The sequence below is a fragment of the Yersinia sp. 2553 StPb PI genome (assembly GCF_052217105.1).
Classification (GTDB): Bacteria; Pseudomonadota; Gammaproteobacteria; order Enterobacterales; family Enterobacteriaceae; genus Yersinia; species Yersinia enterocolitica_E.
The window spans coordinates 803,847-919,189 of record NZ_JAZGPX010000002.1 but is presented as its reverse complement, the minus strand read 5'-3'; the positions used below and the strand labels follow the sequence as shown (position 1 = coordinate 919,189).

The following is a 115,343-nucleotide window of genomic DNA, read 5'->3' as shown; positions in this document are numbered from 1 at the left end:
TCATGTTAAAACTATTTAACGTAAACTTTAACAGTATGCCTGAAAGAAAGTTAGACGAGATCTTCACACTTAGAAAAATAACATTTAAAGATCGCTTAGATTGGAAAGTAACCTGTACTGATGGCAGAGAAAGCGACCAATATGATGATGAGAATACAAACTATATATTAGGAATAATAGAGGACACTATTGTTTGCAGTGTCAGATTTATTGAAATGAAATATCCGACAATGGTGGCAGGGCCATTCGCACCTTATTTTTCCGACATTGACCTTCCGGTCGATGGTTTTATAGAATCCAGCCGTTTCTTTGTTGAAAAAAAACTAGCAAGAGATATGGTAGGCAATAATAGTGCACTCAGCGTATTACTTTTTTTAGCAATGGTTAATTATGCCAGAAGCCGTAATTATAAAGGTATACTGACTGTTGTCAGCCGAGGGATGTATGTATTACTGAAGCGTTCCGGCTGGAATATTACAGTTTTAAACCAAGGTGAGTCAGAGAAAAATGAGGTTATTTATCTTTTACATCTGGGTGTCGACATTGATAGCCAACAACAATTAATAAAGAAGATACGCAGAACGCATCACGTTGAACCTCATATACTTGAAACCTGGCCATTAGCGGTGCCAGATATAGTTAAATAGGTTTAATTAACTTTAACTCTATGCCAAGTCTTATCGCATGCTTGGCATTTAAAACACCAAGTTTTCTGACAACATTACCAATATGAAACTTAACTGTACTTCTTTTTATTCCCAATATTATGGAGATTTCCGAGTATGTTTTGCCGACACTAGCCCAATATAAAATTTCGTTCTCTCTAGGCGAAAAGATTTCCCTTTCGTCACCAGCACCATTCAACTTATTGTTTTTACTGTTATTTTTGTGGTAAAGACCCAACATTTTATCATGAGTCAGAATAAGCAGCATTTGAATTTTCTCTTTATTGGTCTCAATGCTCTCATCAAAAGAAATGCTATCATCACTTCCATTAGAAATATTCAGCGTTGCCATATTATGATTATTATCATGAAGAACAAATGTATAACCATTAATGATATTATATTCTCTGGCAAGGTTAAATACGGCTGAGTCGGTTGACTTTATATTAATCACCGAATTATCGTCCCAAGCAAACGGAGCAACTTTGTCTTTTGCCGTCAAAATAACAGGATCGATAAGGTGGTAGTTATTTTTTTTATATGTTTGTATCCAATCCATTGGATAGTTTGAAATAATAGTCGGGTGTAAGGGTGTTTTCTTATTCATTACCAAATAGGAATAACGCAGATCACCATAAGCTTTTATTCTTCTTTGAATATAGTTCTTTATATCTTCATTAATACTTTCATTGTCAAAATAATCAATTATCATAACAGACCAAGTTTACTATATATGTTGAGCAACGATACAATTTTATGACATTGTTTTCAATAGAAATCAGTGTATAAAATAGACTTACAGAGTTTCCTCACAAACGCCCGGCTAACATTATATGAACAAACAACCTAGACTAAAGGATAGTTTCCCAAACTAGACTTAAGGCTAGCTATTATTATAGCCCTATGTTTATTAGACTGTTTTTGCTTTAAATAATTAGTTTTAGATATTATAGAACTAATATATTAGCGCACAGACGCTAAGAAAGTTAGTCAAAAAAGAATATATTTTCGCCAACACCAGGGGACTTTTAGTCCCACAAGACCTGCTCTGCCTAGCCATCTGGATGCATTTACATTCAGATGGCCATAATATCGCCCCGCCCCCTTCTCATCGTTTAAAAATCATACAAATAATCAATGTGTGCAGTAAATCCATGCTCCTTGCGATTAATAAATGATTCCTAATACATATAAACATTAACCTTATTTATATAATTTTGATAAACTTGACTTAAGTCATATCACTAACCCGAATTAATTGTATGATTAATAAACGGTTATAATGTTTTCCCTGGTGTTGGCCGAATTGGCATCCCTTACCAAATGAGATTGGTAAGGGTTTTTTTTGTCTATCATTCAGCCTGCTGCATCACCCGAGCTAATGTAATAGCACGGATAATCACCGCACGATCAACCTGTGGGTTACCACTTTCCAATAACTGCTGCCAAATAGCGATGGCCTGCGCGTATCTATCATGGGTAAAGTTATCAGCGGCTTGCAGCATTAGCGCAGTATATTGCATGGGATCTTTAGTCAAAGCCTGCTGTAACCAGTACGTCACATCACCCGTCATTTTTTGCCCTGACCGGTAATAGAACACCGTCGCTCGTGCAGCATCAAAGTGGGCACTGGCCCCCTGCAAACGTTCAGCCTGCTGCAAGGCGATCAATGCATCCTCAAATTCGTTACGATATAAATAATGTTGAGCTAAACTGTACCATCCATCCCCCTTATCGGGAGCCAAACGAATACGTTGTTGTAACCGAGATAGCGTGGGATCACTGCTCTGCTTATCGAGCATATTATTCAACCGCTGGGCTTCCTGTAGCCGCAAAGCCTCTTGCTGCACGGCGGTATAATGGCCCAGTTGCCGGTATCCCAACATAATTAGAATCAGCACCACCAGGCTGAAGCCCAGTGGCCAGCGCCAGCTCAACCGACCATATTGCACCAGCCACGGCCACCACAAACTCACTACCACCAACAGCACCAGTATCGCCAGCCCTATCGATAGCACCATTATCGCGGCCCTCTCACACCTGAGACAGATTGCCGGCGTATCCTAAAAATCAACCCACCTAACACGCAGACCAGCAACCCCCCAGGCCCAAACCATAGCACCAGTGTGGCACTGCGCAACGGAGGACGATACAGAACAAAGTCCCCATAGCGCTGGGTCATTACGGCCATTATCTCCTGAGAGCTGTGTCCTGCTTCTACCAACTGATAGACCTCTAATCGCAAGTCTTGCGCTATCGGCGAGGTCGACTCCAGCAAGTTCTGATTTTGGCATTGGGGACAACGCAACTCCTGCGCCAATGCCAATGCTTGTTGCTGATGTTGCGGCGAACTAAAATGATAGGTATCCACCAGATCAGCCGCAACACCAGATGAAAAAACCAGTGATAACATCAGGAATAAAACTTTCATGGGGTTCCCACCCTCGCCCATTGCGCCAGTAGCGGCATAAACTGTTGTTGCCATATCTCTGTCGTCATTTCACCAGCATAGCGCTGGCGAATAATGCCATTTGCATCAATTAGCCAGGTCTCAGGTGTACCATATACCCCCATCGCCAGTGCTAATGTGCCATGCGGGTCATAAAGGTTCTTCTGATAAGGATTGCTGTAGCGCCGCAGAGTATTTAACGCCGCCTGACGGTCATCGCGGTAATTCAGACCATAGAACTGCACACCATGCAGCGTCCCGGCTATCTGCCCCAGTAGGGCGAGCTCTTGCTTACAACTGGCACACCAACTGGCCCATACATTAATCACCGTCACCTTACCCAACAGTTGCTCTCGCGTTATGTTCTGCCCGGGCTGTTGCAATTCGGATAAAGAAAAAGCGGGAAACGGCAGGTCTTGCTCGGCCAACTCGATACGATGCGGATCCCGCGTTAAGCCGCTATAAAGCAAGCAGCCCAGCAGTAAGGCAACCAGAGGGACAATCAACCAAGGCCAACGTTGTTTCATTTATCCCCCGCGAGGTCGCTAACAGGGTGGATTCTGCGCCATAGCGCCAATAAACCACCAACTACCATCATCAGTGCGCCCCCCCAAATCCAGCTGACCATCGGTTTATGCGACAAACGTACGCTATACTCCCCCGCGCCCAAACTATCCCCCAGAACCACATAAAAGTCGGCCAGGGGGCTACTGGCTATCGCCGGCTCTATCATCAACATTCCTCGCGCTGTATAGTGCCGCCGCTCCGGTAACAATGTGGTTAACGCTTGCCCATTCTGGCTGACCACAATATGCGCCTGCTCACTGGTATAGTTTGGGCCGATCACTAATTCAGTTTGACGATAGGTAAACTGATAACCCGCCAGCGTGACCTGACTGCCTGGTGCCATACGTCGCCCCTGCTCGACGGTGTAATATGAAGCAAACAGCATTCCCAGCAGGCTGACCGCAACGCCACCGTGTATCAACCATAAATAGCCACGTATCTTTGGCGCAAATAATGGCGCGAACAACGTCCAGAGGGCCAGAGTGACACCTATCAGCATCCCCACCTGCCACGGTGATTCGAATAGACCTAAACTGAGCACCCCACCGGAGATAGCTAATACAGCAGGTACGACAAGACGCCAGCCATTGATTTTGCGGCTTTGCCGCCAATCGGCAAACGGCGTTATGCCCATCAGCAATAGCAACAGCAGCACAAAAGGTGTCAGGGTTTGATTAAAATAGGGCGCACCAACAGACAGTGATCCTAACCCCAGCACACTGACAATTAATGGATACAATGTGCCAATCAATACGGTTACCGCAGCAATGCTTAGCAGCACCATTGCCGCCAGCAGTAATGACTCCAGTGAGAAGAGGTTGAAAGCAGCAGAGCGATTGTTGCCCCGCACCCGCAGGGCAAATAGCGTCAATGAACTCAACGTCACCATGCCAAACAGCGCCAGTAAAGCCTCACCGCGCGCCGTATCAACAGCAAAAGCGTGAACTGAGGTCAACACCCCAGAGCGCACGATAAAAGTGCCTAACAAGCAGAGTTGAAATGTCACCAGCGACAGCAAAATGCCCCAATGATGATATAAGCCCCGTTTCTCAATAACAGCCAGAACATGTAACAGTGCAGTTGCGGTGAGCCATGGCAGTAATGACGCATTTTCAACCGGGTCCCAGAACCACCAGCCGCCCCACCCCAATTCGCTGTATGCCCACCATGCCCCCAACAAAATGCCAAACGTGAGAAAACTCCAGGCAGCCAATACCCAGGGACGGCAGTAGTGCACACTATTGTTGCCATTGCGGCCTGCAAGCAACGCCGAAACGGCAAAAGCAAAACTAACGGCAAAACCGCTATACCCCAGATACAACAAGGGTGGATGAAATATCAGCGCCAGATCCTGCAACATTGGATTTAAATCACGCCCCTGCGCCAACGTAGGGAACAATCGCTCAAAAGGATTGGAGAAAAAGAGGATAAAAACGCTCAGGATAAGCAGTAGCCCCCCCATCACTGCCAACGCGCGAGCAAAAAAACGCAGCGGAAAATGACGGCGAAAAAGCGTCAACGCGGAACTCCACAGGCTCAGAGCAAACAGCATAAACAACAAGGAGCCTTCATGCCCGCCCCAGATTGCCGCAACCTTATAAAATAGAGGGAGCTGACTATTACCGTGTTGTGCTACATAAAGCAGAGAAAAATCATCGCTAACAAAGCACCAACCCAGTAACAACAGTGCCAATGTAATGAATAAGGTCACGGCGTAACTGAACGACGGTAACCAATACAACAAAGCCAATCGCCGCCCATGGAGAGCAATAATAGGCACACCAGTGAGCAGCAGCGCCAATGACGCAGCCACCAACAGTGACAACAGCCCCAACTCACCTACCATACATTTTCACCCATCACCCGTTCGCCTCCTCACACAACCGTCATCTGACCGGCATAAAGAATAAAGAAACGTAAAACCAATACGCCAAACAAACTCAAGCCGGATACCGTCACTAGAAATGAAACCCGATGGCGCATTCCATGGCTACAAAAACGGTTTAAAACTAATGGCAGCACCATGCCGCAACCGATAACCCAGAACCAAAACATCGCGGCCCAAAAACCACCGCCCAACGCGACAGCGACCGCGACTTCTTTCTGACCACCGCCGAACCACAGCCCGGTGAAGAATGCTAGCAGCAGAAATAGCTCCAACCACACCACCGGTTTTTCCAGCCGATGAACAAATGCCAGTGCCGGGCTATCTATGGGTTCTTTAAAAAAGGTCACTGCGCACAACACCATGGCGGCAATACCCGAAGAAACGCCGGAGAACAGAAATAACACCGGCAATACCGGATTATTCAACAAGGGGTAACTCTTCAGGGCCGATAACAGGAAGCCGGTATATGCCCCCAACGCCACAGCCAGAAACATCATCAATGGTTCCAACTTGCATTCAATCGGTGCCAGTTTATGCAGTACCGTGCCAACCCAATTCAATTTGCGGTAAGGCTGTAATAACGCCGTCAGCCCGTGGCGAAATATCACCGCCAGCCAGACCAACAGCACCACCATATAAATTTGAAACAGCATGACACCCAATGACATCACCGAGCTGGTACTGTAGAAAAACATCAGCTTCCAGAAAGTCCACGGCCGGGTAAGGTGCAGTATCAAAATAAACAACCCCATAATCACCGCTAAGGGCGCCATCATAGCGGTCGATTTAACTAACCCACTGCGCGCCGCCTCACCGCCCAGAACCCGTTGCTTAACCAATAGGCTAACTACCACCATGCCCGCCGATACTCCTATCAAAAACAGATAGATGGCTATCGGCCAATCCCACACTAACGAGGCAAAGTGAAACGGGGTATTCAGTTCAGGATTCATCCGGTTATCTCCCCATACTGAAAGGGAACACGATACAATTTCGGTTGTGTCCCAAGATGTAACTTGGCGCGATACACAGTGCGCTGATGCAATAATTTCACCAGTTCACTGTTAGGGTCGTCCAAATTGCCAAAGGTGAGTGCCTTGGTTGGGCACGACAAGACACAGGCGGGCTGTTTACCCTGCTTTAGATTAGTTTTCCGACAAAAATCGCATTTATCGGCAGTTTTCGTCACCGGATGGATAAAGCGCACCCGGTACGGACAGGCGGCGATACAGTACTGGCACCCTACGCAGAGGTCGGGATCGACATCAACAATCCCAGTCCCGCTATCGCGATACGAGGCTCCGGTTGGGCACACATCGACACAGGGCGCCTTATCGCAATGCTGGCAGGAGTGACGATAGAACTGATATTTTACAGCAGGAAACTCACCGATCGGTTGGCTACGGATGATGTTTAACCGTGAGACCCCAGCGGGTACATGATTAACCTCACGGCAAGCATCCATACAGGCCGTGCAACCAATACAACGGGTTTCATCATGTAGCATCCCGTAACGAATGCCATCAACAGTGCCGCTGAGTGCCAGTGAACGTCCAGCAGAACCGGTCAGGAAAATCAGCGCCCCCATACTGGCGATAAAGTGACGACGGTTCGTATTCATGGTGTTTCCTTCGATATCAGCTCCTGCTGACGGCGATGACAGTCAACACAGAGTTTGACCCGCCCTTTATCGTCAAGGCCATGCATCGGGTCGGTTTTAGGATGCAACTGATGACAACTGACACAAGAAAGCTTCAACATGTGCACATCATGGGGCCAGAACGCCTCGCGTAATTTCTCCGGCAGATGGCAGCTCATGCAGACACTGTTTTGTTGTGAGACGCTGTACATCGCTTTATCGGCATTAAACATATCGCGGTTAAAACGCATCACATCTTTAATACCATTACGGTGCAGCACCGATGCCTGCCCATGGCAGTTGGTACAGGTTAAGGCCAACTGCGTATTCGGATTTACCGCGCCAGCATGTTTGCCATGCAACTCATCTTTTTGTTCTTTATGACATTGGATGCAAGCAGCATCCGGGTTGCGCTGCGGCTCAACAATATGGCGCAACGCGGGCATTTTCGCCGTCGTGTTCGGTGTTGTGGCGAGAGTGGGCAGCGTGCACAGAATCAACACTACCAGCAGCGCGGCTGAACCGAATGAACGTAAAACGCGCATAGTTATTCCACCTTTGCTATGGCCCCAATCTGGGGCCGTTTGTCTCTGGAATAGATCCGGTGAGCGTATTGTCACACCGGAACGCCTCTTACTGGCTCAACCGGCCCGCTTTTCTGGCTTGATCATCCCAGGCTGGTACCACTTGTTGCAGAAACTCCTGCTTCTCGCGGTTCAGCTTATCCATATCCATTCCCAGCGCTTTCTGGGCATTGAGTTTGGTCGAAATATCCGGCAGCGGAATTTCGTGGCTAATCCCTTTTGTCGCCAGCAGACGTGCAAGTTTGGTGCGGGCATCGGCAGCTTTATTCAACGCGCCCCCCAATACACGCAGACCAACATCCGGTGCATGCATATGAATACCGTGGGAAGCAATGGCATAATCCCAGCGCCATTGGGCATGGCGGATATCTTGTAGAATAGGTTGCATTTCTTGCTCGGTTGCCCCGGCATCCCAAGCAGCTTTTGCCTCGTAATGCGCGTGAACCAGTTGTTTCTCAACATTCAGTTTTAACTCCTGAATGCTGGCTTTGCGTTCAGCAACAATATCTTGCAAGGTTTTTTTATCCTGGGTATGGCAGTTAACACAGGTAGTTTCAAAGCTATCAAACGGGTTGCGGATCTGGTGGTCGGTATACACCTTACCTGCCGCATTTTGGATTTTCGGCATATGGCAATCGATACAACTGACATTGTTTTTACCGTGGATCCCCGCACGCCAGGTTTCATACTCAGGATGTTGGGCTTTCAACATCGGGGTTTTTGACAGCGGATGAACCCAATCGGAGAAAGCGATTTCATCGTAATACTTCTCCATTGACGCCACATCCGTGCCTTGATCCCATGGGAATTTCACCGCTTTATCTTTACCGGCGAAGTGGTACTCAACATGGCACTGGCTGCACACCATGGATTGTTGATCCAAGCGGCTGGCATGTTCGAAAGGTTTATTGATAGATTGCAAAGCACGCTCAGCATAGGGCCGGGAGAGGACTAAAGCTGGCTTCCCGGCAGCAAAATCAGCAGAAGCGGTATTATGGCAATCGGCACACCCCAACTGATTGACGACTTCCGGGCCACCTCTGGCCCAAGTCCCTTTGAAATACCCTTCTTCACCTTGTTCATTGATCAAGCGGGCAACATCCGGGCTTTTACAGCTCCAGCAGGCCATCGGCAAGGGGCCATCCTCTGCGGTCTTCGGTGCTGCGGTACGTAAGGTTTCCCGCACATCAGTGACAGCATAATAGTGCCCACGAGGTTTGTTATAATCTTTGGCAAACGGATATCCGGCCCAAAGGATCACCAAATTGGGGTCATCCGCCAGCGCATCTTCTCGTGGCCCACTCTCTTTGGTTTTCAGCCATGAGGTGAATTGGTCAACATGCTGTTCAGCGAATTTATCGTTGCGGGCCTCAATCGGCGGCGTAGGTGCCGCCGACAAAGAAAATACCGCGCCTATTGCCAAAAGAGCCATTATCCCTACCAACACCTGTCTTATAAATTTGCTCACAATATTTACTCCAGTGTGTTTTTCCATACCGGACGCTATCAGTGCCCGCACCAGATGGTTTTTTTATTTTTAAACCCGCAATCAGGTGAGAAATAGCGAGCCAGGAGGCGAAGCATGACTGATATCACCCTGTGGGTTAGGCAGATAGTAAGGAGGATTTGCAGCAAATGATTTGTAGTAGTAAGAATGCTTGTTTTAGATCAAACAATTTTTGTGTGGGTATTCGCTTTTATGAACCAGCTCAAAAAAAAAGCATCTCATCGATCAATTTTTACATAAAAGTCAATCATATACCTCTTTGTAGGTATACTAAGACCATTAGAGCTCCTCGCTACGTAAATATAAGGGCTACCAGTTTCACAACTCACTTCAACCGCCAAGATATAGGTAACCAGCAACCACAACACAATCAGGCAAGCGAGTATCACTTGCATCATAACTTTCGATTTATTTCGAATTGCTATTTTATTTGCTATCGATCTCAAATGCCGGATCGCTATCCGGGCTGCAAAAATGGTGCAACCAGGGGATTCCATCATTCTCGACAGTGGCAGTACCACATTAAATGTTGCGCGAGAGCCGGCAAAACAAGATGGAATAATGGTACTGACCAATAATCTGCCGGCTGCCTGGGCACTTTCCAGCAATAGGGAGATTACGTTAGTGATATGTGGTGGTACTTTTCGCCATAAAACCCGTTCATTCCATGGTTCCCATACTGAATCTGAGTTGATGGTTAATCAGTATTCTCACTAATGGGGCGATTCACACGGGATACGGCATACCAGACGGCATACTGAATAATTTTGTTTGGGATAAGTAACTGGGGGAAAAACAAGAGGATAAAGAGAAATGATGGCGGAGGAGGAGAGATTCGAACTCTCGAACGGTTACCCGTCGACGGTTTTCAAGACCGTTGCCTTCAGCCACTCGGCCACCCCTCCGCAACGAGCCGAACTATAAACAGAGCTCTACCGCTTGTAAAGCCTGTTTGTGCTTAATTGACCAAAAAATCCGCTAGCTGATTGTCGAGTGCTGAATTTATCGTCATCCCTTATGCTAACTGGCCATTAGGCGTACAGCAGCCGGTTTATTTACTCTCGCACAGATGGCACCTCACCAAATAACAGCAGAGACTTCTTTGGGGTAGTGGCAAATATTTGCTAAATTAGCGGCCGTTTCATTGATTGAATTACCGAGGTTGTATGTTGGAGTTTAAAGGCCAGGTTATTGATACCGATGCACAGGGTTATCTGAAAAATAGCACGGACTGGAGCGAGGCTTTAGCGCCCATACTGGCTGAACAGGAAGGGATTATACTCACTGAACCACATTGGGAAGTGGTGCGCTTTGTGCGTGCATTTTATCAAGAATTCAATACATCACCTGCAATCCGCATGCTGGTAAAGGCCATGGCACAAAAGTATGGTGAAGAGAAAGGTAATAGCCGATATCTGTATCGTTTATTCCCCAAAGGGCCAGCAAAGCAAGCAACCAAAATTGCAGGATTACCCAAACCCGTTAAGTGTATTTAACGACAGATAACAGTATTTAACGACGGATAGCTGTGCTCTGGTACCGCTCGTGAGTTAATAGCGGATGTTAAATTTTTCAAACGCGGTGCTCGGATAAGGTTCCGTCAGCAGGCGATCCACCCGCGCACCGCGTGGCCCCCCCTGCTTAATCCACTCCAGCAGGTGTTCAACCGCATGTTGCTCGCCGTAAGCCACCACTTCCACACTGCCATCATCACAATTTTTAGCGTAACCCGTCACACCCAGCGCTTGTGCCTGACGTTGCGTGCTATAGCGGAAACCCACGCCCTGAACAACGCCATAAACATAGGCGGCAGTGCATACTTTTGGCATATAGACTCCTCATCTACGTGATAATTTGCATTTTCCGGCTCATACTCCGACAATACTGCTCTTTTTTACCTAGCTGGCAGCAACTTAATTATGACCGTAAGCCTGATTCTTGCCAAAGGACGTGAAAAGTCCTTACTTCGTCGCCATCCGTGGATCTTCTCTGGGGCCGTTCAACGCCTTGAGGGGAGTGCCCTGCCCGGTGAAACCCTCGATATCCTTGATAGCCAGGGTAAATGGCTGGCCCGTGCCGCCTACTCTCCTGAATCACAAATTTTGGCACGAGTCTGGACGTTCCAACAAGATGAAGTTATTGACCGCGAGTTCTTCATCCGCCGTCTACAGCAAGCGCAGAGCTGGCGTGATTGGCTGGCAAAGCGTGATGGTTTGAACGGCTATCGCCTGATCGCCGGTGAGTCTGATGGCCTGCCGGGTATCACCATAGACCGCTTCCAGAACTTTCTGGTATTGCAGTTACTGTCGGCCGGCGCTGAATATCAGCGGGAAACGCTGGTTAGTGCCTTACAACATTGTTACCCAGAATGCTCTATTTATGACCGCTCCGATGTTTCCGTACGTAAAAAAGAAGGCTTACCTCTGACGCAAGGTACAATCAGTGGTGAAATGCCGCCTGACCTGCTGCCAATAACCGAAAACGGCATGCAACTGTTGGTTGATATTCAGCACGGCCATAAAACAGGATTTTATTTAGATCAGCGCGATAGCCGCCTGGCGGCGCGTAACTACGCCGATGGTCGCCGTGTTCTGAACTGTTTCTCTTATACCGGTGCCTTTGCTGTCGCAGCGCTGATGGGAAATTGTAAGCAAGTTATCAGCGTTGATACGTCACAAGCTGTACTGGATATAGCCAAACAAAACATTGAACTCAACCAGTTGGATTTGAGCAAAACCGAATTCATTCGGGATGATGTGTTCCAATTGCTGCGTAACTACCGCACGCAAGGGGAAAAGTTTGACATGATCATTATGGACCCACCGAAGTTTGTGGAGAACAAAAGTCAGTTGGCAAGTGCGTGTCGTGGCTACAAAGATATTAATATGTTAGCGATACAATTATTGCGCCCAGGCGGGATCTTGTTAAGTTTCTCCTGCTCTGGTTTGATGCCAACAGATTTATTCCAGAAAATTTTGGCCGATGCTGCGTTAGATGCAGGGCATGATATACAATTTATAGAACAGTTCCGTCAGGCAGCGGATCACCCGGTTATCGCGACATATCCAGAAGGTCTGTACCTGAAAGGGTTCGCGTGCCGGATAGTATGACTTGAAATGCCCTACACTGCCCTCATATAGAAGGCAGAGTAATGTTTCTCAGGAGGTTATCATGATTGCCAGCAAATTTGGTATTGGGCAGCAGGTCCGCCACAGCCTACACGGCTATTTGGGTGTAGTGATTGATATCGATCCTGAATATTCTCTCGAGCCACCGGAACCTGATGAGGTTGCAAACAACGCTATGTTGCGTTCGTCACCTTGGTATCACGTGGTTATTGAGGATGATGAGGGGCAACCGATACACACCTATCTAGCTGAAGCGCAACTAACCTATGAAGATATGGATGCTCACCCAGAGCAACCTTCATTGGATGAACTGGCGGCGTCCATCCGCCATCAGCTACAGGCTCCGCGTCTACGCAACTAAATCTTGAGATTTATCGATAAAACCCGGCGCTTAGTACCGGGTTTTTTATCGCCAAAATTAGCAACGTCGCGTATCACTGTTTTTCTAATCCCAGGCGCGGTATTTCAATCTTCGGACAACGGTCCATCACCACCTTTATTCCCGCATCTGCCGCCAAGGTAGCCGCCAACTCATTAATAACACCAATTTGTAACCACAGAACCTTGGCGCCGATAGCAATAGCATCTTGCGCAACGCCGTATGCAGCCTCGGCATTACGGAAAACATCCACCATATCGATAGCATGAGGAATATCCGCCAGTTCTGCATATGCCTGCTGGCCCAATAATGATTTCCCCGCCAATTTAGGGCTAACAGGCGTGACTTGATACCCCTGCTGTAGCAGATAAGCCATAACACCATAACTTGGCCGCGATGGGTTATCACTCGCCCCGACTAATGCAATTGTTTTTACCTGTTGGAGAATGTCAGCAATATCTTTATCGTGCATTTTTCAGTTCCTCTGATGCGCTAAAAGAATATCCCAATCCATGTGCACCCGGAGGGATACTACCAATATTAGGCGATCCTCTAAGTGTACATCATGGGGAAAATGGATCATAAATGCGGTCAGATTGATTTGGTTTAAGAGATGTCGCAGTAATTACTGTTAGAGTGCCGGCTTTATCCTTATAATTCATCATGATAAAAACGTTATATTTATACTGATCATTTCAAAAAGTAAATAAATGTGGGCGAACGGAAAGACTTTGACACATAATCTAGCCTGTCTGACAATGTACGCGGATATCACCCTCAGGAGCAGCACATGAAATTTGGTCTGGTGGTCGTAGGGATTTTGGCCGTTTGCTGTAGTGCTTCAGCTATCGCCACGACCTTAAAACTCGCGCCGGAAATTGACCTGTTGGTGGTCGATGGGAAAAATATGTCAGGATCCTTGCTAAAAGGAGCCGATAGCTTGGAATTAAACAGCGGTCAGCATCAAATTCTGTTCAAAGTGGCTAAACCACTGCCAGCCGATCCGAAAGTGTTGTATGCCTCTCCGCCATTAGTGGTGGTGTTTAATACCCGCAATGTTCGTTCAGTCGCCATAAAATTACCGGTCATTGATACCGAACGAGATGGGCATAAGTTTTCTAAAAACCCGGTATATCAGCTTATTGGAGATAATGGCCGCCCATTATCTGTGCGCCACGATGTATTACATCAGGACAATCTCAACACTGCCAGCACACTTGAAACTGCAATGGCCAGTTATAATGTTGGCCAATTTAGTGCTTCAGTTCCCTCTTTTGCCACCATTCCACCGTCAACTGTGAGTGCGGTGCCGGGGACCACTATTGCCGTGGCAGGGACAAATACCGCGCAGAATACCACCAGCCTGCAAGGGGAAAATGTTGCCGAACAGATGCTGCAATATTGGTTCCTGCAAGCCAACGCCGAAACTCAACAACGCTTCCTACTCTGGGCTAAAAAGCAACCGGGCAAATGATCCGTTTACGATAAGGCGGTTCTTAAACATCAGGTTATGCTTGTTTCCTCGCATTTCTTTGCGTTACCGCTATGCACAAAATCTCCGTTTCAGTAATCTGTTAGCAAACCGCTAGCATTTATTGAAGGATATCTTGATGGAACTGACTACCCGCACTATTGCGGTACGCAAGCATATTGCCCTTGTTTCCCACGATCACTGCAAAAAATCGCTGCTCGAATGGGTTATGGAAAATAAACAACTGCTGTCCCAGCACGAACTTTATGCCACAGGTACCACCGGAAACCTGGTACAAAAAGCCACCGGCATTGACGTTAACTGTTTACTAAGTGGTCCGATGGGGGGAGATCAAGAAGTGGGTGCGCTGATATCAGAGAAAAAAATCGATATTTTGATTTTCTTCTGGGACCCACTGAATGCTGTGCCGCATGATCCCGATGTGAAAGCCCTACTACGTCTGGCAACAGTCTGGAATATACCTGTCGCCACCAACCGCTCGACCGCAGACTTCTTAATTGGTTCTAACTTGTTTAGCAGCGAAGTTACCATCGCAATCCCTGATTATGATCATTACTTAAAACAGCGACTGCAATAAGCATTACGCCCGGTGCCACAACCACCGGGCGTAATGTATGCGATAGCTCCGTTAAGGTTTACGCTGAACAGGAACACCTAACTCGCTAAGTTGCTTAACAAAAATAGAGGGTTTTGCTGTATCTTGCAGTAACCAGACCTGGTGCTTCGCACGAGTCATTGCGACATATAATAAACGCCGCTCCTCCGCATCTGGGAAATCTTCCGGTGCCGGTAACAGCACATCTTCCACAATTGATTCCCGCGCTACTGCCGGAAAACCATCATTACCTTCATGCAGCCCTGCAATAATCACATAGTCGGCTTGCTGCCCTTTACTGGCATGAATAGTCATAAAATCAATCGTCAGTTTTGGCCAGCGAGTTGCCGCTTTTTGCAAAATCTCAGGCCGTAAATGGTGATAGCGGGCCAAAATCAAAATGCGCTCATCATCCTTAACAAAACCGCTTAATTTATCCAGCAAGGTGTCAAGCTGTTGGTCCGGTAAAATGATGACTGACTTTTTGTTACCTTTACTCAAGCTGTTAAGTGGCTTTTTCAATTGATGTGGGTTTTGCTGAATAAACCGGTTCGCAATTTCACCGATCCTATCATTAAAGCGGTAAGTGGTATCCAAGGCACATTCAGCCCCTTCACCGAAGTACTGGCTAAAAGCTGTAGTGAGCGAGAGCTGCGCGCCACTAAACCGATAAATCGCCTGCCAATCATCACCCACCGCAAATAAACAGGTTTGCTTATTTTGTTTGCGCAGTGCTGCCAGCAGCATAGCGCGTTGCGGTGAGATATCCTGAAACTCATCCACCAAAATATGCTTCCACGGACTAACAAAACGCCCTTTATCCAGTAAGTTAACTGCCTGATGAATCAAGCCGGAGAAATCAACCGCACCTTCTTCTTTCAACGCCGTTTTCCACGCTTTCAATAACGGTGCCATTAACCGTATACGTTTCTGGAAGAGATCACGCACTTCTTCATCGGCCTGCTCAATCATTTCGGCTTGACTACCACCGTGCATTCGCATCAGCCCTACCCAACGCCCCAGCCGCCCCGCCAATCTGGCTGCTAAACGTTTATCTTGCCAAAACTCACCCTCATCAACCTCCCACTCAAGCTCATCAGTTAGCCATTCACGCCACCCTTTTGCCTGCGCTTTTTTCTCACTACACTGCTGTTGCCAATTCTTAATCAATAACGATCTTCTGGCCTGGCTGTCTGATTCTAATTTACTGATTAGTGGTGTTTTACGGCTGCCTTGCTGGATAATCTGCAATGCCAGTGCATGGAAGGTTTTAGCCTGAATATCATCCACAGCTAACCGTTGCTTAATGCGATGATTCATCTCATCAGCCGCCTGACGGCCAAATGCGAGCAGTAAAATCTGCTCCGGTAATGCTTCATTACGGCGTAACAACCAACCGGCACGGGCTACCAGCACCGATGTTTTACCACTGCCGGCACCTGCCAGAACTAATACCGAGTCTTCGCCATTAACCACCGCCCGGCTTTGCGATTCATTCAGAGGGGAGGTTTCTACACTTTGGAAGAAATCTTGATGCTCTTCCAACATTCGGTTGGTCCATTGCTGATTCCGGCGTTCTACACTGCGACTACCTTGCTGCAACCAGCGCAAACAGATCTCATAATCTGCACGACAGGTCTCAAATTCGTTCAACCGCTGCACCGGTATTGGCAATGAGGCGAAAGCCTCGCGAATAGAGTGCTGCACCTGTCCTAACTCACTGCGTTTAAACCATTTATCCTGTTGCTCAATCCGCTTGATTGATTCCACTTGTTTATGTAAAACCTCAACACAAACCAAGCTCATCTCTTCACTCCATTGCTGCCAGATGCCCAGTAAATGTTGATAGAAACGTTGAGTTTCCTGCCATTCGGTGCCATGTAAACGGACAACTTGTTGGTCTGGCAATTCAAATTCCAGTTCGCCCCAGACAATACCGCGCTTACATTCAATGTTAACCAACTGGTTAAAAGGAATTAGGTACTGATGTTTATCACCGCATACTTCGATGCCAGCATTGAGCAAGCGCACCCGGTTGTAAGGGTGCTGAGCCAAATGCTTGCCAAAAGATGTCGCTTTAAGTTCCATATCTGCGCGCCATTACTCGTATTAAGTGAATTGAAATAACACAATGGAGTGTAAATAAAATAATTGAGTTTAAACAACAGGTATCCGATAGTTGACAACGGAAACTAACCCGCCCTATTCATATAGAATGGTTAGCGTTTGTTATCACTCATCCGCGTTGCGGTTTTTTTATTCAGCTAGGCAGATAAATCACTATGCGTACTGTACTGAATATTCTTAATTTTGTTTTAGGTGGTTTCTTCACCACACTGGGCTGGCTATTCGCCACAGTCGTCAGTGTCGTTCTGATTTTTACCTTACCATTAACGCGCTCTTGCTGGGAAATTACCAAATTATCATTTCTTCCTTATGGCAATGAGGCGATCCATGTCAATGAATTATACCCAGAAAAAAGTAATGCTCTGATAACTGCAGGCGGCTCGTTACTGAATATTGTCTGGTTCATTTTATTTGGTTGGTGGCTGTGTTTATCCCATATCGCCACAGGGATTGTGCAATGCATAACCATCATTGGTATCCCGGTCGGTATTGCCAATTTTAAAATTGCTGCTATTGCTTTGTGGCCCGTGGGCCGCCGTGTCGTTTCAGTCGAAATGGCACAGCAAGCGAGAATGGCTAACGCTCAACGCCAATATCAGCAACGCTGAATTTTCAGTTTTAGAGGTTTTTTGTGCTCACTTTCGTCACTGGTTTACGCCGTTATGTCTACAATAGTAGCCTGCTTTATCATGCCCGTATTTTTATCGCGTTGGCGGGAGTAACGGCGGTTCCGTGGTGGATTGGTCAGCCCAAACTGACAATTCCGTTAACACTCGGTGTCGTCGCGGCAGCACTTACTGATCTTGATGACCGCCTGACAGGGCGATTACGCAATTTATTCATTACGCTGATCTGTTTTTTTGTCGCGTCCGCATCGATAGAGTTGTTATTTCCTTATCCCTGGTTTTTTGCCCTCGGTCTGACCTTTTCAACCTGTGGTTTTATTCTGCTGGGGGCTTTGGGGCAACGCTATGCAACCATTGCCTTTGGCGCATTGCTAATTGCTATCTACACCATGTTGGGTACCTCGATGTACCATATCTGGTACCAACAGCCGCTACTGCTGCTGCTCGGAGCTGTTTGGTATAACGTACTGACCTTGTGCGGACACCTTATTTTCCCTATCCGCCCCTTGCAGGATAATCTAGCTCGTTGCTACCAGCAGCTTGCTCACTATTTGGAAGCAAAAGCTAATCTCTTCGATCCTGATATCGAATCTGATGTCGACCAGCCTCTTATTGATGTGGCGATGGCCAACGGCACACTGGTATCAACCTTAAATCAGGCCAAAGCCTCACTGGTGACTCGCTTGAAAGGTGATCGGGGCCAGCGTGGGACCAGACGGACACTTCACTACTATTTTGTCGCACAAGATATTCATGAACGCGCCAGCTCGTCACATGTCCAATATCAGGTTCTACGAGAGAAATTCCGTTACAGCGACGTGCTATTCCGCTTTCAGCGCTTACTGAGTATGCAAGCCAGAGCCTGCCTGCAACTTTCGCAATCCATTCTGATGAGACAAAAGTATCAGCATGATCCTCGCTTCGAGCGAGCCTTTACGTTTTTAGATGCGGCACTGGCCAGAGAACTCGCGCAAAACGAGAATATCCCGCAAGTTAAAGCCCTTTCCCACTTACTGAGAAATTTACGGGCTATTGATGCCCAATTGGCGGGAATTGAATCCGAACAAGTATTAGCCGAAGGCCCTCAGCCCGAGAGCCGTTTGTCTGACGACCACATTACCGGATGGAGTGATATCAAGCTGCGTATCAGCCGCCATCTCACCCCACAATCTGCACTATTTCGCCACGCAGTTCGCATGTCAGTGGTGCTATGTCTCGGTTATGCGTTTATTCAACTAACAGGCATGCGCCACGGCTATTGGATCCTACTGACCAGTCTTTTTGTCTGCCAACCTAACTATAATGCGACGCGCCGCCGCCTTGCATTGCGTATAATTGGCACGCTAGCGGGTATTCTTATTGGTTTGCCTATCCTGTATTTTGTGCCTTCCATTGAGGGGCAACTCATCCTTATTGTCATTACCGGGGTGCTATTTTTTGCTTTCCGTAATGTTCAGTATGCTCATGCAACGATGTTTATTACCCTGCTGGTTTTGCTCTGTTTTAACCTATTAGGGGAAGGATTTGAGGTTGCCGCACCTCGGGTATTTGATACCCTGCTAGGCTGTGCCATCGCCTGGGTAGCGGTGAGTTTTATCTGGCCGGATTGGAAGTTCCGCCACCTCCCTGCGGTGGTTCATAAAACGCTGAATGCCAACTGCCGCTATTTGGATGCAATTCTGGTGCAATACTATCAAGGCAAAGATAATAGCCTGAACTACCGTATAGCCCGCCGTGATGCACATAATTGCGACGCGGAGTTAGCCTCAGTGATCTCAAATATGTCTGCCGAACCCAAAAATGACAAAGAAACTCAGGAGGCAGCATTCCGATTGCTCTGTCTGAACCACACGATGCTGAGCTATATATCCGCGCTGGGTGCTCATCGAGAGAAACTGAGCAACACCGCCACCCTGAATCTGCTTAATGATGCGATTTGTTATGTCGAGGGTACACTTGAGCAAGAGCAGCCTGACAGCGCGAAAATGGCCCAGGTGCTAGCCAGCTTATCTACCCGGCTACAGAACTGTAATCCTGAGCCGGAGAGCAAAGACCAATTGGTTTTACAACAAATAGGTTTATTGCTTGAACTGTTACCTGAACTCAGTGAACTGAATAGGCACATCAGCCAGACTAATTAAGATTGGGGCCATTCCCGATGGCCCCGCTATGCTGTTTCAAACTGCGTAATGTTGGGCGAACGGATGTGTATCTCAAACCATTCAATAAGTTCACTACGCATCAATAAAGGCAGCACAGCATAATGGTGGCCACTTATCGCCCCAGCAAGCGCCAATAATACATTAACCCCGAGTGAGCGCCTTAATGCACGTAACTTCAGATAACAGCATTTGGCCCCTTCACGCCGCAGTTCCGCCGCATTCTTGATGCCGGCTTTCCACAATAGTCGTTCAAGGCTGGCACTGAGATTCGGCAAATCTTTCAGACGAACTGTTGGCCCTTTTTTGCTTAAAATCTCAGCTTTCGCCCCTTGATAAGCGCGTGTAGCAAAATGACTTAGTGTGCACTCATCACTCCATAATGCAGAGTCTACCCAATAATAACGCAGCAATACCGGTAACCCGCGTTTAGCGTAGACAAAGTTACTCATCCCCCGACTGCGGAATAGCGTTTCTATCTTATTATTAGCGCGTAAATACAGTTCGCCGTCCGAAATCACCGCAAACATAATGCCGTTCGCCAATAGGCCATAGCCACCAAATTGCGAACGAACTGTGATCTTGCCTAAAAAATCGAAACGATCCTGTGCTTGCATGATTTTGTTTTCTGATGCGTTTTCCATAACTACTCCTTTAGTAAAAATCCAATCCAACGTCCCTATCCAGTTGCAATAAGTGTAAGAGGAACAACCAATTAAAAAATACGCAATATGGATTACCTAGCCAAACACAAAATGAATTTGCACGGATTTACATCACAATTATGCGAAGCGTCTTGTAAAAATTTAGTTGATCTTCGAACAAACAGTGACTACTGTATATGCATACAGCACACTACAGGCGAGGTTCATAATGCGTACTCAATCACTAAAACCTTATAATGCTAATTATCATTCTCTTATTAGCCGTGAAACACCGGAAAGAGCTGATGCTCCAACAGATAGTGGCCTTATCAGTGAACTTGTGTACAGTGAAAACCAGCCTGCGGTAACTCAGTTATTGCTTCCTTTATTGCAACAACTTGGTAAGCAGTCTCGGTGGCTTTTATGGCTGGCCCCACAACAGAAATTAAGTCGTTTATGGTTACAGCATTCAGGCTTACCAATAGATAAAGTCGTTCAGTTACGGCAAATCAATCCATTGTCGACTGTTGATGCAATGGAGAAGGCATTATTGACGGGAAATTACAGTGTCGTTCTTGGTTGGCTACCGGAGTTGTCAGAAAATGATCGAATCAGATTACGTTTGGCAGCAAAGTTAGGGAATGCTTATGGGTTTGTTATGCGTCCGTTGAATGACATAAAACTGAACCAAGGACAGTGCGCAACGTTAAAAATTCATTCTTCTTTGTATCATTAAGTAAATTTAGGATTTATCCCATGAATTATTACAATATTTAGCGCTTACTCCTGTAAAACCGGCATAAAGCGAGTCGGAATGCGGCTTGCAGCAGAAAATAACGTCTAGAAAACGCGGGTTTTTACCGCTAAATCGTTAAAGATAATGCACTATTTCGCTTTTTTTTCAGGCGGTTTATCACATCACACTTGTAACTTTCTCGCCACGTTGTAGACTTTACATCGCCAAGGTTGCTCTAAAACGCCAAATTATACTGGCAGCGTGATTAACGGGAGCGTTAAAACCTTGGCGAAGAATTTTAACCAAGGGCTTAGCTTTTTAAAGCTCATTGCCTATTTGGATGATAACGAGGCGTAAAATGAAAAAGACAGCTATCGCATTAGCAGTGGCACTGGCTGGTTTCGCTACAGTAGCGCAAGCCGCACCGAAAGATAACACCTGGTACACCGGTGGTAAACTGGGTTGGTCCCAGTATCAAGATACTGGCACTGGCGGTATCTATGGCAACGTTGGCAACGACGGTCCTACCCATAAAGACCAACTGGGTGCTGGTGCGTTCTTGGGTTACCAAGCAAACCAATACCTGGGCTTTGAAATGGGATACGACTGGCTTGGCCGTATGCCTTACAAAGGCGACGTAAATAACGGCGCATTCAAAGCACAAGGCGTACAGCTGGCTGCTAAACTGAGCTACCCAATTGCTCAGGACTTGGACCTGTACACCCGTCTGGGTGGTCTGGTTTGGCGCGTAGATTCTAGCGCTTACGATGCTCCTACTGATAGCCGTGCTAGCAACCATGACACCGGTGTTTCTCCACTGGTAGCGCTGGGTGCAGAATATGCATGGACCAAAAACTGGGCAACCCGTATGGAATACCAATGGGTTAGCAACATCGGTGATAAAGCTACCGTTGGTGCTCGTCCAGACAATGGCATGCTGAGCCTGGGTGTTTCTTACCGTTTCGGTCAGGAAGATGCAGTAGCGCCAGTAGTTGCTCCAGCACCAGCTCCAGCTCCAGTTGTTGACACTAAGCGTTTCACACTGAAATCTGACGTGCTGTTCGCTTTCAACAAAGCAACTCTGAAACCAGAAGGCCAGCAAGCTCTGGACCAACTGTATGCACAACTGAGCTCTATCGATCCTAAAGACGGTTCTGTAGTTGTTCTGGGCTTCGCTGACCGTATCGGTCAACCAGCACCGAACTTAGTTCTGTCTCAGCGTCGTGCTGACAGCGTGCGTGATTACCTGGTTTCTAAAGGTATCCCTGCTGACAAAATCACCGCTCGCGGTGAAGGTCAAGCAAACCCAGTTACTGGTAACACCTGTGACAACGTGAAACCACGTGCTGCTCTGATCAATTGCCTGGCACCAGATCGTCGCGTAGAGATCGAAGTTAAAGGCTACAAAGAAGTTGTAACTCAGCCACAGGCTTAAGTTTACTCCTTTCGTAAAAAACCCCGCATTGCGGGGTTTTTTTTGTCATCAATGATAACAAACCAGGCCACATCTCTTTTCTTAATGGCTCTATATCAATATCAACTTTTATCTAATTCATACCAAGACAGGTTAAATCTCTTTACCGAGAATATCCTGTAAGTCCTGTTTCAAAGATGACATCTGGTTGGCATATTTCTCTTTACGCTCAGCATCTTCAATTAACTGCACCACTGTATCTGACAGAGTATTGCCACGGCGCCGGGCTAGAGCTGCCAAACGCTGCCAAACCAGAAATTCCAGATCGATCGACTTTTTGCGCGTATGCTGATGCTCAGCATTGAAATGGCGCTTACGTCTGGCGCGGATAGTCTGCTTCATCCGCGTCGCCAGTTGTACGTTCATATGAGTGTCAATCCACTCCAGCACCTTTACTGGTTCACTTTCCAGTTTCATCAATTGCTCTACTGCGTCTGTAGCTGCACTGTTTTCAATGTGGCGGGTAATGGCTTCACCTTCACGGTGTTTTTTTACCAAATACGCCCATTTCCAACCACTTTCCAGATTTTCCAGTTGTTGATATTTCATCGTGAGCTCTTTAGTGACCGTGTAACTTAAGTCAAGCATAACAGTTTTACGCAGAATTTCACCCTACTAAAAGCCTATGATTAGTTTGTTTTTTGTACGGAATACTGCCGATGTCTTACTCCTTGCTACCAACTGCCACTCTACGTATATGCAGCCTGCTTTATTCTTGTATAATCGCCCTTTCCCTTTTTGACGATTGCATCTATTACTTTGACCAATAACCGACTTGAATGGCAGTCAATGCTGCCGAACGCAACGCCCTATGAAGCGTTATTTACTACTGCCTCCCAGTTGGAGCCGGTTTCTTTCTCGGCGATTCAGCCCCGGTTAGAGAATGGCATGACGCTATTTTGTCATCCACAATCTCAACCGCGTTTTATGCTGATTAAAGCACAGGAGAGTACTGAGTATCTGGCATTGATCGCGCAGGCAGTTAAAGAGCTGCAACCTGAAGCCTCTGCCGTGTTTGGTGGCGATTATCAGATTGATACCAATCTAGTGACCTGGCAGCCGGCACAACGTGGTGACGAGCCTTTTGCGGCACATTCACGCTGTCTCTATCAGGAATGGATAGAACCAGAACAACTGTTTGGTTGTGTTAGATGGCATAAAGATCAAATCAGTCTGCAACCCGGCTTGGTTCATCAGGCTAATGGCGGCATATTGATCCTGTCAGTACGGGCATTACAAGCTCAACCACTGATGTGGCTGCGTCTGAAACAGATGATTGTCCAGCAGCGCTTCGATTGGTTGTCACCTGATGAAACTCGCCCTCTGCCAGTACACATTCCCTCTATGCCACTGGATCTGCGCCTGATTCTCGTTGGCGACCGTCTGGGCCTTGGCGATTTCCACGATATGGAACCCGAGTTAGGTGAATTGGCTATCTATGGCGAGTTCGAAGTCGAGCTGCCGCTGGTCGATATCGATGGCATGACCCTATGGTGTGGCTATATCAATGCGTTATTGCAGGAAAAGCAGTTGCCATCTTTATCTGCCGATGCCTGGCCAGTTCTGTTTCGTCAGGCAGTGCGCTACAGCGGTGATCAGGGCAGTCTGCCGCTGTGCCCAGTATGGCTAACTGGCCAGTTGGCAGAAGCAGCGCTGTATGCTGAAGAAGAGTCAATTACAGCCAATGCGCTGGACATTGCCTTGAATGCCCGTGATTGGCGTAATAGTTATCTTGCTGAGCGGATGCAAGATGAGATTGAACTAGGGCAAATTTTGGTTGATACCGAAGGGTTAGTCGTCGGTCAGATTAATGGTTTGTCGGTACTGGAATACCCAGGTCACCCTTATGCTTTTGGCGAACCTGCACGTATCAGTTGTGTGGTTCACTTGGGTGATGGCGAGTTTGTTGACGTTGAACGTAAAGCAGAACTGGGCGGTAATCTACATGCTAAAGGCATGATGATTATGCAAGCATTCTTGATCTCAGAATTGGAACTTGATCAGCCGCTACCCTTCTCGGCTTCGATTGTTTTTGAGCAATCCTATGGTGAGGTCGATGGTGATAGCGCATCACTGGCCGAGCTTTGCGCCTTGATCAGTGCCCTTTCGCAGCAGCCTATCAACCAGCAAATTGCGGTCACAGGCTCTGTTGATCAGTTTGGTAATGTGCAGCCTATTGGCGGCGTAAATGAAAAGATCGAAGGCTTCTTCGAAGCTTGTCAGCGTCGCGGGTTGACGGGCACTCAAGGGGTGATTCTACCGACGACCAATGTCCGTCATTTATGCCTGAATCAGGCAGTGATTGAGGCGGTACAAAATGGTCAGTTCCATCTCTGGGCGGTTGATAGCGCCGCTGAAGCACTGCCGTTATTGACAGGCATGGTGTATGCCGACGAGCAGCAACCAAGCCTGTTAGGTATAATTCAAGAGCGAATCTCACAGGTTAATCCGCAGGACAGACACCGTTGGCCTTGGCCATTACGCTGGCTAAACTGGTTCAACCAGGGCTGATCGGACTTGCTCAGCGTACAGGTGTACGCTATTCTGCGCACTTCACTAAAATAAGGCTTACTGAGAACATGGTAGATAAACGCGAATCCTATACAAAAGAAGACCTTGAAGCATCAGGCCGTGGCGAACTGTTTGGCGCTGGCGGACCACCATTGCCAGCAGGCAATATGTTAATGATGGACCGTGTCGTCAAGATGACAGAAGACGGCGGTACCTATGGCAAAGGTTATGTGGAAGCGGAACTGGATATCAATCCAGATCTATGGTTCTTCGGTTGCCACTTTATCGGTGATCCTGTAATGCCAGGCTGCTTGGGCCTTGATGCTATGTGGCAATTGGTTGGGTTCTATCTTGGCTGGCTAGGTGGCGAAGGCAAAGGCCGCGCGCTGGGTGTCGGTGAAGTTAAATTCACCGGTCAGGTACTGCCTGAAGCCAAGAAAGTAACATATCGTATTAATTTTAAACGCGTTATTATGCGTAAATTAATTATGGGTGTCGCGGACGGTGAAGTTTTGGTTGATGGCAAAGTGATTTACACTGCCACCGACTTGAAAGTCGGTCTGTTTAAAGACACCAATACTTTCTAATATCTGTTATCCCTGTGCAGGGGCAGTTACTCCCCTGCACCATAATAATGATGCCACGAGGCATTTTTTTTAACCCAAGTGACTACAATAAATGTAGTCACCTGTTGAATGTTAATTTTCAGCCCACGCTCAGCCAAAGCCACAATAATGATGTGAGGAATGGAATGCAAAGAACCCGCCTTGAAGACATGCCTTGCCCGGTTGCCCGCTCTCTTGAACGCGTCGGCGAATGGTGGAGCATATTAATCATCCGCGATGCCTTTCAGGGGTTAACGCGGTTTGATGAATTTCAGCAAAGTTTGCAGCTATCACCCACTATCCTCACCCGCCGCCTAAAGTATCTGGTGGAAAGTGGAATCCTTGAAAAGCGGCTCTATAATCCGCGTCCTGCCCGCTATGAGTATTTACTGACTGAGCGTGGCAATGATTTTTTCCCAGTGATGGCGGCACTATTCCAGTGGGGTAATCAGCATTTTGCACCACTTGGTCCTGCGGTAGTTCTCGCAGATCGCCGTACGGGTAATCCGGTAGAAACTATCTTACTGGACAGAAATACCGGGCAACCTATTTGTGCACAAGATGTCACTCTTGCGGCAGGCTCCGTCAAGAGCGATATAATTAATAAACGGTTGGCACTGATGCATGGCAAACAGTCAATAGATACCAGGTAACAGTCTCACTCAATTAAGTCTCAAAAGGAAAAACAATGAATACGCGCCGTGTAGTAATTACAGGTATGGGTGTGGTTTCCCCGTTAGGCTGTGGTAGCGAAACTGTTTGGCAACGTTTGCTGGCAGGGCAATCCGGCATCCGTATTCTGCCGGATGAGATTGTCGGTGATTTGTCAGCTAAGATTGGTGGGCAAGTGCCTACACTTGATGCAGACTCAGAAGCAGGCTTTGATCCTGATAAAGCTGTTGCGCCAAAAGATCAGAAGAAAATGGATCGTTTCATTGCGTTTGCGATGGCGGCGGCAGATGAAGCTATTACCCAAGCCGACTGGCATGCTGACGATGTAGAAAAACAGGAACGTACCGCTACCGTGATTGGTTCTGGTATTGGCGGTTTCCCTGCAATTGCCCATGCCGTACGCACCACCGACACTCGCGGGCCAAAACGCCTCTCCCCTTTCACAATACCTTCATTTTTGGTGAATTTGGCTGCGGGTCATGTTTCTATTAAACATCATTTTAAAGGGCCAATTGGCGCGCCCGTCACCGCTTGTGCGGCGGGAGTGCAAGCTATTGGTGATGCGGTGCGGATGATCCGCAACGATGAAGCGGATGTTGCCTTATGTGGTGGCGCTGAAGCCGCGATTGATAAGGTCAGTTTGGCTGGTTTTGCTGCAGCTCGTGCTCTATCAACCGGTTTTAATAGCACACCTGAGAAAGCCTCCCGTCCCTTCGACAGTGCTCGCGATGGTTTTGTGATGGGGGAAGGTGCCGGTTTACTGATTATTGAAGAATTGGAACATGCTCTCGCCCGTGGCGCACAACCGTTAGCTGAGATTGTCGGCTACGGTACCAGTGCTGATGCCTACCATATGACCTCTGGAGCTGAAGATGGTGATGGCGCATATCGCGCAATGAAGATCGCATTGCGTCAGGCTAAAATTAAGCCAGAACAAGTTCAGCATCTTAATGCGCATGCAACCTCAACTCCGGTGGGGGATCTTGGCGAAATCAATGCGATTAAACACTTATTTGGTGAAGGTAATACCTTAGCCATTACCTCAACCAAGTCAGCCACCGGGCATTTGCTGGGGGCGGCTGGCGGATTGGAAACCATCTTCACGGTACTGGCACTGCGTGATCAAATCGTGCCTGCCACTCTGAATTTGGAGAATCTGGATGCCGCGGCCAAGGGGTTGAATATTGTGGCAGGTAAAGCTCTCCCCCATGAGATAACCTATGCACTGTCAAATGGCTTCGGTTTTGGCGGGGTTAACGCGAGTATCTTGCTAAAACGCTGGGCTGAATAATTTGGTCAGACCTCGATGAGTTGACGCCAGTCAATGATTCGGGTGAGCGAATTCAGACAACAATGCTGCAGCGACAAGTACCACCGGTATTACTCAAAGTAATTGGTGTTGCAGCTAGGCGGCAAATGAGTGAATCCCGATGAGTTGGACACTAGTCAATGATTCGGGTGAGTGAATGCAGCCAACAATGCTGCAGCGACAAGTACCACCTGTATTACTCAAAGTAATTGGTGTTGCAGCTAGGCGGCAAATGAGTGAATCCCGATGAGTTGACACTAGTCAATGATTCGGGTGAGCGAATGCAGCCAACAATGCTGCAGCGACAAGTACCACCTGTATTACTCAAAGTAATTGGTGTTGCAGCTAGGCGGCAAATGAGTGAATCCCGATGAGTTGACACTAGTCAATGATTCGGGTGAGCGAATGCAGCCAACAACGCTGCGGCACCAAGTACGAAGAGTAAAAATGAAAACCTCCGCAATATGCGCATAAAGCGGAGGTGATCCCTTAGTCTGACAGAGAGCCGCTTAAGCGGTCACAGCCCTGTCCTCCATGGCTTGTCGCCAACCTCCTAACCAATGCGATCTGGCGTCTAAAGCTTGATAGGGACAAATTTCCCTTGAACGCCCTGAAATACCTGCTTGATACCCGCGTGACAACGCCCTTTCCAGGCGATCTCTTTTCTGTCTCTTCATGCCTCGTTTCCCTCATCTTTCGGTCTGGTGGAAAGAAAACAGTGACCACTTTATGTGCAGTCACAATTAAGTGATAGACCTTAGGAAACAGAAAAGCAATGCGCAAAATTCACGCCAATGTCATATTTGTGAGCTATGTCCGCTGAATTTGCTAAGTAATTGATTTGGGATAACTGAAAGCAATATATTGATATTAAACAAAAAACCCTCTTTCGCAGTAATTTTTCATTAGCAACGAAAGAGGGTTTGACTGATATTAGACTAAATTAGAACAAAATATTACTTAACGTTTTGTAACTGAGCAGCAATAACCTTGGCTTCCTGCTGCCAGCCCTGCGCCAAGGTTCGGATCAGAGCATCGTAGCCGTCTTCACTCTGTTTAAGCTCGAGATCGAATGGCTGCTTAATCAACTGTCCCTGATGTTTCAGTATCCACACACCACGAATGACGGCGCGACCATCATAGCGGCCATGGAAGCCGGTTACAGTCACATTGAGGACATCCTGATCGCTATCCAGTGGTTGTGAAGAGACCAACCAACCCGGCAGCGCATTACTCAGATTGGTTACCAAGGTTTGCTGCAACTGTTGATCCAGTGGACTGGCCCACAAGTTGTTGCTGGCAATGACATACTGTACATCATTGGTTTGGTATACCACTCCCGTCGCAGCCAGATAATCAGCAACACCAACATGTTCAATCCATAATTGCCTTGAAGCAACACTACTACTGACCGTAGCAGGTGCGCTGAGTGCCGGTAACTGATAGTAGGTTTTGCCGGGTTCGCTACTGCAAGCGCTAAGTAACAGCGCTGCGAGAACTGCCATCCATTTCATCATTTTTTGGCCTTCTTAGGCTGAGGATCCTGACTTCCTGCCGCTTCAAATACCAGCGCGTTACTCTTCTCATTCAGCGTACGCAATACTGGCTGTAATTCACGCAAGACCTGATCTAACCGTTGCATATCACCCACCATCTTGTTGTAGGCCGGTGAACCTGGCTGGAAGCCTTTCATGCTGCGATTCAACTCATTCAGGGTTTTTTGCAGATCTTTGGGGAGATCCTGCATCGCCGGGCTTGAGGTGATTGCAGTCAATGCCGCCAAGGTTTTCTGAGTTTCACGCATCGTTTTCTGACTTTCAGCCAGTGTCTTCGTGACTTCATTCACCATTGGATCCAGAGGTAGACTATTAATCTTATCCAGTGTTTGCATCAATTTCTGCTGAATTTGCGCTAAACCACCACTGACTGTGGGCAGCAATGGATAGCCCGCCACTTCCAACGGCCCTTTCCACGGTTTGGCATCTGGGTAGAAATCCAGATCAATAAACAGCGCCCCCGTCAGCAAGTTACCTGATTTCAATGAGGCACGTAGCCCGCGTTCTTTGGCTGTTTTCAATATTTGCGCAAAGTTGGTATCCGAGCCTAAATCATCGCGGAAACGGCCTGGCTCAATGCGAATAAGCACCGGAATACGGAAATCATTATCAACTCGCTGCCTCATACCTTCGGTGAAGAACGGCACATCGGCCACAGTACCCACACGAATACCACGGAACTCTACCGGCGCACCAGACTGCAAACCACGTACAGAGTCGGAGAAGAACAACAAGAAATCTTCATGTTCAGTGAACAGAGAATTTTGAATGCTGCTGCGATTATCAAACAGTTTGAATTCAGCTTTATCTGCCGTGACCGGTTTGCCCAGATCCAAACCATCAGGCACATCGAAACTTACGCCACCACTGAAAAGGGTTGCCAGCGATGCCATTTCAACTCGCATTCCTTGTGATGATAGATCGACCGCTACACCACTGTCCTTCCAGAAACGGACATTACTGGTGACCAGACTGTCATAAGGCGCACCAATAAATAACTGATAACGCATTAAGCGTGACTTGGCATCGAAGGTGCTGGTTTCTACCGATCCGACCCGGTAGCCACGGAACAATACCGGGTCGCCAGCATTCAACTGCCCAGCCTGTTCGCTGTCCAGAATGATACGCACCCCTTTAGCATCAGGTGAGGCCAGCGGTGGGGAATCCAATAAGGTGAATTCACTTAATGATTTACCTTTGCTACCCGGTTGCAGCTCAATGTAAGCACCGGAAAGTAGTGTTCCCAGGCCAGATACACCCTCACGGCCAATCTGCGGCTTCACCACCCAGAAGACGGTATCGCCATGTAACAGGGTATTCATGCCTGAGCTGAGCCGTGCCTGCACGATAACATGGTTCAGATCCTCACTCAGCGTGACCTGCTCTACGATACCGACATCCACACTACGACTTTTTATTTTTGTTTTACCTGCTTCAATACCTTCGGCATTCAGTGTGGTCAATACCACCTGTGGCCCCTGGTGGCTGAAATGATAAAACAAAATCCATGCGCCAATCAGCACAGTGACAATCGGGATGATCCACACCGGCGACCATCGCTTGATTTTTTCAATTTCCGCCACATTCTGGCTGGGATTATTGTCCGTCACCTTGCGGCTCCTTTTGGGTTGATTCACTGATTCGATCCCAGGTTAAACGAGGATCAAAGGTTAATGCAGCAAACATTGTCAGAACCACTACCATGGCAAATAGCAGTGCACCAATCGCTGGATAAATACTCATCAGTTGCCCAATACGGACTAATGAAGAGAGCACAGCAATAACAAAGACATCGATCATTGACCAACGGCCAACAAATTCCACGATTTCATAGATGAAATGCATCCGTTCAGTATCGCTATTACCTTTACCTTTTGCATCCCAACACAGCCAGGCAATCGCTAACATTTTTAACGATGGCACCATGATACTGGCGATAAAAATCACCATCGCCACCGGATAAGAACCTTCGCTCCACAAGAAAATGACCCCCGCCATAATGGTAGAACCCATTTGACTCCCCAGACTTTCGGTAATCATAATCGGCATCAAATTAGCCGGAATATAGAGCAGAATCGAGGTGATCAATAGGGCCATTGTCCACTGCAAGCTATGGCGACGACGAACATAGCCATGAGTATGGCAGCGCGGGCATTGCACCTGGGATTGCGGCAAAATTGCGGTACAACAAGAACAGGATCGCAACCCCTGACGCAAACCAGTACGGCCCGCAACCAACGGGAGCTTCAGTTCAGGAGCCGGGGCAATATCCTGCCACATCCAATGACGATCGACACATTGGAAGGCGCGGACTTGTAATACACAAAATAGGCAATAGGGGATAAAACTGCTGCCAATACCGATGTCGCCATACGCCATCAGTTTGACAAAGCTCACCAGCACACCGGCGAGGAAGATCTCAACCATGCACCAGCTTTTAAATTGGAATAACGCTTTCGCTATTGCGGCTTTCAAGTGGGCTGGCATCCGCACCCGCAGGCAAAGCAGGATGATGGCTACCATACAGAATGCCGGTATCAACTGAACCAGTACCATAAATAACGTTGCCATGCTGGCATAGTTATCTGACACCATGACTCTGGGTATTTGGAGTAAGGTAATTTCGCTGGTGATCCCGGCCACACGCATGTTGACGAACGGAAACATATTAGCCAGTAATAGCATAAATAATGCGCTAACCGCGTACCCCACAGGGCGCTTGCGTGGCTCATCCCACCTGGTAGTCAGTGTGGTTTTGCAACGCGGACATACCGCTTTAGTGCCATAAGGCAGGGAGGGTAAGGCCACTGACATGTCGCACTGCCGGCACAGGATGACATTCCCTGACTGCCCGCCGTGTTTAGGCTCAATAACAGAATACAATATCTATGTCCTTACGGCTGGCCTGTATATCCCTTCATCTTTCAACATGCAGATGGTTGGCTGTTCCGTTACTCCGCCATCCATGGTTCTCGCCTCTATCAGGCCGCTGCAAGCTACCTTCCTGCACGTTGAAATCTATTGGGTATTGTTGAACACCGTTCTATCAAGAGACTTACTATAACAATAGACATAATATCGTATTGCACGTCATCTGGTAGAACGGCGGTTACACATTTTTAACCGTTTTTCTGAGCTTCCAGCTCTTCCCAACGACCAAATGCTACTTCTAACGCCTGTTCAGCATCAGCTAATGCTTTCAAGACCTGTTGTGTCTCTTCATGCGGGCGGGAGAAAAAATCTGCGTGACCAACTTCAGCCTGTAACTCACTGATTTCATTTTCCAGTTTTTCTAGCTGTTGCGGTAACTGATCCAACTCACGTTGTAAGTTATAGCTCAACTTACCCGGGCGCTTAGCGGCGGGAGCATTACTCTTAACCGGTGTCGCAGTTTTGGTTTCTTCAACTTTAGCCGCTACCTGACGGATAGGTTTTGCCTCAGCACGTTGCTGATGCGCGTCATAATAGCCGCCAACAAAACTATTGATCTGGCCATTACCTTCAAAGATCCAACATTCAGTCACTGAGTTATCAACGAATTGACGGTCATGGCTTACCAACAGCACTGTGCCCTGATAGCTATCAACCATCTCTTCCAACAACTCCAGTGTTTCCACATCCAGATCGTTGGTCGGTTCATCGAGAATCAGCAAGTTGCTAGGCTTAAGGAATAATTTAGCCAATAACAGGCGATTACGCTCACCACCAGACAGCGCTTTCACCGGTGTCATTGCGCGTTTAGGGTGGAACAAGAAGTCTTGCAGGTAACCGAGGACATGGCGCGAGCGGCCATTTACCATCACTTCTTGCTTACCTTCTGCCAGGTTATCCATCACCGTACGTTCGGGATCAAGTTCTGCCCGATGCTGGTCAAAATAAGCCACTTCCAACTTGGTGCCACAATGTACTTTGCCGCTGTCCGCTTTAAGCTGACCGAGCATCAGTTTCAGTAATGTCGTTTTACCGCAACCATTTGGGCCCACCAGCGCGATTTTATCGCCACGCTGTACTTGTGCGGTAAAATCTTTCACTAATACTTTGCCATCAATCTGATAGTTAACATTCTCCAGATCAAAGACAATTTTGCCTGAACGCACAGTCTCTTCGACTTGCATCTTGGCTGTGCCCATCACTTCACGGCGTTCAGAACGCTCCATGCGCAGCGCTTTCAGCGCGCGCACACGGCCCTCGTTACGGGTGCGGCGCGCTTTGATACCTTGGCGTATCCACACTTCTTCCTGCGCCAGTTTGCGGTCAAATTCAGCGTTTTGCAGCTCTTCAACCCGCAGTGCTTCTTCTTTGCTGGCAAGATACAGTTCGTAATTCCCTGGCCATGACACCAATTTGCCACGATCAAGGTCGACAATACGGGTCGCCATCGCGCGGATAAAGGAACGGTCATGAGAGATAAACACGATGCTGCCCTGGAATTCTTTCAGGAAGCCTTCCAGCCAATTAATGGTTTCGATGTCCAAATGGTTGGTCGGTTCATCCAGCAGCAGCACTTTCGGCGAGCTTACCAGCGCACGGCCTAGTGCTGCTTTACGCAACCAACCACCTGACAGTGATGAAAGTTCGGCATCAGCAGATAAACCAAGTTGAACCAGCACTTCCTGAATGCGGCTGTCTAATTGCCACAAACCTTGATGGTCCAGAATCTCCTGCAATGCCGCCAGACGATTGAGGTTCTTCTCACTTGGGTCTAACTCAACCTGATGCAAGCTTGCGTGGTAGGCTTTTAAATGTTCAGCCTGTTCTTGCACGCCTTCAGCCACAAAGTCAAACACGGTACCGGCCACATTGCGTGGCGGGTCTTGTTGCAGACGCGCCACAATCAAATCTTGCTCATAAATGATGCGGCCATCATCCAGTACGACTTCTTTGCTCAAAATTTTCAATAAGGTGGATTTACCTGCGCCATTACGGCCCACCAGACAAACGCGCTCGTTTGCCTCAATATGCAATTCAGTATTATCCAATAAAGGTGCATCGCTGAACGACAGCCAGGCACCGGACATGCTAATTAACGACATAGTTTCTACTTTTCCTCGTGGCTGTGGGTGACCAGCCAACAGTTGTGGATTTGACGATTACGGGCAAAGTCTTCTGATTGTGTCTGAGCTGTTATCTCTTTCGCTTCCAGCCCTAACGCCTTTATCCCGTCCAAATCCATCTGGAAACCGCGCTTATTGTTCGAGAACATGATTGTTCCCTTACGGCGCAGTAACCGTTTAAGTTCTTTCATCAGCACTAAGTGATCGCGCTGAACATCAAAGGTGGTCTCCATACGCTTGGAGTTGGAGAAAGTCGGTGGATCAATGAAGATCACATCGAACTGCTCATCGGTGTTACTGAGCCATGAAAGGCAATCAGCCTGAATCAAGCGGTGTTGTTGGCCAGTTAAGCCATTCACCCGCAAATTCTTCTCGGCCCACTCCAGATAGGTACGCGACATATCAACCGTCGTGGTACTGCGCGCACCACCCAAGCCGGCATGAACACTGGCCGTACCGGTATAGGCAAACAGGTTAAGGAAGTCTTTACCCTGGCTCATTTTACCTAGCATCTGGCGAGCGATACGGTGATCAAGGAACAGACCGGTATCGAGGTAATCGGTCAGGTTAACCCATAGCTTGGCGTTATATTCACTCACCAGCAGGAATTCACCTTTTTGTGCCAGCTTTTCGTATTGGTTTTTGCCCTTCTGGCGCTCACGGGTTTTTAATACCAATTGATTGGATGGGAGATCCAGTACCGCAAGGGTGGCATTAATCACATCAAATAAGCGCTGGCGGGCCTTTTGCGCATCAATCGTTTTCGGCGGCGCATATTCCTGTACCACCACTTTGCTGCCGTAACGATCGACGGCCACATTATAATCAGGCAAATCGGCATCATACAGACGGTAGCATTCGATACCCTGCTGTTTGGCCCACTTATCCAGCTTTTTCACGTTTTTACGTAGACGGTTGGCATAATCTTCTGCCACCTGAACACCCGCAGCACCCTGTGGATTCGCCGCTAACTGATAGTTTTTCTGCACGCAATCCAGCGGGCCATTTTTCGCTTTAAATTCACGTTCCGCCCGCAGTTGCAGGCAACTCAGCAATTCCGGTGATGCACTGAACAGCGATAAACGCCAGCCACCAAATGCCGATTTCATGATGCGACCGAGCATATTATGCAATGCAATCAATGCCGGCTCGCTTTCCAACCGCTCACCGTAAGGCGGGTTACTGATAACCGTGCCTACCGGCCCTTCCGGCAGGGGGTTCACTAACTTACTGACATCATTGGCATTGAAGCTAATCAGCTCTGATACCCCAGCGCGGCGGGCATTAGCACGCGCCATTTCGATAACTCGTCTGTCGATGTCTGAACCGAAGAAGCGAGAAGTGGTTTCCTGCAAACCATTGCGGGCACGCACTTGCGCCTCGGTGGTCAATTCACGCCATAGCACTTCGTTGAAGGCACTCCAGGCGGTAAAGCCCCAATGGGCGCGATGCAAACCAGGGGCGCGATCAGAGGCTATCATTGCCGCTTCAATCAGCAATGTACCGGAACCACACATCGGATCGACCATCGGTGTACCTGACTGCCAGCCAGAACGCTGGATAATTGCCGCTGCCAGGTTTTCTTTCAGGGGAGCCTGACCGGTCAGATCACGGTAGCCGCGCTGATGCAGCCCTTCACCACTGAGATCCAATGCCACACTGGCCATATCCCGTTGTAGGAAAACATTCACCCGAATATCCGGTTGCTGCTTGGCAACCGTTGGGCGCTGCTCCAACTTACGGGTAAAGCTGTCAACAATGGCATCTTTTACTTTCAATGCACCGTACTGGCTGTTGCGGATTTCATCATTCACGCCGCTAAAGTGCACAGCAAAGGTTTTATCCACACCAAAAATTGACGGCCAGTCGATCGCCTGCACCCCGAGGTACAAGTCCAAATCGCTGTAAACTTTAAATTCGTTAAGCGGTAACAAGATGCGCGAAGCCAGGCGGCTCCACAGCAGGCTTTGGTACATGAGTCGATCGTCACCCTGAAAATGTACCCCACCCTGTACTATTTTACAGTCGTGAGCGCCCAGCGCTTCGAGTTCGCTTTTTAACAGTTCTTCCAGTCCACGCGCCGTGCTGGCAAACAGAGAGTTCATATCGCACTATCACCAAAAAGAAAATTGTTGCGCATTATAGCTAATCCCAGCAGCTTGTCATAAAGTTGCTCCTTCTTATTTAATACTCGCACGGAGGCAATGGTGATTACCCTCTCCCGACTCTACGTTCATCCGGTGAAATCCATGCGCGGCTTGCAGCTTTCTCATGCTCAAGTCAGCAGCAGTGGGCTGGCCTTTGACCGCGTATTTATGATTACCGAACCGGATGGCACTTTTATTACTGCGCGCCAAAATCCGCAGATGGTGTTGTTCACCCCGGCATTAATGCCGGACGGTTTATATCTCACGGCGCCCGATGGCGAGAGTGCCAGTATCCGCTTTAATGATTTTTTAGCCAATGCTGAACCGACGGAAGTCTGGGGAAATCATTTTACGGCGCTAATTGCCCCTGAGACCATCAACAACTGGCTCAGTGGCTATTTTCAGCGTGAAGTGCAATTACGCTGGCTCGGTGCACAGTTAACCCGCAGGGTGAAGCCGATGCCAGAGATTCCACTGTCTTTTGCTGATGGCTTCCCTTACCTGCTCGTTAACGAAGCATCATTTAAAGAACTACAGCAACGCTGCCCTGGCAGTATTAAATTAGAACAGTTTCGCCCGAATTTAGTCGTAACCGGTGCCAGTGCATTTGCCGAAGACAGTTGGCAGGTGATTCGCGTTGGAGATATCACCTTTGATTTGGTTAAGCCATGCAGCCGTTGTGTATTAACCACCGTCAGCGTAGAACGCGGGCGGAAACACCCAACCGGTGAGCCATTACGAACACTACAGACATTCCGAACTGCGGAAAATGGCGATATCGATTTTGGCCAGAATATGGTGGCCAGGAACAGCGGTATTATTCGGATAGGTGATGAAGTAGAAATTCTGTCAACCAAACCACCTCGGCCATACAGTGCAGGTGCCATAGTTGAAAGCCTGGCGGCACCACTTGATCAATCCAAAGCGGTATCGATTGAATATAACGGCATTCGCTTTAATGGTAATAATCAGCAGGTATTGCTGGAACAATTGGAACAACAAAATATCCGCATTCCTTATTCATGCCGGGCTGGGATATGTGGCAGTTGTAGAATTACATTAGTGAATGGCGATGTTGCACCTTTAAAACAGAGTGCCATTGGCAACGACGGAACTATTCTTTGTTGTAGCTGTATTCCCACAGGGGATATTACCCTCAGCGGTAAATAAGATAATCCCGATAAACTTACTCTCTGCACGCAGCTAACCACTTTACTGCGGTATGAAGGGGAATTATACCGCTCGGTCGAAAGCTGGGGCGGTATAAACCTCTGCAATGATAAGGGGCAACAAACGGTCATTCATTATCTTAATGGCATCACCTAATACCATCTGCCGTCCAGCTAATACCACTTGTGATTGTGCTAATAAACACAAACTTGCCGAATCACCCGACTCAACCACTAACAAGCGAACATCTTCACCACTATCCAATACTTTAACTAACGCCAACTCACCATTTTTTGGCATCAGCGCTTTAGGGTATTGTACAAAATACCAACTTTTGGGCATTAGTGGTTTTAGGAAACGAAATGCGACCAATGCATTTAACACTAATTCTGAACGTTGTTCATGGCTCAATTTAATTTGGCGACATTGATCTTCGAATTCAAAATAGAGAGCGGCATCGTCGACACAGAATGCGGATTCATCGAAAGCATCTGGGGTTAGCATTTTAGACGGGAAACGCGAGCGAAATATCATACCATTAGCTAAATCCAACATCAGTCGGTCGTGTTCGGTATCAAAATACCAACGCCATTTATCATCTGGTTTAATTCGCATATTTTTCCTTCCCGCCATGCTGCTAACATCATTGACTCAATAACTGAGTTCTTCGCCCATCAAATGGGATTAATTTCATATATCCGCATCATACTTCAAACAGCATGTGCGTTGGCGGCTCTCGTTACTCAGCCCATCCATGGAGCTCGCCTCTACGAGACCACTATAAGTCGCGTTCAAATCAGTTCACGACCACTTTGTTATTCGATTACCGGCTACCTGCAACTCACATTATTTAGGTATAGGGCTTTCGCTGTATATTTAATCTACCGGAGTAAAATATAGACGAGCCGGAGGAAGAAATAAACCCCCCGGCCAGTAATGAAGTTAAATAATTAGATATGAGTGATGATATTCTTAATCAAACCAGGCCCACGGAAGATAAAGCCGGAATAAATTTGAATCAATGAAGCACCTGCCGCCATTTTTTCGCGAGCGGCAGTAACCGAATCAATTCCACCTACCCCGATAATTGGCAGACGCCCTTGCAGCTCTTGTGATAAGCGACGAATGACTTCCGTGCTGCGTAATTGTAATGGTCGGCCACTTAAACCACCGGCTTGTTCGCAATAATTTAATCCCTGAATGAGAGAGCGATCTAACGTTGTATTAGTGGCAATAACGCCATCTATATTATGGCGAACTAAACTGTCAGCTATTTGGATCAACTCTTCCTCGGTAAGATCCGGCGCGATCTTTACTGCCACAGGAACATATTTATGATGGCGCTGATGTAATTCAGTTTGTTTATTTTTAATTGCTGCCAACAAATCATCTAACGCTTCACCATACTGCAAAGATCGTAACCCTGGGGTATTAGGTGAGGAGATATTAATCGCAATATATCCCGCGTAAGGATAAATTTTATCCATACAAATCAAGTAATCTTCTTTACCTTGCTCTACCGGGGTGTCTTTATTTTTCCCGATATTAATACCTAATATTCCGCCAAAATGTGATTTTTTGACATTTTCAATTAAGTTATCAACTCCGTGATTATTAAATCCCATCCGGTTGATCAAGCCTTCAGCCTCAACGATCCTAAACAACCTTGGCTTATCATTACCTGACTGTGGCCGGGGTGTCACCGTACCCACTTCGATAAAACCGAACCCCATCGCGCCCAGCGCATCAATACACTCACCGTCTTTATCCAGCCCCGCCGCCAAACCTAATGGATTTTTGAATGACAATCCCATACAGCTCACTGGTTTGGTTGGTACCGACTGGCGAACCAGGAATTCGAGTGGTGTGCCAGTAACACGTTTTAACTGCCGGAAAGTGAATTCATGGGCACGTTCTGGATCAAGCTGAAATAGTGCTTTTTTGACGAGTGGGTAGTACATGTGATCTCCTGACCGGCTTTCAACCTATGGATAGACGCGGGAATGGTAAATTTATCTATCAGGAAAGTAAACGATTGCTCAGTAAAGCCACGCAAAGAATCTCTTTGTTTAACTATATTGATAACAAGGTGTTAACTATTTGTAGGTCAAGAACCATAAAAAAGAGGGCATTGCTGCCCTCTGTGCTGTGAAGGTAACGTTAGTGGGCAGCGCTATTGGCTGATTCAGCCATTATGCGGCCAGTGCTTTAGTTATCTTCTCGTATAAATCACCGGACAGATTATCTAGCGTTTTAAGTTGCTCCAGCGCCTGGCGCATTAGAGCCTGACGGCCAGCATCATAACGTTTCAAGCGAATCAACGGCTCAATCAGCCGTGCAGCCACCTGCGGGTTACGGGTATTCAAATCACTGAGAATTTCGACTAGGAATTGATAACCACTGCCATCGCTGGCATGGAATGCCGCCGGATTACCCGAAGCAAAACTACCGACTAACGCACGAGTGCGATTTGGATTGCTCAAACTGAATGCCGGATGCTTAAGCAAAGCCCGCACCTGTGTCAAAACATCAGCCGCCGGACTCGTCGCTTGCAGTGCAAACCATTTATCCATAACCAAACCATCATGATTCCAACGCATATCGAAGGCTGTAAGCAACTCATCACGGCAAGGTAATTGTGCAGAGACTGCCGCCGCTAATGCGGCCAGCGAATCAGTCATATTATCCGCCTGGTGGTATTGTGACGAGACCAGCTTGTTAGCAAAATCTTCATCAGCAAAAGCCAGATAATTCAGGCAGGTATTACGCAATGCACGCTTGGCAATATCACTGTGTTCAATACGATACACAGGTGTCATATTCGCAACATATACGGCTAACAGTTCATCAGACAATGCCTGAGCCAAACAACGAGTAATAGCCTCATGAACCGCACTGATCGCCAGCGGATCAATGGTAGTAAACAGCTCTGCTATTTCATTTTCTGACGGTAAGGTCAAGATCTGCGCTGCCAGAGCCGGATCAAGATTTTCATCGAGTAATACTGCCCGGAAAGCATCCGCAACGTGAGTGGGTAAACTCAGCGGCTGTTTCTGCTGATACTTGGCAACATTAAGTTTGATATAGGTTGCCAGCAAGCTCTGGGCAGCATCCCAACGAGAGAATTCATTACGCGCATGCTGCATCAGGAAAGTGAGCTGCTGATCACTGTAGGTATAATCCAGTTTGACTGGGGCGGAGAATTCGCGCAGCAAAGAGGGGATCGGCGTATGTTCAACATTATCAAAGGTAAATGTCTGCTCAGACTCCGTCACATTCAGGACATGATGGACGGGCAAGCCGTTTTTCTGTAGCGCAATCACATTACCGTTACTGTCATATAGTTCAATATCTAATGGAATATGCAGCGGCAGTTTTTCCGGCTGGTCAGCGGTTGGTAAGGTTTTCTGGCTGACGTGCAGATGGTACTGCTGCTTCTCAGCATCATAGTCATCACGAATGGTCAGAATCGGAGTGCCGGACTGGCTATACCAGCGACGGAATAAAGAGAGATCGACATTCGATGCATCTTCCATTGCTTGTACAAAATCATCGCACGTTGCGGCACTACCATCATGGCGTTCAAAATAGAGCTGCATACCGGCCTGGAATTGTTGTTCACCCAGTAGGGTATGCATCATGCGGATAACTTCTGAACCCTTCTCATACACGGTAAGGGTGTAAAAGTTGTTCATCTCGATAACTTTGTCTGGTCGAATAGCATGGGCCATTGGGCTGGCATCTTCGGCAAACTGTGCGGCACGCATTACGCGTACGTTCTCAATTCGATTAACTGAACGTGAACCTAAATCAGAGCTGAACTCTTGATCACGGAATACCGTCAAGCCCTCTTTCAGGCTTAACTGGAACCAATCACGGCACGTGACTCGATTACCTGTCCAATTATGAAAATATTCATGTCCGATAACCGCTTCAATGTTCAGATAATCTTTATCTGTTGCTGTTTCAGCTTTTGCCAGAACATATTTAGAGTTGAATACATTCAGGCCTTTATTTTCCATCGCACCCATATTGAAGAAATCAACCGCGACAATCATATAGATGTCGAGATCGTATTCCAGACCAAAACGAGTCTCATCCCATTTCATGGAGTTCTTCAACGACGTCATCGCCCAGTCGGCACGATCTAAATTACCCCGGTCAACAAAAAGCTCTAATGCGACTTCACGCCCGGAGCGGGTAATGAACTTATCGCGCAAGACATCAAAATCACCGGCAACCAGAGCAAACAGATAACAAGGCTTAGGGAATGGATCTTGCCATTTTATCCAATGACGACCATCTTCCAGTGTCCCCTGCCCCACAGGGTTACCATTGGAAAGCAAATAAGGATAACGAGATTTGTCAGCCACGATGCGGGTCGTAAAACGGGCCAAAACATCAGGACGGTCTAAATAGTAAGTAATATGGCGGAAACCTTCAGCTTCACACTGGGTGCACAGCGCGTCACCGGAAAGATATAATCCCTCAAGTGCACTGTTGGTCGCAGGATGAATATCATTGACGATTGTCAGTGTGAAATGTGCGGGTAATTGCTCAATGACCAGCGAGTTATCCTGTAGCTGATAATGAGGCCAAACTTGCCCATCAACACTGATACTGACGAGCGTGAGATCCTCACCATTTAGAATCAACGGCGTCACATCTGCTACCTGACGTTTTACTTTACTGACCGCCGTTACCGTCGTTTTTTGCGCATCCAGTGCGAAGTCCAAATCGATATCGGTAATGGTGTAATCCGGCGATTTATAATCGTGACGGTATTTAGCTTGCGGCTGTTGTGTCATAGGAACCCTTTTGACGTCATCAGTGAATATGATTATCAGGTCTGTATTAATAGTCGTATAAGGCCAGTATCACGGCGACCAGAACATTGCTGTCAGCCCATTAGCCTTAGACTCAGATAGCTTTTTAATGTATCACAATTGTAAAAAAAACCTAGGTGAGAGCGAGTGCTATTACGGCAGATAACGCATTGAATGTGCTTTTTTCGAGCCGCCTCGCAGCTCATTTTCCTTCTTGCATTTGGTGAGCAAAATATCCGTTGATTTGCTCGGTATCGTCATTTCTGACAGCAAAATATGCCAATACCATCAGACGAAACCCGACATCATGCACATTGGCCTTCATACATTAATAAGATTGAACATAGATTCAGATCTTTTTGTCGTTGCCCCCCTAACTCATCGTTTTCTTTAACGCAAAATAGCCATCCATTCCATATAACAATAAAAAATAAGCTCAACACACTGAAGATTCAACACTTCATAATACATATTATCGATTTAACAAAAACAATAGAGACGTCGTTTTATTTAAAATAAAATTATGTTCTATTTCAATGGAGGATTGTTAAGATATTCAAATGTAAAAGGAGTTATTATGACCAGCAGAATCAATTCACGTGTCATTCATCAAGCTGCAAGAAACATTTCTCCTGTCGGAGGCTGGGCCGCTGAAGCCGGAGGAACTACCGGAGGCAGCGAAGCCACCAGTGATGATATTTATCTGGTTTTTTCGGTATCAGAACTTAGACGGGCATTATCGGAATCAGGAGAGCGGCCGAAGATAATTCAAGTATATGGTCTGATTGATGTGAGTGAAGGTCTTCCTTATCAGGACCAAGCAGACCAGAAACAGCGTGGTATTGTTTATCTCAATGCCAATACCACGTTAATTGGTGTCACCGAGAATGCGAAATTTATCGAAGGTTCAATCATTATCCAAGATGCCAGTAATGTTATCGTTCATAACATCTATATTGAGAACCCAGTAGATGTCGATCCCCAGTTTGAAGAAGGTGATGGGTGGAATGCTGAATGGGATGGTTTAAATATCATTAATTCACACCATGTCTGGATCGACCATGTCACGTTTAGTGATGGCCGTTTTACGATTGATCAATACACCGAGAAGGATTGCTGGAAGTTTGTTCAGCATGATGGCGCGTTAGATATTAAACGCGGCTCTGACTATGTCACGATTTCTCACTGCCGTTTTGAATTACATGACAAAACTATTTTGATTGGTCATAGCGATAGTAATGCTGAGCAAGATGCAGGAACCATGCACGTTACATTCTTTAATAATTACTTTACGCGGATAATCCAGCGTACTCCGCGAGTTCGTTTCGGCAGCATACATCTCTATAATAATTTATTTGAGCAAGATAAATCAGATCCTATATATCCCTACGAATACAGCTATGGCTTGGGTTATCAGTCTAGTATTTTATCAGAGAAAAATATATTTTTGGTTAATGACCTTACGGCTGAATGTCGGGTAATGAAGGCGTTTAATGGCGGCGATAAAGTTAATGATGACAGCTCGACTTTTAACCATATCCTTGCTGAACTCAACAATTGTGGGTTTGACGCTGATATCGGCTGGGTCCCACCCTATGCCTATGATGTTGTAGCGCTTAGCCAAGAATTCACCGACCATATCCGCAATCAAGCGGGATCGGGTCTACCCTACGGCCATCTTCCCTGATCGTACTTATCTAAGTCGATGTCTAAACATATAGTATGATGTTTGCTATTTCCCCACATTGCTCTGCGTTGATTGTGATATCTCAATGATGGGGAAATACCCGCACCAGGCTGCCAAGGTGACCTCTGATAACTAACAGGAAACAAAGATTTACCTTTTGTTGCTCGGTAGTGCAATTTAATAACCCTATATTTTATAAGTCAATTTATCCTTTATTCGCTAAACAGTTAAAAATCTGACCTTCAGGGCCAACACCACTAAAGAAAATAACCGTTTCACTGATAATGGCACGTTTAATCCTAGACCTGTGATTAGCATTTATGGTGTGATGAGACTTCAATAACAGGATAATACCGGTATACTCCTGCGACTTTATAGATTATGTCCAAAGTAATTGGTGTTGCCGGTCGGCGGCCAGTGAACGCATTACGATGAGCTTACATAAGTAGGTCATTCGGGTGAGTGAACGAAGCAGCCCTGACAACTTCAAGTACCAAGGGTATATGCTGACTGCGGAAAATGCTCCTACGAGGATGCTGTATAGCGCCATGACCCAAGACGCCTCACCGATTTTGACTTCACTGCTTGATACGGATGCTTATAAGCTCCATATGCAACAAGCCGTGTTCCATCGCTATCGCCATATTACCGTTGCCGCTGAATTCCGCTGCCGTGGTGATGAGTTGCTGGGCGAATATGCCGATGAAATCCGCCATCAGATAGCGCTAATGAAACAATTAGCGTTAACCGATGATGAGTTTACCTACCTCTCGGGGTTACCCTTCTTTCAAGATGATTACCTCAATTGGTTGCGGGATTTTCGTTTTAACCCTGAGCAGGTCACCGTATCCAATAATGACGGTAAATTAGATATTCGGATTGCCGGTTTATGGTGCGAAACGATTTTATGGGAAGTCCCTTTGCTGGCGGTGATCAGTGAAATCGTTCATCGGCGCCGGTCAGTCGGTGTCACAACAGCCGAGGCCGTCACGCAACTGCGCAACAAACTTCAGCAGTTTAAGATTCTCAGCGCGGATATCGATATTAGTCATTTCAAGCTAATGGATTTTGGCACCCGTCGCCGTTTTTCACGCGATATACAGCATGCTATTGTCAGCAGCTTAAAAGATGAGTTCCCCTATATTGTAGGTACCAGCAACTATGATTTAGCCCGCAACCTGGCATTAGCTCCGGTCGGTACTCAAGCCCATGAATGGTTCCAGGCTCATCAGCAGATAAGTCCGATACTGGCCAATAGTCAGCGCGTGGCACTTCAAGTCTGGTTAGATGAGTACCCAAATCAACTTGGTGTCGCACTGACTGACTGACTGTATTACCATGGATGCCTTCTTGCGCGATTTTGATGAGACATTCGCCAATCGCTATCAAGGATTGCGCCATGACTCAGGTGACCCGGTAGAATGGGGTGAAAAAGCTATCGCCCATTATGAAAAGCTGGGTATTGACCCAATGAGTAAAACATTGGTGTTCTCAGATAATTTAGATCTGGAAAAAGCGTTGTCACTCTATCGCCATTTCTATCAACGAATTAAATTGGTGTTCGGTATCGGTACCCGTTTAACTTGTGATATTCCCGGCGTTAAACCGCTCAACATTGTCATTAAACTGGTTGAATGCAACAACAAGCCGGTCGCAAAGCTCTCGGATAGTCCGGGTAAAACTATCTGTCAGGACCCGGCTTTTGTTGATGAGTTACGCGAAGCATTCGCCCTGCCGTTAGTCAAAAAGGCCAGTTAGTATCGGCCTGCATAATGAGGGTTCGTCGGGGCGTTAATATAGCCCGGCGAGCCACTTCACTTAGCCGTTTTCCCCTCACAACCACTTCCCAATTAAACCCAGCTCTGATTTGTGCCGCCTTTATTAAGGATAACGACAGAAATGTTGCACTGATCTGGTGATTTCTACTTGTGTCCTGCACTGCCGCAAGTAACATAGCAACATCCCCATTTGGTTGGGTTGTTAACTATTTCTATATCAAAACTATTAAAGAGAGAAATCTATGAGCGTAGTGCCTGTAGTCGACGTACTGCAAGGCCGTGCTGCGGTTGACAGTGAAGTCACCGTACGCGGTTGGGTGCGTACCCGGAGAGATTCTAAAGCGGGTATCTCCTTCGTTGCCGTTTATGACGGTTCCTGCTTTGACCCGTTACAGGCCGTCGTGAATAATGCTTTGCCTAATTATCAGGATGAAGTACTGCATCTGACTACCGGCTGCTCAGTAGAAGTCACTGGAACAGTGGTGGCATCACCAGGTGAAGGCCAGAGCTTTGAAATTCAGGCAACTGCTATCAAAGTGGTCGGCTGGGTTGATGATCCCGATACCTATCCGATGGCGGCAAAACGTCACAGCATCGAATACTTGCGCGAAGTGGCTCACTTACGCCCACGTACAAACCTGATTGGTGCTGTTGCCCGTGTCCGCCACACCTTAGCGCAGGCAATTCACCGTTTCTTCGATGAAAACGGCTACTTCTGGGTTTCTACCCCACTGATCACCGCTTCAGACACCGAAGGTGCTGGTGAAATGTTCCGTGTGTCGACGCTGGATCTGGAAAACTTGCCACGCACGGATACTGGAGCTGTCGATTTCAGCGAGGATTTCTTCGGTAAAGAAGCATTCCTGACGGTATCCGGTCAGTTGAATGGAGAAACCTACGCCAGTGCATTGTCCAAAGTTTACACTTTCGGCCCCACTTTCCGGGCAGAAAACTCCAACACTAGCCGTCATTTGGCGGAGTTCTGGATGGTTGAACCTGAAGTCGCATTTGCTTCTTTAGATGACGTCGCCGCATTAGCCGAGAAAATGCTGAAATATGTTTTCCAGGCTGTGCTCAATGAACGTGCTGATGACATGAAGTTCTTTGCTGAGCGGGTAGATAAAGACGCGGTAGATCGCCTACAACGTTTTGTCACCTCTGATTTTGCTCAGGTTGATTACACCGACGCTATCGAGATTTTGCTAGCATCGGGCCAGAAATTTGAAAATGACGTGTCATGGGGCATAGATTTGTCTTCTGAACATGAGCGTTATTTGGCTGAGAAACACTTTAAGGCACCGGTAGTGGTTAAAAACTACCCGAAAGACATTAAAGCTTTCTATATGCGGATGAACGAAGATGGCAAAACCGTTGCAGCGATGGATGTATTAGCGCCGGGAATTGGTGAAATCATCGGGGGTTCACAACGTGAAGAGCGCTTAGATGTGTTGGACGCACGTCTGGAAGAGATGGGCCTCAATAAAGAAGATTATTGGTGGTATCGTGATCTGCGTCGCTACGGTACGGTACCGCATTCAGGATTTGGCCTTGGATTTGAACGATTGATCTCCTATGTAACAGGGGTGCAAAACGTTCGGGATGTCATCCCATTCCCACGCACGCCGAGAAATGCCAGCTTCTAAGTTCGTCATTTCGAAAAAAAATGTTTATTTGTATAAATAAAAGCCAGCTCAGCTGGCTTTTGTCATTTTTTAAAGTTCGATCTAAGTCACAAAGTTCCCCAGTATTTACATTTAGTAACACATAGTATCTCAATGAAACACATTCAGGTAATTGGTAGCATTTTCGGTGTGGATTATCAGGTCTGTGAATGGAACACTGCGTTCAGACACAGACGACACCAAACTCTCAACAATAGTTCCAAAAAAATTATTGGCGGCAGTGGCAGGTGTCCGAATAACACCAATGAGGGTAATAATAATGATGAAGCGCAATATTCTTGCAGTAGTAATCCCAGCATTGTTAGTAGCTGGCGCAGCTAATGCAGCAGAAATCTACAACAAAGACGGCAACAAACTTGATCTGTACGGTAAAGTTGATGCGCGTCACCAGTTCTCTGATGCCAAGGGTCAAGACGGCGACGAATCTTATGTTCGTTTCGGCTTCAAAGGTGAAACCCAAATTACTGACCAACTGACCGGTTACGGCCAGTGGGAATATAACATTCAGGCTAACAATGCTGAAGCTCAAGAAGGCAAAGGCAACAAAACCCGTCTGGGCTTTGCTGGTCTGAAATTTGCTGAGTTCGGTTCATTCGACTACGGCCGTAACTACGGCGTAATCTATGACGTCAACGCATGGACTGACATGCTGCCAGTGTTCGGTGGTGATTCAATCTCCGCCTCTGACAACTACATGACTGGCCGTTCTACTGGTCTGGCCACTTACCGTAACACCAACTTCTTCGGTCTGGTTGATGGCCTGAACTTTGCTCTGCAATATCAAGGCAAAAACGAAAGTGGCCGTGATGGCTTGCTGACCACTCAAAACGGTGACGGCTTCGGTATCTCTTCTACTTATGATATCGGTTACGGCGTAAACTTCGGTGCTGGTTTCTCTTCTGCTAACCGTACTACTCTGCAGAAAGATGCTCACCTGTCTAACCAAACATTTGCTGAAGGCGATAAAGCTCAAGCATGGAACGTTGGTGCTAAATACGACGCTAACAACGTATACTTGGCTGTAATGTATGCTGAAACTCAGAACATGACTCCATTCGGTGACGATTCTGTTGCTAACAAGACTCGTGACATCGAAATCACTGCACAGTACCAGTTCGACTTCGGTCTGCGTCCGTCACTGGGTTATGTTCAGTCCAAAGGTAAGGATCTGAACAACAACACTGATGACAACCATGACCTGTTGAAATATGTTTCTGTTGGTACCTACTACGCATTCAACAAAAACATGACCACCTATGTTGATTACAAAATCAACTTGCTGGACGAAGACAACTTCACCCGTGCTAACAATCTGATGACTGATGACGTTGTTGGTGTTGGCTTGGTATACCAGTTCTAAGTTAAACTTAATCACGCAGTTTATCTGCTGACATAAGTTGAAAAAAGACAGGGCTTCGGCTCTGTCTTTTTGTTTTTATCCTTAGCCAATAGAGGGATATTACGCTGTCGAATGCACTATTTTGCCGATTTTTCACCCTGAATTCCCCCGCCTCACAACATTCATTTCTTTTTATCGCAAACGGTTGGCAAAGACTGCAACTGGCGCTACCCTGATAGTTCTGTTTGCTTAACGCTAAGCCATGGAAGCCTCTGACATGTTTGAAAAAATCACTGCTGCACCTGCTGACCCGATTTTGGGCCTGACCGATATTTTCCGCGCGGATGACCGCCCTCATAAAATCAATCTGGGGATTGGTGTCTACAAAGACGAAACCGGTAAAACGCCGGTGCTGACCAGCGTGAAGAAAGCTGAGCAGTATTTGCTGGAAAACGAAGTTACTAAAAACTATCTGGGTATTGATGGCCTGCCGGTTTTCGCCAGTTGCACGCAAAAACTGTTGTTCGGTGCCGACAGCGCTATTATTGCCGATAAGCGTGCGCGTACCGCTCAAACCCCAGGTGGTACCGGTGGGTTACGTATTGCTGCTGATTTTATCGCCCATCAGACCAGCGCTAAACGTGTCTGGGTCAGTAATCCTAGCTGGCCGAACCATAAAAATATCTTCGCCGCTGCCGGGCTTGAAGTGGTTGAGTATGCCTATTATGACGCTGCGAACCATTCACTGGACTTCGATGGGCTATTAAAAAGCCTCTCAGAAGCTCAGGCTGGCGACGTAGTGCTATTCCATGGCTGCTGCCATAACCCTACCGGTATCGACCCAACCGAAGCCCAATGGAGCCAATTAGCTGAGCTGTCAGTTGCCAAAGGTTGGCTGCCACTGTTTGACTTCGCCTACCAAGGTTTTGCCAAAGGTTTGGAGGAAGATGCTCAGGGGCTGCGTATTTTCGCTGCTAAACATCAGGAACTGATCGTTTGTAGCTCTTATTCGAAAAACTTTGGTTTGTATAATGAGCGTGTCGGGGCTTGCACCATTGTTGCCGCTAGCAGCGACGTGGCCGATATCGCCTTCAGCCAGGTTAAAGCCGTTATCCGTGCTAACTATTCCAACCCACCAGCCCATGGGGCGTCAGTGGTTGCCACCATCCTGAGCAACGCGACATTGCGCGCCATTTGGGAACAAGAACTGACCGATATGCGCCAGCGCATTCATCGTATGCGTCAGTTGTTTGTGAATACATTGCAGGAAAAAGGTGCGAAGCAGGACTTCAGCTTTATCATTAACCAGAATGGGATGTTTTCATTCAGTGGCCTGACTAAAGAGCAGGTTCTGCGCCTACGCAATGAGTTTGCTGTTTATGCTGTCAACTCTGGCCGAGTAAACGTTGCAGGTATGACACCTGATAACATGGCTCCGCTGTGTGAAGCTATCGTTGCTGTGCTGTGATTAGGCATCAATGACCTACCGTAAAAAGGGTGCATATGCACCCTTTTTATTTTGTTTCAAATGTCAGAATATGAGTCTTAATGGAACATATATTTGGCAAATTCGCTCATCGGCATGGGCCGCCCATACATATAGCCTTGCAGATAGTCGACGTTATGGGCCTGTAAATAGCGCATTTGAGTGTCGTTTTCGACTCCCTCTGCAATGGTCTGCAACCCCAGTCGGGTCGCGAGATCGATAACATTCCCGACAATGTGGCTCGACAATGCATCGGAACCAATCATGCCAACAAAACTTTGGTCAATTTTCAGAAAATCCACTTTAAAGTTCTGCAAATAAGTCAGACTTGAATGCCCGGTACCAAAATCGTCGATAGCAATAAATACCCCCAAAGCATGCAACTCGGCAAATAATCGGTCAGTAATCTCATCGGCAACGATTAATTTCCGTTCGGTTAATTCCAATGTGATATTGATTTTATTACCACCAAAGGCCTGAATAAAACGGCGGCAATCATCTACCAGACTCAGATCACGGCAATGGTTAGCACTGATATTAAAACCAAAGTGAAAACCTTCCGGTAACTGATTTACGTAAGGTGCAAAAGTGGTACTAACTTGCTGCATGATAGCGCGAGTCATCGGAACAATAAGTTCACTGTCCTCGGCCATCGGAATAAATTTATTCGGCTGAATTAAACCATTAACAGGATGCTGCCAACGCATTAGAACTTCACAACCCACCCAGCATTGCTCTTTGCCTGATACTATCGGCTGCATATAAGCAACAAACTCGTTGTTTTCTAACGCCTGTTTTAATACCTGTGTGGGTGATGCCGCCCTACCCGATAACCAGAAAACCAGCGCGGCTGAACCGATGCTCATTAAGATGAAAAATATCAGGCTACCTTGATTATATTGCCAGGCATAGGCCAAATATTGCTGGTTAGAGAGCGTCGTATTTAATGAATAAGCAAACTTGTCTGAGGCCAGATATAACGGTTCGCTTCCCTCGGGGGGGTGGCCTGGATGTACCATACCCACCGCATCCATCCATTTATCACCCACTCTCAGATACAACTGTATATCACCACTTAATAAGTTAAGGATGCTGCGCAGATAATAGCCATCGACCGCAACCAGTATGCTGTAATCACCTCGCGCCAGCCGATACACCATCAAAGCACGATCTGGAGTGACATCATTCCCCTGCATTAGCTCCAGTTGACCATCAACGAACACATCTAGATCAAACGGCGTGGAAAGTGGGCCATATATCGAGGAACAATAGATGGTCGTCCCCTTAGCTAAAGAGACTGAACGCACATCCGGTATAATGACAACTTGATCCCGCAGATTTTGAACAACTTGCATGCAAGGTTTGCCTAATCCGGTTTCTACCTGAAGCGCCGCATGCTGCAAATTATTAAATATCTGCTCGAATCGAGCCCTACCTTGTAATAACTTAGCTTCAGCATCCTGATGCATATTGGCTTTGGTTTGCGCATAAATCACTGCCGCCCCTAACAACAGAAATAAGAATAATACCATGAAAGAAAAACTTAGCCGGGACAGGAATTTATTCAGTCTGAAACGACGAAACGGCATAGTGGCTTCCATTGAAAGGCGCTCGTAATATTACGAACTCAAAACGGCAGCAGAAACAGTGCCGGGTCAATAAACGTGACGACTGTTTGTTGGTCAGGCTTTATCCATCTCGCAAAGATAATATAAGCACCGACCGCTATCATCATTATGATCACAGCACCAATAGATAAATAACTATTGCTTCAAAAAATATGTAAATCACTTATTCAATATAACGTAAAAAGGCACCAGACGGTGTTTTTTTAATCCCCCGCACCACTGGCGCAGCGCAGGGGATCAAGGACTTAACTAGCACTGTTAGCCACTCAAAGTACCTTTAAGATACCCATGTGTGGACAAAGTGTGGACACTAAACCGATGTTTTCCCCTTTAATGGATTGAACGAAATAGCGTCTTGCAAATAGTCGGGGGAGAAATGCGCGTACACCATTGTTTGCTGAATAGTTGAGTGACCAAGTATCCGTTGCAATGTGATGATATTTCCACCGTTCATCATAAAATGAGTCGCAAAGGTGTGGCGCAAAACATGTGTTGCCTGGCCGTGTGGTAGGTCTGACTTCACTGATTTTAGTTGCGAACAAAATGCATTGTACTCAGCATCTCTAAACAACAAGCCTGATTTTCTGGCTGTCAGATCGTCGAATACCTCATTCGATATAGGAACCGTTCGTTGCTTACCGTTCTTCGTCTCAACAAACGTTATCCGGTTACCAATAATATGTTCAGCTCTTAATCTTACCGCCTCACCCCATCGCGCCCCTGTACTTAGGCACAAGATAGCAATGCGCCTATTGTCACCATCTAAGTAGCTAAGTAACCACTCAATTTCGCTTTGAGACAGGAACGCTCTCGCAGTCTGCTTCGGCTTTAATTTGCTGATCCCCATCAGTGGATGCACGGAGTGGTACATTCCCGCTTTAATCAGCGCTGTAAACATCCCACTCAAAACCGCCAAATCCCTATTTACACTGGTAGCCTTTACGCCCTCAGCTAGCCGCGTCGCACGGTATTTAGCTATGGCACTTTTATCAATCTGAAAAGCACAAGGGTCAGACATTATCCTTATGACCTTAGCCAGTTGGACTTTGTACTTTTTCCCATAATCCATGTTCTGACCGTGATAAAGCCACCACAACTTTGCCAGTTCAGAGAGGGGGCGTTTATCGGCAGGCTTAGATAACCACTCTTTTTCGTGATAATTGACAGTCACATACTTTTCAAACGCTACTGCTTCATGCTTTTTACTAAACGTCCTTCTGATCCGCTTTCCATTGCGGCCAGCCGGTCTAATATCCACAACATACTGACCATCATCGAATTTCTTAATCGACATAAGATAACCCTCCGATGTACTGCTCAACCTCTTCCCATAGGCATTCCACCCACAGGTAAAAAATATCTAGCCAATTTTCGTTTCTGAGCGGGTAGAGATTGTTGCGTCTGGCCCATTAAGAGAGAGAGCCGGCGCAATTTGACCGGCCTCTGGGGCTACATGGTCAGTCATAAACCACATTGTGTATTTCATAAATCGTGGGTGATTTAATATTTTCATAATAGCCTCTGCACTCATTCCCTTTGAGCGGGTTTCATAACTTGATAAGGAGCTGTACGGAACCTCAGTTAACTCACTGAATTGCTTTCTGTTAAGTCTCTCGGACTCCCTCATCAGCTTTAATTTTTCTGCAATGTCTATTGACATAAATCTCCCAATGCATGATAGTTTGCAAATCGTAGTAATATATTGAGTATCGGAATCACCGATATCACCATAAGCAACTGCAAGACACTATAAGCGCTTGATTACCCCAATAGGAGAGATTAACAGATGAGCAAAGAGATCGTAAGGGCGACTGATGCGTTGCCCTACCCCGAGTTTGCCCGCTTGATTGGCAAATCGCCCGAGGCGGTAAAAGGCATGATTGCCAAGAACAAATTACCCATCATCGAAATGCGTAATCCAGAAAACCCAGATGCACGAGGTGAGCAATGGGTTTACCTGCCAGCCTGGAACAGCGGCATGAAACTAGCTTTCGAGAGTCGTCCGAAAGAGATCCGTGACGGTTGGCTGATGTGGTTGGGGTTGGGTGAGCCGTCATGATTTCCTCATTGCCTCGCGGCCCAATGTACGCACTGACTGTTATCAGCGATCACACCAGTGCTTACCGTGGGTTTTCAATTACCAAGTTGAAGCGCAATAAAAGAAACCCGATCACCCGTTACCACGTTCGCCAGGGTGATGAGTCTTACGGCAAGTTTGACGCACAGGCGCAGGCCACGGATTACATTGACCGGTTGTATAAAATGAGGAATTCACTATGAAGAAATCACTGATTCTGCAACTCGCCAATATCGTGCTGCAAAACCATCACTTCCAAATGGAGGCTTCCCGCATAAGGCTTAATCAGGGCCTTATCGGTAATTTCAGCTTTATCCGTGGTTGCCGAGTCATTACCGCAAATACCATTGCAAACTTGGACATGCTAACAACGCTGGCGGTGACCACTGGTGAGGGTGACGACACGGTGTATCCAATATTAAGGGATGCCGTTCGTGGCTTTAAATCATGCAAGGTACCGCCCGAACCATTTAATGAAGTATTGAGGGGATAAAGCCCTCCCTCAAATAACAGATTTGCGAAAGGGTTTTATTCTTATTAACCAGAGAGGATTTAAATATGTCTAATTTTGTCAAAATAAAGAAAGACGACAAATACTTTATTCTTAATACTGAAAGTGTTGAGTCAGTATTTCCCGACGCTCCCGGCTCAATAATTAAACTCCTTAATGGCGACCCTATACGCACGTTCGCAGAAATTGACGACATTGCCGCCGCCCTTATTCCAGCATTAAAAAGCGGTACTGTTATTGATGCAGTAACAATCTATCCACCGCAAGAATCAGCAAAGCCAGAAAGTACCGTCGAAGATAAACAGATCACGGGCGGGGTAATGCTTAACACCGAGGAAACCATTTTCCGCCGCCGCTATTATCACAATGGCGCACACGCTGGGTTTATTCTTTACGCCAACGAATCCGATTTCGGCGACGAAATGAAAGAGGACATTGCAAGAAAAATAGAAGAGCTAGGCGGTAAAGTCGAATTTAAAAATATCTTTATTGATACCTCTGCACCCGCCCCCTCATTTAGGTTGGGGATATTAAGTGAAGAGTGCACGTCTGGGGATGTGGGCCTTACTGGTGATAACGTCATGTTCGTATGTAATGTCTATGAAAATGATAACCCTAAAGGACAGCTATTTTTCGGCTCAACAAATGGCTTATCGAGTGATGAAATCCGGTTGGCTCTTTCGGGCTTATCGTTCCAAGAGAGAGAGACTATACGCGCTGAGGCTAAGAATAATATCAATGAAAAGCTAAAAGCAAAGTACGGTCAGTCTTTAGACCGCACTATCGTCATTAACATCAAAGACGGTGAAGTTAATTAGCCGGCTTTAATTTCTGCAAATTCCGCAGCCTTTCTAATCATAGCTAGGGTGCCCTGCTTAATTTGCTTGTCTGTTTCGCTGTCAGTAGGAGCGATATATGACGGTATTCCGTTTAAATCTTCTAAGCTCATGTGTCCCAAGATGTTCATAATTAGGGCTTGATGGATTGCGGATTGAATTTCTAACTGTCTGATTTTCTTATTCGCTTCTTCTAATGCCTGGTTTTGTAGTTCTGTAGACATAACAACTTCCTTTTTGTGGTTGGTAGGTATTGCGCCGGGGTTCCCTCTCACAGTAGTAACCGGCGCAAAAACAGTACCACAAAAAAACGCGCGCCGGGCGCGATGCAGTACCCCGGCAACTATTCATTTGATGGAGATCACTTAATGACCGCTAACCAATGCCCGTCACTGGCTGCAATGCTACGGAACGGCCAGCAAGTTACTCACCGTCGCCACCAGTGCGGCTGGATTGAAACACCGGACGGTCGTGACTTTCAGCCAAAGGCCAGTGAAGTGCAGTTTATTAAAGGTTGTCGTACCCCGTTTATGACAAAGCCCAGGGCTAAACCCCGTTGGTGGGCGCGTCTGATGGGAATATTTGCGTAGGGGGATGTATGGCAAATACCGAGGAGGCCCGCGCCGTTCCGCTGACATTAAAAGAACGGCAGCACGGCCTACAGCATGTTGCTGAAATTTGGTCTTTGCTCCCCAGCAAAAAACACCAGGGAGCTATACCGGCACTGATTAATGAAATGGGCGAGACGGACCCAAAAATGAAAGGTGCCATTTATTACCTTGCAGACATTCCGAAAGCAAGGCACGGATTAGAGTTTAAGGAGCTGCTACCGCAAGAGCAGAGAAATTTAGTTGATGCACTGAATAGATGGAGGGCATCGACCAGTTTATTACCGGAACGGATCACCTATATAGATTGTGATCCATTGCTGGATAATAAAAGTAATTAAATAAACACCTGAAATTTACAGGCGCTTTACTGCGTCGGGATTCCCATTATCTAAGGGCGGAGTAATAAGAATGAGTGTTGCACCGATAAAATTAACACAAGAGTTAAACGATATAGAACTGGTAGCGCATTTTAATAGTGCTCGCCTTTCTGAACGCCTGTTACTACTTGAGCGATTAGAAAACAAATTAACTAAATTAAATCAATCCGTTTTTTCTAAAGAAGAAGTATTTAAAGAGCTATCCCGTTGGATATCAGAAGTTAAATCCGTTGCTAATTCATCTACTGAAAATAAAGAGGCTAAATAATGGCTACTCATATTAATACTACCAATGCAATTAAGGGGCTGACTTGTGCGGCTAGTAGTCTCATTCCCCTTGCTGCGCTCGATGGTATTCATGCAATCGCATTGAGAGCACACGTCAGAAAGCATTTAGTTGCTGCCGGTCTTGAAATCGACCGTCTTAATAGCGAGGCAATCAAGTTACGAGCGCGTGTTCAACATTTGGAGGGGTTCAATTCATCATTCGAGCCTAAATGGGATTCTTTAATATTTGCAATTATGGGTACGGATGCAGGTAAAGATATATGTAAAGAAGGCCATGATAAAACTACGCTATTAGCCATTCAGGCAATACATAAAACAGAATCAGAACGCAAAGAAGCACAACGAACAGCGCTGGCATTTCAGGAAGCGGCTGGATATTCGCTAACACCTAAAACCCATCAATTAAAAACTCTGCCTGAATATTTCCAAGCTGTTATTGAGGGAAAGAAGAAAGCTGAATTACGAACCAATGACCGCAACTTTGCGATTGGGGATTATTTACTTTTGGCTGAATGGGATGGTGGGACTGATGAATATACAGGCCGCAAGATTGTAGTAGAAATTTCAGATATTACTCAATGCGATTTTGTTTCCCCGAAATTAGTCATGCTTTCATTTTTTGATCCATCCGATGAAATTCCATTTTAAGGGGGCGTTATGACTACTCCATCACGTTACCGCGAACTCTGGTCACCGGCTGAACTGGCTTATCTGAGTGAGGCCATCACAACAACCCCTTATCGGGACATCGCCAATAACTTGGGTCGGTCAGTGCCGGCGGTAAGACGAAAGGCATTTCTTAATGGCCTGACTTCATGCCGCTGTGAACTTTGGTCGCCGGGTGAAGTGGCCTATCTGCGTGATGCCGTCAAAACAACCCGATATCGGGACATCGCCGATCGCTTGGGGCGGTCACCCAAGGCAGTGCAGCAAAAGGCATTTGTGGAGGGGGTAAACCCTTCAATTGTCGGCGAGTGTAATCGCAACGCCAAATTCAGCGATCATGATGTGGAGCTATGCCGCGCACTTTACGACGAAGGTATAAAACCCAGGCTCATTGCCGAAAAAATGGAAATCCCCGTCGCTAGCGTCTACAAAATTACACATTACCGGACGCGACGAACGCCCACGCCTGGCAGTTCGCTACGCCAATGACCGACAAGCGCAGTAGATTTCAGCCTGCCCCATCACACCCCGGAAACGATAAAACGTTTGCCGGGGTTTACTCTTGGAATAACAATCCCAGCACCGCCATAAACCCGCGCCTGGATATTGAACCGCCGCCAAAAGTCACCCCTCTAGGGCAAATACTTGCCGCCTATAGCAAAGAGCGGAAGGCAGCAACAGAGGCAGAAAAAGCAAGACAAGCCGCCGTTGTCGCCCTCTTCGTGTCCTCACTGACTGACGACGAGCGCAAAGCCATAGCAAAACGCCAGTTGCTGATTGAATACTTTGAAGAAGAGGAAGAGAAACGCGAGTTTACTTTAGCGCGCCTGGCTGAATCCAAAAAAGCTGAACGCCATAATCGCGCATTAGAAACACAGGCCAATCTCAACAGCCAACCTAAATTCATTCACCAGCCACTACAGCGGCGCATTGATTATTTGCGTCAGGAAAGCGGTGACGAGCGAGCCAATGCCATTTTGAGTCGCTTCATTGAGACGGCACTGTCACGCTTGGACGCCATGCGAGGTAAGCAGCAAACCGTCGCACTACGCCATATTGCCAGCCGTGAGAGATTAGACGGCCTGCTCCATTTGGCCGAACTCAATAAAAAAGAGGTCACCACCCTGGCAACAATGGCCGCGGCACACATGGATATGTTGCTCGATAGCCAAATGGCAACACTGCCCGCCGAAAATGCCACCCCTCGCCAGATATTGCGCGTTTATCACGCCGTTGCTAACGAAGCCCGAAAGCTATCAATCACCCCGCCGAATTGGGATGCTCTCAACGATAAAATACGCCGCAGAGGCCAAATACCTTTCGACCTGATCCCCGGTGCGTTAGCTCGTTTGCGTTGTGCGACTTGGTGGAAAGGTCGGCTGTGGCGCTTACGTTGTCAGTGGCGGGAGGAGCAATTACGCGCTGTCATGTTGGTTCACAAAAAGGCATCTCCTTACATCAGTCAGGAAGCGCTTGTTTATCAGCGCGAACAGTGGCGGCGTTCTACTGAGTTTATCCGTGCTCATGAGCTGGTTAATGACAGCGGTTTTGTCATGGATATGGAAGAGGTGGTTAACGCCAGCGCCAGTAATCCGCATCTACGCTATATCGAAATGATGACCACCTGTAAAGGCTTAGAAAATCTGGCAGAAATGCGCGGAGATAAGGCGATGTTTTACACCATCACCTGCCCGTCGAAGTATCACGCCACGCTTAAAGATGGCAGACCTAACCCGAAATGGAGCACAAAAACCATCAAGGAAAGCAGTGATTACCTGGTCAACCTTTTCGCAGGCATCAGGAAAAAACTCAACCGGCTAGGTTTGCGTTGGTACGGCGTCCGTATTGCTGAACCCCATCATGATGGCACCGTCCACTGGCATTTAATGTGCATCATGGAAAAACAAGACCGCGCCGCGATCACCCAGGTAATGCGGGACTTTGCTATCCGTGAAGATCGTAAAGAGTTAGGGCGGGATATTAAACCCCGTTTTGATGTTAAGCCGGTGCTCAAAAGCAAAGGCACTATCACCAGTTACTTAACCAAGTATCTGGGTAAGAACGTGCGCGGCAGTAACATTAAAGGGAGGCTGGACAAAGAGACCGGTAAACCCATTGTCAGTAAAGAAACCGGCCAGCCATTAGGGGACGATACCGAAAGGGCTGTTGCCTGGGCTTCTCTTCACGGCGTCCAGCAATTCCGCTTTTTTGGCATTCCCTCCCGCCAGGTTTACCGCGAATTACGCATGTTGGCCGGCCAACTCCGACGCAAGGCCGAAGCAAAAGCCATCAAGATGGAAGCAGCAGCCACAACCAAGGACGAAACCGGCTTAAGTAAAGTTTGGTTATGGAAAAAAGTGCTGGCTAATAAAGATATGGATGATGTGTTAGCCGCAGCGGATGCCGGCTGCATGGCGACGTACATCCTAAAGCAAGGCGGTGTTCTGGAACCCCGCAAAAATCACCTTATCCGTACCGCTTACATTGAGTCTGAAACCCCCAACGACTATGGCGAATACGGAACCAAAATTTTTGGCATCTGGTCACCTAGCCTGGGCGAGCGCTCACGCGTTTGTATCCATAGCGATAACTGGAAGATGGTACGCAAGACTGATAGCAACGACAGCCAAACCAAGGCCACTCCTGTGGCCGTTGGGGTTGACGTTGGTTTTGATTTTGACATTGGGGCGGCAGTATCGCCCCTCGGACTCGTGGCAATAACTGTCCCCACCCCCGACGACGAAGCCCCAAAACAGCGTAAAAAACGGACAACGCCGCCGCCAGATTTAAGCGACTTCAACAAAATATCGTTCACCCAACGGAGGGAAATGCGCAACCGACTACGGGGAGAGGCCAAAAAACCGATAAAAATTTGAGATATAGTAGAATATCAATGACCCAATCGTGATTGGGTGTAACGTAATCAACATTATTCAATTGATAATTATTTTCAATTCATTACCATCCTTTCTAGTGTGGCTATTTTAACTAAAAGGAAAATACCTTGATTCAGGAAATAGAAGTAAAATCATTTGATGACTATATAAGTAAAATACAAAACACAGGGAAAGAACTCTGGTTTCGTGGCGTAACAAATAAGAACTATAGTCTTACCCCTGGGTTCGTCAGAGCCAACATTAAAATTAACATAGAAACAACTTCTGTTTTAGATTTCATTAATTGCTACCAAAATTATCATCCAAAAGTTGAGAACCCATGGGAACTGTACAGTTTAATGCAACACTATGGTTTCCCAACTAGATTATTAGATTGGTCAACTTCAATGATAATTGCATTATATTTTGCATTAGATGGAGAGCCTAGCAAGGATGAGCAAGGAAAAGAGATAGAGCGCGTTGTTTGGGCAATGAAGACAGGTGAAATAAATAGATTTAATATTATGAACCGTAGAACATTACCTACTGCCTTGGGCCGTGGAACAAGAGCGGAAAAATATTTACCAATACCGCTAAGATTAACAGATGACCATGAGAATGAATTCGAAAGCAACCCCCTCGCATTTCGTGTCCCTTTAAGCAATAGGCGTATTAATGCTCAAAAAGGTTGTTTTACAATTCATGGAAGTAATAATGAAGGTATTGAAAAAGTAATGGTAGATAATGGAATTGGTAGTGATATATATAAATTTATTTTTAATGAAACTACTGCAAGCAAAATGAGAAGTTATCTTCATCGAATGCAAATTAATGAAGATGATATTTATCAGGATTTAAACTCACTATCAAGAAGGATCATTCGGAGTCGAATGACACCCAGAAAAAGTAATTAGGGGTAACAATAGTAGAGAGAAAAAACCCGCTTTCGCGGGTTTCTCTTATCCTGGCTGACCTTGTAACCAATCCAGGGCAATCTGTTTTTCATCTGGCCGTAGCCTTTCCAGTAGTGCTTTGATTAACCCCTTATCACCCAGGCCGCTAGGGCTAACGGTGTGCGAGCGGGTTAATTCATAAACACTCGTTTCGCTACATTCTACATTTGTGCAGGTGTAATACAGGTTTGCAAGCTGGGGCGCTTGCCATACTGATTTACGGTTATGCATCCGCGCACCACACGCCGTGCAAATAACCTTGATTGTCGCCATACCATCCCCCGAAAAACCGCCATCTTGAGATGATTTTAGCACTTTCCGCCGCTTATTTCTCATACGTTACGCCCCATCACCTGGCGTGATAACAATCTCATTATCAGCCGGCTTGGTCAGTGGCAATCCATCACTGTTTAGCCCCTCAAATTGCAGGTGCAAATGGGGCGGGATTTCGGGATCATGCTTCACCGCACTGGCAAACATCCGTTGAAGCGGGATCACCTCATCTTTTCGATAGGTATCGCGCGCAGTTTCCGGGCTTGCCATCACCGCCCCGTTAGTCGGGATTATCCCCGCCAGGCCGGAGGGGAAACGGTGCGCGGTCAATACGTCTTGTGCGCTGATGCTTTTAATATTGGCGAATTCATCTTTTACGCCGGCATCACCAATCGGGATAAATTGCACCCCTTTTTCGCCACCGTCCGCGATATTGATAAACATCATTTTGAAGTTACCCACCCCTTTGGATTCCTCAATTTTTTTCGCGATATCCTCTTCCATTTCGTCGCTTAAATTGGGGTCGGTGGTATAGATAATCCCGCCGGTATGTGCGCCGTTATGGTAATAGCGACGCCGGAATATGGTGGCTTCCGTATTCAGTAAGGCGCTATGCATCCCGCCGATATAATCCGGCAAGCCATAAACCTGCTGTTGTGGGTCGTATTGGCGCAAAAAAATCACATCATGCGCCGGGTAAATAAGCGGCGGGCCTTTCTGTAAGACCGAAAAATCCCCATCCTTGCGGCGTCGAACGTACAGCGCCGGCAACGGCACCAAATCCACCACATCCCCCCAACCGTTACGCACTTTCAATATAGCGATATCACCAAACAGCAAAAAGTCATAAGCCGCCTGGCCCATTTCGCCCAGGCTCAGACCGCCCCCGGCATAGTCGCTGACCACCATATTCTTGCGGGCGTACAGAACCCCGCCATGCTGCCCGCACATGTTGGCAAGTTGTGCAAGGGCTAGCCGGTCGATGGGTTGCCGCCAGTGGTCGGCGGTCGAGTCGTACCAGATTTCGTGATACTGCGTTCCCTGCGTCAATATCGGCATGGGGGTATCGGTCGTTACGATGCTGAATGTTCCACGCCGTGCCGGCATGGCTTGCGCATTGGATTTTTGCTGCCTGGCGCTGTAGCGCTGTTTGCGTTTGCTCATTATTTTTTCCTGTCAGACGTCCCGCCCAGCCGGATTTCCGCTTGCGTTCGTTGTTGATTGGCTCGTTTATCACCGCATGGGCGATGGCAAAGAATCGGTCGGCGTGGCCGGTGTCGGCGCTACGGTCGGCAACGAATGTCATGCCGCCGCCGCTCTTGGTGGTGGTGTGGCGAATCGCCATAAAGCTTGCCGCAATACCTTTATCCTCAATATCCCAGGCGATACGCTTATGCTCGACAACGTCGATCATCTTCATGACCAGGCGGTTTTTGCTTTCCTGGCTGTAGCGAATCGGTGTCACTTCACGTCGTGCAAAGTCTTGCACCATTTCGCACACCGGCCCGCCAATGCCGGTGGTATCAATGCCGATATGGGTAATGTTGTAGCGGGCCATGTACTCCTTGATGCGGCCTACCTGGTATTTAAAGGCGAAGCCGTGCCAAGTTTCGATATGCAGTACCCGGAACGGCTCCCCGTCCACTTGTGGCGGTGCGACCAGAACAAACGAAGCTGTATCACCGGTGCGGGCAGGGTCGTAGCCGGCCCACACCTCACGGTTACCAAATGGCCGCATGGCATTGACGTCGTGATCTTCCCAGGTACTGACGCTGGTGAGGCATTGTTCCAACTGGTCGAAACGGAATACACAATCACCGGTATCGACAAACTGGCACATGTACAACTGGTTAAAGGCGCTTGCGCTGTTTTCTTCCCGTATCTCTTCCAGGTTGATAAGAATGGCCGCAGCGCCATAGACTTTGGCTTTTTCCTCCATATCGGCAACAGCGGTTTCGACCGTAGTGATATAGCGCCAATGGCTATCCGGGCACATAATCCCGGCTTCCATTTGCGCAAAGGTTGGGAATTCGACGTTTTCCCGCGCCTTTTTACCCTTGCGCCATTCGTCACCCGTCCAGAACGGGTAAGCCTGGTGCGTTTTAGCGCTAGGCGTTGAAATGTAAGTACGGCGTAAATGGGTATGTGTGGCTATCGCGCCGGCCACTCTTTTTAATTCGCTAAATCCGCGCTGATGGAAAATTTCATCTATATAGACGTTGGCGCAAAAGCCCTGGGCGGTGTTGCTGTTGGTTGACAGGAAGTGAAACTCCGCGCCATTGCTCAACACAATAGGGTCGCCGGTCAATTCAATGCCGAACAGTTCAAAAGCAAACTTGATGATATAGCGCCGGAAAATAAGCGACTGAGGGCGAGAGGCCGACAAGAACGCCTGATTGTTACCGGTTAAAATGGCATCTTCCAGGGCTTCAAATGCGGCGTACCAGGTCGCACCGATTTGTCGTGATTTCAGCCATATCCGGTTACGGTGCTTTTTCGCTTCCCGCAGTGTGATTTGATAGTCATACAAGCCATCAATAAATTCATCAAAATCAGCCGCCACAATGCCGGCCACATTATTTCGTTTCCCGCCACGCTTGCCGCTTTTCTTTTTATTGCTGTCGTCGCCCTCATTAGCAATCGCCTCAATGGTGCCACCGGCTCCCGTTGCGATTATCCCGCACGCCGCTGCCTCCAAATTCATGGCGTGAATTTTTTCAGTGTGCTTATGACGGCTGACAATTAACTTGCAGTGCATATCAATGTATTTATCGAGTTCTTTTAACTCAATATCATTTTTATTGGCCTTATCGACCAATACAGCCGCACGGCGGTTAATAACAGATTCTAAATCTTCCTCACTTAATAGACTGCGCCAGCCGCCTTTATCCGCCCAATAGTAAACTATCCGCGTCGAATTGAGTTTTAACTCGGCGGCTATCTCTTGGGCTGTCCAGCGCTTCAAATATAATGAACGCGCAACGCCTATTAATTCTTCTGGATATTTGGATTTTCTGGTCATGCCTCATTATGGCGGCTTTATTTATTCAAAATGACAACTAAATACCGCAATAAATCGCAATGCATATTTATTACGAATGAATAAGAAGTTTGATAAATGAAATAATAAAAACAATCCGTAATACTGAATGAAGTTAATACCATCACCACGCCAAACCGATTAATTAAAAGGTCAATTATGTCCGGTTCACAACTGACAACGAATTTTATTCGCATAGCGACTGAGGGCGCGACTGTTGACGGTCGGGAAATTTCAGCGGAATGGCTGGTCGATATGGCAGAAACATACGACCCCGCAATCTATACCGCCATGATTTGGCCTGAGCATGAACGCTGGTATGGCGCGTGCGGTGAAGTCCAGGAGCTGAAAGCCGAGGTAGAAGATGGCTTGATGCGCCTTAAGGCCCGGCTTTGTCCCGGTATGGATTTGCTCTATGCCAACCGCAACGGGCAAATGCTGTTTTGCTCAATCGAACCTACCGAAACGCTGAATTTTCGCGGTACCGGAAAACCCTATCTTGAGGGCTTGGGCGTCACCAGCTCCCCGGCCAGCATCGGCACGGAGCGTATGCGCTTTAGTGCAAATAAAAACGGAAAACTTTACGGCGCACTAGAAGCATTAGTGATTAGTGATGTTGCCGACACCGAGGAATTAAATATGTCGACCAAAGACCCAAAATCAAAGAAAGCATTATTCCGCAGTCTTTTTAACCTTGCCGATAAAGGCAGTGATAAAAAACCGGAAAAACCAAAATCGCGTTTATTTTCCAGTTCCAGCCGCAAGTTTTCTGATGAAGATATTCAGACCATTGTCGAAGCGGTAGCCGAATTACAGGATGTCGTCGACGAACAAGCGGTAACCATTGAAGAGCAAGCGGTCATTATTACCGAACTGCAAGCCAATGATACGGACGTAACCGAAATTCAGGAAGCTTTGACCGAAGTTAAATCCGAATTGGTCACCGTCCAGGAAGAAGTTACCGAAATTAAAGACGAGGTCACCGGCGGTGAATTCAGCAAACTTAAAAACAAACTCAATGCTGCTGATAAAAAATTCAACAAACTTGAACAAGTCACCACCAAATTACCCGACGCCGCCCCTAATGCGTCCAGCGGTAAGAGTTATAACTTCTGATTTACGGTTAATTAAACCGGAACAGACAGAATTAAATAGCCATTGCGGTAAACGCACTGACAAATAAACGAGAGCACTCATTATGCCAATGAATAAGTTATATGAACTGACGCAAAACTATGCCCGGCGCATTGGTGAGGCCAGCGGTTCGAATGTTAATACCTTGCCAATCAGCACCAACGGCATTGGACGGTTCAGCATTAGCCCGCCGCAAGAAACTGCCTTGCGCTTAGCGTTGATGGAGCAAAATTGGTTTTTGCCATTAATTACCATGCGCGATGTTGACCAAATTCGCGGCCAGGTTATTGATGTCGGTAATCCGGGCCTGTTTACCGGTCGCCGTATTGAGGGCCGATTCACTAAGAATGTGGGCCTGTCTGGCAACGTTTATCAGTTATATCCGACGGACTCTTGCGCCCGCCTGCCGTGGGAAACACTGTCTAACTGGATCCATTCAGGTACCACGGATGATGAATTTATTCAGTTAGTGGCCGAGTTTACCCTACGTACTTTTGCTAATGACACCTTGCGTGTTGGGTTTAATGGTACCAGTGCGGCGCTTGAAACCGATGGCGTGGCGAATCCGAACGGGGAAGATGTCAATATTGGTTGGCATCAAATCGCGAAGAATTTCGATACGTTACACGCGAACCCAACCACACCAGAACAAGACCGCATTCCGGGCTTTACCCAGCGCGTGATCAATCCCGGTGACGGTGAATTGACCATTGGTGCAAACGGTATCTTTAAAACGCTGGATGCGATGGCCTCCTGGCTAATCAGTACCACCATCCCAAGCCAGTTCCAGAACGAACCGGATTTAGTCTTGTTGATTGGTTCAGACCTGATTGCCGCCGAGCAATTCCGTTTGTTCCAGGAAGCGGGCAAACCGACGGAAAATATTGCCGCCCAAATGCTGGCAAATACCGTCACCGGTCGTCGCGTCTATGTTGCGCCATTCCTGCCAGGTAAACGCATGGCCGTTACCACCCTGGCAAACTTGCACAATTATAACCAGCGTAATCACCAATACCGCCGCGCGGAGCATGTGCAAGACCGTCTTGGCTTTGAAAATGCGTGGTGGCGTAACTCTGGTTATGCGCTGGGGCATCCAATGCTGTACGGCGCAATTGATGAATCATCTATCACCATCGAAGCGGAAGAAGATATCAATACCGCGATGTTAGAAGGTTTGATCCCCGGCGCATCAGGTGACGGCGCGCCGAATCTGGATAACACCCAGGTATAAGCGGAGGGAATCCCATGACGTTTAACCCGTTACGTTTTCGGGCGCAGGCTTTAGCCCTGGCGAATGTGCAACGCGCTGCCACGGAAGAGGCCGAGCCTGGCGCAGACGAAAGCCTGCACTTGCAACTGTTGAGCCTGGAAAAGGACGTTAAACGCCTGGGTGTTCTGCCGCGCGTTGCCGACAAGATAGAACTCAAGGCGCGGGAATTGTTACCAAAATGGCTTCCGTATGCCGAGCGCTATCTCAAGGCGGGCAAAGTCTATCAATACCCTGTATTCGGTTATTGCGTGGTCTGGTTGTTTGATACCGGCGATATCGATAAGGCGCTGGATTGGGCCGATATCGCCATTACTCAAAGCCAGGCAACACCGGACAAAATTAAATCAAAATTTCCGTCATTCGTGGCTGATTTTATTCTGGATTGGGCCGCAGATGAGGCGCAAGCGGGCCGCAGTATTGAACCGTATTTTTCCCGCACGTTTACCAATGTGCGAGAGAACTGGCGGTTAAACGAAAGGCACACCGCCAAATGGTTCAAGTTCGCTGGCGAGTTCCTGATCCGCGACAAAGACGGTAAACCCGCTGCCGCCGCGATCAGTGATATCCCGACCTTAATCCGGGCCAATGAATTGCTCGCCCAAGCGGAGGGATTTCATAAAAAAATCGGGGTGGAAACATTGCGTAAACGCATTGCCTCACGCATTCGCGCCCTGGAAAAGCAAGCCGCTGAAATGGCGGACTCTGACCCATCAAAAGGTAATAACAATGAAATTTAAGTTTGAATTGAATCAACTGGTTGAACCCCGCATTAGTGATGAATGGGGAGAGGTTCGGGGCCGCGCTGAATACGCAACATCAGAGAATCAATATTTCATTTTCTATAAGGCCGCAGACGGCCGGGCGGTAAGTGCCTGGTTCAATGAAAGCGAGTTAGAAGCTGTTGAAGATGATCGTCACCCAGGCTGTCCGGTCTATGCCCCCATCGACCCGCCAAAAGGTGCGGTAGTCGAAGAGTGACCCTTTTAATTGTGAACACCGCCCCCTGACGTTGTCGCGGGGCAGTACCGACACCCGGCCAGCCGGGGCGGGCGAAGTGGAGGCCGTAGCGCTTTGCGTCTCACGGGCCGTGGAAACTTGTCAGCCCGCACCCCATAACGAGAGGTTTTTATGTTTCGACCCGGTGATAACGGTTTTCAGAAATCCACGTTAACCAATGATGGCTTTTGGCCTGACCTGGCACTGGATGAGTTCCAGCGTGAGCGCAGCATACCGCCCACGATTAACGAAAAAACCGTGGTGCAAGCCATGCTTGCCGCCGTTGCCGAGATTAACACCTCGTTAGCCAGTTTTACCACGCAGCAAAAAAGTAAGGGCTATATGACGGCCAGCGCGGTACCCGGCCCAAAGATGGAGGGCGAGAACGCACTGACCGCCCAATATAAAAAAGCGGTTTATGCCCGAACAAAAGCCGACTTGATGGGCGAATTTGCCGCCGTCAGCCGGCGCGAGGACAACACCAACCAGGACGCGCCGCAGACAAGGGCGTCATTACTGGCTGAGGCCGCAGTGGTATTGCGCGGCATCAAGGGACGGGGCCGCGTGGGGGTGCATCTAGTATGACTCAGCTTGATAAGTTGTTTGATTTTGTCAGTAGCAACTTGCCGGAACGTCTGATGAAAACCACCGGCGCAGATGCCTGGATGGAAGATATTGAAATTATTCACGCGTCTAAAGCGTGGGGGCTAAATCAGCGCCGGATAGCAATACGACAATATCAGGCGACGTTAGCCTGGGAACGCTGGCCCTATCGCCAGTATGACCCGGACACCTTATTTGCCTTGGTCATGGTGTGGCTGGTTGAACATGCCAACGAGCATTACAACCGGGATGAAATGCCGCCGCCTGACGTCATTTTGCAACTGACAGATAACGATAACGCAACGCTGTTTATCACTGTGCAACTGGCTGACGACATCATTCTGGCAGAAAGCGAGGACGAGGGCATTATCCCGTTGAAAGGTAAGCGTTACCTCGTTGCAGCACCCACAGTGAACACCGCGACAGCCGGCTGGATTGTCGGCGCAAACGGAGCCACCGCACCGACCCACCCAGCGGGTGAGAGTGATGCAAGCTGACTTTACGCTGAACCGCGCCCAATGGGAGGCGCTTAAAAAAGATTTGGCCGCGCTGGAACTGCCACCCAATAAGCGTAAGCGCCTGCTGTGGCGGCTGTTGAAATTAGGCGTGATGCCTGCTGCCCGTCGCCACCAAAAGCAACAGGCCAACGCCGAGGGCGTCAAATGGCCTAAACGCCAGAACGGTTTCAAAGGGAAAATGATGCGGGGATTGCCAAAAATGATGGCAATCAGCGAATTACCCGCTGCTGACTCCGCAAAAATTTATTTGCGCGGCAACAAAAAAACGTCGCCGGGCGTGGTCGGGAAAATGCAGCAATCAGGCTTTACTACCACCGTTACCGCTGACCAGGCAAAGAAACGAAATAGCAGCGAGGCCGGCGCGACACTGCGCCAGGCTAAACGATTACTTGATTTGGGTTACACCGTTTTTCCAAAGACTGCACCGCGCAGCCCGTCCGTGAGTGAAATCATGGATTCACTGAGCCGGGACAAAGCCGGGGCCATTATCCATAGTCTCGAGGGGCGAAAAGCAAAAGCAAGCTGGACGGTGACCTTGCCAGGCCGCGAATGGCTGGCAGTCAATGACGATGAATTTAACAAAATGCTGGCGCGTCAGATGCAAGCCATTAATTACGGCGGTGGCGTCCGGGCGCAAGACATTAAGGGGAAGGTAAAAAAATGACATGGCCCACAGTTACGATAGACCAGCTTAACCAGCGCCAGGGCAAGATTAACGAGGTAGAGCGTACCGTTTTATTCATCGGTAGCGCTGCTGATGATTCTGAAATCCCCGGCGACTTGATCGCGCTGGATTCACAATCTGATATCACCGTTGTGCTGGCTGATGCTGATACGGCATTACGTGAGAACGTCCGCGCCGCACAGCGCAATGGCGGTCAGAACTGGCAAGCCTATGCGCTGTTATTGGCGGCTGATGCAGAGGCTGGCGACGATATGCTTGCAATTCTCAGTGCTCAACAGATGATTTCTGTTGAGGGGGTTATCTGCACCATCCCGATCACTACCGTGGCCGATGGCCGTACCAAAATTAACTTATACGCCGCTTTGCGCGCCGAACTGACCAATAAATATGGTCGCTGGGTGTGGTCAATGCTGACTGTTTCCGGGCCGGCGGCGCTGCCTGTACCTGTTTCATGGTCAGCGTACCAGGCATTTCTTGCTGAACTAGAGACCGGCATTGCTGCTGAGTCCGTGCAACTTGTCCCGGCACTGTGGGGCAATGAAGCCGGCGTGTTGGCGGGCCGATTATGTCACCGCAGCGTGACCGTGGCCGACAGTCCGGCCCGCGTGAAAACCGGTGCATTAATTGGGCTGGGGATTGATACCGCCGAAATGCCCGTTGATCGCAACGGGGTGGAAGTCACCCTGGCGCATTTGCGCGCCATGCATGACCTGCGTTATTCCGTGCCGATGTGGTATCCCGATTACGAGGGCATGTACTGGTCTGATGGCCGCACCTTGGATGCGGTCGGCGGTGATTACCAAATCATTGAAAATCTACGCATTGTTGACAAAGTCGCGCGCCGGGTACGGATTCAGGCAATCAGCAAAATTGCCGACCGTTCGATGAACAGCACCCCGGCCAGTATTGCGGCACACCAGACCTTTTTCGCCCGCACCATGCGCGATATGTCTCACAGCTCGCAGATTAACGGCGTGATGTTCCCTGGCGAAGTGAAATCCCCGCAATCCGGCGATGTGGTGATTACCTGGTCGGATATTGAAACCGTGAGCATTTACCTGGTTGTGCGGCCGTATGGCAGCGCTAAAACCATTCAGATTGGGATCATGCTAGACCAATCCATTACCGCCGTTTCGGAGAATTAATCATGACGACTGCACGCATTGGCGGTAACTCAATCGACATTACCCTGGGTACGCAAATTATCCATGTCAAAACCGTTTCAGTGGATATCACCGATAACACTGCCCCCACACAATCACGCGGTGTTCCTGATGGTTATGTGGCGGGTGATGTGTCTGCTGAGGGGGAGATGGAAGTTGATACCAAGAACTTTAAAAAACTCAGTGCTGCCGCTAAATCCGCTGGCAGTTACCGCAACATGCCAACTACCGACATTTTGTTTTATGCCAACACTGGCGATGAAGAGTTAACGGTCGAGGTATTCGGTTGCAAGCTGATTATCACCAGCCCGTTAGGTTTTGACCCGAAAGGCGGTGAGACGGCCACGCATAAATTTAAGTACATCGTGACCAGCCCGGACTTTATCCACATTGACGGCACGCCGATTTTATCTAGCGACGACGTCCGCGACTTGATCGGGTGAGTGATGCATATGCCAAACGGAGAAACATCATTTATTCGCATTGTGCTGATGCTGGGCGGGATTGGCGCTTTTATTTCACTCGCCAAGGTTTTGGTGGGTAACGAGGCGATCACCCTGCGCCTGATTGTGGGCCGAACAATATTAGGTTCAGGCACTTCATTGCTGGCAGGTATGGCGCTGATTCATTTTCCAGATATTCACATTCTGGCGTTGATAGGTGTCGCTGCTGCCCTGGGAATTATCGGTTCAAGTGTGATCGAGTTAGCCCTGACCCGGTTACTTACCCGCTACTTGGGACGACTAAAAAAAGGAAGTGAATCATGACATTAAGCGAAAAACAGGCGGTATTTACTTTAATGATCGCCCAATTAATTTATTGGGCTGATGAGCGAGGTTATCGCCTAACCTTTGGCGAAGCCTACCGCACCCCGGAACAGGCCGCGCTAAACGCCAAGTCGGGCAAAGGCATTACCAATAGCCTGCACACGCAACGCCTGGCTGTGGATTTCAATCTGTTTATTAACGGCCAATACCAGGACAAAAGCGAAGCCTATAAGCCCCTGGGGGAATATTGGGAATCCATCGGCGGGGCTTGGGGCGGGCGCTTCAAAGACGGCAACCATTTTAGCCTGGAACATAACGGGGTGAAGTGATGCGCGAACTGCTGCCGGCGGTACTGCTATTAATTGCAGCCTGGTGGCTGGGCTGGACGATGCACGGCGACCGCCAGGCAAAAATCGAACTGGCAATTAGCCAGGTAGCCGCAGCCAACCGCTTACAAGTGGAGGATATCGCCGGCACCTCGGCGCGCCAGCTTGAGAACAAATTAACGGAGCTAAGGGCTAATGAAGTGCACACCGAGCGACTTATCAGGACTGAGATTATTAAACCGGTATTTAGCACTGTTTGCGCTACTGATGAGTATGTCCGGTTGTTCAACGCCAGCGCGGAACGTGCCGAACGTACCTTATCAGGAAAACTTGTTGACCCCTTGCCCGGTAACGCTGCCACGCCTGGCCGGTAATACTGGCACCGATTTTAGCAACACATTGCAGCAATATGCGCAGATGTACCCGGATTGCGCCGCACGGCACAACCAGTTAATCGCCGAAATTCACTTACGAAAGGAATTAAAGAAATGAGCAAAGAAAATAAAGAGTTAATCACCCTGACCGTAAAAGGTATGGATGTGCAATTTGCCCCGACCCTGGTCGCGTATAACAAGTGCCTGAATGAGTCGGCGCGGGATGAAAATATCGTCGGTGCTGTCAGTACCTATCTGAAGCGCATTGTTGTACCGGAATCCCGCGACAATCTGGCCGAGCTAATGAAACTCCCCGGACTGGCGGCACAAATCACTAAGAAAGTGAATGAGATTTACGCACCAGATGCAGAAATCGAAGTAAAGGAATAACCGCGCTCATTCAAGCGATTAAGAATAACCCGCTTGAACAATATATGACGCTCCGACGTCATTACCTTCCCAGCGAAGGTGATGACGTTATGAGCCTGGCGCGCGCGGCCTGGCTGGCGGAATACTTCCACGAAAGCGCCATTAACGGCACCACCGCAGGTATATGCAAAGCCTTTAACGGTGAATAGGGATAATCATGAAAGAACTGTCTTTTCTGTTGAGTCTTAAAAATAATCTGAGCGCACCGCTCGGCAAGGCGCAACAGTCTGTCGAACAGTTCGCCAAACAGTCACAACGGGCCTTTAAACAAATTGCGGTCGGGGCTATGGGGTTGTGGGGCGTTGCTCAAGGCCTCAAAGGCTTGCTTGCCCCCGCTCATGAGGTTCAGAAAACATTAGATGAGTTGTCTACACGTAATGTCAGTACGCAAGCCTTAGACAAAATGTTTAAGGCTGCGCAGACATTTAGCACCGCTTACGGCAAGAATGCCGCCGACTTTATCAGCTCAGCAACCATCATCAAAAGTACCATTGCCGGCATTACCGACAATGAGTTACCACGCTACACCACCGCCATAAACACCCTTGCCATAGCGACCAAAGGCAGCGCCGAGGGGGCCGCTAATTACATGGCTGACATGGCAAATAACTTCCGCACCACGGCAAGCGAAATGGGCAATATCCCATTTGCCGAAATGATGGCGTCAAAAGGTGCGTACATGGTGCAGAATTTTGGCGCAAACCTTGACGAAATCCGCGAAATGGTCAAGTCCAGCAAGGGAACCGGTACCCAGATGGGCGCAGGCATGGACGAACAACTCGCCGTCCTGGGGATGCTCAAGCAGACCAAAGGCACCGAGGCCGGCGGGATTTACGACGCATTCCTGAAAAGCGCCATTGAGGGCGGTAAACAGTTGGGCCTGAGCTTTACTGACGCACAAGGCCAGATGTTGGAATTCCCTGACATTCTGCAAAAACTTCAGGCGAAATTCGGTAACACCATTGAGGGCAACGTTAAGGCGCAAGCCGTATTAAATAAAGCCTTTGGCGAGGGTGCGCAGGCATTGACCGCCACCTGGGGCCAGGCGGATAAGTTGCGTAAACATATGCGCGATATGGGGAACACTCAGGGTTTAGAGAGAGCCATAGAAATGGCTAAAAAAATGGCCGACATGTGGGAACGTGTTGATCAGGTGTGGAAGCGTATTCGAATTGCCGTGGGTATGCAGCTTATCCCCGCCATATCCCCCCTGGCTGATTACGCCATCAACGCCGGTACGCAATTCGGTAAGTGGCTGGAAATGTTTCCCAACATTGCGCGCTGGATTGGTTACCTCGCACTGGCAACGCTGGGAATGGCTGCAGCCGGCGCAATCGCCAATGTCGTGATGGGGGTATCGAAATTTATCATGATGGGCTGGACGGGGATAATCAAGCTGACAACCGCCGCCGTTCGCGGGCTGATGTGGGCGATTAACCTCAAGGCCCGCGCCATTCAGCTAGCGACCTTTGTCACGGTCATTTATAACGGCGCACTAAAATTCTTGCGCGTCGCGCTCATTGCTACTCGCATGATGTTGATAAGCAGCACGGTTGCCATGCGCGCCTACGGTATCGCCACTATGTTAGCCGGCGTTGGGATGCAGTTATTGACCAGCCCGATCACCTTAATTATTGCTGGCCTTGTCGCGCTGGCGGCGGGTGTTTGGTATGTGATTTCCCATTGGGATCAGCTTAAAGCCGCACTGTTGGACAGCGCCGCATTCCAGTGGGTTATGCAGATTGCCGGCCAGGTCGGGGAGATGTTCGCCGGTGTATGGTCCTCGATTACCCTGGGCTGGGAAATGGTGGTTGGGTTCTTTGCTGGTCTGTCACCTGTAGAAGCCTTTAACGGTTTTGTTGACGCTATCGGCAATGTGTTTAGCGGTCTGTGGGATTACCTGACGGAGTCTTTCGGCGCGACCTACAACTGGATTGTCAGCAAGCTCAATAAAATCCCCGGCGTGAATATCGACCTTAAGCCTATCGGCCAGAGTGAGGGAGGCGCAGCCGCGCCAGCAACCACCCTCCCCGCGCCGGCGGGTTTGGTCAGCCCGGCGATGAACAAGGGCGGGATAGCCAAAACCCTGACCACCAATAACAGCAACCAGAGCAGTACCGTGCGCACCGGTAACACCATCGGCGAAGTGAATATTTACCCGCCGAACGGGGCCACGCTGGATAGCATCATGGAATCAAGGGAGCTTGCCGCCGGATGAGTGAACAACTGTACATCGACCTGCTAATCACTGACGGTGATTTTACGCTTTCATCCGGTAATGAACCGCTGTTGTGCGATAACCGCATCAGCATTGCGCAGGACTGCGTACATCGGATTATTGAGTCCGGCCTGGTTAAGTTGCTGATTGCCGAGCGTAGCCCGGTATTGCGCACCGATATCTTGTTGCAAATGGAACTGTTGACCGAAACCGATACCCGCATTGTGCCGGGTACCGTACTGATTACCGATGATGACCAGGGGCATTATTTTATTACCGCTGATACCTACGATTTCGGCCCACTGTCACTGCGAGACTTATTATGAATAATCGCCCTAATCCTGACTATAAGGCCATTCTTGCCGATCAGGGCATGCCGACGACTGAAAGCCAGGTACAAGCGGAATTCGCAAAGGTCGCGGCTGATGAAAATTTGGTCACCAACACCTCGAATATGTCGCCGTTCTGGCGGCTTATCAAGGCGATTGTTACAGCGCCGGTGATGTGGCTGATTGATGCCCTGGTAAATACAGTGATGGCAAATATGTTCCTGGCAACTGCCAGCGGGCAATTTGTTGATCTGTTTGCCTGGGCGGTCAATTTGTCCCGCAAAGATGCCAGCCTTGCCCAGGGCGTAATCCGCTTTACCAAAGATAGCGTTAGCGCTGAAATTACCGTACCCGCCGGCACTGTGATCCAGACCGAACGCATTAACGGCACCGTTTATAAATTAATGACATTGGCCGATACCGTTATACCTGCTGGTGTAACCGGGGCGTTGATTGCGGTCAATGCTGAATCAGCCGGCAGCGGCCACAACCTGGCACCCGGCTATTTCCGTATTCTACCGGTCGCGGTCAATGGCATCGCCAGTGCGGTAAACGAGGATAATTGGTTAATCGCGCCGGGGGCTGATAAGGAGCTGGACGACGATTTGCGTGACCGGGTGCGCAATCAGTTTAATTTGCCGGGCCAGTATCATATCGATGCGGTTTACCGTGGGTTGATTGCAGGCATTGCCGGCCTGACCACTGACCGAATTTTTTTCCTACACGATGCTCCGCGCGGGCCGGGAACGGCCAACGTCTATTTATTGCTGGATTCCGGCATCGCCAGCCAGCCGTTTATCGACACAGTAAATGATTATGTGATGAGCCAGGGCAACCACGGCCACGGCGACGATGTGCTGTGTCTACCGTTGCCAGAAGAAATTCATAACTTGACCGTGACGCTTCACTTTTTCGATAGCAGCAATTTAGACGATGAGCAAAGCGACGCCTTGCTGGCAAATATCCGCAATCTGATTGGCTGTGCATTCCGGGAAAACACCGATTACACCGTGCAAAAGACCTGGCCGCACAGCCGCTTTTCTATGTCCCGCCTGGGGGAAGAATTGCACGATCACTTTGCTGAAATCGAATCGCTGACTTTTTCGCGGGGTGACATTATCAGTGGGTTATTTGTGCCACGCCTGGGCGTTCTGACGCTGGAGAAAGCCAATGGATAAGCTACCCGCATTTACCTTGCCGGTATGGCTGAACAAAGGCGAGCCGGTCAAATTAATGCGCGCCTGCCTGGCCTTTTGGCAAAAGGTTTACACCTGGATCAAGTGGCCGCTTAACCAGGCAGACCCGTTAACCTGCGTCGTGCCGTTACTCAATCTGCTGGCGTATCAGCGGGATGTGACCCGATTCCCTGGCGAACCGCTCCCCCTCTTTCGTAAGCGGGTACATTTTGCCTTTATCAATGCCAAAGACGCGGGATCTGTGTCCGGGTTTATTGCGATATTCGCCCGCCTGGGCGTGGGCTATGTCGAACTGTTAGAGCGCCAGCCCGATATTGATTGGGATGTCATAACGGTGCGTGTCACTGATAGCCAAGTGGCTGAAAACAGTGAATTACTGATGAATATCATTCGCCAGTATGGCCGCACCTGCCGCCGTTATCAGTACGAAATAATCACCCCTGTTGATATGTATATCCGCGCCGGCCATGTGGGTTGTGAATATATCTGTTACAGCGCCAGCACCGTATCAAATGAAGTGACAACAACCGCCGCCTTTGGCGCGTCGCTGATGGAGAAAAACTAATGTCACAAACTGCTATTACTTTTGCTTTCGAACAATGGAAAGCCCAGGAAGCCGCAGCGGGTAAAACCGTGGTGCTGGATGAATTTGTCTTGGCCTATGTGCCAGGTCTGGATCATACCGTCCCCATTAACCGCGCCGAAACATTGCCGCCAGTGGCGCAAATCGTTCACCGCCAAGCGGTGAATAAAATTGGCCTGGTCAATGATAATGCGGTGGTTTATTCCGTCACTATGGGTACTGAATTGGGTGACTTTGATTTCAACTGGATCGGGCTGGTCAATAAGGCCAGCGGTACGGTGGCGATGATTGTTCACGCACCGACCCAGCGCAAAGTTGCTAACGTAGCCGGCCAGCAAGGTAACGTCTTGACCCGTTCATTTTTGATGGAATACAACGGCGCGGCGACCGCAACCGGCATCACTACACCGGCGGAAACCTGGCAAATTGATTTCACCGCCCGATTGACCGGCATTGATGAAATGCAGCGGTTAATTAACGTTGATAACTATGGGGCTGGCGCATTTTTTAACACGGGTTATCTGGTTGCCAAGACAGGCGCACAATTCTTTGTGACCAAGGGTACGGGTTATATCGGCGGCATTCGAGCCGACCTACCCGCAAATCGCAATATTACGGTACCCGCCACCACGACCAAGGTTTGGGCTGACGTCAGTTTGCAGGGCAACATTACCAGCCAATGGGAAGCGGTCATTAAAATTACCGTCGCGCCGACGCTGGAAAATTATAGCCAATCAGGCTTTATGCACTATGTGTTTGCGGTTGCCAGCATAGACGCAGCCGGAAAAATTACCGACTTGCGCCCTAAGGGTTCGATGACCGAGCAAGAATCCAGTGACGCACTATCCAGGCATGAGAAATCACGTAATCACCCGGACGGCACGCTAACGGAAAAAGGGTTTGTTCAGATGAGCAGCGCCACCGATAGCGACAGCGAAACGCTGGCCGCAACATCAAAAGCGGCCAAAATAGCGATGGATAATGCCAACGCGCGGTTAGCCAAAGAGCGGAACGGCGCGGATATTCCTAACCCGGTACTGTTTCGGCAAAGTCTGGCGCTGAAAGGCGCGGCGCTAGTTGATATCGGTAAAACGGCCGGCACTGCGGCAGCGGGTGACGATAGTCGGATAGTGGACGCCATCAGCATTAAAAACACCAATATTCAGTTACCCGGAAACCTTGGCGTAAAGAATCTTGAAGTCCACCCGATGCCGAACAGTGCTGAGGGCGGGCAAATTGATTTATATGATAAAGCTGATACCAAGGCCGCCTTTATTGATATTGACTCAGCAGGGGGTTTTCGCGTGGTTACGGAGGGAGTGGGCGTTTCTCTTCAAATCAATAGAACCACTCGTGATGTATCAGTTCCGGCGTTATTTACCGCTGGCAACTCTGTACGCTCTGGCAACGGTACTGCATGGCTGGCTCCAGATGGGAACATTTACGGCTCGGTGTGGGGTGGTTACTTATCCACATATATAGGTCATAGAGTAAGGGCGTGGGCGGCGGTGCAAGGGAACGGAACAATAGTCAGCAGCTTCGGTTTTTCAGCAATAAACCGTACCAACGTTGGCGGCTATAACTTCACAATGTCAACGTCAAACGGCGCATATGCCGTAACAGTCGGGATTAACGGCGGCTCACAAAACGGCGCGATAAGTGCTCACTCCGCCAATATTTGGAATAGAAGCCCTAACTCATTCAGCATCCAAAACGCAAATGACAGCGGCACACAGTACAACTGGATTGATTGGCCTGAGTTTTATGTCATCGTCGTTGGCCCATAAGGAGTAAGTGATGGAGCAATTTATTAATCAAGAAATGCCAGATAACGACGCTTACGACAATATCTATGTTGTGGTGTTTGAAAACGACAGCGGTCGCGGTATGACAGTGGTTAATTTCGCCGCGCAAAAGTATTTAGATGCCTTCACCCATGATGGCCCTTGGCTAAAAATTTTGCGAGAGGATCTGCCAGACCAGCGATTTATTGAAGCCTGGCAGTTCAATAAAAAACAGAAGGCCATCGTGGTAAACCCCGTTTGGTTGCAAGAAATGCATGTTGCCGAAGCCGAAAGAGAGCGCAGCCACAGAATTTGGTCAGTTCAGGACGAGCTTACAGCGCTGCAAACTGACTTTATGCTGGAGATTATTGATGATGAGGATACGGCACGTTTAATCAAACTGAAAAAATACATCATTGCGCTTAAGCAATTAGATGTATCAACCGCACCCGATATTATTTGGCCGGAAAATAAATAATGTGGCATAAATCCGTGTTACGCATCCCGGCCAATTTGGCCCCGGTCAATTGCTCAACCGTGGCCGTTCATCCCTGGGCGTTTGGCGTTGGTCAAACAGAAAAATCAGGCTCGTTTCTGAGTCCGGCCAATGCGATTGATACACTCGCCAGCCGGTTGGCCGGCGCAGACAGCGAACAGGATGTGGTGGTATTTCTTATTACCGCCACATCCCTGGGCCAGTTTATTACCCTGTTGACCACCGCCGCCGAGGTGTTTCCGATACCGGCATTGACTCAGGTTCAGCGCCGGGCCAAAGCCGCCTTGAGTTTAGATGTCAGCAAAATGCAAATTCCCGCGCGTCCGGGTGGTTTGCCAGCCAGTGCGCCGCTATCCGTTGCAACCACGCGCATGGCATCCGGTGCGCAAGCCTTGCAAAAAGCGATCAGCGATACCGCCGCCGGCAGCAGTAGCGAGGCTATCGGTACAGCCCTGGCGGCATTCAAACAACAGCGCGCCGCATTGCTGACCGATGCAAAAAATCGCCTGGAACAATTACAAGGGGCGAGTGTGCCAATTTGGGCGTTTTCAGTGGAGGGCAACACGCAAACGGCTATCGCTGAGATGAAAAAAGACATTCCCGACAGCCAGGCCATTTTTAGCCTGGCGTTACTGTTTGTGGGCGCGGATTTGGCCCCACTGCGTGCAATGGTGGTAAATCATGGCTGATATTGTGATGCTGGCGCTCGATGGCGAGGCGATTCTATTAAAAAACATTCTGGTTACGCTGACGATGCCCATACAGGACAAAGACCAGAGCGGCCAGGCCAGCAGTACCAACAAATCAGAGCAAGGCACCAAAGGCAAAGAGTTGCGGGTATCCGGGTTAATCCGATATACGGATGCCGCTATGTTGACGCGTATTTATAGCCTGGCCGAAGCCAAGAACGCAGATGGCAGTAAGAAGCGCTATCGTGTCGCGCACTCCCTGGCCCAGGCGGTGAAGTTCCGGGAAGCCACCTTTACCAGTGGCGTGGATGCCGCCGAACAAACAAATGCGATGGCCTGGCTGGTTAATTTTACCCTGACTGAGTTTTCCAGTGTGGCCGAACGTAAGGCCCAACAAGCTAGCAAAGGCGGGAAAAATGCCACTATCCAGACCGCAGGCGGTACCGCGACCGCGTCAGAGGGCGAGACAGCGGAAAGCCGCTCATGGTTTGAAAGTGTTCTGCAAAAAATTGATAACACCATAGGCCCGGCAGGGGGTAGCGCATGAAATCCGTTGTCACGTTGCGTATTGGCGATGATGTTATCCCCGCTAATAACTTAAATCTTTCGCTCTCACTTAATGGGTGCGGCCTGGGGTTTGTTACTGCGCTAACTGACCAAGATTGTAACGGTAAATTGGTGCGGCTGGATTTGGGCAATAACGCCTCGATATTCCGCTGGCTAACCGGGTTTGTGGAGCGTAGCGCGCCGGCTGAAAATGGCGCGCAGCGGTTAATGGTGCGGGAGCTGGTCGGCGTGTTCGAACGTTCTTGGCCGTGTTCATTGCAACACCCGACTTTGCGCGATGTTACCGACGCGGTCGGTAAATCCACCAACATGCGTTTTGTGTTACCAGAAAACACCGCTTACACCGACACCCCGATCCCCCATTTTCAGCATAATGGCAGCGGTAACCAGCTTTTACTTAACCTGGGGCGCGCGTTCAGTATCCCGGATTTTGTCTGGTATCAGTTGCCCGATGGCACGGTCTATGTCGGCAGTTATGCTAATTCCCGTTTTGCACAAACGCCGGTCGATGTTCCACAGGAATTCGCCCAGGGCGGCGGCGGCGGGAATAGCCTGACATTGCCACTTATCCCGGCAATCCGTCCGGGTGTGATTGTTAATGGCCGGCGCATCACCAGGGTGGATGTAAGTGACGACACCATGACATTGAACTGGACGCCACTAAACGCCCAGGGCCAGCCGGCGCAGAAATCCCCGGAACAGCGCCAGATTGAAAAGCTTTATCCAGAATTGGGGGCGGGTTTACATTTGCCCCGCCGCGCGCGGGTAATGAGTCCGACCGATGCCGCCGAGTTGGGCGACCCGTCCGACCCCTTCCGGCCACGTTATGCGGTCAATGTTCAATTGCTGGACGAGAACGGCAACGCCGCCGCCGGCGCGCAGGAATATAACGCGGTACCGCTTCCCATTCCGATGGCTGGCAGCGAGGGCGGTATGTTCCAGTTCCCGCCAGAGGGAACACTTGTCGAAATTGGTTTTGCAGATGGCCGGCCAGATAAGCCGATGATCCGGCAAATACTGTCTGAGGGGTTATCACTGCCCGCAGTCAAGCCGGGCGAACAGTTGCAACAGCAGCGCGCCGGCGTCAGTCAGCGCGTGACGGTTGACGGCAGTTGGCAGCGTGATACCGACCAGGCGATAGAAGAAACCAGCAGCCGGCGCAGCGTGACCAGTGACGAGGAAAGCCGCACCACTACGACCCGCAACACCACGGTAAAAGCCAACGACAGCACCACGGTACTGGGAACTAAAACCCTGATAGCCGGCCAGGTGGTGCAACTTGCTGAGGGTGATTATTCGATAGGCACATCGGCAAACATGGTGACCAAAGTCGGCAAAGACAAAAATGACGATGTTGGCCAGAGCCAAAACATTAAGGTTGGCCAGAACCAAACGACCGACGTTGGCGGTGCGCTTACGGAGAAAATCGCAGGCATTCGTCGCAGTGTTGCCGCCGCGCAGGAACTTATCGCACCCTCCGTGCGCCTGGGTACCGATGATATCAACGTGCTGACGTTGCTTACTGATACGCTGGACGTGATCCAAACCCTGGCACAGCAGACCGCTAGCCATACCCACATCAACACCGGTGGGCCACTGAATGCCGGCGATTTCACCGCCACAGCCAACCGCACTCAAGCCCTTACTACCAAGTACGGCCCCTTCATTGCCTAACCTCCATAGAGCACAGACATAACCGTCTGTGCTTCAGTGCTCCCAACATCCCCCGAACAGTAATAAAATTACGTAATATCCCCGTAAGAATTACAGGAATATTTCACATTGCCCGTACCGCAAGGCCAGCACACATCGCACATAACGCGCTGAGAGCCACACCACGACACACATCCTTCAATGCATCTCTCGATTCAGATTCAAACAAGATAATCGCGCCATGGGCCACCCATGAAACATACGAGGTAAATCCAGCCACGTAAAAGAAAGGGGAGGTAAAACGCACACGCCCACCACGCCTGCACAAAATATTTGGCGAACTTATTACAGTTTGGTAACTCTACAAACGCCCACGCCAGGCCGCGCCAGTCCTAAAGATCTCGCATGGATCGCAAGATGTAACGAGTGATATATATTTCAGTGAATTACAGTAAAGAGAATGATCTCGATATGATCTAAGAAATTCAACGATATGATTTTAAAGGGGTTTTTTATTTTACGTCCGATCAAATGAAAAACGGAAAGCGTTCAGGAAAATAAATAGAATTGTGCGGCAAGCCAGACGCCGCAAGGGATTGCGCAAAGTTGAGGGGAAATTTTGATACTGTAAAAACGGGTGAAAAACTCACTTTGATCTCGGACAAAAAACCAACAAAAACAGTCAGAACGGCCACCAAGTAAAATACAATTCCTACACTTTACCCGCATACCATCAGGCAAAACAAAGCCCCGCAAGCGAGGCTGATTTATTCGATGTGGTCAATGCGTGGACATTGATAGAAATTAATCCTTTAATTTCAAAATGATACATTAAAACAAAAGACACCAGACGGTGCCTTCTTTGAAATTCTAGCTGTTTATGATGTCGACATCACCAAATAGCCGGTTCTTCACGTATAAACGGGTTAGTCTGCCGTTCATGGCCTAACGTAGACATTGGACCATGACCGGGAATAAACGTTATGTCATCACCTAAAGGCAACAATTTAGTCCGAATGGAGTTAATCAGTTGTTGGTGATCACCGCGTGGGAAATCACTACGCCCAACACCACCGTTAAAGATAACATCACCGACCAGTGCCAGACGCCCCTGTTGGTCAATGAAGACAATGTGACCTGGCGTATGCCCAGGGCAATGCAATACCGATAACTCCACTTCACCAACAGTGATTTTGTCACCCTCGGTCAACCAACGGGTTGGGGTAAAAGCTTCACATTCGCTCAAACCAAACATTCTGCTCTGCGCCGGTAGCCCTTCCAACCAGAACGTATCTTCTTTTTCAGGGCCATAAATCGGGATATCAAAATGAGCGGCTAACTCAGCAGCAGCACCCACATGATCCAGATGGCCGTGAGTCAACAAAATCTGGCTGACCTTTACCCCCTGACGTGCAACTTCAGCAATGATCTTGGCTGCATCACCACCAGGGTCTACCAATGCGGCCTGCTTTGTGGCTTCACACCAGATTAAAGTGCAGTTCTGGCTAAAGGCCGTCACCGGAATAATTTGATATTTCATAAAACTCCACCCCAAATGCAACTGGCAATATACCTATCATCTTTCAACCATACATCTGTATGGGCTGCGGTCGTTTACCCGAATCACTGATAGCATCAGTTTATCGAGATTAGCGAGCCAGGACTTTGAGGCTCGCCCTGTGGCTGGCATAAGTGCTATTCAAACCCACTCTGACCGATTTGGCACTTGCTTGCCACCGCCCTACAATTTGAAATCTGTTAGGTATGATTCAATGCATTGGCATAAAAATGTCTGCTACCAGGTTCTTGTCGGCCCAGTATCAATATGTACAAAGTTACTGCGAGGGTAATATCCTACACCACCTGCACGCATTTTTAATGCTGCTTTGCGGATATTACTCAATTGAATACCTTCAATATGAAAATCCATTGCCCGCCCTTGCGTGTGGAAACTGTGTTTGGCCACACCACGGCTGCGTTCGCGCAGTTCATTATTGGTATCAAGTGAGCGGTACCCGGAAATAAGCTGCACCGGTTTAGTTGTGCCAAGAAGCCCTTGCAGGCGGTATAGTTGATCAAACAGGCGTGGGTCGATAGTTTTTACCTTATTGGCCCGATAATCGCGAAAGAGATGGTTTAAGCGGGAAAGTTCATCTTTGTTATAGCCCCGACCATCAAAAAATTCGGCTTTTATGGACTCGCCTGTATTGAGGTTATTCAGGGTCAAGATCCGTGGGCGAGGAGTAGAAAGGGTGGCAAATGCCTGCCCTGGAAGCAGCGATATACCCAGCGCTGCCCCGCCTAACGTTAGCCATTTACGGCGATAATTATCAATTTTATCCATGATCTCTGTTAATACCCGGCAAGAATGTCAAAAGAAAGCACTAACCAAATGTGCCGTCCCGAACCATAACCGCCTACGGAAAACCAGTCAACCCGCATTCGGCCCGCACTCGCTGTGCGTTTAAGTTCGGTTATAGAGAACCCCAATTTGGGGCCCCCTACGACAACCCGATATTAAGACCATTAGTTATTGAGTTTTACTGCATTTATTGCATTAAAAGTTCAGCCTGAGGTGAGATTTGTGCACCGGATCTCACCGTCTTATCATAATTGTAAATATCTGTTCTAAATTGTGGCCTACCGTCATCCGCTACCCATGCTGTCAGGTAATACAATTGCACCGGGACACGTTGGCGAATATTCACGTAGGTGGTATCGCCTTGTTTTAACGTTGAGGAAACCCGCGCATCATTCCAGCCAGCATCTTGCAATAACATATTTGCCAGATCCGAGGCTTTATTGACGCGGACACAGCCGGAACTTAATGCACGGATATCTTTCTGGAACAGACCATGGTTCGGCGTGTCATGTAAGTAGATAGCATCAGAGCTTGGCATATTGAATTTGAAGCGCCCTAATGAATTGCTGGCACCTGGTGCCTGACGCAGACGGTACGGGAAGTTATTAGGCGAAATCATGCTCCAATCGATCATCGATGGATCAACAACTTCAGCCTCATTACTCCAACCAGACAGAACGGTATAACCATGACGCTGGAAATAGCCGGCGTCATAGCGTGCTTTGGGTACGATATCCTGGCGCACCAGAGACGTTGGTACATTCCACGGCGGATTGACCACCACATTATTTAACGCACTGCTCATCAACGGTGTCTTGCGGCTTGGACGGCCAACAATCACCCGCGATGAGAGAACCTCAGCACCATTCTTATAATAATTAAGCGAATAGTTTGGGATATTAACCATAATGCCGTTATCGACGTGTCCCGGTAAAATACGCAACCGCTGAATATTCAATGCCAATAATGTTGCCCGCGTTTGTGGTGAGACATTCAACCATTCACGAGTTCGGACACCAATAACACCATCATCACTTAGCCCATGCCACTGTTGAAAACGTTTAACGGCTTCCACCAACTCAGGCGTATAAACATTGTCGGTTATAGTTGTGGTGAGCGGCGCTGATGGCGACGCTACAACCCCACCGGTAACAGGAACGTCGGCCACGGGTGCCGCTGAAGGGCTAACCACTAAACTGTGAGCCTGAGCACGGCTCTTTTCTTCATCAACCGAGAGATCATCATTGACCACGGCTACTGCTGGATTATCCACCGGGATAACCTCTGGGACTTTGGCCGGTTCAGATGCAATGGGGTGTAGCATGCCCGTTCTGTCTAGGATTTCCCGTAGCGCTGGAATATCGTCACTTAACTGACCTGGGCGCAGGCTGGGGCCATTAGACATCTGTGGCCATGGCTGGCGGTCTGCCAGCATCAGTTTCAATGCCTGATGCATTTTGTCGTATTGAGGATGTTGGGGGGCCAGCGATGCCAGATAGGGTGCGGTGGTCCCTTCATGCACCGCTTGCTGCCAACGATTTAAAATAGTAACCGGCGGCATCGCCATTTTGTATGGCACATTGCTGTATAACCAGACACTACCGTTAGCGCCAACACCTGAAATAAAGTGCAAGTATCCCAGCATGGCATCCGACAAAATAACATCGCGAGCTTGACCGGTAATGTCAGGGTCACTCAGCCATTTTACCCACTGCATAAATTGCGGCTGGAGACCGGAGAGTGCCACTTCAGCTAATTGCTGCTGAAAATGCTGCACCGCAGTTCTATCCTGCCACATCGGTTGCATACGGTTGGCGGCATAAAGTAATGCCAACTCAGAAGCATAGAAAGGTGTCACCGTTTTAGGCAGCACTGATAATAACTGTGAGCGGCTTTGTGCGACCGACATTGTCGTACCACTCATAGGCAGCGCTGAGGATGAGTCTAACGGCATGACAGGTGCCGTGGCTGATGCTGTAAATATCGGCATCAGGCTATAAATTAAAGCGCAGTATAATGCTAATGCGCGTTGCGGATTTCGTTTCCCTATCGACATTCTATGCCCCCGGTATGCTTATCTAAGTACGTCATAGTCTGTCGTTACCCTTCTTCCCTGAAGCCGCAGCATTGTTGCTGCTCTGGCACCCGAATCCCTGAGCGTCGATCAGTTCAACGAGATTTGTTCGTTGGCTACCACTTCAATAGTTTCGGGTTTTCATCATTATTATACAAACAGAACTGCCCCTTGCGTGGTCAACGATATAAATTTAACCATTTACGTTACGCTAACAGATTTCCAGTGGTTATAAAATATAACCCTAAGGTGTGGAAGAAATAAAAATGGCCGCTAGTTAGCGACCATTTAATCGGATTAATTATTGCCGCCTTCTTTCTGAACAATAATTAACCGCCGGGTTGTATCTCGGCAGGTATCGGCGGCAATGTTGGTATTTCATTGGCAAAACCTCGTAAGCCAACCACATGTACATGCTCATGATTTTGGAAGACTTTTCGTACCAACTTATAGGTTGTCCCTTTTTCCGGGCTGATATTTTCTGGTGCTGCAATTATTAATTGCATTTCCAGCCGCTCGCACAGTTCAAATAATGTCGCGATAGATTTGGCATCCAAACGCGCCGCTTCATCGAGGAACAGCAAACGGCAAGGGGAAATATCTTTGCCGCGCAGACGACGTGACTCTTCTTCCCAACTCTGTACCACCATGACCAGTATTGACATACCGGTACCAATAGCCTCACCGGTTGACAATGCGCCGCTTTCTGCCCGCAGCCAGCCATCTGAACCGCGATAAACTTCGACTTCCAGTTCCAGATAGTTACGGTAATCAAGCAGTTCTTCACCGATGGTCTGCGGCAAGCGCTGCCCCATATCCATTTGTGGGTTCAACCGCTGGTACAGTTTTGCCAATGCTTCGGAGAAGGTCAGACGATTGCTATTAAACAGATCCTGATGCTGCTCTTGCTGCTCGGATAGCACATCGAGCAAGGTCGCGTGAGCTTCACGTACATTCACATTCAGCCGCACGCTCTTGACCTGACCAAATGACACCGCTTGCAAACCCTGATTCAGCATACGGATGCGGTTCTGTTCGCGCTGAATAGTTTTACGGATAATATTCGATACACTTTTGGAACTGATTGCCAGCTTCTGTTCGCGAGCGGTTAATTCTTCGGTCAAACGGCCCAGTTCAATCTCCATCTGTTCAATGGCTTCAACCGGATCATCAGTGCGAATAATATCCTGACGAATACGTTCACGCAGATGTTGGTAGACCGCGATATAGAACTGAATCTTACGCTCAGGCCGTTTCGGATCTTCAGACAAACGCAGCACATCGCGCAGATGTTCATTATCAGCCACCGCCAGACGCAGAGCACCCAAGGCTTTATCCGACATAGAACGCAGCTCGTCACCGTCCATATAGGCCAGTTCGCGGCGATGCAAACGACGCTCAACGCCATTATCTTTCACCATCCGCATCACCGCACACCAACCTGCTTTGGCATTGACGACTTGTTCACGGATCTGATGATAATCTCGTTCCAGCTTGCGCAGTTTCTTCTGGAGGCTATCCATCTCAGCTTCACAGAAGGTTAGCTGTTTTTCCAACTGATTACGGCGTGAACGGTTAGTACTTAATGCCGCATGCAACTCGTCACGGCGGGTACGAGCACGGGCTTCTGCATTAGCATCAGCCTGAACACCGATATCCACCAGTTCCTGACTTAACTCTTTCAGCATGTCACGCTTGGCGTCATAAGAACTTTTTAACGACGCTAGCACCTGATTATACTGGGTAAATTGCGCTTGATACTGACGTAACTGCTCACGAGCGCGAGTGCGTTCTGCTTCCGCCTGCTCCAAACGCTGGCGCAGTTTATCGTTGAGATCAGAGTTCTCCGTCAACATGCCCGCAGAATCGGTATAGCTAAAGTGCGCACGACGCTGAACAACTTCAGTCAGTGCAAAAGCTTGCTGTTTAGCCTGACGCTGGCTGTTTTGCGCCAATACATAGTTTTCCTGCAACTGTTCGTGTTGTTGCGGGTCACTTTGTAATACCGCTAACAGCGGTTCAAGTTTAGTCAGGGAAGCGCCATGCTTCTGAATATGGCGAGCCGCCTCTTGCGCTTGCGCCGATTCTTCAGTTATCTCTTCGACACGGTCAGTCAACGTATCATCAAGTAGCAATGAAATCAGTGGGATCAAGCGGTTAAGGGCTGAAATCCCCTCTTTAGCCTGTTCAAATTGCTGGCGCTGCTGCTGGTTGCTTTCTTCGTGTGCACTCAGAGCTCGCTCTATTTCACCACGACGGGTATTGAGTAAACGAATTTCAGCTTCAGGATCTGCATCAAATGCCACGGCCAGATGAGAACCGATAAAACGGCTGAATGCTTGATGCAAGCGTTGCGTTTTTTGCACATCAAATGACAACGTAGCATAACGCTCAGCCAGGCTGTCACGCTCTTGATACAGTGCTTCCAGCCGGTTCTCACGGGCAGCGCGGCCAAACAGCGGCAGTTCTGGATAACGGGAGTAACGCCACTGGCGATCCGCAATTTTAACCACTACTGCTTTTTCATGCTCTTCAACGGCAAATACACTGTCATCAAATGATTGCGGGTCACCCTCGATAAGATAGAGGTCTTCCGGGCAGTCTTCTAACCCCTGTAGTTGATCCCGCACTAGTGACAAGTCCGGTACCACGATACCGTGGCGCGATGGGCCATACAGCGCGGAGAAGTATGGCGCATCATCGATGGTAACATCGTCATAAATCTCGGAGAGCAACACACCACCGAAGCGTTCGGCCAAAGCAATCATCCGCGCATCTTCAGCACCACTTGGCTGACTTAACCGCTCAATTTGCGTATCAACAGCACGTTTGCTTGCGGCAACTTCATCGCGCTCCACCGTGGTTTCGCGTTCACGCTCCAGCAGTTGCTGCATGTGTTCGGTAACCTGACGGCTATCCTCCAGCGCCTCACCGCTCTGTTCGCTGAGTTGACTCAGCGCATCTTGTGCCGCCAACCAGACTGGCGCACGCGCCGTCAGCTCTTGAATTTTGAGCTTAATTTGCTCGAGTTCCTGACGCATTTCCATGCGCCGCTCACCAGCATCACTGACGTTGAGAGAGAGCTCTTCAACCTGTGACTCCAGCTCACGCTGCAACTCTTCCAACTCCTCCGGCTGGTATACTTGCCCCTGACGTTTACAGAACTCTTGCAGCAAGCGCTCTGCGTCTTGCTGAGCACGTAAACGCTGTTCCAGCTCTGACAAACGCATCCGCAATGGTTGCACACGTTCAGCCAAATGTTGTTGAGACGGCCAGTCACGCAACAATTCCCGCGCAGTTTGCCAGGCTTCACTGCGACTGACCTCGCCGGCGATAGCCACCACTAACTGATAAGCTTGCTCAAATTGGCTGTGCGCAGCATCAGCAACACTCAGTTTTTGCTCAAGTTGTAATAAAGATTCAGTCGCTTCCTGCTCTTTGGCATGGAAGGTTTCTAGCCACTCTTCGGCATTATCGGCAGTTAATTCTGGCAACTGACACAGTGCGCGCGCGCGTTCCAAAGCCTGTAAGGCTTGCTGATATTGGATAGCACGGGTCTGTTGAACGTCCAGCGCTTGCTGGTAATCGGCCAACTGACTTTTCAGTTCGTCCACCTCCAACTCAGCAGCTTCAGCACGGGCTTCGTTATCGGCCTGCTGCTCGCTGGCCTCGGCGACAACTTCATTTTGCTCTTCCAGCCGGTAAGTCAACTCTTCCAAATCACTCTGGTAGCGCTCGATCTTTTCCTGCTGGCGCATGGCGGTCTGCACCAGACTCAGGTGGTCACTGGCCGCCTGATAATCTGTTTCCAGATCCGATTCCGCACTGCTTTGCTCGGCTAATTCTCGCGACATTTCCACATGACGATACTGCTCAGTCACCAATTGCTTGCGGCTGGTCAGCAAGTCACGGCGCAATACCAATGCGCCATCAAGATGGATCCGCCGCTCATTGGCATGACGCATATAGTCAGCAGCAACGTAGGACGTTGCCTCTGAAATCAGATGCTTAAACAGATCACGATCAGATTGAGTGACACGAATAGCCTCAAGGGTCATACGGTTTTCACGCAATGCCGCTTCCATATCCTGGAAGGCTTTCCGCACGCCGCTGTTTTCTGGCAATAAGTAATCACGCAGTGAGCGGGTAATCGCGCTGGAAATACCACCGTACAACGATGCTTCTATCAAACGGTAAAATTTGCTGCGATCGGCAGAAGAGCGTAAACGCTTTGGAATCACACCCAAATCAAACATCAGCGAGTGGTAGTCAGTGATGGAGTTAAATTGCTTGAACTGCACCCCTTCCATCGCTTCGACGCGCTCTTTCAGCTCTTGTAATGACAGGACGCGCGCCTGACGCTCACCCACCACCTCTGTAAGAATCTGGGTAGGTTGGATAGCCGTCGGCAGCCCCTGAATGGTGAAAGGCTTAATATCAACCTTGCGGTCACGCCCTGCCACTTGTTGCAACCGCACCCCGACAACCACACGTTGGTGGCGGGAGTTGACGACATCCAGCGTTGAATAACAGACCCCGGCCCGCAATTTGCCGTGCAGACCTTTATCACGAGAACCACTGGTGGCACCGGCTTCGGTGGTGTTACGAAAGTGCAGCAGTGTCAGGTCAGGAATCAGTGCTGTAACGAAAGCGGCCATAGTGGTGGATTTACCCGCACCATTGCCGCCAGATAAAGTGGTTACCAGCTCATCAAGATCGAATGTCCGGGCAAAAAAACCATTCCAGTTAACCAAGGTCAGCGAGCGAAATTTACCGCGTTCAATCATTCCTGTTCATCCTCTGCACTGTCCGCTGCATTACCCATGGTGATGTCAGTTTCATCGCTTTCATCATGGAGTGACAGACTGTTTTCCACCGCCATGGCCTCGCCATCACGGATCATGCGTAACTGGGCTTCCCGTGGGTCATCGCCGCTACGCACATCAGCACCAAAGCGGAATACCGCTTCAGTGATACGAAACTTGCTGCTGTCATTGCCCATAAAGTAGATCATCCCCAACCGACGCAGCCGGTTAAGTGAGGTTCGTACTTTTTCCTGCAACTTCTGTTTATCCAAATCCGACCCGGTTGAGCGCTGGTTAACAAACTTCAGCAATTTGCTCTCATCGGCCAGACTTAGCAGCTCTTCGTATAATTCGTGCTGCGCGAAAATGCCTTCATGGGCCAAACGTTCAGGGCTGAGATACAGATAACAAAGGATCTTGCCAACCATCATATCCAGCTCAGATAGCACCGAGCGTGGAATCAGCGTGGTAGAACGGGGACGCAGATAGAAGAAACCTTCCGGTGCACGGATTAACTCCACGTTATAACGGGTATAAAACTCTTCCAGTTGCTCCTGAAAATCCATCAGGAAAGCATGATTATCCAGTTCATCAATCCCGATATGACGACCGGCACGTAACTGGCTGTCAAGTGCTGGAAACAGTGAGTTGGCCAATGCCTGAGCCAGTTTAACGGGCATTACTACTTCAATATTTGTTGATGACATGTGCCTGCACCTTGGCTCCGTAATCATTGATTGCCAACCATTCTGCTGGTAACCCTGAGAAATCGGCTTCGGCCACACCAAGGCGAACTGCCTGGTCGACCAGGATACGAGCCACGTCGAAATGACGAGCACGCGGATATTGCGCGAGGTAGTCGCGCATCACTTCCCCCAGATTAAGTGGCATCTTTTGTTGCTGGTATACCAACAACGCCTGCTCAATCAGGGCGGCTAATTGCTCACGGATCTCATTAAATTCTTCAAATTCCAGATCCGGTGGCAGCTCCCCGGTAACTTCCTCACTGCGCAACGCCAGTTCTTCATCGCGCATATCCAGCAAGCGATCAGCGTTGGCATAGGTGAGAGTCCATGGGCTATCAAAATAATTCTGAACTGACTGGCGCAAGCGTTGGGCGAAGACACGGTTTTTATCCATATCAATCGCAGTACGGATAAACTTATGCACGTGGCGGTCATAGCCGATCCACAGGTCAATCGCCTGCTGACCCCAACTGATAATGCGGTCAAGTTTACTTTGTAAATCAAAGACCAACTTATCCACCAGATCCAGACCCGCATTGCCGATAGTGGCTTCTTGAATACGTAACAGGTTAGCCTGAAGTTTATCACCTGCCGCTTCCAGCGTATCTTGTAATTCACGCAGTGTGCCGGATGTTTCTGACAACAGCATTTCACAACTGGCAATAGCCGCCCGCCAATCCTGATTCAGCAACGCGGCGATATCTTCCTTCACACTATGTTGCTGCTCGTCCATCAAGCGTTGCGTCATATCAATGCTGTCGAAAATTTCAGCAACTGAATATTTTAGCGGGGCAAAAACATTACGATGCCAGTGGAATTCATCCCCCCCCTCTTCGGCTGCTTCTGCCGCCCGTTGTAGCTCTTGTGCGACAATCGATAACTGCATTGACAGGCGCAGGGTGGAGAATTCGCGCTGCCGGATATAGTAGTCAGTGATACCAATGCCTAACGGCGTCAGGCGGTAAATCGCATTACCATCGGCAATTTCACTGGTAAAGCGGTTGAGTAACCGCTGGCGCACCATGTCATTGATAGCATTATTCGCGCGCACGGCCACGGTTTCATGGGTCTGCTCAAAACCTTTGCAGACGTGGCGAAATGCATCAACTAACTCCCCTTCACTCATTTCGCCATCCAGCCGCTCACCGTTTAACGTGGCAATAGCTAAAAGAAAGGCCAAACGATCGGTGGGCAGAGTAATCGAAAAGTCATTTTTCCGCGCCCAGGCGACCAGTTCGGGTACTGTCTGGGAAAAGTCACTCATAATGGGTCCTTCAGATTTGGCTTAAACGCCATGACATGCACGTAGCGCCCCAGGCTGATAAAGGGCTCCTGCCGGCAATAGCGCTGTTCCAACGCCAATAATTCAGCAAACTCATCAACTTGTTGCTGTTTATTTTTCATGTAATCGTGAAACACCCGTACTCCCGTCTTACCGCTAATGGATAAACCCATTTGCTCAAGCCAACCATATACCGTTGGTGGATCTAAAGGGTATTGCGGCGATAGCGAACGCTGCCTACGCCTTTTTACACCCGGTAACGCCAACTGAAAGTTACCCAATACCGCATTACGCATCACCAATCCATTGGCATTGAAAAACATCAATGAGAGCGCGCCGCCGGGAGTCAACGCATTAAAGAGTATTTGCAGAACGTGTTGAGGCTCTGCAATCCATTCTAAAACCGCATGGAACAATATCAGATCAACCGGCTGTTCTAAATGATGGGTGATGTCCTGAGCCGCACTTTGTACAAATTGCATGTTGTGGCTCACACCTTTTTCCAAGGCAGCGGCCTTCGCGCGCTGGATCATCTCCGCTGACAGGTCACATAATAGGACCTGATGGCCTAATGCCGCCAGTTGGCAAGCCATATGCCCTTCGCCACCACCTGCATCTAAAATCCGCAACGGGCGTGGTGGCAACTGCGCTAACAGCCCGCTGATATCTTGCCAAACCACCGCCTGGCGAATCATTCCCTTCGTCGTACCATAGATATTGCGGGAAAACTTCTCAGCAATGTCATCGAAATTGCGATCCTGCATGAACAACTGCTCCGCTATAACTATTGATTTAACGGCTTTGATAGATAATGGTAAATCAATAGCCACAGTAAAAAGAATGCCTACCAACCTGCTATTTTGGCACAGCCTGACTTAGAATAAATCCTCTTGGCCTGTAATCAGCGCCAAATGCCGGTTTTTCAGCCAAAAGGGCCCTATTTTTATGCTTTTCACCTTAAAAAAGTTTGTTGGCGGCTTATTAATGCCCCTGCCCTTGTTACTCATCATCATGGGGCTGGCACTAATTTTATTGTGGTTTACCCGCTGGCAGAAAAGTGGCAAAACACTTTTTGCGTTGAGTTGGCTGGTATTATTGCTTATTAGCCTGCAACCTGTCGCTGACCGCCTGCTATTGCCACTGGAAAAGTCATACCCGACTTATCAGGGAAACGACCCGGTAGATTACATTGTTGTGCTCGGTGGCGGCTACACGTTTAATCCGAATTGGGCACCAAGCGCCAATTTATTCGCAAATAGCCTGCCAAGAGTCACTGAGGGTGTCAGGCTGTATCGTGCACATCCTAACGCAAAAATGGTTTTTACTGGCAGTGCGGGTCCGAACAACCAAAGCAGTGCAACAACAGCAGCTCAGGTGGCAGAAAGCTTAGGTGTTCCGGTGGCGAATATTATTGCGTTAGAGCAACCGAAAGATACCGTTGAAGAAGCCGCGGCGGTGGCCACTCTGGTGGGTAATAAACCATTTTTGCTGGTCACCTCGGCAAATCATCTGCCCCGAGCGATTAAATTCTTTACCGCCATTGGGTTACATCCAATCCCCGCGCCTGCAAATCAGTTAGCCATCACCACGCCACTGCATAGCTGGGAGCGTGCTATTCCAGCAGCGGCTTATTTAGGCCACACCGAGCGTGCCTGGTATGAAACATTGGGGCTGTTGTGGCAAAAATTAAGCGGGGATAGCAAGGATGAATAATTTTGCTATTAATAACTCATTGTCACCCGTCAATATCCAATAGATTTCGAAATGCAGGAAGGCGGCAAGGGAAAAAATCCCGATGAGCTTACTTATTTTTTAAGGTCAAGAGCAGTAAGTGATTCGGGTTATTGAGCGCAGCCAACACACCAGCAACTTGAAAGATGAAGGATATTAATCTAGCCAAGGGAGAAGTTGCCTGGCGGCATTATCAAATACAGCACGATCCAGATTCCCGGTATGGATGAAGCGGGCCACCAGTTCCCAAAGGGTATAGAGCCATCGGCGGGCAACAAAGGATTCAGAGACCGGTGCTTTATTGAGATAACGATAGAATAGCTGACTAGGCATGCCCTCTTCGCTGAGGCGGAACAAGTCATACTCTCGTGGAGCCCACAACATCGGGCCAGGATTAAGCATCGCTAGCAACTGATCGCTGCGCGCATCTTTTAACATGCTGCGGAGAGTCAGGTTGCCGTGCACCAGCACTGAGCTGTCATCAAAACCGGCAAAAAGTGCCGTTAATGACGCCTTCGCACGGTAAAGTATTGCACGGTCTTCCAATGTCATAACCGGTGAATTCATATTAGACAAGGTCGCCCACAACACTTCAACTCGTTGCTGATACCAACTGAACCAATCATTTTCCTGGGTGCTATCAACATTACCCACACAACCGTGGCTATCAATGCGGTGCCATGCCAGCACACCTTCAACTATCTGATCCATCAAAGCATCCCAGCGCTCCCCCGTCCGAGTCGGTGCCTCCACCGAAACACCACGTAAACGCTCCATCAACAGAATTTCTTTATACGGGGATTGGTGGGTCATCACCAGTCCGTACACTGTGGGTAACCGGATATCACCTTCCCGAGCCAGCATGGAAAGTTTATACGCCTCTTGCTGTGCAATCCCCTGACAAACATAGCTCTTCGCCAGTAATGGGATTGCCTGCCCCTGCTGGTTATACATCGCGTACAGGTGGGCATAGGGCTGCTCGCTGATACGTTCGAGGCGGGTGATAGATTCCCCGAGCACCACACTTAATTCAGCTTTCAGTTGTTCCATTATGCTCAGTCCAATTATCTGGCGAAATTGATGGTTCATAATGGGATGACGGGCGGGAGATTTCCAGAATGCAGATCAACTATTATTGATAATAAAAATCAAACTATCGGATACAACGTAAAAACGCCAGGCCCAATTGGACCTGGCGCAAACAGTTCGGTGCCCGTAATGGTTACTGATGAAGCATGATAGCGCGCACCCGATCCAGATCAGCCTGAGTATCAACCCCAACCGTGGGTATCGCTTTTGCTACCGCGACGTGGATCTTTTCGCCATACCACAGTACTCGAAGTTGCTCTAATAGCTCGATTTGTTCGAGTTTGCTCGGCGCCCAATTAACATAACGGCGGATAAAACCTGCACGATAAGCATAGATACCAATATGGCGTAAGAAACAATCACCGATAGTCTCTTTTGACTGAGCAAAACGCTCTCTTTCCCATGGGATCGCCGCGCGGGAGAAATAGAGCGCGTAGCCTTGCTCATCCATCACCACTTTAACCGCATTAGGGTTAAATGCTTCTTCGCTACTTTCAATCGGCACCGCTAATGTTGCCATGCCAGCACGACAAGCGGCCAGATTATCAGCCACCTGACGGATAATTACCGGGGGTATCAGAGGTTCATCCCCTTGGACATTTACGATAATATCATCATCGGCAAAACCATATAGTTCAATAACTTCGGCTAAGCGCTCGGTGCCAGATTGATGATCGGTACGGGTCATACAGACCTCACCACCGGCAGCCTCAACGGCTCTCACCACCTCAGGATGATCTGTTGCCACAATCACCCGTGACGCGCCCGACGCCTTTGCTCGTTCCATCACATGAACTACCATCGGTTTGCCCGCAATATCAGCCAATGGCTTGCCGGGTAACCGGGTTGAAGCATATCGAGCGGGAATTATAGCGATGAAACTCATGCGTGCTTCTCATCAATTGACAGTGGGCGGGCTTCATTCTCCAACAATACCGGAATACCATCGCGCACCGGGTAAGCCAGATTGTCAGCTTTACATACCAATTCAAGGTTTTCTTTATTGAAATACAACTTGCCGTTGCAAACCGGACAGGCAACGATCTCGAGTAAACGGTGGTCCATACATCCTCCAGAATGGAGTTTAGCCAGCAGGAAAGTGCTCGAGGATACCATATCTGCTGAGGCAGGTTAACTGTACCGATGCTGCCTGCGCTATCAGCGATTAATAACAAGGAGTTATGTTAATTAGCAACTACATAAGTAAATATAGATAGCTATCTCGTGGGATAAATGCTGGTTTTGTTATTGATATGTTGAATAGCGAGGAGTAGAATTTTGTGATTCACATCACATAAATGGGCATGTCGAGTAAGAGATGAAAGTATTCCATAAAATTATTGCGCTGTTTGCTAACTTCAGCAACTAAGCCGCATAAAGACAAATAGAAGCACCTGCAAAAGCTGCCCGGCGACAAAGCAACCTGTCGAATAGAGGCCAAAAATACCCAAGGGTATAAATACAAACGGCTACCAAAAGGTAGCCGTTTGCTTAGAAAACGAGTTGATCGTCGTCGTTTACTTAGAAAGCGATCACATCTGCTGCTGACGGCCCGTGAATACTACGATAAGTAGAGAATTCAACGTCTTGCCCTTCACTGAGTGATTTATTTTTGGTGTTGGCGATAGCCGTCTTGCTGACATACACATCCAAACTACCATCGTGTGGCGAGATGAAACCGTAACCTTCTGATTGGTTGAACCATTTCACGCGACCCATTTTTAACGTCATAATAAATTTCCTTTTACTGGGCATCCTAACAACTCATTTTTATTTATTGTTTAGATGCAGTTGCCCATCCTAAAGTTTTCTGATTAAACCTCTATGAGCTTGATTTTATGAAAAAACCCGCATAAGTGCGGGCTTTAGAATTTTGCTATCCAGATCGATGATTAGCACATCGGCATCATCACTTTCTAAGATAATCTAAACATTATTTCTCTTAAATTACAGAGCAACAACGTTTGCAGCAGCCGGCCCGCGCGGGCTGTCTTGGATGGTATACTCAACACGCTGGCCTTCAGCCAAGGTTTTGAAACCATCAGTTGCGATCGCGGAGAAGTGAACAAACACATCTTTACCGCCATCATGCTGTTCAATAAAACCAAAACCTTTGCTTTCGTTGAACCACTTAACCTGACCTGTCTTCTTAGACATAAACTTCACCTTCAACTTCTTCTTTCAAATAACATTAAATCTGCCATAAGGCACTCGCGCTATGAGTAATAGCGGGCCTGCATCAGAACATTACTTATGGGAGTTACTATCAGAGATACTGGAAGGTTCGTCTTTGGATCGGCATCAACAAGATAACGTCTGGGAGGAACTGCTTTACTTTAGTCTCGAACACTCTTACACATAAATAGGTCTGTAGCACAGGCCAGCGGCTATTAACTCATAAAATACCATGCCGCGCAACTATTTTATCTGGGAAGGTAGTTCAGTAAGTAGCATCAATGGGATGCCACGCATAAAAAACCAATATTCTCCACTGCTTACCCCATTAATTATCGATATCAATCTAGACTAAAAACTGAATAAGCATGAAGGAGCTATCCGATTATGACTCACCCACCGTTTGTCCACCCCGATGAGATTCGCGCCAGATTCTCCAGTGCCATGTCGGATATGTATCAGGATGAAGTGCCGCTATACGGAGCCTTGTTACAACTGGTTGCTGATATCAACAACCAAACTATGGGTCAGCAACCGGAACTTACCCGCCATTTACGCCGGACCGGAGAGATTGAGCGCCTGAACATGGAACGACACGGTGCTATCCGAGTGGGAACCGCCGCTGAACTTGCGACCCTGCGCCGCCTGTTTGCGGTGATGGGTATGCTGCCTGTTGGTTATTATGACCTGGCCCCGGCTGGGGTTCCGGTTCACTCGACGGCATTCCGCGCTGTCCATGAAGCTTCGCTGCAAACCTGCCCATTTAGAATTTTCACCTCATTATTGCGCCTTGAATTAATTGAACAACCAGAGCTGCGGCAACAAGCTGCCGATATTCTGGCAAAAAGAGTGATATTTACTCCACGGGCTATCGAATTAATTACTCAGCATGAAATTTCCGGCGGGCTGACCAGCAATGAAGCCGATGACTTTATTGCTCAGTCATTAGAGACATTTCGCTGGCATAATCAAGCGACAGTAAGTGCTGATGTTTACCAACAACTGCACGATCAGCATCGTTTAATTGCCGATGTGGTGGCTTTCAAAGGACCCCATATTAACCACCTAACGCCACGAACGTTGCATATCGATGCCGTACAAATTGCGATGCCAGAACATCAGATTACCCCCAAAGCGGTGATCGAAGGGCCACCTCCGCGCCGCTGTCCAATATTATTACGGCAAACCAGTTTTAAAGCCCTTGAGGAACAGGTTTCGTTTGTCGCAACAGATGGTCGACTCACTCGAGGGCATCACACCGCCCGTTTTGGTGAAATAGAACAACGGGGGACAGCGCTGACAGCGAAGGGGCGTAATCTCTATGACTGCCTGCTACAGGCGGCACAAGATCAACTACAGGTTCCCGTAAATGAAAAAAATGCCCTGCAATACATGGCGATTCTCAAGGAGAAATTTAGCCAGTTCCCAGATGACTACCCGACAATGCGCGCTGAACAGCTCGCTTTCTTTCGCTATTTCCCTACCGAGAGAGGGCTAAGTACCCTTACTGAATCAATGCAAAACCTGACATTAGACCAATTGATTGACGGGGAATTTATCCAATATGAGCCGTTAGTTTATGAGGATTTTCTCCCCGTCAGCGCAGCAGGTATTTTTCAATCAAATTTAGGGGACAGTGGTCACAGCCAGTTTGCGGGGCACTCCAGCAAGCAGGATTTCCAGCGGGCGCTGGGAGCCACGGTAATTGATGAACTACAGCTATATGAAGAAACCCAGCAGCGCTCAATTGTGGCATGCGCGGCATCCCTCAAGCTAACACTGCTGAGTCTATAAAGTGGGCTACTTGGTGTGGCGTGATAATGCCTGAATGTTCAACAGCAATTGTTCAGCCTGATCCGGCGGTAACTGTGCATCTACCGGCAGGTACCACCAATTAGGCTGAGCAAAAGCCCGGCACTTGACTGCATCTTTTTCAGTCATCAATAATATTTGCGGGCCACTCGTTAGTGGACTAAGTTGTGCTAATGAATAATCCTGATGGTCAGCAAAAACATGCTTACTCTTAGGCTCAATACCCAGTAAATTCAGGGTAGTAAAGAACCGAGGAGGATGACCAATACCCGCCATTGCAACGACATGCTGGAGTTGCTGTGCGGGTAACCGCTCACCGCTAACCAGATTGACGGCCTGCCGCGCCACCAACTGCATCGGTATTTCTCCGCTGGCGGCAATACCACCATTGGTAATTACCGCATCCACTGAGTGCAAACGCCCCGCCCGTTCACGCATCGGGCCTGCCGGTAACCACCAACCATTACCGAAACGACGCACACCATCGATCACCACCAGCTCAAAATCACGCTGTAGCGCATAATGTTGCAATCCATCGTCGGTGATGATGAAGTCCAAAGTGTGAGCTTTTAGTAACGCTTTGATGGCATCTGAGCGCTTTGGTGAGACAGCGACCGGTGCCTGAGTACGTTGATATATCAGAACCGGCTCATCACCTGCCTGCACCGTGGATGTCTCATTGGATAGCAGTAGCGGATACACCGTAGATTTGCCCCCGTAGCCACGAGACACCACCCCAACACGGTAACCCCGTAGTTTTAGCTGTTCCACTAACCAGATTACGACCGGTGTCTTACCATTTCCGCCAGCAGTAAGGTTGCCGACAATAACCACCGGGACCGGTGAGCGCCAAGCAGAACGCCAGCCAAGAGAGTAACTGGCCCGGATAAGTGCTGTGACCGCACCGTATAACCAAGATAGTGGCAGCAGTAGCAGATACAGCCGAGACCGCCCAGACCAGATACGCTCAATCATTGGCCAAACTGCATACGATTAAGTTGGGCATAGGCACCATGTTGCGCCAACAACTCTGCATGTACACCACGCTCGACAATGCGCCCCTCTTCAATGACCAAAATTTCATCGGCTTTTTCAATCGTAGATAAGCGATGGGCAATAACCAATGAAGTACGGTTTTTCTGCAACTCATCCAATGCGGACTGAATCGCCCGTTCAGATTCAGTATCCAGCGCTGAGGTAGCTTCATCCAGAATCAATATCGGGCAATCTCGCAATAACGCACGAGCGATAGCGATACGCTGACGTTGCCCACCTGAGAGCATCACACCGTTCTCGCCAATAACAGTATCAAGGCCAAATTCCATTTTATTGATAAAATCCATGGCATATGCCATTCGGGCGGCTTCTTCGATTTCAGCGCGGCTATAGTGCTCGTCACGGGCATAAGCGATATTATTGGCAACCGTATCATTGAACAGATGAACATTTTGCGACACCAAGGCGACTTGGTTTCGCAAGGCACCAAGCCGATAATCACGCAAATCGTGCCCGTCCATCAAGATACTGCCTTCGCTGACATCATAGAACCGGGTCAGTAAATTGGCGATAGTTGACTTACCTGAGCCTGAACGCCCTACCAATGCCACGGTCTTACCCGCTTCAATGTGCATATTGATATCATTCAGTGCTGGGGTGTCTTTGCCTGGGTAGTAGAAAGTGACATGGCGGAATTCTATTTCGCCTTTAGCCCGCTCAACTTCCAGTTTCCCCTCGTCTTTTTCCTGTTCCATATCCAGAATAGCAAATAGCGTCTGACAAGCTGCCATCCCGCGCTGGAACTGTGCATTCACATTGGTAAGGGACTTCAACGGGCGCATCAGAGCAATCATTGCCGAGAACACCACAGTGATGGTACCCGCTGTCAGAGTTTCCATCACACTAGGGAAACTTGCCGCATACAGCACAAACGCCAACGCAAATGAAGCAATCAACTGAATGATGGGATCAGAAATGGAAGAAGCAGAAACCAGCTTCATCCCCTGCTGACGCATGCGATTACTGACGGTATCAAAACGCTCGGTTTCAACTTTCTGGCCACCAAAGATCAACACTTCTTTGTGCCCTTTCAGCATTTGCTCTGCACTGGTGGTCACTTCTCCCATGGTGCTTTGCATATTTTTACTGATATTACGAAAACGCTTAGAGACTAACCGGATAGAAACAGAAACAATCGGTGCAATGACGATTAAAATCAGCGACAACTGCCAGCTGTAATAAAACATCATGATAAACAAACCGATAATAGAGGCCCCTTCACGCACCACTGTAACCAATGCGCCAGAAGACGATGCCGCTACCTGCTCAGAATCATAGGTAATACGGGACAACAACGTGCCAGTCGATTGCTGGTCAAAGAAGGATACCGGCATCCCCATCATATGGCTAAATAAGCGGCGACGGATGAACATCACGACTTGACCAGAGACCCATGAGATACAATAGCTAGAAATAAAGCCGGTTATTCCACGAACCACCATCAAACCGATAACAGCCAACGGCATCCATTTTAAAATTGAGCTATTCGCTTTACCAAAACCATCATCGAGCAAAGGTTTCAGTAACGACAGCATAAACGTGTCACTGGCGGCATTAAGGATTAATGCTATCGCCGCGACAACAAGACCGGTCTTATAAGGAGAGATCATTGGCCAGAGGCGACGGAACGTCTGCCATGTGGATAGATCTTTATCATTCATCATGCAAATACCAGCACCAGAAGAAATAGCGGCCCATTCTACTCATTATGGCCTCCAACGCCAAACCGCTGGTGATACCAACGTGGCATTATTTGTTCCCGATAGCCCCTAATTTGCCAACTATCGCTGTAAAAATACACAGTTAGCTGTCCGGATACCGAGGTATCACGCCAAATAATGCTATTTTTTTGATAGCGTTTAATCACTTTTTTAGCTGGCAGGTGCCATTGGTTATAGCGTGCAGCGGAAGCAAAAGCCAATTCTGGCTTCACTGCCCGCAAAAATGGGCCGGTTGAAGAGGTATTGCTGCCATGGTGGGGAACTTGCAGCAATGTTGAGGCTAGCTTAGCACGATAATTTTTAACTAACTGCCGCTCTCCCCGTGTTTCAAGGTCGCCCGTCAATAACAGACTGTGTTTGCCATCATCAATGCGAATAACACATGAGTCATCATTTTGGGCGTTAATCACATGAGTTCTTGGCCATAAAACCTCAAAATTTAAATTTTGCCATTGCCATTTCACGCCTTGCTGACAGGGCAAACCCGCTATCGGGCCAGTTAAGGAGAAAGGTGCACGGATTTTCGCCTGCGGGAATGCCGCCTTTAACTCAGCTAGCCCTCCGGTGTGATCAAGATGATCATGGCTAAGGATAATTTGCTCAACCACAATGCCCCGCCAACGTAAATAAGGGAGAATAACCGCAGCTGCCATGCTACTGGTGTGCCAACGATTGCCCGTATCAAAGATAATTGCTTTCCCTGCGCGTTCTATCACTATTGCCAGACCGTGCCCAATATCCAACATATCAACACGCCAGCGATAATCATCACGCCGCTGAGTGAATAACACCAAATTGACACACAGGACTACCACCCCAATTGGATAGCTGCGCCACCACTGAAAACGCCAAATAAGTATTACCAGCCACCCCGCATAAGCCACGGCAACGGATGCTAACCCAGTATGCAACCAACCGGTTTTTAGATGATTGAGTGGCCAGAGTACCGCGCAAAGCGATATATCGGCCAAGAACCAAAACAGGCCAGCTACGGTAGGCAATGGTATGCAGGCCAAGGCCAACAATACGCAAGGCACAGTAAGCAGGGATATGATAGGCACTGCCCACAAATTTGCAGGGATAGAAAACAAGCTGACGCCATGAAATAGGCCTATCTGCAGTGGCATCAATAGTAGCATCATACCAAATTGTAAATGGAACCAGCGGATAATCAGCCCAAGCCATCCGCCCCTAAAACGCTGAGTAATTGGCACCCAATAGAACCAACATATCAGACTGAATACCGCCAGACAGGAGAGCCAAAAACTGTCTGATAGTACCGCCAGTGGTTCACTAAGTAATATTAACGCCAACACCCAGAGCCACACTTGCCAGGCGCTGCATAAAATACCGAACAACCTCAGCAGTAACCATAGGGTTAATGCTATAGCCGCCCTCATCGCGGGTGGATTCGCGCCCGCCAACCAAACATAAACCATTGCCACAAACCAGCCAATCAGCAGCGGGAACACGGGCCCTACCCAACTAACGGGTAGAAAGAACTGGATCCCACGAGCCAGTATCCCGCCAAACAGCGCCGCTAGCCCGATGTGCAAACCCGATATCGCCATCAGGTGCGCCGTTCCGGTATTACGAAAAAGTGCCCACTGGCGTGTGTTCAACTGTTCTCTTTCACCAAAAGCTAAAGCTAGCAGTATCTGCCGCTGGTCATACTGCTGTAGCTGCTGTTCAATAACACTGATGGCCCGCTGGCGGAGATTACAATGAGCATCACGCAATTCAGCCTTAATCACTCGCCCTTGCAATGGACGCTGGTTGGCTATAGCCCAGCGTTGGCTATCAAACCCCCCTTCATTGAGTAAGCTATGCACCGCCCGCATTCGTAGCCTCAACACCCATTGCTGCCCAGCACAATAGCGCTCAAGCTTCTCCGGCCACTTTACTGATACTGCAATCGGCGGAAATACTCTTTGCCCATTAACTTGCTGAATGCCCAACAGGACCTTATTCCCTTCTCCCCATGTCAGATAGGCATTCTTTATAGTGGCGATAACTTGCTGCTCACCTTGAGTTAACGCCTCAATTTGCATTAATACCCTATTTCCGTGCCAACTTCCCCACGCAAAACTGATGATGACTAATGCCACGCATTGCCAGTAGATACGCCCACTTAACCATACCAGTCCCCCCAACACTAGCAGCCCCACAATGATGAGAGTTCCTGGCAACTGAGGTAGAAAAATAAGGGGTAAGAAGCCAATGGCAATAGCGGCCGCAGCATGATCGATTGATAAAGTGATAAGAAGCCATCCCTTGTATTACTGCCAGATAGCCTCATTGCCATCCGCTTGCCTCATCGTGAATATGCTGATTTTCTCTGTTGATGGATGATGCAGCCAGTACAAAAAGTGGAAGTTCAGAGCGGCTTCGCGGATAGTTTAATCTTGTTACATAGCTAACAACGCCTATGCGGAATGTATCGAAAATAAAGCTGAGCTTATTACAGGTAAAAGGGAGATAGAGATAGAGATAGAGATAGAGATAGAGATAGAGATAGAGATAGAGATAGAGATAGATGAGGGTATTTGAATAAGTGAATAAACAATATTTAATCTATTCGTTATAAGGTTTTAATATATATTCAGCTAATTTTAGCGCGTGACATTAGAAAGAAAAAAAGAAAAACGGTGCCATTAGGCACCGTTTCTTATCAGCGTTTATACCTTTTATAATCAGCGTCATAGCAGTATTAGCTATGACACCAATGATTTAGGTATAGATAATAACGCGGTAAGTTGTAACCAACTTAACCGTAGATATTAGCGCGATCACGCAATTCTTTACCTGGCTTAAAGTGTGGAACGTACTTACCTTCCAATTCAACTTTAGCGCCAGTCTTTGGATTACGGCCAACACGCGGAGCACGGTAGTGAAGAGAAAAACTGCCAAATCCTCGGATCTCAATGCGCTCACCTTCAGCTAGTGTTCCAGCCATATGTTCAAGCATTTCTTTCACTGCATCCTCAACGGCTTTAGCCGGTACATGAGATTGCTGGCCAGCAAGTCTTTCAATAAGTTCAGACTTGGTCATATTACCTCCAAGCTTTGCAGCTAAACTACCGTATAGGGGCGGAAAAACCGCCCCCCGTTATTACTCGCCTTTTGCAGCTTTGAACGCTTCTGCCATTGCGCTAGAGAAGTTACCTTCTTCTGGCTTGTTGTTAACTGTAGCAATAGCATCTTTCTCATCAGCTTCGTCTTTAGCACGAACAGACAGGCTGATTACGCGGTTTTTACGGTCAACGCCAGTATATTTGGCTTCAACTTCATCACCGACGTTCAGAACCAGCGTCGCATCTTCAACGCGGTCGCGAGTTGCTTCGGAAGCACGCAGATAACCTTCTACGCCGCCTGCCAATTCAACTGTAGCACCTTTAGCGTCAACTGCAGTTACTTTACCAGTAACAATAGCACCTTTCTTGTTAACAGACAGGTAGTTATTGAACGGGTCTTCTGCCAGTTGTTTCACGCCCAGGGAGATGCGCTCACGTTCTGCGTCAACTTGCAGAACCACAGCTGCGATTTCGTCGCCTTTCTTATATTCACGAACTGCTTCTTCGCCTGCAACGTTCCAGGAGATGTCAGACAGGTGAACCAGGCCGTCGATGCCGCCGTCCAAGCCGATGAAGATACCGAAGTCAGTGATAGACTTGATTTTACCTTCAACGCGGTCGTTTTTGTTGTGAGTTTCTGCAAACAGCTGCCATGGGTTAGATTTGCACTGTTTCAGGCCCAGAGAAATACGACGACGTTCTTCATCGATGTCCAGAACCATAACTTCCACTACGTCGCCAACGTTAACAACTTTAGACGGGTGAATGTTTTTGTTGGTCCAATCCATTTCTGAAACGTGTACCAAACCTTCAACGCCTTCTTCGATTTCTACGAAGCAGCCGTAATCAGTCAGGTTAGTTACACGACCAGTCAGCTTGGTGCTTTCTGGGTAACGTTTAGCGATAGCAACCCATGGATCTTCGCCAAGCTGTTTCAAGCCCAGGGATACACGAGTACGTTCGCGGTCGAATTTCAGAACTTTAACAGTGATTTCGTCGCCCACATTGACAATTTCGCTTGGGTGTTTAACACGTTTCCAAGCCATGTCAGTAATGTGCAGCAAGCCATCAACGCCACCCAGATCAACGAATGCACCGTAGTCAGTCAGGTTCTTAACGATACCCTTAACTTCCATGCCTTCTTGCAGGTTTTCCAGCAATTGATCACGCTCAGCGCTGTTCTCAGATTCGATAACTGCACGACGAGAAACAACGACGTTGTTGCGTTTCTGATCAAGCTTGATGACTTTGAACTCAAGCTCTTTGCCTTCCAGATGCAGAGTATCGCGAACTGGGCGCACATCAACCAGTGAACCAGGCAGGAACGCACGGATACCGTTCAGTTCGACTGTAAAGCCGCCCTTCACTTTGCCGTTGATCACACCAGTAACGGTTGCAGCTTCTTCGTAAGCTTTTTCCAGCATCAGCCATGCTTCGTGACGCTTAGCTTTTTCACGGGACAGCAGAGTTTCACCGAAGCCGTCTTCAACAGCGTCCAGAGCAACGTCAACTTCGTCACCAACTTGAATTTCCAGTTCGCCTTGCGCGTTCTTGAACTGTTCTGCTGGAATTGCTGACTCAGATTTCAGACCGGCGTCAACCAGTACGATATCTTTATCGATAGAAACAACAACACCACGGACGATAGAGCCCGGACGTGTTTCAATTGTTTTCAGGGATTCTTCAAAGAGTTGAGCAAAAGATTCTGTCATGTTAATAATCTTCAGGATTCTTAAGTTTAACGTCCATCTAGCATCCCGCCGGATGGGGTTGTTTCACATGCCTCGCCACAGATCCTTGCAGCAAGGTTAAAGTGCTCATCAAAAATAATTTTAATTAAAAAATAAATCGTTGAGAGCTCAGAACTGACCGCATTGTCGTTATTTTTTCAACGGCAACGCTAAAATTCGTTGGGCATAAGCCAGCGCCTGTTCGATCACCTGCTCGATGGACATACTGGTTGAATCCAGTACCAACGCATCCGCCGCAGGGACTAAAGGTGCAATAGACCGGTTACGATCACGAGAGTCTCGCTCCTGTATCTCAGCCAAAAGACGTTCAAAGTTAACATTAAACCCCTTTTCCTGCAACTGTAGCATACGTCGGTGCGCGCGTTCTTGCGAACTTGCATCAAGAAATATTTTCACCGGCGCATCAGGGAAGACCACCGTCCCCATATCGCGACCATCGGCAATCAGGCCCGGTGCTTCACGAAATGCTCGCTGGCGGCGTAGTAATGCCTCACGGACTCGCGGGAAAGCCGCCGCCTGAGATGCAGTATTCCCTACAGTTTCGGTGCGGATTTCATTGCTGACATCCTCACCTTCTAAAATCACTTTTAACTGCCCATTCTGTGAGACAAAACGAACATCGAGATGTGCGGCAAGTGGAACCAATGCCTCTTCGGTGCTGATATCAACCTGATGATGCAGGGCTGCTAACGCCAAAACCCGGTAAATCGCACCCGAATCCAGCAAGCGCCAGTTCAACGATTCAGCCAAAGCTTTGCAAAGCGTACCTTTACCTGCACCACTTGGTCCATCAACGGTTATCACCGGGGCTATCGCCGTCATTTCTCTCTCCTTTCGGTAGGCAAAACCTCTTGTCTACCCAGCAGGGCAAACACAGGAGCAGCATTATACGCCGCATCGATGTGAACTGTTACCCTCGCGTGGTTCAGTTGCTGAAAATAAAACCATAAGCCGTGGCTGGAGTGTAGAAGAGATGTGAAAGATAGCCAGAAAAAACATTTATTCTTATTTGCCAATAAAGAAAAGTGCTATCCGTCTATAAAATAGGGAATGGGTACCGACTGGTACCCATTAGAGGTCAATAAATTCGGCGCAAAAAGGTCAGGCTGTCTGGCTCAGATTGGCCAATTGTTCAAAGTAGTCAGGGAAGGTTTTAGCGGTGCATTGAGGGTCAAGAATCGTCACCGGAGTATCAGATAACGCCACCAGTGAGAAGCACATCGCCATACGGTGGTCATTGTAAGTCCCTATTTCAGCGGCAATTAATTGCACGGGTGGCACCACACGAATATAGTCTTCACCTTCTTCAACTTCCGCACCCACTTTTCTCAGCTCAGTGGCCATCGCAGATAAGCGGTCAGTCTCTTTTACCCGCCAGTTATAGATATTACGAATAACCGTCGGGCCATTGGCAAACAGTGCGGTGGTAGCAATGGTCATGGCCGCATCAGGAATGTGATTCATATCCATATCGATACCCTGTAATTCGCCACGGCTACATTCTATATAGTCATCACCCCAGCTAATTTTTGCGCCCATTTTTTCCAGCACATCAGCAAATTTGGTATCACCCTGCACGCTTTTTTTACCGATACCCGTAACACGCACGGTGCCACCTTTAATTGCCGCGGCGGCTAAGAAATAGGACGCAGAAGACGCATCGCCCTCAACCAAATAAGTACCCGGAGTGCGATATGTCTGGCCGCTTTTTATATGAAACAGTTGATAGTTCTCATGCACCACATCAACACCGAAGGCTTTCATCAGATGCAGGGTAATATCGATGTATGGCTTAGAGACCAGAGTGCCTTGAATCTGAATGTCGGTATCTTGCTCAGCCAAGGGGGCAGTCATCAGCAATGCTGTCAGAAATTGGCTGGAGACACTACCATCAACGGTCAGTTTTCCACCACGGAAACCACCACGTAAGCGCAACGGCGGGTAGCTCTCTTGCTCCAGATAATCAATCTGCGCCCCGCCCTGACGCAAGGCATCAACCAAGTGGCCAATTGGCCGCTCTTTCATCCGCGGTTCACCGGTTAGTACGATGTCGCTGTTACCTAAGCAAAGTGCCGCAGCCAATGGGCGCATTGCCGTGCCCGCATTGCCTAAGAACAGTTCCAAGGGTTGGTCTGCGACCAATTTGCCACCTACACCATCCACTTCACATTGAGTGCGATCAGCCGAAAGGCGGAAATTCACCCCCAATGCCTGCAAGGCATCGAGCATATGGCGAATGTCGTCACTGTCTAACAAGTTATTCAGCTGGGTCGTCCCTTCGGCCAGCGCTGCCAGAAGAAGTGCACGGTTAGAAACACTTTTAGAACCGGGTAAGTTAACGGTGCCATTGATCAGAGCAATGGGTTGTAAAGTCAGGGATTCCAACATGGGAAAAGCACTCTCCAGTCTTCTGTGTGCAAATAAATATATTTTAAATAAGGGTGATAACTCAGTCTGAGCAGACAAACATCCGCCCGGAGGAATCAACCATGGCGGCGTTCAAAGTCAGCCATAAAATCTGTTAAGACTTTAACGCCTTCAATTGGCATCGCATTATAAATCGATGCCCGCATCCCACCAGCAACACGATGGCCTTTTAAGGCTTGCAAACCCTGCTCTTGTGCCTCGCTAAGGAACACTTTATCCAAGGAGGCATCCTTCATTTGGAATGGCACATTCATCAAAGAGCGGTTGGCGTGAGCCACCTGATTGCGATAGAAACCGGTCTTATCGATCGCACCATACAATAGATCAGCTTTCGCCTGATTACGTTTTTCCATTTCAACCAAACCGCCCTGCTCCTTCAGCCATTTAAACACCAGACCAGAGAGATACCAGGCAAAAGTTGGCGGCGTATTGAACATGGAATCGTTATCGGCCAGCACCTTATAATCAAGGATCGATGGCAATTCAGTGCGAGCTTTACCTAATAAGTCGTCGCGCACGATAACCACTGTCAGGCCAGCGGGACCGATGTTTTTCTGGGCGCCAGCATAAATGACACCATAGCGACTGACATCAATCGGGCGAGAAAGGATAGATGATGAGTAATCGGCAACGACAATTTTATCGCCAAAATCCGGCTCTTCTTTGATAGCCAGCCCATCAATGGTTTCATTTGGGCAATAATGTACATAAGCAGCATTATCACTCAACTGCCATTGCTTCATCGGCAAAATACCCGTTAGACTATTTTCGTGGGTTGTCACGTCGATAACGTTAGGGACACAGTATTTTTGTGCTTCTTTGACTGCACTGTGTGCCCAATAGCCGCCGTCAATATAATCAGCACTGTTGTTGTCGCCGAGTAAATTCAATGGCACTGCGGCAAACTGCGCGCGCGCGCCACCATGGCAAAATAACACTTTATAATTGGCCGGAATTCGTAACAGATCACGCAGATCTTCTTCTGCGTCTTCAGCAACCTGAATAAATTCCTTACTCCGGTGACTGATCTCCATCACCGATGTCCCCAAGCCATGCCAGTTACGTAATTCCTGTTCCGCACGACGTAAAACTTCAACCGGTAACATCGCAGGCCCTGCGCTAAAATTATAAACTTGTGTCATTTCCCCTCACCACACTCAACTGAGATTGCCATCGTTATCATTACTCGGTTTTATCATTCGAGTCCGCCTGCTGCAACGGTTATTCACTGGCAAGGGAGAAACTCTCACCCCCTGCGATAGCAGGCTGTGCGTTATCCTGTCATTAATTTGGAATTATTCACCAAAAGCTACCGAACCAAGGTGTTAGCGCACGATAGATGACTCATTTTGCTCGTTGATGGTCCAAAGCTTCAACCCAGTGGTGGTGACCACAACGTTGGCAGGTTTTCTCTGCACCGCTGGATAACGCCACTATCAGGCTGCACTGGCTACAGGCATACTCCGCAGGTTTTTCAATGGTGACCAAGGGGTTAACACAGCATTTAGGTAATACCGGCAAACCGGGTTTGACATGTTCTTGCGCGAAGAAAAACACACTGATTGCACCATTGACTTCCAGGATGGCCAGCCGTACCTGACCAAGATGCTCGACGCCTTGTTGGCGCAACTCCATAAAAAACTCATCATGGGTAATATTTTCCTGCTGCATGGTTTCCCAAACAAATATCCCATCACTGATGATGATCAACGGCTTCCCTTCCATCCACTGCTGTATTTTTTCGCTGCGTGACATCAAGAAAGTAGAGAGGCGGTACAAAATCATAATGCAGATAAATACCATTACGACTGGCAACATCGGCACATCTTCATAAAAAGTGACATCACCCGCAGCGGATCCCAATGTCAAAATGATCACGACTTCAAATAGCGACATCTGCCGCACGCCACGGCGACCACTCAGTTTGAGGAATAAAAAAACCAAGACAAAGGTGAATAAACAGCGCATGCCCACTTCGGCCAAGAATTCGATGGGGAATTTATCCAGTGCCATTCGTTTGAGATCAAATGTTTGCATTTATAGTTGCCCAATAACTTTTTGATTCATTAAAGATAGTCGCCGGACGGCATGGGTGGGTTTATTTCAGATTAGTGGTAATAAAGCAGATACGGAGGCCGAAGCCCCCGTCAAAGACTTATTGAATCAATATGCGTGGAATAGCTTTTGGATCTCTTGCGGTTTTTGCGTTTGGGTTAATGCCAATTGCAGCAACACACGTGCTTTTTGTGGATTGAGTGAGCCGGATGCAACAAATCCATATTTGGTGTCATCAACTTCTGCATCTTCCGTGGTAGAACCAGTAGGCACACGGGATGAACGCACAACAGCAACCCCACTGTGTGCTGCCGTTGCCAGCGTGTCAAAAACAGAATGATAGAGGTTACCGTTACCAACACCGGCACTGACAATCCCTTTATAGCCATCAGCAATCAGCGCTTTAGCCGGTAAATCAGAGGCATTGGCATAGTTATAAATAATGCCAACTTTTGGTAATTCACTCAGTTTGCTGATATCGAAAGCGGGTTGTCTTGGCGCGGGTTGGTGCAGATAATTCACTTTACCGTCATAAATAGACCCCAAGGATCCGGTATTCGGTGACTGGAATGTCTGCACCGAGGTGGTATTGGTTTTCATCACATCACGGCCACTTAGCACTTGGTCATTCATCGCTACCAGCACACCACGTTTAGCTGAATTGGCGTCACTGGCGACGACCACTGCATTATAGAGATTCAGCGGACCATCTGCACCCAGGGCAGTTGCCGGGCGCATCGCCCCAACCATCACCACGGGTTTATCGCAATTCACCGTTAAATCAAGAAAATAGGCAGTTTCTTCCAGAGTGTCAGTGCCATGCGTAATCACGAATCCGTCTGTTTTGGCGCAATCGGCATTAATTTTTTTCGCCAACTTCAGCCAGACCTCGTCATTCATATCTTGAGAACCGATATTAACCACTTGCTCGCCCTGAATATTGGCGATTTTTTTCATTTCCGGCACCGCGTTTACCAGGGCATCAACCCCCAATTTACCGGCTTTATAGTTAGATTTAGTGGCTGAATCTCCGCCACCGGCGATAGTTCCCCCAGTTGCCAATAGGGTGATATTGGGTAGAGCAAAGGCCGAACCGCTGATCCCTGCTAAGATTCCGGCTAAAACAGTTAGCTTTATAGATTTCACATTATGACTCCGTTATTTATAAGCTAGTGAATTATGCGGAATATCCATACTGAAACTGTGACATTTGCTGCGCTTTAGGAATACATGGAGCTATTAACTAAAACCCCGTATGATTGCGCGTTTTTAGTACCGCCAAAAAGTGACGACAATGACCCAAACCTTTATTCCCGGCAAAGACGCCGCGCTGGAAGACTCAATCTCTCGCTTTCAGCAAAAGCTGAGTGACCTCGGTTTTAATATTGAAGAAGCCTCTTGGCTTAACCCGGTTCCTCACGTTTGGTCGGTACATATCCGCGACCGTGATTGCCCGTTGTGTTTTACCAACGGCAAAGGTGCCAGCAAGAAAGCGGCACTGGCTTCGGCTTTAGGTGAATATTTCGAACGCTTATCCACCAACTATTTCTTCGCTGACTTCTATCTGGGCAAAGCCATTGCCGAAGGTGATTTCGTTCATTATCCCAACGAGAAGTGGTTCCCGATCCCAGCAGATAACTTGCTGCCAGAAGGCATTCTCGATGAGCGCCTGCTGGCGTTTTACGATCCAGAGCAGGAATTGGTCGCCAGTGACCTGGTGGATTTGCAATCAGGTAACGCCAAACGCGGGATCTGTTCATTGCCCTTTACCCGCCAGTCAGATTTAGAAACCGTCTATATTCCAATGAATATTATCGGCAATCTGTATGTCTCAAACGGCATGTCTGCGGGCAATACTGCCAATGAAGCTCGGGTACAAGCCCTGTCCGAAGTCTTTGAACGTAAAGTTAAAAACCGTATTATCGCAGAATCTATCAGCTTGCCGGAGATCCCTGCTGCGGTGTTAAACCGCTATCCAGGTGTGGTAGAAGCCATTGCCAAGCTGGAAGAAGAAGGTTTCCCAATTCTCTCTTACGATGCCTCTCTAGGTGGCGCTTATCCGGTTATTTGCGTAGTACTGTTTAACCCGTCAAATGGCACCTGTTTTGCCTCATTCGGTGCACATCCTGACTTTGGTGTCGCGCTGGAACGCACCGTGACTGAGCTATTGCAGGGCCGTAGCCTGAAAGACCTGGACGTCTTTACCGCGCCGACCTTCGATGACGAAGAGGTGGCAGAGCACACCAATCTGGAAACCCACTTTATCGATTCAAGTGGCTTGATCAGTTGGGATATGTTCAAAGACAAGGCCGACTATCCATTTGTGGACTGGAGCTTTAAAGGCAGCACAGAAGAAGAATTCGCTACCCTGATGGCTATCTTCAAGCAAGAAAACGCCGAAGTGTATATCGCTGATTATGAGCATTTAAGTGTCTATGCCTGCCGGATTTTGGTACCAGGCTGGTCTGATATCTATCCTGCCGAAGATTTGCTGATGGCGAACAACACCATGGGTGTGCATCTGCGAGACAGCTTGCTGGCCCTGCCCGGCAGTGACTGGCAACCTGGGGAATATCTGGCGCTCATTCAGCAGTTGGATGATGAAGGGTTGGATGATTTCGCCCGCGTACGTGAATTGCTGGGTATCGCCTCGGGTAAAGATAACGGCTGGTATACCCTGCGTGTCGGTGAGCTGAAATCCATGCTGGCATTGGCTGGCGGTGATTTGGAGCAAGCACTGATTTGGGTTGAATGGACGCAAGATTTTAACTCTTCAGTCTTTACGG

Annotated in this window: 110 protein-coding genes, 1 tRNA gene and 1 pseudogene (1 of these 112 only partly in view); 58 read left to right on the top strand and 54 right to left on the bottom strand. The window is 48.3% G+C overall.

All coding sequences use genetic code 11. From position 1 onward, the window contains the following. Positions 1–2 precede the first annotated feature (2 nt). Entirely contained in the window at positions 3–647 is a 645-nt protein-coding gene (locus V2A84_RS05430) for an acyl-homoserine-lactone synthase (RefSeq protein ID WP_193784637.1), read from the top strand. On the opposite strand, the gene V2A84_RS05425 is transcribed toward V2A84_RS05430, so the two are convergent. The 9 genes from V2A84_RS05425 to nrfA all read right to left on the bottom strand — a co-directional run bounded on the left by V2A84_RS05425 (position 640) and on the right by nrfA (position 9,224). Next, complete coding sequence (locus tag V2A84_RS05425; protein WP_083158490.1) at positions 640–1,377, bottom strand: helix-turn-helix transcriptional regulator; 738 nt, start codon at positions 1,375–1,377, stop codon at positions 640–642. The two genes, V2A84_RS05430 and V2A84_RS05425, sit on opposite strands and share 8 nt — an antisense overlap. Positions 1,378–2,017: 640 nt before the next feature. Continuing rightward, the gene (locus V2A84_RS05420; protein WP_372569303.1) at positions 2,018–2,686 is read right to left on the bottom strand and encodes a TPR domain-containing protein; all 669 of its coding nucleotides are present in this window, start codon (positions 2,684–2,686) and stop codon (positions 2,018–2,020) included. After that, positions 2,686–3,096, bottom strand: a complete 411-nt coding sequence (nrfF, locus tag V2A84_RS05415) for a heme lyase NrfEFG subunit NrfF (RefSeq protein WP_372569304.1) — start codon at positions 3,094–3,096, stop codon at positions 2,686–2,688. Before nrfF ends, V2A84_RS05420 begins: the two co-directional genes overlap by 1 nt. Beyond that, positions 3,093–3,641, bottom strand: a complete 549-nt coding sequence (locus V2A84_RS05410) for a DsbE family thiol:disulfide interchange protein (protein WP_083158487.1) — start codon at positions 3,639–3,641, stop codon at positions 3,093–3,095. Before V2A84_RS05410 ends, nrfF begins: the two co-directional genes overlap by 4 nt. After that, on the bottom strand, positions 3,638–5,527 hold the full coding sequence (locus V2A84_RS05405; protein WP_442848645.1) for a heme lyase CcmF/NrfE family subunit: 1,890 nt from the start codon (positions 5,525–5,527) through the stop codon (positions 3,638–3,640). Before V2A84_RS05405 ends, V2A84_RS05410 begins: the two co-directional genes overlap by 4 nt. A gap of 29 nt (positions 5,528–5,556) precedes the next feature. Beyond that, positions 5,557–6,522 carry a cytochrome c nitrite reductase subunit NrfD gene (gene nrfD, locus V2A84_RS05400; RefSeq protein ID WP_442848644.1) on the bottom strand — a complete coding sequence of 322 codons (966 nt, stop codon included), beginning with the start codon at positions 6,520–6,522 and terminating at the stop codon, positions 5,557–5,559. Next, positions 6,519–7,190 carry a cytochrome c nitrite reductase Fe-S protein gene (nrfC, locus tag V2A84_RS05395; RefSeq protein ID WP_083158485.1) on the bottom strand — a complete coding sequence of 224 codons (672 nt, stop codon included), beginning with the start codon at positions 7,188–7,190 and terminating at the stop codon, positions 6,519–6,521. Before nrfC ends, nrfD begins: the two co-directional genes overlap by 4 nt. After that, positions 7,187–7,753: a cytochrome c nitrite reductase pentaheme subunit gene (nrfB, locus tag V2A84_RS05390; RefSeq protein WP_083158484.1), complete on the bottom strand. Its 567-nt coding sequence runs from the start codon at positions 7,751–7,753 to the stop codon at positions 7,187–7,189. Before nrfB ends, nrfC begins: the two co-directional genes overlap by 4 nt. Positions 7,754–7,841: 88 nt before the next feature. Continuing rightward, positions 7,842–9,224: an ammonia-forming nitrite reductase cytochrome c552 subunit gene (gene nrfA, locus V2A84_RS05385; RefSeq protein ID WP_083158483.1), complete on the bottom strand. Its 1,383-nt coding sequence runs from the start codon at positions 9,222–9,224 to the stop codon at positions 7,842–7,844. A 444-nt stretch (positions 9,225–9,668) separates the two neighbouring features. Here nrfA and V2A84_RS05380 point away from each other — a divergent pair, with 444 nt between their 5' ends. Then, positions 9,669–10,016: a hypothetical protein gene (locus tag V2A84_RS05380; RefSeq protein WP_442849113.1), complete on the top strand. Its 348-nt coding sequence runs from the start codon at positions 9,669–9,671 to the stop codon at positions 10,014–10,016. A gap of 100 nt (positions 10,017–10,116) precedes the next feature. Here V2A84_RS05380 and V2A84_RS05375 read toward each other — a convergent pair. Then, positions 10,117–10,204, bottom strand: a tRNA-Ser gene (locus V2A84_RS05375). Positions 10,205–10,465: 261 nt separating this feature from the next. On the opposite strand from V2A84_RS05375, the gene tusE reads away from it, so the two are divergent. Then, positions 10,466–10,795 carry a sulfurtransferase TusE gene (gene tusE, locus V2A84_RS05370; protein ID WP_083158481.1) on the top strand — a complete coding sequence of 110 codons (330 nt, stop codon included), beginning with the start codon at positions 10,466–10,468 and terminating at the stop codon, positions 10,793–10,795. 54 nt (positions 10,796–10,849) lie between these two features. On the opposite strand, the gene yccX is transcribed toward tusE, so the two are convergent. Beyond that, complete coding sequence (gene yccX, locus V2A84_RS05365; protein ID WP_083158480.1) at positions 10,850–11,128, bottom strand: acylphosphatase; 279 nt, start codon at positions 11,126–11,128, stop codon at positions 10,850–10,852. Between the two features lie 90 nt (positions 11,129–11,218). Here yccX and rlmI point away from each other — a divergent pair, with 90 nt between their 5' ends. Then, on the top strand, positions 11,219–12,409 hold the full coding sequence (gene rlmI, locus V2A84_RS05360) for a 23S rRNA (cytosine(1962)-C(5))-methyltransferase RlmI (RefSeq protein ID WP_083158479.1): 1,191 nt from the start codon (positions 11,219–11,221) through the stop codon (positions 12,407–12,409). A gap of 61 nt (positions 12,410–12,470) precedes the next feature. Next, entirely contained in the window at positions 12,471–12,788 is a 318-nt protein-coding gene (gene hspQ / locus V2A84_RS05355) for a heat shock protein HspQ (RefSeq protein WP_083158478.1), read from the top strand. Between the two features lie 73 nt (positions 12,789–12,861). Here the strand turns inward: hspQ and V2A84_RS05350 are convergent, their stop codons facing one another. Further along, positions 12,862–13,278 carry a CoA-binding protein gene (locus V2A84_RS05350; protein ID WP_083158477.1) on the bottom strand — a complete coding sequence of 139 codons (417 nt, stop codon included), beginning with the start codon at positions 13,276–13,278 and terminating at the stop codon, positions 12,862–12,864. Positions 13,279–13,596: 318 nt separating this feature from the next. Between V2A84_RS05350 and V2A84_RS05345 the strand changes: the two genes are divergently transcribed. Beyond that, positions 13,597–14,280 carry a DUF2057 family protein gene (locus V2A84_RS05345; protein ID WP_193784636.1) on the top strand — a complete coding sequence of 228 codons (684 nt, stop codon included), beginning with the start codon at positions 13,597–13,599 and terminating at the stop codon, positions 14,278–14,280. Between the two features lie 136 nt (positions 14,281–14,416). Continuing rightward, the gene (locus V2A84_RS05340; protein WP_083158476.1) at positions 14,417–14,875 is read left to right on the top strand and encodes a methylglyoxal synthase; all 459 of its coding nucleotides are present in this window, start codon (positions 14,417–14,419) and stop codon (positions 14,873–14,875) included. A gap of 51 nt (positions 14,876–14,926) precedes the next feature. Here the strand turns inward: V2A84_RS05340 and helD are convergent, their stop codons facing one another. Further along, positions 14,927–16,981: a DNA helicase IV gene (gene helD, locus V2A84_RS05335; RefSeq protein WP_083158475.1), complete on the bottom strand. Its 2,055-nt coding sequence runs from the start codon at positions 16,979–16,981 to the stop codon at positions 14,927–14,929. 194 nt (positions 16,982–17,175) lie between these two features. On the opposite strand from helD, the gene V2A84_RS05330 reads away from it, so the two are divergent. Together V2A84_RS05330 and yccS are read left to right on the top strand one after the other, a co-directional pair. Next, positions 17,176–17,628, top strand: a complete 453-nt coding sequence (locus tag V2A84_RS05330; protein WP_083158474.1) for a YccF domain-containing protein — start codon at positions 17,176–17,178, stop codon at positions 17,626–17,628. Between the two features lie 23 nt (positions 17,629–17,651). After that, positions 17,652–19,787 (top strand): YccS family putative transporter, encoded by a 2,136-nt coding sequence (gene yccS / locus V2A84_RS05325; RefSeq protein WP_442848643.1) that lies wholly within the window; start codon positions 17,652–17,654, stop codon positions 19,785–19,787. A gap of 26 nt (positions 19,788–19,813) precedes the next feature. On the opposite strand, the gene V2A84_RS05320 is transcribed toward yccS, so the two are convergent. Further along, positions 19,814–20,449: a TfoX/Sxy family DNA transformation protein gene (locus V2A84_RS05320; protein ID WP_083158472.1), complete on the bottom strand. Its 636-nt coding sequence runs from the start codon at positions 20,447–20,449 to the stop codon at positions 19,814–19,816. Between the two features lie 229 nt (positions 20,450–20,678). Here V2A84_RS05320 and sulA point away from each other — a divergent pair, with 229 nt between their 5' ends. Then, a complete protein-coding gene (sulA, locus tag V2A84_RS05315) occupies positions 20,679–21,185 on the top strand; it encodes an SOS-induced cell division inhibitor SulA (protein ID WP_083158471.1) in 507 nt (168 codons plus the stop codon). A gap of 358 nt (positions 21,186–21,543) precedes the next feature. Beyond that, a complete protein-coding gene (ompA, locus tag V2A84_RS05310; RefSeq protein WP_083158470.1) occupies positions 21,544–22,620 on the top strand; it encodes a porin OmpA in 1,077 nt (358 codons plus the stop codon). Positions 22,621–22,752: 132 nt separating this feature from the next. Here the strand turns inward: ompA and matP are convergent, their stop codons facing one another. Next, on the bottom strand, positions 22,753–23,208 hold the full coding sequence (matP, locus tag V2A84_RS05305) for a macrodomain Ter protein MatP (protein WP_083158469.1): 456 nt from the start codon (positions 23,206–23,208) through the stop codon (positions 22,753–22,755). Positions 23,209–23,418: 210 nt separating this feature from the next. On the opposite strand from matP, the gene V2A84_RS05300 reads away from it, so the two are divergent. From V2A84_RS05300 to fabF, 4 genes are all read left to right on the top strand, one after another. Beyond that, positions 23,419–25,170, top strand: a complete 1,752-nt coding sequence (locus tag V2A84_RS05300; RefSeq protein WP_193784635.1) for an AAA family ATPase — start codon at positions 23,419–23,421, stop codon at positions 25,168–25,170. 68 nt (positions 25,171–25,238) lie between these two features. Continuing rightward, positions 25,239–25,757, top strand: coding sequence for a bifunctional 3-hydroxydecanoyl-ACP dehydratase/trans-2-decenoyl-ACP isomerase (gene fabA / locus V2A84_RS05295; protein ID WP_083158467.1), 519 nt, complete (start codon positions 25,239–25,241; stop codon positions 25,755–25,757). 164 nt (positions 25,758–25,921) lie between these two features. Next, entirely contained in the window at positions 25,922–26,428 is a 507-nt protein-coding gene (locus V2A84_RS05290; RefSeq protein ID WP_083158466.1) for a winged helix-turn-helix transcriptional regulator, read from the top strand. Between the two features lie 35 nt (positions 26,429–26,463). Continuing rightward, positions 26,464–27,738 carry a beta-ketoacyl-ACP synthase II gene (gene fabF, locus V2A84_RS05285; RefSeq protein ID WP_083158465.1) on the top strand — a complete coding sequence of 425 codons (1,275 nt, stop codon included), beginning with the start codon at positions 26,464–26,466 and terminating at the stop codon, positions 27,736–27,738. A 527-nt stretch (positions 27,739–28,265) separates the two neighbouring features. On the opposite strand, the gene rmf is transcribed toward fabF, so the two are convergent. From rmf to rlmKL, 6 genes are all read right to left on the bottom strand, one after another. Continuing rightward, positions 28,266–28,433 carry a ribosome modulation factor gene (gene rmf / locus V2A84_RS05280; RefSeq protein WP_005170911.1) on the bottom strand — a complete coding sequence of 56 codons (168 nt, stop codon included), beginning with the start codon at positions 28,431–28,433 and terminating at the stop codon, positions 28,266–28,268. A gap of 279 nt (positions 28,434–28,712) precedes the next feature. Then, the gene (gene pqiC, locus V2A84_RS05275) at positions 28,713–29,273 is read right to left on the bottom strand and encodes a membrane integrity-associated transporter subunit PqiC (protein ID WP_083158464.1); all 561 of its coding nucleotides are present in this window, start codon (positions 29,271–29,273) and stop codon (positions 28,713–28,715) included. Then, positions 29,270–30,922 carry an intermembrane transport protein PqiB gene (pqiB, locus tag V2A84_RS05270; RefSeq protein ID WP_193784634.1) on the bottom strand — a complete coding sequence of 551 codons (1,653 nt, stop codon included), beginning with the start codon at positions 30,920–30,922 and terminating at the stop codon, positions 29,270–29,272. Before pqiB ends, pqiC begins: the two co-directional genes overlap by 4 nt. Then, on the bottom strand, positions 30,909–32,195 hold the full coding sequence (gene pqiA / locus V2A84_RS05265; protein ID WP_083158463.1) for a membrane integrity-associated transporter subunit PqiA: 1,287 nt from the start codon (positions 32,193–32,195) through the stop codon (positions 30,909–30,911). The genes pqiB and pqiA overlap by 14 nt, the downstream gene beginning before the upstream one ends. Before the next feature lie 236 nt (positions 32,196–32,431). Then, positions 32,432–34,345 (bottom strand): ABC transporter ATP-binding protein, encoded by a 1,914-nt coding sequence (locus V2A84_RS05260; RefSeq protein WP_083158462.1) that lies wholly within the window; start codon positions 34,343–34,345, stop codon positions 32,432–32,434. Between the two features lie 5 nt (positions 34,346–34,350). After that, positions 34,351–36,471: a bifunctional 23S rRNA (guanine(2069)-N(7))-methyltransferase RlmK/23S rRNA (guanine(2445)-N(2))-methyltransferase RlmL gene (gene rlmKL, locus V2A84_RS05255; protein WP_083158461.1), complete on the bottom strand. Its 2,121-nt coding sequence runs from the start codon at positions 36,469–36,471 to the stop codon at positions 34,351–34,353. Positions 36,472–36,570: 99 nt separating this feature from the next. Between rlmKL and V2A84_RS05250 the strand changes: the two genes are divergently transcribed. Next, positions 36,571–37,683 carry a YcbX family protein gene (locus tag V2A84_RS05250; RefSeq protein WP_083158460.1) on the top strand — a complete coding sequence of 371 codons (1,113 nt, stop codon included), beginning with the start codon at positions 36,571–36,573 and terminating at the stop codon, positions 37,681–37,683. 63 nt (positions 37,684–37,746) lie between these two features. Here V2A84_RS05250 and V2A84_RS05245 read toward each other — a convergent pair whose 3' ends face one another. The 3 genes from V2A84_RS05245 to pepN all read right to left on the bottom strand — a co-directional run bounded on the left by V2A84_RS05245 (position 37,747) and on the right by pepN (position 42,491). Beyond that, positions 37,747–38,298, bottom strand: coding sequence for a cell division protein ZapC (locus tag V2A84_RS05245; RefSeq protein ID WP_083158459.1), 552 nt, complete (start codon positions 38,296–38,298; stop codon positions 37,747–37,749). Between the two features lie 335 nt (positions 38,299–38,633). Beyond that, positions 38,634–39,644 carry a quinone-dependent dihydroorotate dehydrogenase gene (pyrD, locus tag V2A84_RS05240; RefSeq protein ID WP_005184626.1) on the bottom strand — a complete coding sequence of 337 codons (1,011 nt, stop codon included), beginning with the start codon at positions 39,642–39,644 and terminating at the stop codon, positions 38,634–38,636. Between the two features lie 231 nt (positions 39,645–39,875). Continuing rightward, positions 39,876–42,491 carry an aminopeptidase N gene (gene pepN / locus V2A84_RS05235; RefSeq protein ID WP_083158457.1) on the bottom strand — a complete coding sequence of 872 codons (2,616 nt, stop codon included), beginning with the start codon at positions 42,489–42,491 and terminating at the stop codon, positions 39,876–39,878. A gap of 595 nt (positions 42,492–43,086) precedes the next feature. Here pepN and V2A84_RS05230 point away from each other — a divergent pair. The 5 genes and pseudogenes from V2A84_RS05230 to V2A84_RS05210 all read left to right on the top strand — a co-directional run bounded on the left by V2A84_RS05230 (position 43,087) and on the right by V2A84_RS05210 (position 50,463). Then, on the top strand, positions 43,087–44,196 hold the full coding sequence (locus tag V2A84_RS05230) for a pectate lyase family protein (RefSeq protein ID WP_442848642.1): 1,110 nt from the start codon (positions 43,087–43,089) through the stop codon (positions 44,194–44,196). A 548-nt stretch (positions 44,197–44,744) separates the two neighbouring features. Further along, positions 44,745–45,954 (top strand): annotated as a pseudogene (pncB, locus tag V2A84_RS05225) (nicotinate phosphoribosyltransferase). A gap of 262 nt (positions 45,955–46,216) precedes the next feature. Then, entirely contained in the window at positions 46,217–47,617 is a 1,401-nt protein-coding gene (asnS, locus tag V2A84_RS05220) for an asparagine--tRNA ligase (RefSeq protein WP_083158454.1), read from the top strand. A gap of 301 nt (positions 47,618–47,918) precedes the next feature. Next, positions 47,919–49,016 (top strand): porin OmpF, encoded by a 1,098-nt coding sequence (gene ompF / locus V2A84_RS05215; protein ID WP_193784809.1) that lies wholly within the window; start codon positions 47,919–47,921, stop codon positions 49,014–49,016. 256 nt (positions 49,017–49,272) lie between these two features. Continuing rightward, positions 49,273–50,463, top strand: a complete 1,191-nt coding sequence (locus V2A84_RS05210) for an amino acid aminotransferase (RefSeq protein WP_083158452.1) — start codon at positions 49,273–49,275, stop codon at positions 50,461–50,463. 77 nt (positions 50,464–50,540) lie between these two features. Here V2A84_RS05210 and V2A84_RS05205 read toward each other — a convergent pair whose 3' ends face one another. The 3 genes from V2A84_RS05205 to V2A84_RS05195 all read right to left on the bottom strand — a co-directional run bounded on the left by V2A84_RS05205 (position 50,541) and on the right by V2A84_RS05195 (position 53,769). Continuing rightward, complete coding sequence (locus V2A84_RS05205) at positions 50,541–52,070, bottom strand: EAL domain-containing protein (RefSeq protein ID WP_083158451.1); 1,530 nt, start codon at positions 52,068–52,070, stop codon at positions 50,541–50,543. A gap of 349 nt (positions 52,071–52,419) precedes the next feature. Continuing rightward, positions 52,420–53,403 carry a phage integrase gene (locus V2A84_RS05200; protein ID WP_420073571.1) on the bottom strand — a complete coding sequence of 328 codons (984 nt, stop codon included), beginning with the start codon at positions 53,401–53,403 and terminating at the stop codon, positions 52,420–52,422. 66 nt (positions 53,404–53,469) lie between these two features. Then, positions 53,470–53,769 (bottom strand): helix-turn-helix domain-containing protein, encoded by a 300-nt coding sequence (locus tag V2A84_RS05195; RefSeq protein WP_420073572.1) that lies wholly within the window; start codon positions 53,767–53,769, stop codon positions 53,470–53,472. Between the two features lie 126 nt (positions 53,770–53,895). Here V2A84_RS05195 and V2A84_RS05190 point away from each other — a divergent pair, with 126 nt between their 5' ends. From V2A84_RS05190 to V2A84_RS05175, 4 genes are all read left to right on the top strand, one after another. After that, positions 53,896–54,168, top strand: coding sequence for a Cox family DNA-binding protein (locus V2A84_RS05190; protein ID WP_050882505.1), 273 nt, complete (start codon positions 53,896–53,898; stop codon positions 54,166–54,168). Further along, complete coding sequence (locus V2A84_RS05185) at positions 54,165–54,389, top strand: hypothetical protein (RefSeq protein WP_420073573.1); 225 nt, start codon at positions 54,165–54,167, stop codon at positions 54,387–54,389. The genes V2A84_RS05190 and V2A84_RS05185 overlap by 4 nt, the downstream gene beginning before the upstream one ends. Then, positions 54,386–54,679, top strand: coding sequence for a hypothetical protein (locus V2A84_RS05180; protein ID WP_420073574.1), 294 nt, complete (start codon positions 54,386–54,388; stop codon positions 54,677–54,679). The genes V2A84_RS05185 and V2A84_RS05180 overlap by 4 nt, the downstream gene beginning before the upstream one ends. A 65-nt stretch (positions 54,680–54,744) precedes the next feature. Then, positions 54,745–55,515, top strand: a complete 771-nt coding sequence (locus tag V2A84_RS05175) for a hypothetical protein (RefSeq protein WP_420073575.1) — start codon at positions 54,745–54,747, stop codon at positions 55,513–55,515. Here V2A84_RS05175 and V2A84_RS05170 read toward each other — a convergent pair. Further along, positions 55,512–55,757 (bottom strand): hypothetical protein, encoded by a 246-nt coding sequence (locus V2A84_RS05170; protein ID WP_420073576.1) that lies wholly within the window; start codon positions 55,755–55,757, stop codon positions 55,512–55,514. The two genes, V2A84_RS05175 and V2A84_RS05170, sit on opposite strands and share 4 nt — an antisense overlap. Positions 55,758–55,901: 144 nt before the next feature. On the opposite strand from V2A84_RS05170, the gene V2A84_RS05165 reads away from it, so the two are divergent. The 7 genes from V2A84_RS05165 (at position 55,902) to V2A84_RS05135 (ending at position 61,265) form a co-directional block, all read left to right on the top strand. Continuing rightward, positions 55,902–56,123 carry a phage filamentation protein Fil family protein gene (locus tag V2A84_RS05165; protein WP_420070704.1) on the top strand — a complete coding sequence of 74 codons (222 nt, stop codon included), beginning with the start codon at positions 55,902–55,904 and terminating at the stop codon, positions 56,121–56,123. 8 nt (positions 56,124–56,131) lie between these two features. Continuing rightward, positions 56,132–56,482, top strand: a complete 351-nt coding sequence (locus V2A84_RS05160; RefSeq protein ID WP_420070703.1) for a DUF5347 family protein — start codon at positions 56,132–56,134, stop codon at positions 56,480–56,482. A 70-nt stretch (positions 56,483–56,552) separates the two neighbouring features. Beyond that, complete coding sequence (locus tag V2A84_RS05155; protein WP_442848641.1) at positions 56,553–56,789, top strand: hypothetical protein; 237 nt, start codon at positions 56,553–56,555, stop codon at positions 56,787–56,789. Then, positions 56,789–57,457, top strand: a complete 669-nt coding sequence (locus V2A84_RS05150) for a DUF3850 domain-containing protein (RefSeq protein ID WP_442848640.1) — start codon at positions 56,789–56,791, stop codon at positions 57,455–57,457. Before V2A84_RS05155 ends, V2A84_RS05150 begins: the two co-directional genes overlap by 1 nt. A 9-nt stretch (positions 57,458–57,466) precedes the next feature. Further along, entirely contained in the window at positions 57,467–57,964 is a 498-nt protein-coding gene (locus V2A84_RS05145) for a hypothetical protein (RefSeq protein WP_420073926.1), read from the top strand. After that, positions 57,961–60,351 carry a replication endonuclease gene (locus V2A84_RS05140; protein ID WP_442848639.1) on the top strand — a complete coding sequence of 797 codons (2,391 nt, stop codon included), beginning with the start codon at positions 57,961–57,963 and terminating at the stop codon, positions 60,349–60,351. The genes V2A84_RS05145 and V2A84_RS05140 overlap by 4 nt, the downstream gene beginning before the upstream one ends. Before the next feature lie 128 nt (positions 60,352–60,479). Beyond that, positions 60,480–61,265, top strand: coding sequence for an FRG domain-containing protein (locus V2A84_RS05135; protein ID WP_442848638.1), 786 nt, complete (start codon positions 60,480–60,482; stop codon positions 61,263–61,265). A 45-nt stretch (positions 61,266–61,310) separates the two neighbouring features. Here V2A84_RS05135 and V2A84_RS05130 read toward each other — a convergent pair whose 3' ends face one another. The 3 genes from V2A84_RS05130 to V2A84_RS05120 are packed head-to-tail and all read right to left on the bottom strand — an operon-like array spanning position 61,311 to position 64,599. Continuing rightward, positions 61,311–61,619: an ogr/Delta-like zinc finger family protein gene (locus tag V2A84_RS05130; protein WP_227478284.1), complete on the bottom strand. Its 309-nt coding sequence runs from the start codon at positions 61,617–61,619 to the stop codon at positions 61,311–61,313. A gap of 24 nt (positions 61,620–61,643) precedes the next feature. Continuing rightward, positions 61,644–62,528, bottom strand: a complete 885-nt coding sequence (locus tag V2A84_RS05125) for a phage portal protein (protein WP_442848637.1) — start codon at positions 62,526–62,528, stop codon at positions 61,644–61,646. After that, positions 62,422–64,599, bottom strand: coding sequence for a terminase large subunit domain-containing protein (locus V2A84_RS05120; protein WP_442848636.1), 2,178 nt, complete (start codon positions 64,597–64,599; stop codon positions 62,422–62,424). Before V2A84_RS05120 ends, V2A84_RS05125 begins: the two co-directional genes overlap by 107 nt. 177 nt (positions 64,600–64,776) lie before the next feature. Here V2A84_RS05120 and V2A84_RS05115 point away from each other — a divergent pair, with 177 nt between their 5' ends. The 23 genes from V2A84_RS05115 to V2A84_RS05005 all read left to right on the top strand — a co-directional run bounded on the left by V2A84_RS05115 (position 64,777) and on the right by V2A84_RS05005 (position 82,418). Continuing rightward, positions 64,777–65,733, top strand: a complete 957-nt coding sequence (locus tag V2A84_RS05115) for a GPO family capsid scaffolding protein (RefSeq protein WP_342222764.1) — start codon at positions 64,777–64,779, stop codon at positions 65,731–65,733. 82 nt (positions 65,734–65,815) lie between these two features. Continuing rightward, on the top strand, positions 65,816–66,982 hold the full coding sequence (locus tag V2A84_RS05110) for a phage major capsid protein, P2 family (protein ID WP_420072979.1): 1,167 nt from the start codon (positions 65,816–65,818) through the stop codon (positions 66,980–66,982). 14 nt (positions 66,983–66,996) lie between these two features. Then, positions 66,997–67,758: a phage terminase small subunit gene (gene gpM, locus V2A84_RS05105; RefSeq protein WP_420072980.1), complete on the top strand. Its 762-nt coding sequence runs from the start codon at positions 66,997–66,999 to the stop codon at positions 67,756–67,758. After that, positions 67,748–67,999, top strand: coding sequence for a hypothetical protein (locus V2A84_RS05100; protein ID WP_263816104.1), 252 nt, complete (start codon positions 67,748–67,750; stop codon positions 67,997–67,999). Before gpM ends, V2A84_RS05100 begins: the two co-directional genes overlap by 11 nt. Before the next feature lie 150 nt (positions 68,000–68,149). Then, a complete protein-coding gene (locus V2A84_RS05095; RefSeq protein WP_420072981.1) occupies positions 68,150–68,602 on the top strand; it encodes a head completion/stabilization protein in 453 nt (150 codons plus the stop codon). After that, positions 68,599–69,117, top strand: a complete 519-nt coding sequence (locus V2A84_RS05090; RefSeq protein WP_050917224.1) for a phage tail protein — start codon at positions 68,599–68,601, stop codon at positions 69,115–69,117. Before V2A84_RS05095 ends, V2A84_RS05090 begins: the two co-directional genes overlap by 4 nt. Continuing rightward, positions 69,107–69,802, top strand: coding sequence for a hypothetical protein (locus tag V2A84_RS05085; protein ID WP_420072982.1), 696 nt, complete (start codon positions 69,107–69,109; stop codon positions 69,800–69,802). Before V2A84_RS05090 ends, V2A84_RS05085 begins: the two co-directional genes overlap by 11 nt. After that, positions 69,799–70,968, top strand: a complete 1,170-nt coding sequence (locus tag V2A84_RS05080; RefSeq protein WP_420072983.1) for a DUF2586 domain-containing protein — start codon at positions 69,799–69,801, stop codon at positions 70,966–70,968. Before V2A84_RS05085 ends, V2A84_RS05080 begins: the two co-directional genes overlap by 4 nt. 2 nt (positions 70,969–70,970) lie before the next feature. Beyond that, complete coding sequence (locus V2A84_RS05075) at positions 70,971–71,429, top strand: phage protein (protein ID WP_420072984.1); 459 nt, start codon at positions 70,971–70,973, stop codon at positions 71,427–71,429. Between the two features lie 9 nt (positions 71,430–71,438). After that, a complete protein-coding gene (locus V2A84_RS05070; RefSeq protein WP_050149123.1) occupies positions 71,439–71,753 on the top strand; it encodes a holin in 315 nt (104 codons plus the stop codon). Next, on the top strand, positions 71,750–72,082 hold the full coding sequence (locus V2A84_RS05065) for a M15 family metallopeptidase (RefSeq protein ID WP_420072985.1): 333 nt from the start codon (positions 71,750–71,752) through the stop codon (positions 72,080–72,082). The genes V2A84_RS05070 and V2A84_RS05065 overlap by 4 nt, the downstream gene beginning before the upstream one ends. Continuing rightward, the gene (locus V2A84_RS05060; RefSeq protein WP_372568513.1) at positions 72,082–72,453 is read left to right on the top strand and encodes a hypothetical protein; all 372 of its coding nucleotides are present in this window, start codon (positions 72,082–72,084) and stop codon (positions 72,451–72,453) included. The genes V2A84_RS05065 and V2A84_RS05060 overlap by 1 nt, the downstream gene beginning before the upstream one ends. A gap of 114 nt (positions 72,454–72,567) precedes the next feature. Further along, on the top strand, positions 72,568–72,843 hold the full coding sequence (locus V2A84_RS05055; protein ID WP_088130346.1) for a putative phage tail assembly chaperone: 276 nt from the start codon (positions 72,568–72,570) through the stop codon (positions 72,841–72,843). A 44-nt stretch (positions 72,844–72,887) separates the two neighbouring features. After that, positions 72,888–73,031 (top strand): DUF6890 family protein, encoded by a 144-nt coding sequence (locus V2A84_RS05050; protein ID WP_167335165.1) that lies wholly within the window; start codon positions 72,888–72,890, stop codon positions 73,029–73,031. A gap of 8 nt (positions 73,032–73,039) precedes the next feature. Then, positions 73,040–75,100, top strand: coding sequence for a phage tail tape measure protein (locus V2A84_RS05045; RefSeq protein ID WP_420072986.1), 2,061 nt, complete (start codon positions 73,040–73,042; stop codon positions 75,098–75,100). After that, on the top strand, positions 75,097–75,426 hold the full coding sequence (locus tag V2A84_RS05040) for a DUF2590 family protein (protein WP_050917218.1): 330 nt from the start codon (positions 75,097–75,099) through the stop codon (positions 75,424–75,426). The genes V2A84_RS05045 and V2A84_RS05040 overlap by 4 nt, the downstream gene beginning before the upstream one ends. Continuing rightward, on the top strand, positions 75,423–76,607 hold the full coding sequence (locus V2A84_RS05035) for a baseplate J/gp47 family protein (protein WP_420072987.1): 1,185 nt from the start codon (positions 75,423–75,425) through the stop codon (positions 76,605–76,607). Before V2A84_RS05040 ends, V2A84_RS05035 begins: the two co-directional genes overlap by 4 nt. Further along, on the top strand, positions 76,600–77,190 hold the full coding sequence (locus tag V2A84_RS05030) for a hypothetical protein (RefSeq protein ID WP_050917216.1): 591 nt from the start codon (positions 76,600–76,602) through the stop codon (positions 77,188–77,190). Before V2A84_RS05035 ends, V2A84_RS05030 begins: the two co-directional genes overlap by 8 nt. After that, on the top strand, positions 77,190–78,995 hold the full coding sequence (locus V2A84_RS05025; protein WP_420072988.1) for a phage tail-collar fiber domain-containing protein: 1,806 nt from the start codon (positions 77,190–77,192) through the stop codon (positions 78,993–78,995). Before V2A84_RS05030 ends, V2A84_RS05025 begins: the two co-directional genes overlap by 1 nt. A gap of 10 nt (positions 78,996–79,005) precedes the next feature. Then, positions 79,006–79,470, top strand: a complete 465-nt coding sequence (locus V2A84_RS05020) for a tail fiber assembly protein (RefSeq protein WP_420072989.1) — start codon at positions 79,006–79,008, stop codon at positions 79,468–79,470. Further along, a complete protein-coding gene (locus V2A84_RS05015; RefSeq protein ID WP_442848635.1) occupies positions 79,470–80,177 on the top strand; it encodes a hypothetical protein in 708 nt (235 codons plus the stop codon). Before V2A84_RS05020 ends, V2A84_RS05015 begins: the two co-directional genes overlap by 1 nt. Then, complete coding sequence (locus V2A84_RS05010; protein ID WP_050132632.1) at positions 80,170–80,724, top strand: baseplate complex protein; 555 nt, start codon at positions 80,170–80,172, stop codon at positions 80,722–80,724. The genes V2A84_RS05015 and V2A84_RS05010 overlap by 8 nt, the downstream gene beginning before the upstream one ends. Then, positions 80,721–82,418: a hypothetical protein gene (locus V2A84_RS05005; RefSeq protein ID WP_420072991.1), complete on the top strand. Its 1,698-nt coding sequence runs from the start codon at positions 80,721–80,723 to the stop codon at positions 82,416–82,418. Before V2A84_RS05010 ends, V2A84_RS05005 begins: the two co-directional genes overlap by 4 nt. A gap of 103 nt (positions 82,419–82,521) precedes the next feature. Here the strand turns inward: V2A84_RS05005 and V2A84_RS05000 are convergent, their stop codons facing one another. From V2A84_RS05000 to cmoM, 8 genes are all read right to left on the bottom strand, one after another. Then, on the bottom strand, positions 82,522–82,704 hold the full coding sequence (locus tag V2A84_RS05000; protein WP_420072992.1) for a hypothetical protein: 183 nt from the start codon (positions 82,702–82,704) through the stop codon (positions 82,522–82,524). Between the two features lie 585 nt (positions 82,705–83,289). After that, complete coding sequence (locus V2A84_RS04995; protein ID WP_083158450.1) at positions 83,290–83,937, bottom strand: MBL fold metallo-hydrolase; 648 nt, start codon at positions 83,935–83,937, stop codon at positions 83,290–83,292. Positions 83,938–84,192: 255 nt separating this feature from the next. Continuing rightward, positions 84,193–84,741, bottom strand: coding sequence for a YcbK family protein (locus V2A84_RS04990; protein WP_083158449.1), 549 nt, complete (start codon positions 84,739–84,741; stop codon positions 84,193–84,195). Between the two features lie 205 nt (positions 84,742–84,946). Further along, positions 84,947–86,815 carry a L,D-transpeptidase gene (ldtD, locus tag V2A84_RS04985; protein WP_083158448.1) on the bottom strand — a complete coding sequence of 623 codons (1,869 nt, stop codon included), beginning with the start codon at positions 86,813–86,815 and terminating at the stop codon, positions 84,947–84,949. 347 nt (positions 86,816–87,162) lie between these two features. After that, positions 87,163–91,620, bottom strand: a complete 4,458-nt coding sequence (gene mukB, locus V2A84_RS04980; protein WP_083158447.1) for a chromosome partition protein MukB — start codon at positions 91,618–91,620, stop codon at positions 87,163–87,165. Continuing rightward, complete coding sequence (gene mukE, locus V2A84_RS04975) at positions 91,617–92,345, bottom strand: chromosome partition protein MukE (RefSeq protein ID WP_042568220.1); 729 nt, start codon at positions 92,343–92,345, stop codon at positions 91,617–91,619. The genes mukB and mukE overlap by 4 nt, the downstream gene beginning before the upstream one ends. Then, the gene (gene mukF / locus V2A84_RS04970) at positions 92,326–93,648 is read right to left on the bottom strand and encodes a chromosome partition protein MukF (RefSeq protein ID WP_102970391.1); all 1,323 of its coding nucleotides are present in this window, start codon (positions 93,646–93,648) and stop codon (positions 92,326–92,328) included. The genes mukE and mukF overlap by 20 nt, the downstream gene beginning before the upstream one ends. Continuing rightward, complete coding sequence (gene cmoM / locus V2A84_RS04965; protein WP_083158446.1) at positions 93,645–94,430, bottom strand: tRNA uridine 5-oxyacetic acid(34) methyltransferase CmoM; 786 nt, start codon at positions 94,428–94,430, stop codon at positions 93,645–93,647. Before cmoM ends, mukF begins: the two co-directional genes overlap by 4 nt. 181 nt (positions 94,431–94,611) lie before the next feature. Between cmoM and elyC the strand changes: the two genes are divergently transcribed. Next, entirely contained in the window at positions 94,612–95,379 is a 768-nt protein-coding gene (gene elyC / locus V2A84_RS04960) for an envelope biogenesis factor ElyC (RefSeq protein ID WP_083158445.1), read from the top strand. A 174-nt stretch (positions 95,380–95,553) separates the two neighbouring features. On the opposite strand, the gene V2A84_RS04955 is transcribed toward elyC, so the two are convergent. The 5 genes from V2A84_RS04955 to cspE all read right to left on the bottom strand — a co-directional run bounded on the left by V2A84_RS04955 (position 95,554) and on the right by cspE (position 98,643). Next, a complete protein-coding gene (locus V2A84_RS04955; protein WP_083158444.1) occupies positions 95,554–96,447 on the bottom strand; it encodes a YcbJ family phosphotransferase in 894 nt (297 codons plus the stop codon). Positions 96,448–96,619: 172 nt separating this feature from the next. Next, positions 96,620–97,372 carry a 3-deoxy-manno-octulosonate cytidylyltransferase gene (kdsB, locus tag V2A84_RS04950; RefSeq protein WP_083158443.1) on the bottom strand — a complete coding sequence of 251 codons (753 nt, stop codon included), beginning with the start codon at positions 97,370–97,372 and terminating at the stop codon, positions 96,620–96,622. Next, entirely contained in the window at positions 97,369–97,551 is a 183-nt protein-coding gene (locus V2A84_RS04945) for a Trm112 family protein (RefSeq protein WP_004700032.1), read from the bottom strand. The genes kdsB and V2A84_RS04945 overlap by 4 nt, the downstream gene beginning before the upstream one ends. A gap of 456 nt (positions 97,552–98,007) precedes the next feature. Beyond that, on the bottom strand, positions 98,008–98,217 hold the full coding sequence (locus V2A84_RS04940; RefSeq protein ID WP_005159937.1) for a cold-shock protein: 210 nt from the start codon (positions 98,215–98,217) through the stop codon (positions 98,008–98,010). 216 nt (positions 98,218–98,433) lie between these two features. After that, entirely contained in the window at positions 98,434–98,643 is a 210-nt protein-coding gene (gene cspE / locus V2A84_RS04935; protein ID WP_032906172.1) for a transcription antiterminator/RNA stability regulator CspE, read from the bottom strand. Positions 98,644–99,048: 405 nt separating this feature from the next. Between cspE and hglS the strand changes: the two genes are divergently transcribed. Further along, positions 99,049–100,455, top strand: coding sequence for a 2-oxoadipate dioxygenase/decarboxylase HglS (gene hglS / locus V2A84_RS04930; RefSeq protein ID WP_083158442.1), 1,407 nt, complete (start codon positions 99,049–99,051; stop codon positions 100,453–100,455). A 6-nt stretch (positions 100,456–100,461) separates the two neighbouring features. On the opposite strand, the gene lpxK is transcribed toward hglS, so the two are convergent. The 10 genes from lpxK to ansB all read right to left on the bottom strand — a co-directional run bounded on the left by lpxK (position 100,462) and on the right by ansB (position 113,703). Beyond that, the gene (gene lpxK / locus V2A84_RS04925) at positions 100,462–101,448 is read right to left on the bottom strand and encodes a tetraacyldisaccharide 4'-kinase (RefSeq protein ID WP_083158441.1); all 987 of its coding nucleotides are present in this window, start codon (positions 101,446–101,448) and stop codon (positions 100,462–100,464) included. Next, the gene (gene msbA, locus V2A84_RS04920; protein ID WP_083158440.1) at positions 101,445–103,193 is read right to left on the bottom strand and encodes a lipid A ABC transporter ATP-binding protein/permease MsbA; all 1,749 of its coding nucleotides are present in this window, start codon (positions 103,191–103,193) and stop codon (positions 101,445–101,447) included. The genes lpxK and msbA overlap by 4 nt, the downstream gene beginning before the upstream one ends. Positions 103,194–103,228: 35 nt before the next feature. Beyond that, positions 103,229–105,511, bottom strand: coding sequence for a ComEC family protein (locus tag V2A84_RS04915; protein WP_083158439.1), 2,283 nt, complete (start codon positions 105,509–105,511; stop codon positions 103,229–103,231). 506 nt (positions 105,512–106,017) lie between these two features. Further along, positions 106,018–106,302, bottom strand: coding sequence for an integration host factor subunit beta (ihfB, locus tag V2A84_RS04910; protein WP_005184672.1), 285 nt, complete (start codon positions 106,300–106,302; stop codon positions 106,018–106,020). Between the two features lie 60 nt (positions 106,303–106,362). After that, positions 106,363–108,036 carry a 30S ribosomal protein S1 gene (rpsA, locus tag V2A84_RS04905; protein WP_004391091.1) on the bottom strand — a complete coding sequence of 558 codons (1,674 nt, stop codon included), beginning with the start codon at positions 108,034–108,036 and terminating at the stop codon, positions 106,363–106,365. Positions 108,037–108,204: 168 nt separating this feature from the next. Next, positions 108,205–108,897: a (d)CMP kinase gene (gene cmk / locus V2A84_RS04900; protein WP_050084945.1), complete on the bottom strand. Its 693-nt coding sequence runs from the start codon at positions 108,895–108,897 to the stop codon at positions 108,205–108,207. Between the two features lie 279 nt (positions 108,898–109,176). Beyond that, positions 109,177–110,463, bottom strand: a complete 1,287-nt coding sequence (aroA, locus tag V2A84_RS04895; RefSeq protein ID WP_083158438.1) for a 3-phosphoshikimate 1-carboxyvinyltransferase — start codon at positions 110,461–110,463, stop codon at positions 109,177–109,179. A gap of 95 nt (positions 110,464–110,558) precedes the next feature. Then, a complete protein-coding gene (gene serC / locus V2A84_RS04890) occupies positions 110,559–111,644 on the bottom strand; it encodes a 3-phosphoserine/phosphohydroxythreonine transaminase (RefSeq protein ID WP_083158437.1) in 1,086 nt (361 codons plus the stop codon). A 202-nt stretch (positions 111,645–111,846) separates the two neighbouring features. After that, positions 111,847–112,539, bottom strand: a complete 693-nt coding sequence (locus V2A84_RS04885) for a DUF421 domain-containing protein (protein WP_083158436.1) — start codon at positions 112,537–112,539, stop codon at positions 111,847–111,849. Between the two features lie 126 nt (positions 112,540–112,665). Then, positions 112,666–113,703, bottom strand: coding sequence for an L-asparaginase 2 (gene ansB / locus V2A84_RS04880; RefSeq protein ID WP_083158435.1), 1,038 nt, complete (start codon positions 113,701–113,703; stop codon positions 112,666–112,668). A gap of 148 nt (positions 113,704–113,851) precedes the next feature. Between ansB and ycaO the strand changes: the two genes are divergently transcribed. Further along, positions 113,852–115,343, top strand: the 5' portion of a protein-coding gene (ycaO, locus tag V2A84_RS04875; RefSeq protein ID WP_083158434.1) for a 30S ribosomal protein S12 methylthiotransferase accessory factor YcaO. 275 nt of this gene lie beyond the right edge of the window; only the first 1,492 of its 1,767 coding nucleotides appear in the window; it begins with the start codon at positions 113,852–113,854; its stop codon lies beyond the right edge, outside the window.

Excerpts from the sequence above, each read along its gene's own strand:
- V2A84_RS05430 (WP_193784637.1), top strand. The coding sequence starts at position 3 with ATGTTAAAACTATTTAACGTAAACTTTAACAGTATGCCTGAAAGAAAG.
- V2A84_RS05425 (WP_083158490.1), bottom strand. The coding sequence starts at position 1,377 with ATGATAATTGATTATTTTGACAATGAAAGTATTAATGAAGATATAAAG.
- V2A84_RS05420 (WP_372569303.1), bottom strand. The coding sequence starts at position 2,686 with ATGGTGCTATCGATAGGGCTGGCGATACTGGTGCTGTTGGTGGTAGTG.
- nrfF (WP_372569304.1), bottom strand. The coding sequence starts at position 3,096 with ATGAAAGTTTTATTCCTGATGTTATCACTGGTTTTTTCATCTGGTGTT.
- V2A84_RS05410 (WP_083158487.1), bottom strand. The coding sequence starts at position 3,641 with ATGAAACAACGTTGGCCTTGGTTGATTGTCCCTCTGGTTGCCTTACTG.
- V2A84_RS05405 (WP_442848645.1), bottom strand. The coding sequence starts at position 5,527 with ATGGTAGGTGAGTTGGGGCTGTTGTCACTGTTGGTGGCTGCGTCATTG.
- nrfD (WP_442848644.1), bottom strand. The coding sequence starts at position 6,522 with ATGAATCCTGAACTGAATACCCCGTTTCACTTTGCCTCGTTAGTGTGG.
- nrfC (WP_083158485.1), bottom strand. The coding sequence starts at position 7,190 with ATGAATACGAACCGTCGTCACTTTATCGCCAGTATGGGGGCGCTGATT.
- nrfB (WP_083158484.1), bottom strand. The coding sequence starts at position 7,753 with ATGCGCGTTTTACGTTCATTCGGTTCAGCCGCGCTGCTGGTAGTGTTG.
- nrfA (WP_083158483.1), bottom strand. The coding sequence starts at position 9,224 with ATGGCTCTTTTGGCAATAGGCGCGGTATTTTCTTTGTCGGCGGCACCT.
- tusE (WP_083158481.1), top strand. The coding sequence starts at position 10,466 with ATGTTGGAGTTTAAAGGCCAGGTTATTGATACCGATGCACAGGGTTAT.
- yccX (WP_083158480.1), bottom strand. The coding sequence starts at position 11,128 with ATGCCAAAAGTATGCACTGCCGCCTATGTTTATGGCGTTGTTCAGGGC.
- rlmI (WP_083158479.1), top strand. The coding sequence starts at position 11,219 with ATGACCGTAAGCCTGATTCTTGCCAAAGGACGTGAAAAGTCCTTACTT.
- hspQ (WP_083158478.1), top strand. The coding sequence starts at position 12,471 with ATGATTGCCAGCAAATTTGGTATTGGGCAGCAGGTCCGCCACAGCCTA.
- V2A84_RS05350 (WP_083158477.1), bottom strand. The coding sequence starts at position 13,278 with ATGCACGATAAAGATATTGCTGACATTCTCCAACAGGTAAAAACAATT.
- V2A84_RS05345 (WP_193784636.1), top strand. The coding sequence starts at position 13,597 with ATGAAATTTGGTCTGGTGGTCGTAGGGATTTTGGCCGTTTGCTGTAGT.
- V2A84_RS05340 (WP_083158476.1), top strand. The coding sequence starts at position 14,417 with ATGGAACTGACTACCCGCACTATTGCGGTACGCAAGCATATTGCCCTT.
- helD (WP_083158475.1), bottom strand. The coding sequence starts at position 16,981 with ATGGAACTTAAAGCGACATCTTTTGGCAAGCATTTGGCTCAGCACCCT.
- V2A84_RS05330 (WP_083158474.1), top strand. The coding sequence starts at position 17,176 with ATGCGTACTGTACTGAATATTCTTAATTTTGTTTTAGGTGGTTTCTTC.
- V2A84_RS05320 (WP_083158472.1), bottom strand. The coding sequence starts at position 20,449 with ATGGAAAACGCATCAGAAAACAAAATCATGCAAGCACAGGATCGTTTC.
- sulA (WP_083158471.1), top strand. The coding sequence starts at position 20,679 with ATGCGTACTCAATCACTAAAACCTTATAATGCTAATTATCATTCTCTT.
- ompA (WP_083158470.1), top strand. The coding sequence starts at position 21,544 with ATGAAAAAGACAGCTATCGCATTAGCAGTGGCACTGGCTGGTTTCGCT.
- matP (WP_083158469.1), bottom strand. The coding sequence starts at position 23,208 with ATGAAATATCAACAACTGGAAAATCTGGAAAGTGGTTGGAAATGGGCG.
- fabA (WP_083158467.1), top strand. The coding sequence starts at position 25,239 with ATGGTAGATAAACGCGAATCCTATACAAAAGAAGACCTTGAAGCATCA.
- V2A84_RS05290 (WP_083158466.1), top strand. The coding sequence starts at position 25,922 with ATGCAAAGAACCCGCCTTGAAGACATGCCTTGCCCGGTTGCCCGCTCT.
- fabF (WP_083158465.1), top strand. The coding sequence starts at position 26,464 with ATGAATACGCGCCGTGTAGTAATTACAGGTATGGGTGTGGTTTCCCCG.
- rmf (WP_005170911.1), bottom strand. The coding sequence starts at position 28,433 with ATGAAGAGACAGAAAAGAGATCGCCTGGAAAGGGCGTTGTCACGCGGG.
- pqiC (WP_083158464.1), bottom strand. The coding sequence starts at position 29,273 with ATGATGAAATGGATGGCAGTTCTCGCAGCGCTGTTACTTAGCGCTTGC.
- V2A84_RS05260 (WP_083158462.1), bottom strand. The coding sequence starts at position 34,345 with ATGTCGTTAATTAGCATGTCCGGTGCCTGGCTGTCGTTCAGCGATGCA.
- rlmKL (WP_083158461.1), bottom strand. The coding sequence starts at position 36,471 with ATGAACTCTCTGTTTGCCAGCACGGCGCGTGGACTGGAAGAACTGTTA.
- V2A84_RS05250 (WP_083158460.1), top strand. The coding sequence starts at position 36,571 with ATGGTGATTACCCTCTCCCGACTCTACGTTCATCCGGTGAAATCCATG.
- V2A84_RS05245 (WP_083158459.1), bottom strand. The coding sequence starts at position 38,298 with ATGCGAATTAAACCAGATGATAAATGGCGTTGGTATTTTGATACCGAA.
- pyrD (WP_005184626.1), bottom strand. The coding sequence starts at position 39,644 with ATGTACTACCCACTCGTCAAAAAAGCACTATTTCAGCTTGATCCAGAA.
- pepN (WP_083158457.1), bottom strand. The coding sequence starts at position 42,491 with ATGACACAACAGCCGCAAGCTAAATACCGTCACGATTATAAATCGCCG.
- V2A84_RS05230 (WP_442848642.1), top strand. The coding sequence starts at position 43,087 with ATGACCAGCAGAATCAATTCACGTGTCATTCATCAAGCTGCAAGAAAC.
- asnS (WP_083158454.1), top strand. The coding sequence starts at position 46,217 with ATGAGCGTAGTGCCTGTAGTCGACGTACTGCAAGGCCGTGCTGCGGTT.
- ompF (WP_193784809.1), top strand. The coding sequence starts at position 47,919 with ATGAAGCGCAATATTCTTGCAGTAGTAATCCCAGCATTGTTAGTAGCT.
- V2A84_RS05210 (WP_083158452.1), top strand. The coding sequence starts at position 49,273 with ATGTTTGAAAAAATCACTGCTGCACCTGCTGACCCGATTTTGGGCCTG.
- V2A84_RS05205 (WP_083158451.1), bottom strand. The coding sequence starts at position 52,070 with ATGCCGTTTCGTCGTTTCAGACTGAATAAATTCCTGTCCCGGCTAAGT.
- V2A84_RS05200 (WP_420073571.1), bottom strand. The coding sequence starts at position 53,403 with ATGTCGATTAAGAAATTCGATGATGGTCAGTATGTTGTGGATATTAGA.
- V2A84_RS05195 (WP_420073572.1), bottom strand. The coding sequence starts at position 53,769 with ATGTCAATAGACATTGCAGAAAAATTAAAGCTGATGAGGGAGTCCGAG.
- V2A84_RS05190 (WP_050882505.1), top strand. The coding sequence starts at position 53,896 with ATGAGCAAAGAGATCGTAAGGGCGACTGATGCGTTGCCCTACCCCGAG.
- V2A84_RS05185 (WP_420073573.1), top strand. The coding sequence starts at position 54,165 with ATGATTTCCTCATTGCCTCGCGGCCCAATGTACGCACTGACTGTTATC.
- V2A84_RS05180 (WP_420073574.1), top strand. The coding sequence starts at position 54,386 with ATGAAGAAATCACTGATTCTGCAACTCGCCAATATCGTGCTGCAAAAC.
- V2A84_RS05175 (WP_420073575.1), top strand. The coding sequence starts at position 54,745 with ATGTCTAATTTTGTCAAAATAAAGAAAGACGACAAATACTTTATTCTT.
- V2A84_RS05170 (WP_420073576.1), bottom strand. The coding sequence starts at position 55,757 with ATGTCTACAGAACTACAAAACCAGGCATTAGAAGAAGCGAATAAGAAA.
- V2A84_RS05165 (WP_420070704.1), top strand. The coding sequence starts at position 55,902 with ATGACCGCTAACCAATGCCCGTCACTGGCTGCAATGCTACGGAACGGC.
- V2A84_RS05160 (WP_420070703.1), top strand. The coding sequence starts at position 56,132 with ATGGCAAATACCGAGGAGGCCCGCGCCGTTCCGCTGACATTAAAAGAA.
- V2A84_RS05155 (WP_442848641.1), top strand. The coding sequence starts at position 56,553 with ATGAGTGTTGCACCGATAAAATTAACACAAGAGTTAAACGATATAGAA.
- V2A84_RS05150 (WP_442848640.1), top strand. The coding sequence starts at position 56,789 with ATGGCTACTCATATTAATACTACCAATGCAATTAAGGGGCTGACTTGT.
- V2A84_RS05145 (WP_420073926.1), top strand. The coding sequence starts at position 57,467 with ATGACTACTCCATCACGTTACCGCGAACTCTGGTCACCGGCTGAACTG.
- V2A84_RS05140 (WP_442848639.1), top strand. The coding sequence starts at position 57,961 with ATGACCGACAAGCGCAGTAGATTTCAGCCTGCCCCATCACACCCCGGA.
- V2A84_RS05125 (WP_442848637.1), bottom strand. The coding sequence starts at position 62,528 with ATGTGCGGGCAGCATGGCGGGGTTCTGTACGCCCGCAAGAATATGGTG.
- V2A84_RS05120 (WP_442848636.1), bottom strand. The coding sequence starts at position 64,599 with ATGACCAGAAAATCCAAATATCCAGAAGAATTAATAGGCGTTGCGCGT.
- V2A84_RS05115 (WP_342222764.1), top strand. The coding sequence starts at position 64,777 with ATGTCCGGTTCACAACTGACAACGAATTTTATTCGCATAGCGACTGAG.
- V2A84_RS05110 (WP_420072979.1), top strand. The coding sequence starts at position 65,816 with ATGCCAATGAATAAGTTATATGAACTGACGCAAAACTATGCCCGGCGC.
- gpM (WP_420072980.1), top strand. The coding sequence starts at position 66,997 with ATGACGTTTAACCCGTTACGTTTTCGGGCGCAGGCTTTAGCCCTGGCG.
- V2A84_RS05100 (WP_263816104.1), top strand. The coding sequence starts at position 67,748 with ATGAAATTTAAGTTTGAATTGAATCAACTGGTTGAACCCCGCATTAGT.
- V2A84_RS05095 (WP_420072981.1), top strand. The coding sequence starts at position 68,150 with ATGTTTCGACCCGGTGATAACGGTTTTCAGAAATCCACGTTAACCAAT.
- V2A84_RS05090 (WP_050917224.1), top strand. The coding sequence starts at position 68,599 with ATGACTCAGCTTGATAAGTTGTTTGATTTTGTCAGTAGCAACTTGCCG.
- V2A84_RS05085 (WP_420072982.1), top strand. The coding sequence starts at position 69,107 with ATGCAAGCTGACTTTACGCTGAACCGCGCCCAATGGGAGGCGCTTAAA.
- V2A84_RS05080 (WP_420072983.1), top strand. The coding sequence starts at position 69,799 with ATGACATGGCCCACAGTTACGATAGACCAGCTTAACCAGCGCCAGGGC.
- V2A84_RS05075 (WP_420072984.1), top strand. The coding sequence starts at position 70,971 with ATGACGACTGCACGCATTGGCGGTAACTCAATCGACATTACCCTGGGT.
- V2A84_RS05070 (WP_050149123.1), top strand. The coding sequence starts at position 71,439 with ATGCCAAACGGAGAAACATCATTTATTCGCATTGTGCTGATGCTGGGC.
- V2A84_RS05065 (WP_420072985.1), top strand. The coding sequence starts at position 71,750 with ATGACATTAAGCGAAAAACAGGCGGTATTTACTTTAATGATCGCCCAA.
- V2A84_RS05060 (WP_372568513.1), top strand. The coding sequence starts at position 72,082 with ATGCGCGAACTGCTGCCGGCGGTACTGCTATTAATTGCAGCCTGGTGG.
- V2A84_RS05055 (WP_088130346.1), top strand. The coding sequence starts at position 72,568 with ATGAGCAAAGAAAATAAAGAGTTAATCACCCTGACCGTAAAAGGTATG.
- V2A84_RS05050 (WP_167335165.1), top strand. The coding sequence starts at position 72,888 with ATGACGCTCCGACGTCATTACCTTCCCAGCGAAGGTGATGACGTTATG.
- V2A84_RS05045 (WP_420072986.1), top strand. The coding sequence starts at position 73,040 with ATGAAAGAACTGTCTTTTCTGTTGAGTCTTAAAAATAATCTGAGCGCA.
- V2A84_RS05040 (WP_050917218.1), top strand. The coding sequence starts at position 75,097 with ATGAGTGAACAACTGTACATCGACCTGCTAATCACTGACGGTGATTTT.
- V2A84_RS05035 (WP_420072987.1), top strand. The coding sequence starts at position 75,423 with ATGAATAATCGCCCTAATCCTGACTATAAGGCCATTCTTGCCGATCAG.
- V2A84_RS05030 (WP_050917216.1), top strand. The coding sequence starts at position 76,600 with ATGGATAAGCTACCCGCATTTACCTTGCCGGTATGGCTGAACAAAGGC.
- V2A84_RS05025 (WP_420072988.1), top strand. The coding sequence starts at position 77,190 with ATGTCACAAACTGCTATTACTTTTGCTTTCGAACAATGGAAAGCCCAG.
- V2A84_RS05020 (WP_420072989.1), top strand. The coding sequence starts at position 79,006 with ATGGAGCAATTTATTAATCAAGAAATGCCAGATAACGACGCTTACGAC.
- V2A84_RS05015 (WP_442848635.1), top strand. The coding sequence starts at position 79,470 with ATGTGGCATAAATCCGTGTTACGCATCCCGGCCAATTTGGCCCCGGTC.
- V2A84_RS05010 (WP_050132632.1), top strand. The coding sequence starts at position 80,170 with ATGGCTGATATTGTGATGCTGGCGCTCGATGGCGAGGCGATTCTATTA.
- V2A84_RS05005 (WP_420072991.1), top strand. The coding sequence starts at position 80,721 with ATGAAATCCGTTGTCACGTTGCGTATTGGCGATGATGTTATCCCCGCT.
- V2A84_RS04995 (WP_083158450.1), bottom strand. The coding sequence starts at position 83,937 with ATGAAATATCAAATTATTCCGGTGACGGCCTTTAGCCAGAACTGCACT.
- V2A84_RS04990 (WP_083158449.1), bottom strand. The coding sequence starts at position 84,741 with ATGGATAAAATTGATAATTATCGCCGTAAATGGCTAACGTTAGGCGGG.
- ldtD (WP_083158448.1), bottom strand. The coding sequence starts at position 86,815 with ATGTCGATAGGGAAACGAAATCCGCAACGCGCATTAGCATTATACTGC.
- mukB (WP_083158447.1), bottom strand. The coding sequence starts at position 91,620 with ATGATTGAACGCGGTAAATTTCGCTCGCTGACCTTGGTTAACTGGAAT.
- mukE (WP_042568220.1), bottom strand. The coding sequence starts at position 92,345 with ATGTCATCAACAAATATTGAAGTAGTAATGCCCGTTAAACTGGCTCAG.
- mukF (WP_102970391.1), bottom strand. The coding sequence starts at position 93,648 with ATGAGTGACTTTTCCCAGACAGTACCCGAACTGGTCGCCTGGGCGCGG.
- cmoM (WP_083158446.1), bottom strand. The coding sequence starts at position 94,430 with ATGCAGGATCGCAATTTCGATGACATTGCTGAGAAGTTTTCCCGCAAT.
- elyC (WP_083158445.1), top strand. The coding sequence starts at position 94,612 with ATGCTTTTCACCTTAAAAAAGTTTGTTGGCGGCTTATTAATGCCCCTG.
- V2A84_RS04955 (WP_083158444.1), bottom strand. The coding sequence starts at position 96,447 with ATGGAACAACTGAAAGCTGAATTAAGTGTGGTGCTCGGGGAATCTATC.
- kdsB (WP_083158443.1), bottom strand. The coding sequence starts at position 97,372 with ATGAGTTTCATCGCTATAATTCCCGCTCGATATGCTTCAACCCGGTTA.
- V2A84_RS04945 (WP_004700032.1), bottom strand. The coding sequence starts at position 97,551 with ATGGACCACCGTTTACTCGAGATCGTTGCCTGTCCGGTTTGCAACGGC.
- V2A84_RS04940 (WP_005159937.1), bottom strand. The coding sequence starts at position 98,217 with ATGACGTTAAAAATGGGTCGCGTGAAATGGTTCAACCAATCAGAAGGT.
- cspE (WP_032906172.1), bottom strand. The coding sequence starts at position 98,643 with ATGTCTAAGAAGACAGGTCAGGTTAAGTGGTTCAACGAAAGCAAAGGT.
- hglS (WP_083158442.1), top strand. The coding sequence starts at position 99,049 with ATGACTCACCCACCGTTTGTCCACCCCGATGAGATTCGCGCCAGATTC.
- lpxK (WP_083158441.1), bottom strand. The coding sequence starts at position 101,448 with ATGATTGAGCGTATCTGGTCTGGGCGGTCTCGGCTGTATCTGCTACTG.
- msbA (WP_083158440.1), bottom strand. The coding sequence starts at position 103,193 with ATGATGAATGATAAAGATCTATCCACATGGCAGACGTTCCGTCGCCTC.
- ihfB (WP_005184672.1), bottom strand. The coding sequence starts at position 106,302 with ATGACCAAGTCTGAACTTATTGAAAGACTTGCTGGCCAGCAATCTCAT.
- rpsA (WP_004391091.1), bottom strand. The coding sequence starts at position 108,036 with ATGACAGAATCTTTTGCTCAACTCTTTGAAGAATCCCTGAAAACAATT.
- cmk (WP_050084945.1), bottom strand. The coding sequence starts at position 108,897 with ATGACGGCGATAGCCCCGGTGATAACCGTTGATGGACCAAGTGGTGCA.
- aroA (WP_083158438.1), bottom strand. The coding sequence starts at position 110,463 with ATGTTGGAATCCCTGACTTTACAACCCATTGCTCTGATCAATGGCACC.
- serC (WP_083158437.1), bottom strand. The coding sequence starts at position 111,644 with ATGACACAAGTTTATAATTTTAGCGCAGGGCCTGCGATGTTACCGGTT.
- V2A84_RS04885 (WP_083158436.1), bottom strand. The coding sequence starts at position 112,539 with ATGCAAACATTTGATCTCAAACGAATGGCACTGGATAAATTCCCCATC.